Origin of the sequence: Halomonas sp. H33-56 (assembly GCF_040147035.1) — a bacterium.
GTDB classification, from domain to species: Bacteria; Pseudomonadota; Gammaproteobacteria; order Pseudomonadales; family Halomonadaceae; genus Halomonas; species Halomonas litopenaei.
Genome location: NZ_JAMSHP010000001.1, coordinates 2,744,717 through 2,860,059 on the forward strand (window position 1 = coordinate 2,744,717; position 115,343 = coordinate 2,860,059).

Sequence of the window (115,343 nt, forward strand, 5' to 3'; positions counted from 1 at the left end):
GGCCAGTACACCTGGAAGACCGGCTCGAGCCAGATGCTGTCGTCCAGGCGCATGCGCCTGGCCAGTCCGCTGTTCCACGTCGGCATCCTGGTGATCTTCTTCGGTCACCTGGTCGGCCTGCTGACACCGCATTGGGTCTACGCCCCCTTCATCAGCGCCGGCACCAAGCAGGTGTTCGCCATCCTGGTCGGAGGCCTTGCCGGTATCGCCTGTCTGATCGGTGGCGCCATGCTGCTGCATCGCCGCTTCACCGACCCACGGGTCAAGGCGTCCTCCAGCTTCATGGACAACCTGATCATCGTGCTGCTGGTGGTTCAGGTCACCCTGGGCCTGCTGACCATTCCCGCCGCCCTGCATCACCTGGACGGCGGCGTGATGATCAAGCTCGCCGAATGGGCCCAGGCCATCGTCTTCTTCCAGGGCGGCGCCGCCACCCACCTCGAAGGCATTGGCTTCATCTACCACCTGCACATTCTGGTCGGTCTGACCATCGTGCTGGTGTTCCCGTTCACTCGTCTGGTTCACGCCTGGAGCGCTCCCCTGGGTTACCTGGGCCGTCGCTACCAGATCGTCCGGCGCCGTGCCTGAGGAGGCATGTCATGCAAACCATCCCCGTGGAAACCCTGCCGCACACAACGGTTCCCAGCATTCGTATTGGTGACAGCGTGATCGGCGAGGAAGCCATCGCCGGGGAGATGCAGTTCCATCCGTCAACGGATCGCGAGGCCGCCGCCAAGGCGGCGGCCCGCGCCCTGGTCATCCAGGAACTCTTGCGCCAGCGCGCCGAGATCCTGGGCATCGAGACGGGCTCGTTGCACGAGCCCGACGAACGTGCGATCGCCGTGATGCTGGATCAGGAACTGCAAGTCCCCCCGCCCGATGAAGAGGCCTGCGTGCGCTTTCACGCGGCTCACCCCGAACGCTTCTGCGAGCCCACTCGTCTCAAGGTCCGGCATATCCTGCTGGCGGCGGCCCCCGACGACCTGGACGCCCGCGACGAGCAGTTCAAGAAGGCCGAAGGGCTGATCGACACCCTCAAGCAGCATCCCGAACGCTTCGACGAGATGGCTCAGCGGTTTTCGCAGTGCCCATCGAAGGACGAAGGCGGGAGCCTTGGCTGGGTCAGCCGCGGCCAGACCGTCAGCGAGCTCGACCGCGCGCTGGAACCCCTGCCCGAAGGCCTGCACGAGCGTCCGCTGCCGTCACGCTACGGTTGGCACGTGGTCGTCATCGACGCCCGTCTGGAGCGCCAGCCACTGCCCTACGCCGAGGTCAAGGACAGGGTCGCCCACGAGCTGACCGAACAGGCCACCCGCGTCGCCCTGCGCCACTACCTGCTGGCGCTGGAAAGCGAGATCGGCGTCGAGGGTTTCACCCTGGCCGACGATGACGTCGACGGTCCCCTGATGCGCTGACGAGGGCGCTGCAAGGTCGCCACCAAGGGCGTTGAAAGAGCACAGACAGAGCGCCGATCAGGCGCCACTAGGCGCTGTCCGAAAAGTCGACGAGCGAAGGTTAGACAAGGCAAAAATCGGTGAGAAAGCGCAGTTTACGGGGTGTAAATGAGCATTTTAATCCAATTTTTAACGCCGTATTACCGAGCGCAGGCACTTTTCAGACAAGCCCTAGCGAATGACGCGTGCGACTCCCCCTTCCCTCCCACCTGACACCCCCGCCAGACCTCAGGGTCCGGCGGGCTCCCTTCACATTCTCTCCACCGGAGTCCTTGCATGTCTCATACGTCCACGTGCGCCGTGTTCACCCCGCTGGATATCGCCATCCTCACCGTGTCCGATACCCGCGGCCTGGACGAGGACGGCAGCGGCAACCTGCTGGCGGACCGGTTAGCCGGCGCCGGACACCGCCTGACCGAGCGCGCCCTGGTCCCCGACGACATCTATCGCGTTCGCGCCCAGGTCAGCGCCTGGGTGATCCGTTCCGACATCCAGGTGGTGCTGGTCAACGGCGGCACCGGCTTCACCGCCCGGGACAACACACCAGAGGCACTGACGGTACTGTTCGACAAGGTCGTCGAAGGCTACGGCGAGCTGTTTCGTCTGCGTTCCTTCGAGGCCATCGGCACCTCCACCATCCAGTCCCGCGCCGTGGCCGGGGTGATCGATCGCACCCTGGTGTTCTCCATGCCCGGCTCGCCCAAGGCCTGCGCCATGGCCTGGGACGACATTCTTGCAGCCCAGCTCGACGCCCGCACCCGGCCCTGCAACTTCGTCGCCATGGTGGTGAAGGACAGCCAGCGCTGCACCAGCCGCAGCGCCGATCACCACGTCGCTTCAGTCAACGGGATGACGGCTCGACACGAAGCCCTGGAGGTCACCCCATGAGCGAGACCTGCGGCTGTGACACCCCGACCAGGGGCCGCACCCTGATCGATCCCTGGCAGGCCCGCGAGCAGGTCATCGCCTTGACCCGCCCGCTGGAGGACACCGAGACGCTGAGAACGACCCACGCCCGTGGCCGCATCCTGGCCGCGCCGCTCAAGGCGCTGCACGACGTCCCCGGCATCGACAACAGCGCCATGGACGGCTACGCCCTGCGTCTGGCCGACCTCAAGCACCGGCTTGCCCTGCCCGTGGTGGCCCGAGTGCCCGCCGGCGCCGCCCCGATCACCCTGCCCTTCGACGGCTGTGCGCGCATCTTCACCGGAGCACCGATTCCCCGCGGTGCCGACGTGGTGGTGCCCCAGGAACGGGTACGGATCGACGACGCCGGCCAGATCCACTTTCCCACTGACTTGCAGCTGGGAGACCATATCCGACGGCGTGGCGAAGAGCTCACCCAGGGAGCGGCACTGCTCGAGCCGGGTGAGCCCCTCGATGCCATCCGCCTGGCGCTGCTGGCGGCCCAGGGCATCACCGAGGTGCCCTGCCGGCGTCGGGTGCGCGTCGCCGTCATCAGTACCGGCTCGGAGCTGGTCACGCCCGGCAAGCCGCTGGCCCCGGGCCAGATCTACAACTCGAACGCCGGCATGCTGCACGCCCTGCTGCAGGATCACAACGCCGAGCTTGTCGACCTTGGCAACATCAGCGACAGCGCCACGGCGCTGGAAGAAGCGCTGACCTTCGCCGCCCGCCAGGCCGATCTGATCGTCTGTACCGGCGGCGTCTCGGTGGGTGAGGAAGACCACGTCAGGCCCTGTCTCGAGCGCCTTGGCGGCATCAGCCTCAGCGGCGTGGCGATGAAGCCCGGCAAGCCCTTCACCCTGGGCTACATCGGCCAGTCACCGTCCACCGGCACCCCGCTGCTGGGACTTCCCGGCAACCCCACCGCGGCCCTGGTCGCCTGGCATTTGCTGGGCCTGGCGGTACTGCATCGCCGGCAGGGACGAACCATCGCCCCGCTGGCGAGCTTTGCAGTGCATGCAGGCTTCACCTACCGCGCCAACCGCACCCGCACCCAGTGGCTACGTGTCCGCCTGGATCACAGCGACATTGCCCCGGTGGCCAGGATCGCCGGCGACCAGGGCTCCAATATGCTCAAGAGTGCAGCACAAGCCGACGGCTACCTCCAGGTCCCCCCCGGCCAGCAGGTGGTGCCCGGCCAGCGCTATCCCTACCTGCCGCTAAGCCAGTTCGCCCGCTAGCGCGACGACCTGAACACCGATAGCACACCTAAAAGATGTTCCGACAAGGAGAGCCCACCATGGCCACCCCCTCACCCCTTCCCCTGGTCTACGCCTGCTCTGGCTGCTCCGATGTGGCCCAGCTCGCCAACAGCGTCGCCGTGGCGCTCGACCATCGCGGCATCGCCGAGATGTCCTGCATCTCGGGCGTTGGTGGCGGCGTGCCCGGGCTGGTGCGCAAGGCACAATCCGGGCGACCGATCGTGGCGCTGGACGGCTGCCAGATGCACTGCACCGCGCATTGCCTGGACAAGGCCGGCGTCAGCGCGTCCCACCATATGCGACTGTACGACCAGGGCTTCAAGAAGCGACGCGGCCGCCACTACGATGACGATTGCGTAGAAGCCGTCATCACACAGCTCATTCCCGTGGTTGACGCACTCGCCTGCGGCGACGCGACCCTCGACCAGGGTGACTCCCCTGTCAGACTCGCCGCCCACCACTGAGCAAACGCGACGCGATAACGCCAGCCCCGTCGGGTGAAAGTGGCGTGGCGCGTGAGAGCAATACGCAAGAACGACAAGGCCCCGCCGGGCTGCAATCAAGGAGCTTTCCCGGCGGGGCCTTGTTATTGGCCATGTCATATTAGCGGTGCGTCATGACAGAGGCGTCGCTGCTCAGCTCATACCCGCTGTCTCGTCGAGCCCATACTCCCGCTCCACCAGTGCCACCCTGACGCGATAGCTTGCATACCAGCGCTCGCGGCCCCTGGCCTGGGCCTCGCGATGATCCAGGTTGGCCTTCCAGGCGCGGATCGATGCCAGGTCAGACCAGTAGGACACCGTGATGCCGGCGGCATATTCACCCGGCGAGCGCGCCGACTCCACCCCCAGAAACCCCGGCTGCTGTGCCGCCAGTTCGACCATGCGCTCGGCCATCTCGCCGTAGCCGTCATCCCCCGGCGTTCTCGTGGAGGTGAAGATCACCGCGTAGTACGGCGGTGTCGGTGTGGTGGCGAGAGGATTCATCGGGCGGGCCTTGTTAGCGATGGGAGAAGTCTCGATTTGTCGAGACGGAAAAGCCGCTGAAGCTTGTCAGACGCTGTCCCTCAAAGCCAGGCTCATGGCCACTGCGGTGGTCGAACCTCCAACGCCCGACATCCGACCACCTACGTCCATCTGCCACTCATGCGCTGACCAAGGCCATATCGCGACCGGTGCATCCAACCGAGATGGGCACCGGCTTGAACAGCCAGTGCCCACAAGGTGAGGAGACGCAGGCAGGATCGACGCCTCCTCGGCGGTCTTTGATGGCAGCCTACAAATGGGCACCCCAGGAAATGAAGACCGCGATCATCAGGAACACCCAACTTACCAGAAAGCACTTGATGATCAGAGGGAGGGCATAACGCACCCAGCGGTCATAGGGCACACCCGCCAAGGCCAGCATGGCGAGCGTTCCCCCCGAGGTGGGAGACACCATGTTGGTAAAGCCATCGCCAATCTGGAAGGCAAGTATCGATGTCTGACGGGTCATGCCGATGAGGTCGGACAAGGGAATCATGATGGGCATCGTCGCCACCGCCTGACCACTACCCGACGGAATGAAGACATTTATCAGCCCGTGGACCAGCGTCATGATGATGGTCGACAGCGCAACGGGAAGGTCGGACAGAGGAACCGCCAGATAATGAATGATGGTATCCGTGACCTGCCCCTGCTCCAGCAGAATCTGGATGGCCCGGGCCACCCCGATAATCAGAGCGCCAGAGGTCACCGAGGCAGCTCCCTTGAGCAGATGGCCGACGATGTCGCTGGCGCTCATGCGCGTCAAGACACCGCAGACGACGGCGATCGCCAGAAATACCCCGGAGATTTCGTTGATGTACCATCCAAGCGAAAAGACACCGTAAAGGATCGACGCCAATCCCGTCAGGAAGACCGCCACCACCACCAGATCCTGTCTGGCCATCCGGTACTCGCCAAGGGGCTTGTCCAGCGACATGCCTGCCGTGGAAATACCTTTGACCAGGCTCTTCTCCGGATTCCTCTGGATCTTCTTGAGATACCGTGACGTGTGGTGCGCCACCACACACAGAATCACTATCCCCATGGCGGACCTGAGGGCGATTCCCGAAAACAGCGGAAGTTCGGCAATCGCCTGTGACACCCCGACGGTATAGGGATTGACCGGTGACGTCGCAAAACCGAAACCAATGCCTCCTATCGCAATGCTGAGCCCCACGATCAGGTCTCCCTTCAAGGCGAGGCCAACGAAGACCGCCAGGGGAATCAACGCAATATTGCCTTCGTAGCCAACAGCCACTCCCAGCATGCCGAAGATAAATGTCATGGCCCAGACCGTCAGGGTCTGTCGCTCACTTCCGATCTTCGCCACCAGAAACCCCACGGCGTTATCCAGGGCTCCGGTCACCGAAAGCAGTCGGAAAAGCCCACCGGCGATAAAGACGATGAAGATAACACTGGCCGCGGACACCATGCCTTGAGGAATGGCAAAGAAGATGTCCATGGGCGACAAGGCAGGACTATTCACCAACTCGAAAGATCCCGGCACGACAGCTTCCCTGCCATTCACCTCAACTCTGTCGAATGTACCAGAGGGCACAAACCAGGTAATGGCATAGGAGACCAGCAATATAAAAAATATTAGCACCATCGGGTCCGGTATTTTTTCATACCACTTTTTATTTTCTATAACCGTGCTTGTATTGTTATTCATATAAAACCTCTCACGCCTTGTCATCAAGAGAATCGAGCGCAATCTTTACCATCAACTCAATCCCGAGCGGAATGATTTCGTCATTGAAGTCGTAGTAGGCACTATGCAGCGGAAAAGAGCCCTCGTCCTTGCCGGATCCGAGAAAGAAGTAAGCTCCTGGGCATCGATCAAGCATAAAGGAGAAGTCTTCGGCCCCCATGCTGGGCGCTACCTCTTCAGCCAGTCTGTCATGGCCCCACAGGGCCACCACCGAGGACGCGACCAGTTCGGCGGAATCCTTCGCATTGCGGGTCACCGGGAAGAGGCGTTCATAGTCCAGTGATACTTCACCACCGAACGTCTGACCAATCCCGCGACAGATACGCAGCATGGAGCTCTCTATGGAACTACGAACATGCTCTTCGAGACTTCTCACCGTGCCGCTGATCTTGACCTCATCGGGAATGATGGCAAACCCATCGAGGGACCCGCCCTCGATGCCACACAGACTGATGACACCGGATTCGAGAGGATCAACATCACGCGACACGACAGTGTGCAAGGCTTGCAACAGAGCGCCAGACATCAGGACGGGGTCGACGGCGCGGTGGGGATTGACGCCCCCATGGCCGCCTTTGCCACGTACCACTATTCTGATTTTATCCGTCGCCGCCATGATCGGTCCGGACCGGACTCCAACCATGCCGGAGGGCAAAGCGGGCCAGTTGTGCAAAGCGAAAATTTCGTCCACAGGAAAGCTGTCGAACAGCCCGTCATCGATCATGCCCGTAGCGCCGCCCAATCCCTCTTCCGCGGGCTGGAAGATGAGGTGAATGGTCCCGGAGAAATCCCGATTCTCCGAAAGCCAGGCGGCGACGCCGAGCAGGATGGTAGTATGACCGTCGTGGCCACAAGCGTGCATCTTTCCAGTATGGCGGGAAGCGTGGGGCACGCCCGACATTTCCTGCATGGGCAAGGCATCCATGTCGGCCCTGAGGCCTACGCGCCGTCCAGAGTCCCTGCGATTTCCCCTGATGGTCGCGACGATGCCGGTTTTTGCAATACCGGTCGTGTATTCGACTCCCAGGCGATCCAGTTCCTGGACAACCCGATGGGAAGTCTCATGCTCTTCAAACCCAAGTTCTGGGTACATATGAAGACAGCGACGAAATGCTTTAAAGTGATCGATATTTTTTGAAATAAAAGAAACAAATTTATTATTGGACATATCCAGCCTTGAAAAACTTGAACGTCGCCACCTTATAAGGAAAAAATGGCATCCTCGGAAAATATTGTTTTTGTATGGCTGCCATGCTACTTTTCGATACCGGTCGAACGTACCCAGGAAAGCCCATGGATTTCAAACGGATAACCTATTTTATTGAAGTGGCCGAGAGAAAATCCATTTCGGCTGCTGCGCGAGCGATACCGGTGGCTCAGCCAGCCCTGACGCGCCAACTCAAACTGCTGGAAGAGGAGGTAGGTGCCACACTATTACTTCGTTCAAATCGAGGTATCGCACTGACCTCCTCGGGCGAAGCCTTTTATGATGCCATGAAGCGCATGACGGCAGAGTATTCCGAGGCAAAAAAAATCGCACGCGATATCCAGCATGGTCACCGAGACAGTCTTAAACTTGGCCTCACCCCCCTGCACCCATGGATATCCAACATCACTCATCTATTGCTCGAGTTCAGGAACACCTTTCCAGGCACCGATGTATCGATCGAATCCATGCTGTCAGGCCATCAGGAACAAGCGCTGCTAGCGGCCGAACTGGATGCCGGCATCATGTTCTTTCATCCACCAAGTCAGCCGTTGCTGAGAAGTTTGTGCCTGTATAGGGATCATATGGTGCTGGCAGTCAGCAGGCACTCTCCATTGGCCTCCCACCCACCAACACGGCTTTCCGATATCAGTGACGAGGACTTTATCTGGTTCAAGCGGGGCTCGACGCCCAGTAGCTATGACCAGCTTCAGCGTGCCTTTGACGCCGCAGGCTTTCAGCCCAAGATTGTGCAGGAGTGCAGTGACAACACCACGATGCGATGTCTTGTGTCAGCCCAGATGGGGTGTACGCTACTCCCCTCCCTGGCCATGACTGATGCACCGGAAGATATCGTGAGCTTCAGGCTTGAGGACCTCACGACCGAGCTTTGCCTGATGCTGGTGTGGCATCCCGACCATCGTCTGCCCGCCGTCGAACGCTTGATCGGCCTTGCAGAGGAGCTCGACTGGGACGACAACAGGATCGACACCCGCGTCCCTCTTGCGTAGCGCCAACAGGCTTCAAAGGCCGTCATCTGTTCCCTTCAGCGCATCTACGTACGACCAACGAGCGATCAGGGGGAGCCGACGCCCGAGTCTACCCGCCCCTCGTTAATTGCATTGGTAAACGGATCATCAAACCCCGAGCCTACCGCGCCTTCATTGATACTCGGGGTAAAAGGATCGTCGCGTCCTGATCCGACTGCGCCTTCATTGATATCGTCGGTAAACGGATCATCGATGTCCGAGCCGATCACACCTTCATTCACGTCGTCAGTGAAGGGATCATCGAACCCGCTTGCTACCGCCGCTTCGTTGATATCTTCCGTAAAAGGATCGTCAAAGCCCGAACCCACCGCCCCTTCGTTGATCTCGCTGGTCCAGGGGTCATCAGTGGCCGCGGCGACCCCTGATGACAGGGCCAGCATCAGGAATAGACAACGGACGCCATACCTCATGACACACCCCATGACGGCAAAATGCCAGGATACAAGGCCCCATTTGCTGCCATGCTGACCCGCGTCCATAAAAAAAGGGCCGGAACCCTGCTCGGGTACCGGCCCCTCCTGCCATCTCTTTTCCTTCTACTTTCTTGCGTCTCTTGTGGGCTCGAGCCTAGCCGATGGGCTCTACCTCGACCAGCGGCTCCCGCGGCAGCAAGGGTCGCCAGTAAGCAAGCTCGGCGGCCACCGGCAACAGATTGACCGACACATCCTTGCGAGTCGGTTTGCACGGACGGCAGCGTCGCTCGATACCGGGCTGATTGAGCTGAATACAGGTGTACAGCTCCAGGCCACGGGCATCGATGGCGCTGACACACAGCTCGCACTTGAACGACTGGCCCATTTCGGTCGCGACCTTGAGGCGTCGTCCCTCCAGTCGATAGGGAATGATGCCTGCCGCGCTCTTCACCTTGCCATCGCCCTGTTCCAGGGTCTGCCCACACAGGCACCACTCGTAGTCCACCGGGAAGGCGGTGAGCCTGGGCCAGGCTTCAAATACACCGGACCATCGCACCGGGCTGGAACGACAACGAGAACAGTCCTTCGCAACGTAGTGCGTCACCTCTCCGCGCTCTGTCACGCTCCATCGTGCCGCAATATCCAGCGATGGCGTCGGGGTGTCGAAGGTGATCCAGTCCAGATGCAGTGCACCCTGCTGATCGATCTGGCGCCAGGCACGTAACTTGGCCAGGCGCCCTTCGGACGTGCGCATCCCGAAGACCACCTCATGGTGAGGCATGAACAGGAACCATCGTGGCCACGTGAGGGGTATCAGGCCCAGAGACATCTGGCTTGTTGCCAGCGGCAGGCGCGATATCTGCACCGGTGTCAGCCCGCCGAAGGAGGTCCCCGTGACCGTCAGCCCACTGCCACCGACGGCATTCAAGCCACTTGCGGGATTCCAGGCGAGATCGGTTCCGGGCAGCACCCCCGCACTGAGGGCGCCACTGTCCAGATCCACCGAGAACCCTTCGAGACCGACGTTTCCGCCCTGGTGTTTTACCGGCACCGAGACCGACCGCACGATGCTCGAGCGCAATTCCAGATCATCGAGGACGATACTGGACAGCGTCAGACCACCACCGATGGGCCCGAGCGGGATCGCCGGCAGGCCACCAATGGCCCCGCTGATGCCATCCGAAATCAGACCATCGGCGATGCCTTCTGCCACCGCCTCGACAATCGCCAGCACCACGGCGGCAATGATGACTCCGACGATACCGCCGAACAGACCTCCCAGACCGAGTGAGGCAAGCCACACCCACCAGGCCAGATCCACATCGGTATCCACCACCGGCGTGGTCGCAGTCACCGTGATGGCCCCTGCATCCAGACCGATATCGATGAAGAACGAGAAATTCGACTCCGCCGACCAGCCACTACCCGAGTCGGTGGCACGTCCCGTGACGGATATACGATTACCGACAACGCGAGCCTCGAGACTTCGAAGCGTCCCCTGGCCACCCGGTGCGGGGATACTGCGGTTTAGCCTCAAGGGGGTGTCGAAATCGGTGACAGGTCTGCCCATGGAGCTTGCGATACGTGGGCGCATTACCCTGGCCAGCAACCAGAAGTTGCTCATCGTCACCAGCGACTGGCTCCCGGCAGGGATCAAGCTGGAGGTGACGTTATTGATATTCCCCCCGCCGTCGCTGGACATTCGCACACCGAACGCAAGGCAATCACGATCCAGCGCCGTGGTATCGTTCACGGTGGTGACATCGATGTCGAAGACGGTTGTCGCATCCGTATCGTCGACGACCGGGATAGCTGGCGTCAGATCGATTCGACCGATGCTTGACTGAAGCTGGTCGAGTACGACTCCCGCCATCATGTTTTGCGCCTGCGTGAGGCTCAGCCCCGCAACATCCAGAAGCGGCTCAAGCAGTGACACCGACGCAGGATCGAAGGCCACATTGACCGTGGGCGCACCGGCATTGAAGTCCATGGTGGCGAATTGATTGCTGCCCTCGGTCACCATGGCGATACTGTCCACCACCGTGATGGCGCCACCGATCGGGGCGACCGTCAACGCCAGGGGCGCGGTGATCTGGAGCTGAGAATTGGAAAAGGGAACGGTCAGCCCCATTCTCGGCCGAGGGCGGTCCAGGTCGGCGACGGGGGTATCGAAATTCAGATCGGCGCTCCCGCTGACACCGCCTGCATTGACTGGCACGCTGATACTGGGTGGAAAGATCCCTCCGGCGAGGAAGGCCGTGGCAAGTTGATTGTTGAGTTCGTTCTCGGAAATCTGAACGAGCATGTCAAAACCGGCTGTTCGATCCAGTGCCATGACTAGCCCTCCTTGTGAACAGCAAAGCCATCATCATCCTGCGGCTTCGCACCCGGCTTGATCTCGCCGATACGACCACGCGGGAAGGCCGCAGCCTTGAAACCCGCCACCTTCACTCCGGGACCTACCACTGCTGTCTGTTCGACCTCCCCGTGGGCCCGCTCGACGGCCTTCAGCTCCTGCCTTGACAATTTGACACCGGCCTTGAGCAAGGCCTCGACAGGACGCGCCATGTATAGGCTCGCGTTCGCCTCGTCCTTGGCCAACCAATCCATCATCACCTTGTCGGCCTCCTGGAGTTTCTTCATCACCTCCTCTGGTAACGCCAGCGGCTTGGCATCCCGACGGGGCGCTCCCTTGCGAGGACGGCAGCGCAGAGGACGCTTGGGGAGCGCGAAGTCTCCTCCAGGCACGAGGCGCACATTGATGTTGGCCTCAAAGCCCTGGGGCACCCTGGCCACCACGAGCTCTTCCGCCCGATCCTTGCCCAGCCCCACCTGAGGGCGGCATGGGCAGGGATCGGGGTCTTTTGACGTGTTCATGTGTTGGCTCCTTGACGTTGAATGACGTTTGCAACTTCGCAGGGCAGCGCAGTACAGGTCGTCAACAAGAAGCTCGGCGAGAAATAACGCTACCCGGGTCATCGAAACGATGACCGCGCGGGGGTAGTCGACTTCCGGGACGTCAGCCCACCGAAACAGGAGGCAGGCGACCGGAATCTGGTGCTATGCGAGGAAGGAGGGAAACATGCTCGGACACCGGAGCTTTGGATAACGGGCAAGGCGCCCCGACAGCGTCCCCGCGCTGACCTCTTTCATCTGACACGGAAAGGAAAGCGCTTCTGGCGGCGCAGCCCTGAATAAAATGTGCTTAAAAAGGCACCGGAGCCACGACCGCAGGACACCAAACATCTCGGCTTATTTATCAAGTACTTACCAAGTATTCCTGATGGATTCAATCAGAATGACTACCCCCGTAGAACACTCTTCCTAAGTAAACTTGGCCTTTGAAGCATAGACCGTCTTCATCAATGTGACGATGTCCAATCAGCCACCAAGGCAACAAACGAAGGCACCCCGCCGAGAGGCTTTCTCGACGGGGTGCGTGAAGGGGGCGGCGTAACGGGTACCGGAACAACCGGTGGTCCCTAGCGAGTGATCTCGACACGAATGATGCGATTGGTGGCGCTCTGATGAATCAGCAGGTCGCCATTCCGGGTCGGTCGCATATGCCGCACGATACCGGCGTAAATACCGCCGGACGGGATCGCCCAGCTCTGGAAGGTCTCGGTGGCGGGATCAAAGCGCACCAGGGCATCGGGGCGCATCCCGGATTCGTTGTACCAGACCACGCCATCGAGTACCGCGATCGCGTAGGGATGAGACTTCTCGCCGCTTGGCGACGGCCACTCCTGCACCTCACCGCTGCGGGGGTCATAGCGCCCAAGCCGGCCCCTTCCCGAATTGACGTACCAGATCATGCCGTCATCGGCGATATCGAGCCGGCGCACAGTGGTTGCCTGGTGGGGAAGCTCGATTTCGGTAAGCGCCATGGTGTCGGGATCGACCCGTACCAGGCAGTTGTGGCCATTGCAGGCCACCCAGGGTGTGCCCTCTGCATCGATCTTGATGCCGTAGGGACGTGCCCCAGTGGTGGGCATGGCAACGAGTTCGACCTCACCGGTTTGCGGATCCAGGCGTCCGACGCGATTGGCGTGCTGCGCCGTAAACCAGAGAACACCGTCATCATCGAACACCGCCGTGTGGGGATCACGCACCGAGGGGTCCGGCATGTCGACCACCTCGATATCACCACTGGCCGGGTCGAGACGCCCCAGCGTCCCGTTCTTGTTGCCGGTAAACCACACACCACCGTCACGATCCAGCGTCACAGAGTGAGGCATGCTGCCGGGCGGCAGCGGGTATTCGCGCATCTCACCGGACATGGGATCAATGCGCCCCACCAGATTTCCCCATTGGCCCGCCCACCAGATCCCGCCGTCTGGCGCCTCGGCCGGATCCCTTGAGCGCTGCCCTAGCGTCGGCACCACCCATTCATGGAAGCTGATATCGGTATCTCCCTCAAGCAACGTCGGTGCCCGTCGCTCATTGGGAGGAAAGTGCTCCGCCAGATAGTCGGCGATAGCCCCGCGGCGGGCAGGATCACGCGAGAGATCCACCATGGTGCCCATCAACTCGAGCCAACCCTCTCGGCTGTAGCCAAGGCTCTGGCCGTGCGACTGACCGGATGGCACACCGAGCACTGCACTTCGACAGCCTCCCTGCCCTCCCCCGATGGCAGGCCCGCGCCCAGGGCCGCCGACGAACCAGCGAGCAGCCCCATCGAGAGACAAAGCCTCCGAAACCCAACGTGCCTGGTCATACGCCACCTCTCCGAGCCTGAGCCTGAATGCATAGAGTGCACAATCGGGTGTACCGCACTATTTGATCGCCGGCCTCGGTTGGCCTGATCCATACTCAGCCACCCACTCACCGATTCGATACCAGATACCACCGAGACGGCGCCGTCGCGCTAAGCACCATCCGTCCTGAGCCACAGGACGATCGCCCATGCCGATGCCGATGCCGATGCCGATGCCGATGCCGATGCCTATTCAGCGTAGGAAAAATGGCGCCAAGCTGCAGGCCAGCACCTGAAGAATACGCGGCGAAACAACTGGTGGAGTGTCGTGGGTGATGCCAGAGCGGGGTCCACCGAGGCCGAATCTGTCCAATGACAGGTTACGAGCCTACCGTGAGTTGACTGAGTGTCTTGCTGGACGATGATTTTTTCACTCCAAGCCCTAAAGCGCCTTTCTCGACGATTACCAGCTTCTTTCTAGTTCGTTTCTCGCCCCTTTCCAGGCCCTTGCTAGCCTCATCCATTATCCCCGGTACTGTCCTCACTTCCTGTCTCTTGCGTGGGTCTGCAGGCCTTGCTGGACCTTCGGTTGGACATCGCCAGGGCAATGGCTATCCCAAGGGCAATGCCGGGGCCAATCCCCAAGGACAGGTTGTCCAGTGCTATGCCAAATCCTGCGCCGAAGGCGATACCCAGCGCAATACCGATTGGCAAGTAATCAGACATATATTACCTTAAACATTAAAAACAACGCATAGTAGAAGTGACACGCGCTGCGAACCTAGCTTAATTAGTTTTTATATTAATTACCAATTCGGTCCTATTTATTATTCCCAAGTTTCTTACCAAAGGCAGGATTTAAATCATATGAAATTGCATCCTCAATGAGTTGGAGGATTTCAATTGGAACCTCATATTCAAGAATACGAACCTCATAATCACCATCGAACCACTGTGACATGTGTAAAGAGTATGTTTTGTCAGGACAATTAACCAGATGCTGCCTTAGCCTTTTTCGTAAGCCGGTAGTTGAGGAACCAACATATAAAACATCTGATGGACCGTTTACTCTACTACATGCTTTAAGCTTCTTTTTCTTAAATTCTACGAATGCTTGAAACGTTCTTTCTGCACACCCACCAACCTCTTTGATGATATAGACCCCTTTATCTATGTCTGGTATTTCATCAAAGCTAGCAACCTTAAATTCAGATTTAGGATCGGCTGCTTTAGCATTTTCGCAAAGCCTAATTAATCTATCCAAGTAGTCCATTAATAAAATTTTAATCCTGTTCAGTTAACGCCGCGCTAAGCCGGCCGAAACGAGAGTGTATCACTGCGCATACAATGGCGAATCCATGCGCGGAGTGGAACGTAGGTGAAGGTTAGGACTGAACGTCTTATCAGGGATTCTCCCCGCCCTTATAACTAAACAACTGTTCTTCGTATAGCGACTTAAACTCAACCATAAAGTTAACTCTACCATCAATAACATCCATAACTTCGGCGGGAGTACCTTGATCCGCGTAAGTCACACTTAATAGAATCTTTGACGTGTTAGGCGAATGGGTAGAACCAACTGAAGGTATATGAAATTCATAGTTCACCCCGGTCACGCCAATTTTTTTGAACAATTCCGGCCATGGGTCACTTTTTGGATTTATAATTTTCTCCTCATTAACAAGAATTGTGAAGTTCTCAATCACTCCTGGCCCAAGCCCTTGGCTCTCGAGTCGATAATGCAATCCTTCAACATAGCTCTTATCAATATAGAACCTTGGTTTTACAGAGAGAATATTGTGCTTCCTTGTTAAAAAACCCTGCCAGATCGCAACAGCAAATGCTGCTAACGCGACAATCACGGATCCAATCGCAATGTAATCTGAATTTCCCAAAACTTCCTCCTATTGCCTAAAGTTTGATCCAGACTCCAGTATGGACGTCTTCAATTCTTCCAAAGCATCGGCATCGGTCGCGAAAAACTCCTTCCAGACGATAGACGTTATTTCCATTGGCTACATCGAGAATCCCCCCCTTCTCCTCCCCGCGATAAATCTTAACATCCACTTTTTTCAAAAGCCGATTCGCCCCAGGCAAAGAGTACTCATCTCGGTTTTACATCGTCGTCCATCTATCGTCCTCCAGAGAATCCAGAAACATAACGCCCGCCAGCAGGCGTGCGGGTTTTTGCATCGCCTGCCTGGCCTTGTTAGGTGTGAGTGTTCTGCTTTTAACAGTTAATGGCAATGAACCGTTCCGACACTATTATCCATATGGCAACACTGCCCGGGTGGAGAACTTTTCCTGCACCCACCCCCGTGGGACAGAGCAGTGCCGCTAACCAAGGTAAGAACGATAGCAATAATAAGGACTTTCATATATCCCCCTGCTTCTGATTGGATTTATTCTCGGTACCTGAAACTACACACCTAACGCTGAGCTAAATTGCAGTTTTGGAGGAGCTCTTTTGTGGCAGTGTTTTTTACCACAAAAAGAAGCGACGGAAAAACTGTCAATTTGAGCGTTTTGTTAGCTGTACTACTCATTCGGCTTGATTCCTAGTTTCTTTGCCACTTCTGCAACTGCATCGTAGTACGATATTCTTTCGATATCGCTTGAAGAGTTCAAAAATATGACTTGGCCTAACCTGAAACTTCCGTCGTTAGGGAACTCATCGGTATTGGCATCTACGTTAACCGTACCCAAATATTTACCTAGTATTGACACGGATATTATAAGATTGGACTCGCAAAGCATGATTATTACAGCTGATGAGTTTCTAAGGCTAGATATCTCTTTAAACATCATAACGTCTCCAGCATCTTTTTGATGATAATGAAAACGATCTGTAAATCTGAGCTTACTGGGCGGTCTCAATGAGCAAGTGCAACACCTGATCGATCAGGTACGCTATCGCTATGACTCATTGCTACCACCACCTTACTGCTGAAGAACGTGCCACCATCATGCTGATGCGTGAAGGTCACTCGATACGCTCCATCGCCAAGTTCCTTGGGAGAGCTGCCAGCACGATTTCTCGAGAACTGGCTCGGCATGCGGTACCTTCTCATGCTGGCTATGACGCCAGTCTGTCGGGTTTCAGGGCCACGCTGACGCGACATCGAGCACGACGACAATCTAAGTTGCGCCTTGGTACGCCTCTCTTCGATCTGGTGACCTACCTGTTGCGCAAGTACTGGTCTCCTAGGCAGATAGCCATCACACTGAAGCGCATGTATCCAAATGACCCTACACGTCAGGTCTCCCACGAGGCCATCTACAACGCGCTCTATGTGATGCCCCGAGGCTCGCTGAAAAAAGAGCTCATTGCTTGCCTTCGGCAGGGGAAGGGAAAGCGGCGTCCACGCAGTCGTGGCAAGGATCGTCGCCGCCAAATTCCTGACTTGGTCAGTATTCATCTCCGGCCGCCTGAGATCGAAGATCGGTTGATGCCCGGGCATTGGGAAGGCGACCTCATCATGGGAGCCAGCAACCGTTCTGCCATAGGCACGTTGGTCGAGCGCACGACACGCTTCGTCATCCTGGTGAAAATGGACGGTACGACCGCGACGGATGCGATGGTCGGCTTTAGTGACAAATTGAACCGTGTTCCACGCTCACTACGGCTGTCGATGACCTACGACCAAGGGAGCGAGATGGTCAAGCATGCCGAAATAACCCAACGTACCGGGACAGCCATCTACTTCGCCGATCCACACAGCCCGTGGCAACGTGGGTCGAACGAGAATACCAATGGTCTGCTTCGACAGTATCTGCCCAAGGGAACGGACCTATCGACCTACACCCAGGAGGAGCTCGATGAGATCGCAGACTCACTCAATACCAGGCCTAGAGAGACGTTGAACGCCAAGACGCCTCTGGAGGTATACGCGGAGGTTCTCCAGAAGTCAGTGCCCGGATCTCCGGCACTCCAATAGTGTTGCGCTTGTAGGTTGAGACCGCCCTGTTTCCAAACTTGTTGTCTTTATTCAATGTTCTTGCTGTTGAGAATTTTCTCAAGGAGGTAGTATCTGCCTGATCTTTAAACATATCACCATATATGAAATATCCAGCTGCCAATGCAACCTTTGCGGTAAACTGAAAGCTTATAGTCGTATCAACACTTAATGATATAGATATTTCTTTCTTATTAAGGGAAGTTTTGTCAATTTCTTTTTTTGAGATAGCAGAAATCCATTTTGTATCTCCAGGCTTTTCAAACTTAATCTGTAACGGCTCACCCGTTTCTTTAACGCTTACCTTGTTCCATACGGGCTGTACAGGTTTGTTGCTATGACCTCTAGCGTCCGCATTTTTTCGATCAAGCTTTATAAGAAAATCATTTGCTAACTTCCCATCAACCTTTGATCCAAAAAACTTATTGATTTCTTTTTCAACTAGAATTTCAAATCCGTTAACCCCACCTAATGAGAGAGGAATAATATGCTCTCTCGTTAGTTCTTTATGTGGGTATTCTCTATCTGTGTAAATACAATAGGTACTCAAGGAGCCTCCCTATACAGCTAACGCCGCGCTCTGCGGCAAATTTTGAGCGCAGCGGAAAAATTGTCCGGCAGCAGCGCTTTGTTATGCATCACCGTGTTCCAACAGCTGAATTCCTTTTCTAGCTTCCCTGATAATCACGTCAATCTCACGAGTGCCACTATAGTCCGGATACCTGGCTAGATTCTTAGCATTGGTGATGTATAGCTCAGCGCCGACTGCGAATCTCAGAAATCTATCCTTTTCCTCTGCCGATTTTCCAGTCGGCTCAAACGCCAACCACATGGTTGGATTCTTAGTGTGAGTGATACCAATTCGAAGCCTCGCAGCATCGAAGTATGAGTAGATCTTTGTCTTATTGCTCTCACCGAGATCCGGCTCAGTAAAACCCACATCGAGTTCTTCCTCCAGCGCTCGCTTAATCTCCAATGCGAACGATACAGTGTCATTTTGTTCGCGAGCGCGAATCATGGCGCTAGAATATTCTCCCGATTGGCGGTAAGCCCGCCTCGGGATATCTATGCCTGGAATCTCGTCCATAGCTCCGTTCGGGCGAATCGTAGAGCCACCATGCCCTCCCTGAACATTCGTTAAACTGTAAAAGCCGTACACCCAATGTATAAGTGTGGCTTCGACAGCATACGCCTGTTCCTCGGTTTCATACCTACCGATGACTATTGCTAGCTCTTTCTCTCCGGCCGCCCGTATCTCACGGATTCTGGCTAGCTTTTCGTTGTGATCAGTTGATGTTCCAGCTTCAGCGCCGTGGGCCAAAGCCCGCTGCCCCTTCCCCTTGCCGACGTAAAAGGTAGTTCCGCAACGTGGATCGACGAGTTCGTAAACATAGTAGGGCTTTAGCAGCGGTTCACTCATTCTATGGTCACTATCAGTCAGCTATCGGGATGCATAACGCCCGCCAGCAGGCGTGCGGGGTTTTGCATCGCCTGCCTGGCATTGTTATGTGTATTTAGTATCCAATTTACTCGGACTTACCTATCAAGACATCGATACCCTCATCTCGTATCGTCGCCTTCAATTCTTCCAAAGCATCGGCATCGGTCGCGAAAAGCTCATTCCAGACAGTAGAAGTGCCTTCTTCATCCACTACCTCGAGAATCCACCCCTTCTTCTCTCCGCGATATATCTCGACCTGCACTGTCTTCCCGGAGTCGGTAAGCTCCTGGCACAGAGGACTCATCTCGATTTCTACGTCGTCGTCCATCTATCGTCCTTTAGAGAAGCTAGACACATAACATTTTTAATCGTATGCGTGCTTAAATTGACGCCGCGCGGATCTGCACAAGGTGCTTCACATCTTCTTGATACTACCAAGAAATTCATCCTATGCCTTCTTCGCCCTTAGTCGCCAACACGCGCATGCTCGAATTCCTGCGAAAGTGTGCGCGACATTCCACCGGACTCTGCTCACATCTCTCTGATGTTCTGCCTTTTTTCTAGAATTTGTGCGGAGAAAACATGCGTTCTTCTGTTGCTTTCCAGGCGCGTCAGCTGGACGCTTCTCGATATACTGTATGAATGTATAGTTACCGTATTTTGGAGGTTGCACATGAGCAAGAGCCCGTTCCTGGAGTCCATCCGCCGAGATCTACGCTTGCGTGGCTACAGTATTCGAACAGAAAAAACCTACCTGCACTGGATCAAGCGATTCATCTTGTTTCACCAACGCCGACATCCTGCTGAGATGGGTGCACCCGAGGTGCGCGTCTTCCTGACATCGCTCGCCAACGACAACGGTGTCTCGGTCAATACGCAAAAGATTGCGTTGAATGCTCTCGCCTTTCTGTACCACAAGTTTCTTGGCGTCGAGTTGGGACCGCTCGACTTCAAGCATGCTCGCCAACATCGTAGGCTTCCCACCGTACTGACCCGTGCCGAGGTCGCGGCAATCCTGTCGTGCATGTCGGGACGAAACTGGCTGATCTTCTCTTTACTTTATGGCAGTGGGCTACGTATCGCGGAATGTCTTCGGCTTCGTGTCAAAGACATCGATTTCGATACAAGGGCCTTGACCATCGTCAGCGGCAAGGGAGGCAAGGATCGCAAGACCTTGCTGAGTACAACCCTGATGTCTGAACTGACTCGGCAGATGGATACTGCCTTGTCCCTGCAACGCGAGGACGTCGCACGGGGGGTAGGCCCTTCGCTGCCCTTTGCGCTGGGTAAGAAATACCCAGGAGCCTACCGCCAACCGGCCTGGATGTTCGTGTTTCCTTCCACTGGCCTATGTGCCCATCCTGTTTCGGGAGTTCTGTGTCGGCATCACCTGCACGACTCAGTCCCTCGCAAGGCGCTGAAGGTGGCGGTGAAACAAGCAGGTATCGTGGATAAACGGGTCGGCTGTCATACCTTCCGCCATTCCTTTGCCACCCACCTGCTTGAGGCCGGTCAGGACATTCGCACGGTACAGGAGTTGCTGGGCCACACCGATGTTCGAACCACGCAGATCTATACCCACGTCATCGGCAAACGGTTTGCTGGCACATCCAGCCCATTGGATCTGCTATAGCAACGACACCGGCCCGGCGTGGATATTCCGGTTGCCGATTACCCTACAGGCAGGCTACCGCGGGAGAATGTCACATAGACACGCCCCTTCCATGGCGATTGCTGCCACTTCCTTCCCTGAAATCAGCACTACCCCACCAGGCTTGAATAAGGCGTCCAGGCTTCCACGCCCTGATGGATCTGGACTGTCTGTCATTGTGGCTAAATTTAGTTGTTGCCTTTCAGCATATACCGACATATCCGGGGATTCGAGCTTTGCCTCGACGTCGCTGAGTGCGCCCCACCCTTTTCCTGGTTTGGCCACGATTAGACGACGCGCCGTGGTCGAATACCACAAACGACGACACCCCGGCGGGCAAGGCCCGTCGGGGTGTCGTTTAGCGGCTGCGTGGGTGGCAGCACTACTGCACCACCCTGCTCTGGCTATCTATCGGTAGGCGCTGTGTCTTGGCGTTATGCCTTGTCGCTGTGCCCTTGACGTTATGCCTTGTCTTGCCTCTACTGCCTCAGGCTTCAGGCGGCGTAGCGGGACACGGCCAGACCATCGGGGTTGATGGCGGGCGTACGACCGTCGATCAGGTCGGACAACAGCTGAGCACTGCCACAGCTCATGGTCCAGCCCAGGGTGCCGTGGCCGGTGTTGAGCCACAGGTTGTCGTACTTGGTGGCGCCGATGATCGGTGTGGAGTCCGGGGTCATCGGGCGCAGGCCGGTCCAGAATTCGGCCTTGGCCAGATCGCCGCCTTCCGGGAATACATCGCGCACGACCATGGAAATGGTGGCACGACGCTTCTCGGCCAGGCTGAGGTCGTAGGATGCCAGCTCCGCGGTGCCGCCGACACGGATTCGGTCGTCGAAGCGCGAAATCGCCACCTTGAAGGTTTCGTCCATGACGGTGGACTGGGGCGCGCCGCCGTCGTCGACCACCGGCAGGGTCAGGCTGTAGCCCTTGACCGGGTAGATCGGCAGGCGGATGTCCAGGTCACGGGCGAGGAACGGCGAGTAGCTGCCCAGCGCCATCACGTAGGCGTCGGCCGTCATGGTGCCGGCGCTGGTGTGCACGGCCTCTACCTTGCCGGAGACCCGCGTCAGCCGCTCGATGGTGGTGTTGAACATGAACTCGACACCGAGCTTCTCGCGGCAGTAGTCGGCCAGGCGATTGGTGAACAGGTGGCAGTCACCGGTCTGGTCGTCGGGCAGATGCAGGCCACCGACAAACTTGCCAGGCACACGTGCAAGCGCCGGCTCCACCTGGGCGATGCGGCTGGCGTCCAGCAGTTCGTGGCGCACGCCGCACTGCTCGAGGACCTTCATGTCCTTGCCCACCGCTTCGACCTGCTTTTCCGTACGGAACAGCTGCAGCAGGCCACGCTGACGATCTTCGTAGCGCAGCCCGGTCTCCTCACGCAGCGCATTGATGCAGGCACGGCTGTGCTCGGCGACGCGGACCATGCGCTCCTTGTTGAGGGCGTAGCTGTCGGGATTGCAGTTGCTGAGCATCTGCATCATGAAGCGACCCATGTTCGAGTCCATCTTGGGCTGGATCTTGAGCGGCGCATGCTCCTGGAACATCCACTTGACCGCCTTCTGGGGGATGCCCGGGGCAGCCCAGGGGGAAGAGAAGCCGAAGGATACCTGGCCGGCGTTGCCGTAGCTGGTCTCCATCGCCACGGAGGGCTGACGATCGACCACCTTTACCTCGTGTCCCTGACGGGCCAGATAATAGGCGGTGGTAACCCCTACGACACCCGCTCCCAGTACCAGTACCTTCATGTCGCCACTCCTCTGTTCTCGTTGTCGATGGCCCGTCCCGATCCCGGGCGTTGAGCATGAGATAGGCCGTGGCCAATGGCCACGGCCTGCAATGAGAGGAGTATAGGGTCGAGTCCGAAGTGTTTTATTCTTTTTTAGCCACCTTACGCGAACGGTGATATCGAAGTTGACACCATCAGCAGGTTTTACATTCTTCCATCGACCTTAATATAGTTGATTCAACTACCCTGCATTTCACCCCTGCCGCTTCGCTTGGGGCGCGACAGGGTCCGCCGCAGCAACAGGTAGGCGCCAAGCCCCGCCAGCAGGTTGCCCACCCCCGCTCCAAGCCCAAGGCCGGTAACATCTCCCATCAGCGTTACACCGAGCCACAGGCACGGCAGGTAGAACACGAACAACCGCGCGGCAGACAGCAACATGGCGCGCATCGGCCAGCCGAGGGCATTGCCGGCCGACACCACCAGCATGCACACCCCGAGCGCGGCATAGCTCGGCAACATGAAGCGCATCAGCACCATCAGCGATTCGCTGACCTCCGGCGTGCCGGCCAGGGCACGGGCGACCCAGGGCGAAGCCAGCGCCAGCGACACACCCAGCATCAACTGCCACACCACCACCACCTTGAGGGCAAGGCGCATCAGGCGGTGCACCTGGGCCCAGTCGCCGGCGCCGTAGCAGCGGCCGAGCCAGGGTGGCAGCGACATGGTCAGCGCCAGCACCACCATCAGCGACACCGTCTCCAGACGGCTGGCAAGTCCCCAGGCCGCCACGGCGGATTCGCCCAGGCGTGACACCGTGGAAATCGCCAGCATCGCCGCCAGTGGCGGCATCAACTGGCTGACCATGGCGGGACAGGCGACCCCCGCAAAGGACCGCCCCGATAGCCGCCATTCCTCCCGGAGGCCTTCGAACGCGAGCCAGTGGCGCCCCTTCAACTGCCAGCCGAGCAAGGCAAGGCCGCTGCCAAAGGCAAGCACCGTGGCCCAGGCGGCCCCGGGCAGGCCCATCCCGTCCCAGTTGCCGATACCAAAGATCAGAATCGGATCGAGACACAGGTTTACCAGGCTGGTCAGCACCATCATGCTGCCGGGAAAGCTGGTGTTGCCGTGGGCACGAAACAGGCTGTAGCCGAAGTACACCACCGCCCCCAGCCAGGCGGCGACCAGCTGGGGTGCCCAGTAGGCGCGAATCAACTCCCGCGCGTGAGCGTCAGCCCCAAGGGCCCCGAAGATGGGGCTCTGCAGGGCCCATAACACCAGCGCCAGCAGGCCGATGGCGACTGTCCCCATCATCAGCGACAGACTGCCCAGACGTTGGGCGCGGTCGTCTTCGCCTCCGCCCAGCGCCCGGGAAATCAAGGCGGCAATGGCGATCCCCATGCCCACCTGTACGCCGATGATCAGAAACGACAGCGGAAAGGTGTAGGACTGGGCCGCCAGGGGAGCGGTGCCCAGGCGCGCGACGAAGGCAGAGTCGACCAGCTGAAAGCCGAGCAGCGACAGCACTCCGATCGCCATCGGCCAGGTCTTTTGCCACAGGGTGCGCCCCAGGGAGGTAGAGTCGGAACTTAGGTGCACGGTGTCTCCGGATGGTAGATAGGCCGCTTATGGTAAGCCATAACGAACCCTCGCTCAGCCTCCTTCAACGGCAAAAGCCCCGGGCACCTGTCCCGGGGCTTTCGTCATGTTGACCAGGGCGTGTTACTGACGAATGCCTTCGAAGGTCACGTAGAGCTCAAGGTTGTGCATCGGCTCGGGGAACTTGCTCATGTCGATGTCGTAGTCGGACAGCGCCAGCTCGGTGGAACCTTCGAAGCCTGCGCGATAGCCGCCCCAGGGGTCGTCACCCTCGCCCAGCAGGGTCACCGGCATCTCGATGCTGTTGGTGACACCATGCAGGGTCAGGTCACCGCTCAGAACACCTTCGCCATCGCCGGTAGATTCAAAGCCGGTGGAGGTAAAGGTGGCGGTCGGATACTCACCGGCGTCGAGGAAGTCACCGCTCAGGATGTGCTTGTCGCGCTCGGCGTGGTTGGTGTTCAGACTGGTGACATCGACCTCGACCTCGGCGGACGCCGCCTCGACGTTTTCCGGGTCGTAGCTGAAGGTACCGTCGAAGGACTCGAAGCTACCCAGAATATAGGAATAGCCGAGGTGGCTGATCTTGAACTGGATAAAGGCATGCTGGCCTTCAGAATCGATGGCGTAGTCGGCGGCCTGAGCCTGGGCCAGCGGCAGCAGCGAAGCGGCGGTCAGGGCGGCGATGGCGGTCTTCTTGAACATGTCACTCTCCTTGATGGTTACGCGGTGATTGCGTCAGCACTCTTTCTCTATACCGACCTTGGGTCATTCATCGGCCCCGGGCCGGTCGATTCTTGACGTCCGGACAACACTTGCCGGCGGTCGCAAGGTCACGTTGGCGTCTTCAGGCCTGCTCCCCGGTGGTCTTGTCAGGCTTGGCCCGACGCGCCAGGCGCGGGTCTACCATGCGAACCAGGGTGTCCTGACGGTCCAGGTAGTGATGCTTGAAGGCCGCCAGGGCGTGGCCCGCCGACAGGATGATCAGCGCCAGCGCACTGTACCAGTGCACCACGCCGGCGCGGGAGGCCTGCTCCGGCAGGTCACTGATCAGCGCGGGCACGGTAAACAGGTCGAGCACGGCGATGCCCTTGCCGTCGGCGGTGGAGATGAGATACCCGCTGATCAGCACCGTGGTCATCAGCAGATACAGCGCCAGATGGCCGAGCGCCGCTCCGCGACGCTCAAGCGCTGAACCGTGGGCCTCGGGGGATGGCTGCACCAGCCGCCAGAGAATGCGGCCAGCCACCACGAACAGCAGTAACATGCCGACGCCACGATGCCACCAGGGTGCCAGGTTGTACCAGTTGCTGTAGTAGTCGAGACCGGTCATCCACCAGCCCAGGGCGAACAGACCGAGAATCGCCAGCGCACTTGTCCAGTGCAGCAGGATGGCGAACAGGCCCCACCCCTGGCGTGAATTTCGCCACATGCCAACGTCCTTTGATTAATCGATGAAATCGAGCTTAACGCATCTTTAGACGGCAAACCGTGGAAAAATTTCGAACGATAGATACGATAAAACCGCGATATGGCGTGCCTGGCTGCTTCCCTTCCCCCGTAACGCAACGACCGCCGACGAGCGGACTCGTGCGGCGGTCGTGGTAAAGCAGCGCTTCAACACATCACTATGGGGAGGCTCCAGCATGGCAGCCTCGGGTGAAGCTCTAGACCAGGGCGTCGAGCCCCCTGGCCAGGTCAGCCTTGATATCGTCGAGATTCTCGAGCCCCACGGCGATGCGCAGCAGATTCTCGGAAATTCCGGCGGTCGCCTTCTGTTCGTCCGACAGGCGCCCGTGGGTGGTGGTCGCCGGGTGGGTAATGGTGGTCTTGGCATCCCCCAGGTTGCCGGTGATCGACAGCATGCGGGTGGCATCGACTACTGACCAGGCCTGCTCGCGCCCGCCCTTGACCTCGACCCCGACCACGGCGCCGAAGCCCTGCTGCTGGCGGCTCGCCACCTGGTGCTGGGGATGACTCTCGAGTCCGCTATAGTGAACCTTCTCTACCGCCGGGTGAGCGTCAAGCCAGCGCGCCAGTTCCAGCGCCGAGGCCGCGTGAGCCTTCATCCGCAGGTTCAGCGTCTCCAGTCCCTTGGTGAAGATCCAGGCATTGAAGGGACTGAGGCATGGGCCGCAGGTCCGCACCACCCCGAAGACTTCCTCGAGCTCCTTGTCACGCCCGACCACGGCGCCGCCGATGGCGCGCCCCTGGCCATCCAGGTACTTGGTGGCCGAATGGATCACCAGATCGGCGCCCAGTGACAGCGGCCGCTGCAGCGCCGGCGTCAAGAAGCAGTTGTCGATGGCGAGCAAGGCATCGTGGCGATGGGCCAGTTCGGCCAACGCTTCGATATCGACGACCTCGGACAGCGGGTTGGAAGGCGTCTCGGCGAACAGCAGCCGAGTCGCCGGGGTCATCGCCGCTTCCCAGGCGTCCAGATCGGAAAGCTCCACATAGCGTGTGGTGATACCGAACTTGCCGAGATACTTGTCGAACAGGCTGACGGTGGAGCCGAACAACGAGCGCGAGGCGACGATCTCGTCACCGGCCTGAAGCAGTGCCAGCGCGGTGGACAGGATGGCGGCCATGCCGGAACTGGTGGCTACACAGCGCTCGCCCCCTTCCATCGCCGCCAGGCGACGCTCGAAGGTGCGTACCGTGGGGTTGGTGAAGCGCGAGTAGACGTTGCCCGGCTCATCACCGGAAAACTTGCGCGCCGCTTCGGCTGCGCTGCCGTAGACAAAGCTCGAGGTCGGAAAGATCGGCTCGGAGTGTTCCTGCTCCTGGGTGCGATCGTGCCCCGCCCGGATGGCCAGGGTCTCGAGGTTCCATTCGTCCTGCGTCGGGTCCAGCATATCCGTCTCCATCACTCGCCAGGGTGCCGTCGACTCGGACGGGTAGAGAGAGAGCGCCTTCGGGCACTTCCCCTGCCGACCGACGACGCCCTGCGGTTAGCTGTTGGGTATCAGTCGATATCGTCCTGATTGTGCATGCCGACCAGGGCGTGATCGCCAGCGCTCTGATCCTGCTTGGCGCCATCGTTGCGCGAAGCCTCGAGATCTGACAGGTAGGCCTCGTCGATGTCGCCGGTGATGTACTTGCCATCAAACACCGAACAGTCGAACTCGGCCAGCGCCGGATTGACCTCACGACAGGCCGCCTTCAGGTCCTCAAGGTCCTGGTAGACGATCCGATCGGCGCCGATCAGCTCACCCACCTCGGCCTCGCTGCGGCCGTGGGCGATCAGCTCGCTGGCGGCGGGCATGTCGATGCCGTAGACGTTGGGATAACGCACGGGCGGCGCGGCAGAGGCAAAGTATACCTTGTTGGCGCCGGCGTCGCGGGCCATCTGGATGATCTGCTTGCAGGTGGTGCCGCGCACGATGGAGTCGTCCACCAGAAGCACGTTCTTGCCCTTGAACTCGATATCGATGGCGTTGAGCTTCTGGCGCACGGACTTCTTGCGCTGGGTCTGCCCGGGCATGATGAAGGTCCGCCCGATGTAGCGGTTCTTCATGAAGCCTTCGCGATAGGTGACCCCCAGGTGCTGGGCCATCTCGAGTGCCGAGGTGCGCGAGGTGTCGGGAATCGGGATGACCACATCGATATCGTGATCCGGCCATTCGCTCTTGATGCGATCGGCGAGCTTGCGGCCCATCTGCAGGCGGGTGCCGTAGACGTAGGCACCGTCCAGCAGCGAATCGGGGCGCGCCAGGTAGACGTGCTCGAAGATGCAGGGGGCAAGCAGCGGACGATCGGCACAGGACTGAGTGTGGTAGTTGCCTTCCATGTCGACGAAGATGGCCTCGCCCGGCGCCAGGTCGCGCACCAGCTCGAAACCACCGACGTCCAGCGCCACCGACTCGGAGGCGATCATCACTTCCTGGCCCTCGCCCTGATCGCGGGTGCCGAAGACCACCGGACGGATGCCCTGGGGATCACGGAAGGCGACCAGGCCTACACCGTTGATCACCGCCACCGCAGCGTAGCCGCCGCGGCAACGACGGTGCACCCGACGCACGGCGTCGAAGATGTCGCCCGGCAGCAGATGGGGCCCCTGCTTGCCCAGCTCATGGGCGAAGACGTTGAGCAGCACCTCGGAGTCCGAGCTTGTGTTGATGTGGCGGAGATCCGAGGAGAACAGTTCCTTCTTGAGCTGCTCGGAATTGGTCAGGTTGCCGTTGTGCGCCAGCGCCAGACCGTACGGGGAGTTCACGTAGAACGGCTGCGACTCGGCCTCGCTGGACGAGCCGGCGGTGGGATAGCGCACGTGGCCGATGCCCAGGTTGCCCTTCAGGCGCGCCATGTGGCGTGTGTGGAAGACGTCACGTACCAGACCGTTGCTCTTGCGCAGCAGGAAACGGCCCTCGTTCCAGGTCATCATGCCCGCCGCGTCCTGACCCCGGTGCTGTAGCACCGTCAGGGCGTCGTAGATTGCCTGGTTAACCGCCTGCTTGGCCATCAGGCCGACGATACCGCACATTCAACTTACCTCATTTACCGTGAAACGCCGCCCGGGGGCCAGCGCAAGAGTCGTCTGTCACTGGCGAAGTCAGAGCGTGCTTGTGGCACCTTGCTTCGCATCGTCGATGGCAGATCCCTCTGCCTCGCCACCGGTCGGCGGCGATGGTTCTGCCTGGGGCAGCTCGCGCAGGGACTCGGGAAAGTCCGGCAGGCTGCCCTCGAAATCACTCAGTTGGCCAAGGCCCCAGTCGCGCAATTGCTCGAAGTGTGGGCGCACGCTGGCATCCTGCCAGGCCGTCAATTGATCCAGCGGGGTAAAGCCGATCAGCAGCGTGACCAGGGTCAGCACCGCTGCCGCCTTCACCCCGCCGAACAAGGCGCCGGTCAGGCGGTTGAGAAAGCCTGCGCCGGCCCACTCCACCGCCGCCTGGATCATCCGTATCAGGATGCCGCCGAGCAGGATCGTGATCACGATGATCAGGATAAAGGCCACGATAAGCCGGCCATCCGGACTGTCGATCCAGTTGCCCAGCACCTCGGCCACCGGCTCGGCGAACATGCGTGCCGCCAAAAGCGCCACGATCCAGCTGGCCAGGCCCAGCGCCTCACGCACCAGGCCACGGACGAACCCCGCCGCCACGGCCAGCGCCAGCACGGCGACGAAGACCCAGTCCACCCATGTCACCAGCATCAGCTATCCACCTTGACCAGAAGCCCCTGCAGATTTTCCCGGGACTTGAGCTCGCTCATCACGCCCTCGGCGTCCTCGGACGCGCCGAAGGGACCCACGTAGACCGTGGTCAGCGAGTTGTTGCGCTCACGCGAGTAGGCGGGGTAACCCTGGTCACGCAGCTTCTGCATCAGGCGCTGGGCGTTGCCGGCCTCGCCGAAGCTGCCCACCTGCACCGCCCACTCACCGCCTTCCACCGCGGTGGGGCCGCTCGTCGCGCGCTGCTCGGCCTGGCGCGCCAGGGCGGCGATAGGATCTTCCCGGGGCTGGCTGGCCTCGGGTGCCGGTTCGGGCTCGGCCTGGCGCTCGGAGGACGCCTGTTCGGCCACCTGCTGCGCCGGTTCAGGATCCACCTGCTGTGGCTGGCTGGACTCGGAGGGTTCGCTCTGGCCCTGGTCGGCCTGCGAAGCATTGCCCTCGCCGGGGGCAACCGGTGCCTGAATCTGCCCAAGCCCTTCCGGCGGGGTGGGCTCTGGCACGTCGCGGCGCTCCACATCCACCGGCGGGTCGATGGTCAGCACCGGGTCCGGCCGCTGCTCGGGGGATTCGGGCTCATCAAACAACATCGGCACGAAGATGACGCCCAGCGCCACCACGATAATGATCCCGCTGATCCGCTCACGCATTCCGTATTTCATGTCGCTCCCTCGATGACGCCACCGCCACTGGACTGGCGGCTCCATCTCGCCAGTATGGCAGCCACGGTGAAGAAGGATCCCGTCACCAGTACACGATCTGCCGGCTCGACGCACGATTCGAGCCAGTCGGCGCCGTCATCGACGCTATCGGCGTGGTGAAGGATGGTGCCACCTTGATGTTCGATGCGTGCCGCCAGGTCGGCTGCGCTACGTCCGCGATCGCCCTCGAGCGTCACCGGCAGCCAGGCGTCCACCACCGGCGACAGCGCGGCGATGACCCCCTCGGCGTCCTTGTCCTCGAGCATGCCGATCAGACACAGGGTTCGCCCCTGGACGTCCCTTTGCACTTCACGCCGTTCGACCAGTTGCCCGGCCAGGTAGTTGGCGGCGTGAGGGTTGTGACCCACGTCAAGGCACCAGTTACCGCGCCACTGCATCCGCCCGGGAAGACGCACCTCGGCCAGTGCCTGGCGACAGGCGTCTGGATCGAGTTCACCAAGGGCCAGCCACAGTGCCTGCAGCGCAGAAGCGGCGTTATCCAGCGGCAGCCCGGGATCGCCTAGTCGTTCCAGGCCAACCGGCTGGCCTTGCGCGTCGCTGCCGCGCCACGACCAGCCGCCCTGTTCGCCATCAGGTCCTGCACAAGGTGCTGCTTGAGGGCCTGCATGGCGGCCCGAATGGGCGAAGGCCTCGCCGAGCGCAAAGATCGGCGCACCCAGCGAACGGGCATGGTCGGCAACGCTCGAGGGCAGGTCACGACTGCCCAGCACCGCCGGGCGCCCGGTACGCATGATCCCGGCCTTCTCGCGGCCGATGATGACAATATCGTTGCCCAGGAAGGCGGCGTGGTCCTGAGCCACGGTGGTCACCACGGCCACATCCGGATCCACCACATTGACCGCATCCAGGCGACCACCGAGGCCGACCTCCAGCACCGCCAGGTCGGGCTGGCGCCTGGCGATGGTCCACAGCGCGGCCAGGGTACCGACCTCGAAGTAGGTGAGGCTGACCGGGGATGGCGCGAGCCTGGCCTGCTCCACCGCGACGAAGCCTTCGATCAGCACCTCGTCGCTGGCCTCGCTGGCGTCCAGCCGAAGGCGCTCGTTGTAACGCACCAGATGGGGCGAGGTGTAGGCCGCCGTGGACAGCCCATGGGCCCGTCCCAGCGCCTCGAGCATGGCCACCGTGGACCCCTTGCCGTTGGTGCCGGCGACGGTGATCACCCGGCGTGCAATCGGCCGCTCGCTCAGACCGAGACGCTGTGCCACACAGGCGACCCGCTCGAGGCCCAGATCGATGCCGACGGGGTGGGCGGCCTCGAGTCGGGCGAGCCAGCTATCCAGTGTGGTGGGCAGACCGTCGTTGTCCATGGGCTAGCGCGGTGTGTCCTGGGTGCGTTCGCCGTCCTTCGGCTCCTCGCCTTGGGCAGCATCGGCTTCATCGCTTTGCGTCTGCTGCTCGGCCGTCTCCGGCGCGTGCTCGGCTTGGGCGCCTTCACTGTCTGCCATGGCCACCGCCAGGTCACGCTCGGCGGCTTCGGCGACGTCCACCAGGTCGGGCTCACTGTCGTCGGCGATACCTACCGCAGGTTGATGGGTCAGCTTGCGCAGCACTCCACCCAACCGCGAACGCATCTCGTGGCGATGCACGATCATGTCGACGGTGCCGTGTTCGAGCAGGAACTCGCTGCGCTGGAAGCCTTCAGGCAGCTTCTCGCGCACCGTCTGTTCGATGACCCGAGGACCGGCAAAGCCGATCAGGGCGTTGGGCTCGGCCACGTTGAGATCGCCGAGCATGGCCAGTGACGCCGACACGCCACCGAACACCGGATCGGTCAACACCGAGATATAGGGCACGCCGGCCTGCTTGAGGCGCTCAAGCGCGGCGGAGGTCTTGGCCATCTGCATCAGCGAGAACAGCGCTTCCTGCATGCGCGCACCGCCGGATGCCGAGAAGCACACCAGCGGCTGGCCCTCTTCGAGAGCGATAGTGGCGGCACGCACGAACTTCTCGCCGACCACGGCCCCCATGGAGCCACCCATGAAGGTGAAATCGAAGGCCACCGCGACCACCGGCAGGCCATCCAGCGAACCGCGCATGGCGATCAGGGCGTCGTTCTCGCCGGTGTCCTTCTGGGCCGCGGCCAGGCGGTCCTTGTACTTCTTGGAGTCACGAAACTTGAGACGATCCACTGGCTCGAGGTCGGCGGCGATCTCTTCGCGACCTTCCTTGTCGAGGAACCAGTCAAGGCGCTTGCGCGCGGTCAGGCGCAGATGGTGATCACACTTGGGACACACGTTGTGGTGCTTTTCGAGTTCGGGCAGGTAAAGCACCGACTCGCACTTGGGGCACTTACGCCAGAGACCGTCCGGAACGCTCGCCCGGCGGTCCTTGCGCTGAATGCGGCCCACCGAGGGCACAATCTTGTCTAGCCAGCTCATGTCAGAAGTCTTCCGTTGCTACGGTCGCCGGCGGTGGCCGACGACAGGGTCGAATCTCTTCCCCGATCGCCTCTCAGGCGTCCAGGGCCTGGCGTATCTCTGTCATCACCGCCTTCAATTCGGCGATGGCCTCGCGGGGGGCGTCACAGTGCTCGGCAATGCGTGAGACCAGGGCACTGCCGACGATGACGCCATCGGCAACCTTTGCCACTTCCGCGGCGGAGGCGCCGTCGCGGATACCGAAACCGACACACAGGGGCAGATCGGTCAGTTCGCGCAGCGGCGCCAGATGGGCCGCCACATCGTCGGCGTTGAGGCTCGCCGAGCCGGTCACTCCCTTGAGCGACACATAGTAGAGATAGCCATGCGCGTGGGCGCATATTGTAGCGGCACGCTCTGGGGAAGTGGTAGGGGCGACAAGAAAGATTGGCGCCAAATCCTCGGCTTCCAGCAAGGGCCCCAGCTCATCGGCCTCTTCCGGCGGCATGTCCACCACCAGCACGCCATCGACGCCGGCCGCCCTCGCCTCGCGGGCGAAGCGCTCGATACCTAGGCGCTCGATGGGATTGAGATAGCCCATCAGCACCACCGGGGTGTCGTCGTCCTGACGCCGAAATTCGGCCACCATGGCCAACAGGTCGGTCAGGCGGGTGCCGTGCTTCAAGGCACGCTCACAGGCCTTCTGGATGACCGGGCCATCGGCCATGGGGTCGCTGAAGGGGACCCCGAGTTCGATGATGTCGGCGCCGGACTCGACCAGCGCGTGCATGTAGTCGACGGTCACCTCCGGGGTGGGATCGCCCCCGGTGATGTAGGGAACCAGCGCCTTGCGACCCTGATCGGCGAGAGAACGAAAGCGTTTATCGATACGAGACATGAAATTCTCTAGCTCCTACAGGTCGATTCCGTCGATCTTGGCAACGGTGAGGATGTCCTTGTCGCCACGTCCGGACAAGTTGACCACGATGTTCTGGTCCGGGGACAGGGTCGGCGCCAGCACCTTGGCGTGGGCCAGGGCGTGGGCCGATTCCAGCGCAGGCATGATGCCCTCGACGTGGGTCAGCTCACGGAAGGCCTCGAGCACGGCGTCGTCGTTGGCGGCCACATAGTTGACCCGGCCGACGTCCTTCCACAGCGCGTGTTCGGGTCCGACACCGGGGTAGTCGAGACCCGCCGAGATCGAGTGGGTATCGCTGACCTGGCCGCCCTCGTCGGACATCAGGTAGGTGCGGTTGCCGTGAAGCACACCGCGAGGCGCGCCGGAGGCCAGGGGCGCAGCGTGACGGCCGGTCTCGACCCCGTCGCCACCGGCTTCGACGCCATACATCTCGACGCCGTCGTCTTCGACGAAGGGATAGAACAGCCCCATGGCGTTGGAGCCACCGCCGACGCAGGCGATCAGCGCGTCAGGCAGCTTGCCGAACTGCTCGAGCGACTGGCGCCGCGCTTCGCGGCCGACCACCGCGTTGAAGTCACGCACCAGTTGCGGGTAGGGATGCGGCCCCGCCACGGTGCCGATGATGTAGAAGGTGTCGTCGACGTTGGTGACCCAGTCGCGCAGCGCCTCGTTCATGGCATCCTTGAGCGTACGGGTGCCGGAAGTCACCGGAATGACGTTGGCCCCCAGCAGGCGCATGCGATAGACGTTGAGCTTCTGACGCTCGGTATCGGCCTCGCCCATATAGACGTCACAGCGCAGGCCCAGCCGCGCCGCCACGGTGGCGGTCGCCACGCCATGCTGGCCGGCGCCGGTTTCGGCGATCACCCGGGGCTTGCCACTCTTCTTGGCCAGCAGCGCCTGGCCGATGGTGTTGTTCACCTTGTGGGCGCCGGTGTGATTGAGATCTTCGCGCTTCAGCCAGATCTGGGCACCGCCAAGCTGCGCAGACCAGCGCCGGGCGTGATAGAGCGGCGACGGACGACCGACGTAGTGCGCCAGGTCGTGGTCAAACTCGGCCTGAAAGTCCGGATCGTCCTTGAGGCTTTCGTAGGTGCGGCTCAGATCGTCCAGCGCAAAACTCAAGGTTTCCGAGACAAAGCGACCTCCGTAGGCCCCATAGTGCCCCCGAGCGTCAGGCCATTGGGTCAGTTCACTGAACTTGCTCACGTCGGACTCCTTGCGGATAAACTGGCTGAATGAAAAGTCGGTGATGGTCGCTCGCCACCGGGCGTGGGGCCTGCTGCCGCTTCAGCGGCGGGCGTCGCCCTGCCCCACGGCGCGCATAAAGGCCTGCATGCGCTCTGGATCCTTGTCGCCCGGCGCGCTCTCGATGCCCCCGGAGACGTCGAGGGCGAAGGGCCTCACCCGGTCAATCGCCTCGGCGGCGTTGTCCGCCGACAGGCCACCGGCGAGGATAACAGGTTTTGCCAGCGACGACGGGATGCGCGACCAGTCGAAAGTGTCACCGGTGCCGCCGGGCACGCCTGGGCGATAGGCGTCCAGCAGCAGTGCCTGGGCGCCGGCGTAGGTGCGTTCGGCCTCGTGCAGATCGAGGCCGTCGCGCATTCTCAGCGCCTTTATATAAGGGCGCGCAAAGCGCTCGCAGGCCTCGGCGCTCTCGCTACCGTGAAACTGCAGCAGGTCGAGACACGGCAGTGCCCTTTCGATGGTCTCGTCGTCGGCATCGACGAACAGCCCCACCCGGGTGACGAAGGCCGGCACCCGCGCCGCGAGTTCGGCCAGCCGCCCCAGGCTGACCGCCCTCTTGCTGCCGGGCCACAGCACAAAGCCCAAGGCATCGGCGCCCAACGCCACGGCGGCGTCGATGTCCTCTTCGCGGGTAAAGCCGCAGAACTTGACGCGGGTACGGTGCGCGGAAGCGATCATCAGGACTCCTTGTCCGCGGCGTGCGCCGCCGAAGCGCCGGCAGGCCCTTCAGCGAAACCGTCGCCGAGCCCGTCGACAAGCCCGTCGGCGAGCTCTTCGGCACGCACCGCCCTGCGCGTCTCGGCGATCGGACGTCCGCGGCGAAACTCCACCATAGGGCAGTCCGGCAGCGGGCGCTCACCCGTCCACTCCCCCAGGAAGGCCAGCAGATTCGGCCCCAGTGGTTCGGCGGGCAGTTGCCACTCGGGGTCGTACAGGGTGTCGACGAAGTGCAACCCGCAGCCTGGCGCCGTCACATCGCTCTGCTTGCGATCCTTGAGCGCCATCAGCCGCGGGATGTAGTCGGTGCCCTGCTCGCCCCGCCCCACCGTCACCAGCGCGCCGACGATGTTGCGCACCATATGGTGCAGGAAGGCGTTGGCCTGAAGGTCCACCACCACCAGCGGGCCGTGGCGGTGTACCTCGATGAAGTGCAGGTGGCGCCAGGGCGTCTTCGACTGACAGCCGGCGGCACGAAAACTCGAGAAATCGTGCTCGCCGACCAGCGCCTGGGCGGCCTCGTGCATGGCGTCGGCATCCAGCGGGTCGCGGCACCAGGTGGCGTTGGCACGCTCCAGCACCGGGCGACTCGGCTGGTTGAGGATGACGTAGCGATAGCGCCGGCCCAACGCCTTGAAGCGGGCGTGGAATTCGTCGGGCACCTCGCGAATCCAGCGGATCGCCACATCCCGGGGGAGGTTGGCGTTGCCGCCGAACACCCAGGCCTTCTCTGAACGCTCCACCGGCGGGTCGAAGTGGGCGATCTGGCGGGTCGCGTGCACGCCTGAGTCGGTGCGTCCGCTGCAATGCAACGTGATCGGCACACCCGCCACCTTGGCCAGCGCCTTCTCCACCGCCCCCTGCACCGACGGGGCGTGCTTGAGCCGCTGCCAACCGCAATAGTGGGTACCGTCGTACTCGACGCTGAGCGCCAGACGACCCTTGAGGGGGGTACGTTCATCGAGATGGTGAAAGAAGGACATACGACCTGCTGAATACGAGATAAACAATAGAGGCAACCAGATCCGCGCTCCACAGCCGAATCTGCACTGCTGGCGCTAGTCGGCCATTATCGCCTATCCGCGTCGCGGCAGCCAGCCGTGCGCACAACTGGCGTTTTTCGCGTACAAACCAGGACCGGCTCATTACCATTTTTACTCCCCAGCCATGGCAGCGAACCCCGCATCTCGACATCGTCACAAATACCGTCCGACATCTAATGTAAGGAAAATCCCTTTTAGGCAAAAAAAAGACGAAAAGCTCTTTAAAAACCATCCCACATTTCCGGCATTCAACCCCCCTCTGCCACCCTCTATTCTGAATCCCTTGCACCCGCCCATGAGTACAATGTCGCGATCTTTTTTCCTTGCATACGTTTAACAAGCCCCGCCTTCCCTAACGGCATCCATGCAAGGAATTACCCAATGAACTTCAACACCGATTCATCATTGAATCAGTCCACTGCCGCCACACTGCTGGCGCAGGACAGCACCACCCAGGTCACCGCCCTGGCGCTGCTGGATGAAGATGGCTTGCCTAATGGTATTCCTGGCGGCCCACAGGATGCGGCTGGCCAGGACACCGTGGCAATCGGCACTCTTGGCTATAATTTCGGCGCCAACGGCCCAGCCGCGACCCATCCCTTTCGCTGGGAAACCACCGGCCTTCCTTCACTGACATCTGGCGGCGAGGCCCTTTCCTATCAGGTTTCCACAAGCGGCCGGACCTTGTCCGCCTCCACCAGCGATGGCACCACCCTACTTCAGGTCAGGCTGACCGATCTTGCCTCAGGCAGCTACAGCATCTCGCTGCTCGGCCCGATCGATCATCCCGACGCAACCATCGAGAACAACCTGATCTTTTCGGTCTACTACACCATCACCGATGGTGACGGTGATAGCGCCACTGCACGCCTGGGCGTGGATATCGACGATGACTCGCCGACCACCACCGTTATCGCACCCTCGAGCCTGGAAGCCGGCGATACCGTCACCGGTACCTGGTCACAGCAAGGCGGGGCCGACGGCGTCGCCGATACCGTCGTCAACCTCCAGGCCGACGACAACGAGTATCCGCTCGGCACCCCGATCGATACCGGCAAGGGCATCTTGACCGTCAACCCCAACGGCACCTGGAGTTTCAGCGCCGACAACGATGCCAGTGGCGCACTCGATTTCAACATCACCACCAAGGACGGCGATGGTGACAGCTTCAGCTCCAGTGCCCACATCGTCATCTCCGGCGGCAATGGGATAGGCCCCACCACCCCCGAGACGGATGGCAACTCTGCCACCGTGTCGCCCAAGGCAGTGGTCGATGAAGATGGCCTTCCCGGCGGCATCGCCGGTGGCATCAATGACTACCCGGGCGAACGCACCATCGCCACCGGCCGGCTGCGCTATAACTTCGGCGATGACGGCCCTGGCGGCTTCACCTGGAGCACCGCCGGCCTGCCGGTACTGACCTCCCAGGGAAGCCTGGTCAGCTGGGCACTCAGCGCAGACGGACGCTCTCTTCTTGGCACCAGCGCCAGCGGCCAGCAGGTCCTCTCGATTGAACTGAGCGATCTTGCCGCCGGCACCTACCGGGTCGACCTGTTCAAGCCGCTGGATCACCCCCGAGCCGATGTCGAGAGCGACATCAACTTCAGCGTCGGCTACACCATCACCGACGGCGACAGTGCGCAGGGCATCCTCCGCGTTACCGTGGATGACGACATGCCAGTGCCGGGCGACGATACCGCCGCAGGCGACAACAGCGGGCCCATCACGGTTGACGTACTGGACAACGACAACTTTGGCGCCGATGGCCCCGGCGAGCTCACCAGTGTCACCGTCCAGGGCGGCCCGGATGTTGGCACCGCCACCATCAACCCCGACGGCACCCTGACCTTTGTTCCCAACCCTGGCTTTACCGGAAACGCCACGATTGACTACACCGCTACCGATGGCGATGGCAGCACCGTTACCGGCAATCTCAGTGTCGGGGTCGCGGACGGCGGCGGCACAGGCACAGGCCCCACCACGCCGGAAACCGATGGCAATCCCGACACCACCCCGCCAAAAGCGGTTCTCGACGAGGACGGCCTGCCTGGCGGCATCGCCGGTGGCATCAATGACGTGGTTGGTGAACGGCTCGCGGCGATCGGCTCGCTGGGCTACGACTTTGGCAGCGACGGCCGCGGCAGCTTTACCTGGAATACCGCCGGCCTCCCCGTGCTGACCTCCGGCGGCAGCCCGGTCACCTGGTCGCTGAGCGGCAATGGTCGTTCGCTGGTCGGCTTCAACAACGCGGGTGAACGTGTCATTTCCGTCCAGCTCACCGACGTTGCCAACGGCATCTACAAGGTGGTGCTGGCCAAACCGCTGGATCATTCCAACCCCAGTGTCGAGAGCGACATCAACTTCAGCGTCGGCTACACCATCACCGACGGCGTCGGTGACAGCGCCTCGGGCACTATCGGCATTACCGTCGATGACGACACGCCAGTGACCAACGCCGACGTCGCCACCACCGACAACGACGGCTCCGTCACCGTCGATGTGCTCGGCAACGACCAGTTCGGCGCCGATGGCCCCGGCGGCATCACCAACGCCACCGTCCAGGGCGGCGCGGGTGTCGGTACCGTCACCGTCAACCCCGACGGCACCCTGACGTTCGTCCCCCACCCGAACTTCGTCGGCAATGCCAACATCAACTATACCGCCACCGACGGTGACGGCAGCGCTGTCAACGGCAGCCTCAGCGTCCAGGTGAATGATGGCGGCACTGGCCCCACCACGCCGGAGACCGATGGCAATCCCCACACCACGCCCCCCAAGGCGGTACTCGACGAAGACGGCCTGCCTGGCGGCATCGCCGGCGGCATCAATGACGTGGCCGGCGAACGGACTGCGGCGGTCGGCTCACTGGGCTACGACTTTGGCAGCGATGGCCCCGGCAGCTTTAGCTGGCACACCGCCGGCCTCCCCGTCCTGACCTCCGGCGGCAGCCCGGTCACCTGGTCGCTGAGCGGCAATGGTCGTTCGCTGGTCGGCTTTGACAACACAGGTAACCGTGTCATCTCCGTCCAGCTCACCGACGTTGCCAACGGCATCTACAAGGTGGTGCTGGCCAAGCCGCTGGATCATTCCAACCCCAGCGTCGAGAGCGACATCAACTTCAGCGTCGGCTACACCATCACCGACAGCGTCGGTGACAGCGCCTCGGGCACTATCGGCATTACCGTCGATGACGACACGCCGGTGGCCAACGCCGACATCGCCACTACCGACAACCACGGTTCCGTCACCGTCGATGTGCTTGGCAACGACCAGTTCGGCGCCGATGGCCCCGGCGGCATCACCAACGCCACCGTCCAGGGCGGCGCGGGCGTCGGTAGCGTCGCCGTCAACCCCGACGGCACCCTGACCTTCACCCCCAACCCCGGCTTCGTCGGCAACGCCACCATCGACTATACCGCCACCGACGGTGACGGCAGCGCGGTCGACGGCAGCCTCAATGTCGCAGTCGCCGACGGCGGCACCGGCCCCACCACGCCCGATAGCGATGGCGACCCCAGTACTTCCGCGCCCACGGCTGTCGTCGACGAAGATGGCCTGCCTGGCGGTATCGCCGGTGGCATCGGTGACGTCCCGGGGGAGCCTACCGTGGCGACTGGCTCACTGGGCTACAGCTTTGGCAGCGACGGCCCCGGCAGCTTTAGCTGGAGCACCGCCGGCCTCCCCGTGCTGACCTCCGGCGGCAGCCCAGTCAACTGGTCGCTAAGCGCCAACGGGCTTTCCCTGTTTGGCACGGACAGCAACGGCAATAGTGTCATTTCGGTGCAACTGACCAACATCGTCAGCGGCGCCTACAAGGTGATACTGGCCAAGCCGCTGGATCACTCCAACCCCAATATCGAGAGCGACATCGACTTCAGCGTCGGCTACACCATCACCGACAGTGCAGGTGACAGCGCCTCCGGCAGTATCGATATCACAGTCGATGACGACATGCCGGTGACCAACGCCGACGTCGCTACCACCGACAATGACGGTTCCGTCACCGTCGACGTGCTCGGCAATGACCAGTTCGGCGCCGATGGCTCCGACGGCATCACCAACGCCACGGTCCAGGGCGGCGCGGCTGTCGGCACCGTTGCGGTCAACCCCGACGGTACCCTGACCTTCACGCCCAACACCGACTTCGTCGGCAACGCCACCATCGACTATACCGCCACCGACGGTGACGGCAGCACGGTCGGCGGTAGCCTCAGTGTGGCGGTCGGCGACGGCGGCACTGGCCCCACCACGCCGGAAACCGATGGCAATCCCAACACCACGCCCCCCAAGGCGGTACTCGACGAAGACGGCCTGCCTGGCGGCATCGCCGGTGGCATCAATGACGTGGCCGGCGAACGGACTGCGGCCACCGGCTCACTGGGCTACGATTTTGGCAGCGACGGCCCTGGCAGCTTTAGCTGGAACACCGCCGGCCTCCCCGCCCTGACCTCCGGCGGCAGCCCGGTCACCTGGTCGCTGAGCGGCAATGGTCGTTCGCTGGTCGGCTTTGACAACACGGGTAGCCGTGTCATCTCCGTCCAGCTCACCGACGTTGCCAACGGCAACTACAAGGTGGTGCTGGCCAAGCCGCTGGATCATTCCAACCCCGGTGTCGAGAGCGACATCAACTTCAGCGTCGGCTACACCATCACCGACAGCGTCGGTGACAGCGCCTCGGGCAGTATCGGCATTACCGTCGATGACGACACACCGGTGGCCAACGCTGACAGCGCCACCACCGACAACGATGGCACCGTCACCGTCGATGTGCTCGGCAACGACCAGTTCGGCGCCGATGGTCAAGGCGCGCTAACCGGTGCCACCGTCCAGGGTGGCGCGACCGTCGGTACCGTCGCAGTCAACCCGGACGGCAGCCTGACCTTCACGCCCAACCCCGGCTTCGTCGGCAACGCCACCATCGACTATATCGCCACCGACGGCGACGGCAGCACGGTCGGCGGTAGCCTCAATGTGGCGGTCGCCGATGGCGGCACTGACCCCACCACACCCGATAGCGATGGCGACCCCAATACCAACGCCCCTAATGCTGTCGTCGACGAAGATGGTCTGCCTGGAGGCATTGCCGGTGGCATCGGTGATGTCCCGGGGGAGCGTACCGTGGCGACTGGCTCACTGGGCTATAGCTTTGGCAGCGACGGCCCCGGCAGCTTTGCCTGGAGCGCCGCCGGACTGCCTGCCCTGACATCCGGCGGAAGCCCGGTCACCTGGTCGATAAGCGCCAACGGGCTTTCCCTGTTTGGCACGGACAGCAACGGCAATAGTGTCATTTCGGTGCAAGTGACCAACGTCGCCAACGGTAGCTACCGGGTAGTACTGAGCCGACCGCTGGATCACTCCAGTCCCAACGTCGAGAGCGATATCGACTTCAGTGTTGGCTACACCATCACCGACAGCGTTGGCAACAGCGCCTCGGGCAGCATCGACGTCACGATCGATGACGACATGCCGGTGGCCAACGCTGACAGCGCCACCACCGACAACGACGGCTCCGTCACCGTCGATGTGCTCGGCAATGACCAGTTCGGCGCCGATGGCCTCGGCGACATTACCAACGCCACCGTCCAGGGCGGCGCGGCAGTCGGCACCGTTGCAGTGAACCCGGACGGCACCCTGACCTTTACGCCTAACGCCGGTTTCACCGGCAACGCCACCATCGACTATACCGCCACTGACGGTGACGGCAGCGCTATCAGCGGTAACCTCAATGTCGCAGTTGCCGATGGCGGCACTGATCCCACCACACCGGATAGCGATGGCGACCCCAATACCAACGCCCCTAATGCTGTCGTCGACGAAGATGGTCTGCCGGGAGGCATTGCCGGTGGCGTCGGTGATGTCCCAGGGGAGCGTACAGTGGCGACTGGCTCACTGGGCTATAGCTTTGGCAGCGACGGCCCCGGCAGCTTTGCCTGGAGCACCGCCGGACTGCCTGCCCTGACATCCGGCGGAAGCCCGGTCACTTGGTCGATAAGCGCCAACGGGCTTTCCCTGTTTGGTACGGACAGCAACGGCAATAGTGTCATTTCGGTGCAAGTGACCAACGTCGCCAACGGTAGCTACCGGGTAGTACTGAGCCGACCGCTGGATCACTCCAGTCCCAACGTCGAGACCGATATCGATTTCAGCCTCGGCTACACCATCACCGACAGCGTTGGCAACAGCGCCTCGGGGAGCATCGACGTCACGGTCGATGACGACATGCCGGTGGCCAACGCTGACAGCGCCACCACCGACAACGATGGCACCGTCACCGTCGATGTGCTCGGCAACGACCAGTTCGGCGCCGACGGCTCCGGCGACATTACCAACGCCACCGTCCAGGGCGGCGCGGCAGTCGGTACCGTCGCGGTGAACCCGGACGGCACCCTGACCTTCACGCCCAATCCCGGCTTCGTCGGCAACGCCACCATTAACTATACCGCCACCGATGGCGACGGCAGCGCTGTCAGCGGTAACCTTAGCGTCGCGGTCGCCGACGGTGGCACTGAGCCCACCACGCCAGAAACCGAAGGCTCGGCTCCAGTGGTCGCCGTGGTCGATGAGGATGGTCTGCCAGGCGGCAATGCGGGTGGCAATGGTGATGTCGCAGGCACGGCGGTAGTGGTGACGGGGCTGCTGGGTTACAGCTTTGGCGACGACGGACCAGCAGCCGGCGGTGGCTTCGCCTGGGGCTCAGACACTTCGGGTCTGCCTGCACAGACATCCGACGGTCAGGATATTCGCTACTTCCTGAGCAGCAATGCCCTGTCCCTGGTGGGTCTTGATCAAGCCGGCAACCGTGTCATCGCCATCGACATCCTCAATACCGCTACGGGTCAGTACCGAGTCGTGCTTTCTCAGCCGCTCGACCACCCGATCGCGGGTACCGAGGATGATCTGCGCTTCAACGTCAGTTACACCATCACGGACAGCGACGGTGACACGGCACAAGGCAACCTGGTCGTCGTGGTCGATGACGACTCACCCAGGACTTCAGCGGTCCAGGTCGGTCAGTTGACCGATGGGGCCACCGCCGACATCAGCTTCTTCGGAGCCGACGGTGCCGGTTCGCTGACCTTCGGTTCAGCACTGGCGGGTACCCAGGTGACCAGTCCGAGTGGCTTGCCGGTCAGAACCTCGAACGGCGACACCCTCACTTATCAGCTGAGTGGTAATGGGCTGACACTCAAGGCGACCACCGCTGGTGGTTTCGTGGCGTTCGAAGTCACGCTGGCGTCGGATGGTTCCAGCTACTCAGTCAACGTCTTCGATGACGGCATCGGCCCCATCGGGCAGTCAAGTCTCAACCTTAGCGACGCTACCAAAGAGGTCCTTATCCCGTACCAGTTCCAGGGTGGATCCGGGTTCGGGTCTCGCTACCTCGCCTACGAAAATGGCGACGTTGCCCCAGATGTGGTGGTATCCGCCTGGTCGGTAGACGATGGTGGGAGCAGGGCTTCTTACCTGAGGTCCGAGGCGAACGGCGTCGTGGCGGTGGGTAGCGACAACCTGACCGGCGAGAACGAAATCATTCGTATCGATTTTGTCGACGATCTAGCCTTCTCGAGCAATCGTCCCAACTGGGAAGATCATCGTGGGGTGACCTTCTTCAGCGACGTCATGATGCGCGCCGAGAGGATGGAATTCCCCATGCTCGCGATCAAGGCCTTTGGCCTGGCGCCGGATGGCAACGCCACCAGTGGGCATCCCTACGAAGCTGGCCAGGAAAACGTGCTGTCCCTGAGCAGAGGTGATATTCGCTTCTTCGACACGGCAGGCCGCGATATCACCTCGCGCCTGGATATTACCGAGCTGGACGACGGCTCGCTGCGCATCAAGAACATCCCGAGTACTGCTCGCTTCGAGATAACCACCGACCAACCGTTCGAAGCCCTGGAGTTCAAGGGACTACATGACTGGTATGCATTCTCGCTGAGCGGTGACTTTGAATATTCCTGGCTTGAGAAGGGAGACTTGGGAGGAGGCAATGGCGGAGCCCTGACACTGCCGGTTCAAGGAGCCGATGGGGATGGAGACAGGGTCAACGGAAACCTCGAGTTGGCGTTGCCGTCTTCCGGATCGAACACAAGAATAGCGTCGGCTCGCAGTCTTGATACCGGCAACTCCGATGATGGTGACGGCGAAATCTGGGCGGGAGTCGGTGCAGACACCATCGTGTTCCTCTCGGGAGATGAGGGAACGTCCACCAATCCCTCCATGGATGTGGTGAACAACTTCACCCTGGGAGATACCGCGACAAACGCCGATGCGGATACATTGGATCTGTCCGATCTTCTCCACGACGCCAGCGAGGAGGACGTGTCCGAGTACCTTCATGCAAGTCAAGACGGAGACAACACCGTGCTGTCGGTAAAATCGGACGGTGGTATCGGCGCCTCCGGTGCAGGTGCCGACCAGGTTATCACCCTGACCAACGTCCACATGGCGGGAGCCTCCAGCGATAGCTTCCTTAACCAGCTAGTTCAGGATGGACAGCTCGATGTGGAATAATATCGACAGTTAGATGATAATGACGTAAGAGAAACGACGCGCCACTCGATCCATCATCGGGTGGCGCGTTTTCATTCTTCAACCACCATCTTCTAGGCGCTGTCCGAAAAGTCAACGAGCGAAGGTTAGACAAGGAAAAAATCGGTGATAAAGCGCAGTTTACGGGATGTAAATGAGCATTTTGACCGGGCTGGCGCACCAGCCGATTTTTAACGCCGTATTACCGAGCGCAGGCACTTTTCAGACAAGCCCTAATGATCGGCCTCGCCAGCTAGACACAATACTATAGCCGCCCCGTCTGTCATGGCTCCATGCCATGTAAATTTCTCTTCGCATGCCTTCTTCCCACCACTATTGCAAGGAAACAGGCATCGCCGATCGCCATATCCAGTCGAGAGTTTGCACTGCGTATTGTTTGAATAGAAATGGGCTCCTTGCTATTGAAAAAAGTGGAAAATATCAGGGAGAAAAGTCGTATCGAAGAATGATATCCCAGAATGAGCTTCTGTGCCGATCAGGCTCCAATGATGACGCTTTTCAGGCAGCACTACCCCATAAATGAAAGCACCGGAAAAAACCAGCCATCCGCTAGTCGGATCCAGTTACCCCCCCAACATACATAACGACAGCCTACGTCTACTGGCAACTGGCAACTGGCAACCCACAAGAGCTGCTCGCCGAATCCTGACATCGGTCATCCGGTGTACCAACAGGATTATCCGCCAGAAGCGTCATGATCCGGCTTCCGACACGCCCCTCGGGAAGCAATTGAAGGTGATCAACAGATGCAACCCGACCGGCACACTACCATCGATGCCGTACAACTCGCTCCCGCACTGCCTTGGGGGAATACCTCCGCCCAGGAAACCGCATCGACAGCGTTAAACGGCTATTAGCCCCGACCTGGTCGCCTCTATCTTCGTTACAACGACCTGCGTAACAACGACCGGCATCACAATGAACAGTGGTGCATATGACAGCTTCCTCGTGACCGATTAACACCCATGTAAGGAAAAAAACTTTTTGGCAAAAAAGGTCAAAAACTCTTGTAGCAGTCAGTTAAAATTGCTGATGTGTGCTCCCCTGACTCGCTCTACTCTGATTCCCACACACTCGTCCATGAGGACAATGTCGCCATCTTTTTTCCTTGCATACGTTTAACAAGCCCCGCCTTCCCTAATGGCATCCATGCAAGGAATTACCCAATGAACTTCAACACCGATTCGTCATTGAATCAGTCCACTGTCGCCACACTGCTGGCGCAGGACAGCACCACCCAGGTCACCGCCCTGGCGCTGCTGGATGAAGATGGCTTGCCCAATGGCATTCCTGGCGGCCCACAGGATGCGGCTGGCCAGGACACCGTGGCCACCGGCACCCTGGGCTATAATTTCGGCGCCAACGGCCCAGCCGCGACCCATCCCTTTCGCTGGGAAACCACCGGCCTTCCTTCACTGACATCTGGCGGCGAGTCCCTTTCCTATCAGGTTTCCACAAGCGGCCGGACCTTGTCCGCCTCTACCAGCGATGGCACCACCCTACTTCAGGTCAGGCTGACCGATCTTGCCTCAGGCAGCTACAGCGTCTCGCTGCTCGGCCCGATCGATCATCCCGACGCAACCATCGAGAACAACCTGATCTTTTCGGTCTACTACACCATCACCGATGGTGACGGTGATAGCGCCACTGCACGCCTGGGCGTGGATATCGACGATGACTCGCCGACCACCACCGTTATCGCACCCTCGAGCCTGGAAGCCGGCGATACCGTCACCGGTACCTGGTCACAGCAAGGTGGGGCCGACGGCGTCGCCGATACCGTCGTCAACCTCCAGGCCGACGACAACGAGTATCCGCTCGGCACCCCGATCGATACCGGCAAGGGCATCTTGACCGTCAACCCCAACGGCACCTGGAGTTTCAGCGCCGACAACGATGCCAGTGGCGCACTCGATTTTAACATCACCACCAAGGACGGCGACGGTGACAGCTTCAGCTCCAGTGCCCACATCGTCATCTCCGGCGGCAATGGGATAGGCCCCACCACCCCCGAGACGGATGGCAATTCTGCCACCGTATCGCCCAAGGCGGTGGTCGATGAAGATGGCCTTCCCGGCGGCATCGCCGGTGGCATCAATGACTACCCGGGCGAACGCACCATCGCCACCGGCCGGCTGCGCTATAACTTCGGCGATGACGGCCCTGGCGGCTTCACCTGGAGCACCGCCGGCCTGCCGGTACTGACCTCCCAGGGAAGCCTGGTCAGCTGGGCACTCAGCGCAGACGGACGCTCTCTTCTTGGCACCAGCGCCAGCGGCCAGCAGGTCCTCTCGATTGAACTGAGCGATCTTGCCGCCGGCACCTACCGGGTCGACCTGTTCAAGCCGCTGGATCACCCCCGAGCCGATGTCGAGAGCGACATCAACTTCAGCGTCGGCTACACCATCACCGACGGCGACAGTGCGCAGGGCATCCTCCGCGTTACCGTGGATGACGACATGCCAGTGCCGGGCGACGATACCGCCGCAGGCGACAACAGCGGGCCCATCACGGTTGACGTACTGGACAACGACAACTTTGGCGCCGATGGCCCCGGCGAGCTCACCAGTGTCACCGTCCAGGGCGGCCCGGATGTTGGCACCGCCACCATCAACCCCGACGGCACCCTGACCTTTGTTCCCAACCCTGGCTTTACCGGAAACGCCACGATTGACTACACCGCTACCGATGGCGATGGCAGCACCGTTACCGGCAATCTCAGTGTCGGGGTCGCGGACGGCGGCGGCACAGGCACAGGCCCCACCACGCCGGAAACCGATGGCAATCCCGACACCACCCCGCCAAAAGCGGTTCTCGACGAGGACGGCCTGCCTGGCGGCATCGCCGGTGGCATCAATGACGTGGTTGGTGAACGGCTCGCGGCGATCGGCTCGCTGGGCTACGACTTTGGCAGCGACGGCCGCGGCAGCTTTACCTGGAATACCGCCGGCCTCCCCGTGCTGACCTCCGGCGGCAGCCCGGTCACCTGGTCGCTGAGCGGCAATGGTCGTTCGCTGGTCGGCTTCAACAACGCGGGTGAACGTGTCATTTCCGTCCAGCTCACCGACGTTGCCAACGGCATCTACAAGGTGGTGCTGGCCAAACCGCTGGATCATTCCAACCCCAGTGTCGAGAGCGACATCAACTTCAGCGTCGGCTACACCATCACCGACGGCGTCGGTGACAGCGCCTCGGGCACTATCGGCATTACCGTCGATGACGACACGCCAGTGACCAACGCCGACGTCGCCACCACCGACAACGACGGCTCCGTCACCGTCGATGTGCTCGGCAACGACCAGTTCGGCGCCGATGGCCCCGGCGGCATCACCAACGCCACCGTCCAGGGCGGCGCGGGTGTCGGTACCGTCACCGTCAACCCCGACGGCACCCTGACGTTCGTCCCCCACCCGAACTTCGTCGGCAATGCCAACATCAACTATACCGCCACCGACGGTGACGGCAGCGCTGTCAACGGCAGCCTCAGCGTCCAGGTGAATGATGGCGGCACTGGCCCCACCACGCCGGAGACCGATGGCAATCCCCACACCACGCCCCCCAAGGCGGTACTCGACGAAGACGGCCTGCCTGGCGGCATCGCCGGCGGCATCAATGACGTGGCCGGCGAACGGACTGCGGCGGTCGGCTCACTGGGCTACGACTTTGGCAGCGATGGCCCCGGCAGCTTTAGCTGGCACACCGCCGGCCTCCCCGTCCTGACCTCCGGCGGCAGCCCGGTCACCTGGTCGCTGAGCGGCAATGGTCGTTCGCTGGTCGGCTTTGACAACACAGGTAACCGTGTCATCTCCGTCCAGCTCACCGACGTTGCCAACGGCATCTACAAGGTGGTGCTGGCCAAGCCGCTGGATCATTCCAACCCCAGCGTCGAGAGCGACATCAACTTCAGCGTCGGCTACACCATCACCGACAGCGTCGGTGACAGCGCCTCGGGCACTATCGGCATTACCGTCGATGACGACACGCCGGTGGCCAACGCCGACATCGCCACTACCGACAACCACGGTTCCGTCACCGTCGATGTGCTTGGCAACGACCAGTTCGGCGCCGATGGCCCCGGCGGCATCACCAACGCCACCGTCCAGGGCGGCGCGGGCGTCGGTAGCGTCGCCGTCAACCCCGACGGCACCCTGACCTTCACCCCCAACCCCGGCTTCGTCGGCAACGCCACCATCGACTATACCGCCACCGACGGTGACGGCAGCGCGGTCGACGGCAGCCTCAATGTCGCAGTCGCCGACGGCGGCACCGGCCCCACCACGCCCGATAGCGATGGCGACCCCAGTACTTCCGCGCCCACGGCTGTCGTCGACGAAGATGGCCTGCCTGGCGGTATCGCCGGTGGCATCGGTGACGTCCCGGGGGAGCCTACCGTGGCGACTGGCTCACTGGGCTACAGCTTTGGCAGCGACGGCCCCGGCAGCTTTAGCTGGAGCACCGCCGGCCTCCCCGTGCTGACCTCCGGCGGCAGCCCAGTCAACTGGTCGCTAAGCGCCAACGGGCTTTCCCTGTTTGGCACGGACAGCAACGGCAATAGTGTCATTTCGGTGCAACTGACCAACATCGTCAGCGGCGCCTACAAGGTGGTGCTGGCCAAACCGCTGGATCATTCCAACCCCAGTGTCGAGAGCGACATCAACTTCAGTGTCGGCTACACCATCACCGACGGCGTCGGTGACAGCGCCTCGGGCAGTATCGATATCACGGTCGATGACGACACGCCGGTGGCCAACGCCGACATCGCTACCACCGACAACGACGGTTCCGTCACCGTCGACGTGCTCGGCAACGACCAGTTCGGCGCCGATCGCCCCGGCGGCATCACCAACGCCACCGTCCAGGGCGGCGCGGGCGTCGGTAGCGTCGCCGTCAACCCCGACGGCACCCTGACCTTCACGCCCAACCCCGGCTTCGTCGGCAACGCCACCATCGACTATACCGCCACCGACGGTGACGGCAGCGCGGTCGGCGGTAGCCTCAATGTCGCAGTCGCCGATGGCGGCACCGGCCCCTCCACGCCGGAGACCGACGGAGATCCGAATACGGCGCCTCCCAAGGCGGTACTCGACGAAGACGGCCTGCCTGGCGGCATCGCCGGTGGCATCAATGACGTGGCCGGCGAACGGACTGCGGCCACCGGCTCACTGGGCTACGATTTTGGCAGCGACGGCCCTGGCAGCTTTAGCTGGAACACCACTGGCCTCCCCGCCCTGACCTCCGGCGGCAGCCCGGTCACCTGGTCGCTGAGCGGCAATGGTCGTTCGCTGGTCGGCTTTGACAACACGGGTAACCGTGTCATCTCCGTCCAGCTCACCGACGTTGCCAACGGCAACTACAAGGTGGTGCTGGCCAAGCCACTGGATCATTCCCACCCCGGTGTCGAGAGCGACATCAACTTCAGCGTCGGCTACACCATCACCGACAGCGTCGGTGACAGCGCCTCCGGCAGTATCGATATCACGGTCGATGACGACACGCCGGTGGCCAACGCTGACAGCGCCACCACCGACAACGATGGCACCGTCACCGTCGATGTGCTCGGTAACGACCAGTTCGGCGCCGATGGTCAAGGCGCGCTAACCGGTGCCACCGTTCAGGGTGGCGCGACCGTCGGTACCGTCGCAGTCAACCCGGACGGAAGCCTGACCTTCACGCCCAATCCCGGCTTCGTCGGCAACGCCACTATCGACTATACCGCCACCGACGGCGACGGCAGCACGGTCGGCGGTAGCCTCAATGTCGCAGTCGCCGATGGCGGCACTGGTCCCACCACCCCCGATAGCGATGGTGACCCAACCACCACCAACCCCACTGCTGTCGTTGACGAAGATGGCCTGCCTGGCGGCATCGCCGGTGGCGTCGGTGACGTGGCAGGCGAGAACACCGTCGCCAGTGGCACCTTAGGATACAGCTTTGGCACCGATGGTCCTGCAGCCAACGGTGCCTTCACCTGGCGTCTTGCCGGCCTGCCATCCGATCTCGAGACCGCGGATGGTCGTGCGATAACGTTCACGCTTGGCAACGCTGGCAGCACCATTGTCGGTTTTGCCAGCGATGGTAGTGGCGGCACCGAGCAGGTAATCACCATCACCCTGACCGACCAGGCCTCGGGCACCTATCAGGTGACGCTGCACCAGCCGCTCGAGCACTCCCCGGGCAATGGCGAGAACGATCTCGGTTTCTTCGCTGGTTACACCATTACCGATGCCGATGGCAGCCAGGCAAATGGCTTCCTTTCGGTGGTGGTCGATGATGATACACCTGCATCCTGGGAGGCGGAGCAAGCGCTATTGCAGTCTGGCCAGACTGGCGAGGTTCGCTTTAGTGAGGGAGCTGGTGCCGATGGCGCTGGGCAGGTAGAGTTTGCCGCCCCCGGCGCATCAGCAGCGGTGATCGATTCCAATGGCAACCCACTGTATCTCAACGGGGAGGCACTCTATTGGGAGAGGTCGGTGGATGGCAAGACGCTAAATGCGGTGACACGACCGGATGATGGTAGCGATGGCGACACGACCATCACCCTGACCCTGTCAGATGATGGCAGCAGCTACAGCGTGGATCTGTTCAACAAGGATATTGACCTTGGTAGCCGCCATAGCATCGCCAATGGAGAGCCCGTAGGTAGTCTCATCATCTATAACGGCCAAGACTGGGGCACACCGTACTACCAGTTTGATAGGCCTGATGGCAATGCCTACAGCGACGTACTGGTGTCTGGCAGGAGAAATGGTGATAGCGATGCTGGTACACCTTTCGATGGTGTCAATGACAACGACGGTAATTCTCTGTCATTTCGCAGCAGCGTTGTGGATGAAGGCGAAACGGTGCGTTATGACTTTGTTAGTCAGCTCTCATTTAATAGCAACGATCAACCAAGCTGGCAAAAACATGAAGGTATAACCAGGTTCGAACAAGAAATTCATGTTCGTGACGGCAATCCTTCAAAGTTCATGATTTCAATATTCGACTACGATGATGCGTCGCAGACCAGTGGCAAGCCTTCAAACGAAAGGGGGGAGCACAATACCGTCATTGACCTGGACGCTTCGGCTATTACTGTCTACAACGCCAGTGGTGTCGATGTTACCGATCAAGTCATCCTGACGGCGAATACCAATGGTAGCGTGACGGTTGATGGGATGCTGGACGGATATCGCTTTATCGTGGAAAGTGAGGTCCCGTTCGAAGAGCTGGAAATCGATGGTACAACGCCTCCGCCCGCCTATATCGGAGGTTTTTCCCTTGGCGACTTTAGCTATGAGCCGATTGACCAGGTCACGCCGGGGAATCTTCAAGTGGGTCTGACGGGCACAGATGCTGACGGCGACGGCGGTACAACCGACGGCACTCTGACGCTGGCTTTTCCGGATGGCGACCAATTGCTCGTGGGAAGTAGCGGCGATGACAGCACCACCGGTGCCAATGGTGACGACGTAATTCTCGGCGATGCCGGTGGTACCCATACCGTGCTCGAACCTGCGCAGAACTACAATGTGTCCTTTATTCTCGACGTTTCACCAAGCATGGGAGAAATGTTGGAAAACGGGCAATCACGCTTCAAGGTAGCCATCGAAGCGCTACGAGCCCAGCTTACCGAACTGGCTACTTTCGAAGGAACGATCAATGCCCAGATCGTGACGTTTGGTGGAAAGTTTTCTCCTTCGATAGATTTTAATGATCTATCAGTAGCGGACTTGGATGGCGTCAATGAATTTCTCGATAGTCGAGTGGTTATTAGTTCAACCAATTATGAGCAAGCGTTTAATGTCGCTAACGACTGGATGACGACTGTTAGTCAAGAAGGTTTCAACAACGTTGCCTACTTCATGACAGATGGAGACCCTGTATCTCATAATGATAATGGTAATATTGGTGTATCTGATGCAGGGAATATCACCACTCTGAAAGATATTGTCAATTCAATCGAAGGATACCAGCCGTTAGCAGCCATCAGTCGGGTGGAGGCGATCGGGGTTGGCGACGACGCCAATCTTGAGGTTCTGAAGATTTTCGACAACACCTCGAATGATGAGTTGAAAATGGTGCCCATTCCCCTGGATGCCGGCACATCGGTAGGCGATGCGGAATTTCTTGCATCCTTCGATACAGGAGATACAGGAAGGCTCGCATCCATCGATAATTGGGCGCTGCAGACTGCCGATGGTGGAGTAACCATCGAAAGCACCTCGATCGGCACCTATCTACGCGTTAGAGACAACGGTACGGGTAATGGCAGTACTATCGCCACCAGTGACGCTTTCGTCGTAAATGAACCTGCCGGTGCCAACCAGTTCTACACCTTGTCATTTGACTACGTGACTGACACCCCTAATGACCTGGAACAGGAAGGAAATGTAAACGACAAGTTCTACTGGGCTCTAGAGATGATGAATGACGAAGGAGGCTGGGATGCTATCTCCACCTCGCCGGCATTATCCCGCTTGCTGGACATCAATAAAAGCGGAAGCCAGATTGTTGCCAATGGGCTAAAAGGAGGGACCTATAGGCTGCAGTTCGAGGTGGAGAACGCTGCAGGTGAGTTCTTCACGCTGTACGTTCAGGATATCTCACTCGATCTTCAAAGCTACACAGACGACCAGCTTGTGCCGGCCGGTGAGGTATCCATAATCAACACCGCCGAGGAGTTTGCAACGGCGCTGGACGGTGGCTCATCCTTCGATCAGCCGGCGGATCTCGGCGATGACGTTCTGGCCGGCGGTGCCGGCGACGACGTAATTTTTGGCGACGAGATCAACCCGGCGGGTGTCGGAGGAGAGAGCGGAAGTGGCTTTGCCGGACTGGTCGACTACCTGACCACGCAGAATGGCGCCGAGCCCACCAGGGATGAGACGGCCGCCTTTATCCGGGACAATGTCGATGCCTTGGCCAGCGGATCGCGCAGCGATGGTGGTGACGATCAGCTATCCGGTGGGGCGGGCGACGACATTCTGATCGGCGGCGGCGGAAACGATCTACTACTCGGTGGTAGTGATAGCGATCTGCTGATCGGTGGTGGCGATAACGATCAGTTGACCGGTGGTGCCGGAGCCGATGTCTTTGCCTGGGGGTTGGATGATGCCGGTAGCTCGGCCACGCCGGCACGGGATACCGTGACCGACTTCACCGTCGGCGAGTTTGGCGTCGATGCCGATGCCGATCGGCTCGATCTTGCCGACCTTCTTCAGGGTGCCGACGAGAACAACCTCGCAGACTACCTGCAGGCCAACCAGGACGGAGACGACACCGTGCTGTCCATCAGCAGCGAGGGTAACCTCGCCGCCGGAGGCGGCAACGCTGACCAGGTGGTCGTTCTGATCGGCGTTCAGATGGGAGCAGATGGGGACACCTTCCTGCAGAACCTGCTCGACGATGGCCAGTTGAAGGTCGACTAGGGCAACGGAGGGAAAACGGGGTGGGCGGCCCGCCGCCCACCCACTGACAACAACCCGATGGCAAGCATTGGAAAGAACTGAAAATAGCGTCGACAAGTATGACCAGACCCACAATGGCTGGCCATCTCATTCAGCCGGCGCTCAAAGCCTGAGTCCTGTTGTGTACAGGGTTCAGGCTTTTCGTTTCCGCCTGAGGCGTTCGTGGTTGTCACCATGGGTGCACTGGAGGCAAGCCCGCTGCGACGGTTCCATCGTGGCGAACGGATTGACGTGAATAACCTCGGTCTTCAGGATTCAGACGTAGCTCTCCAATTCGCACCCCCAGAGCAGAAGCAACCTCCGCTTCTTCGACACGGCCGCAATCGATTTCTCCTCGGGTCTGGGCATGACCGCGTTGAATGTAGCCAGCAGCCTCCGGCTTTCGATCTTCAAGACAAGGAGCGATGTACGAGATCGATGCTTTTTCCTCTAGTACATTGTCACACCCGTCGCTATCGATCCCTCTTACGACAATGACATAAAAACCTCTCATTCTTGACATTTTTGCTTCTGACGTCTGCCTATACCACTGATTGTATTACTACCAAAGCATTCCTCCCCGAACCAATAGCCACCCCTGCCCATGAGGATAGAAGCAGGCGACTGGGTGCGGGGATTCTTCCTTCAGCATACTCTTCATATTCGCCAGAGCGTCGGATTCCCTGCAAACACCCTTCATCACTTACCGGCAAGGATTTTTACCATGAAATCTGGCTTGGATAGTTTCGTTGCCGTGCCCATCCTGTCGCCCCCGTTCGAGGAAGAAGACGATATCAGTACGGTCGCCAGCGTGGATGAGGATGGACTTCCCGGCGGTAATCTCGAAGGCCCGAGCGACCTTGGCGGCTCTGCGACGGTGGTCACCGGCACCATCCCCTACAGCTTTGGCAGCCTGGGAGCGGCAGATTTCGCGCCCTTCTCGTGGTCATCCAGTGGCCTGCCGAGCCTGTCGTCCCAGGGCGAAGCGCTACACTATGTCGTTTCGCCCAGCGGCAAGACCCTGGCAGCCAGGACCCTGGACGGCCAGACCGTCTTGCACCTGACCGTTACCGACATCGATACCGGGGCCTATCGCCTTGCCCTGCGCGCGCCACTGGATCATCCCATCACAGGTAACGAGGATGATCTGGCCTTTTCGGTCAAGTACACCATTCGCGACAGCCAGAACAATCAGGCATCTGCCAGGGTAGGCATCGTGATTGACGATGACTCCCCGACAAATACCATCGATTCACCCGTCGCCGTGGACGCTGGCGACAACGTGACCGGCTTCTGGCGCCAGCGCGGTGGCGCCGATGGCGTCGATACCACCAAGGTGACCCTGGCCGGCAGCACCACCGAATTCGACCTGGATCAACGCATCTTTACTCCACAGGGGAGCCTGACGGTCAACTCGGACGGCAGTTTCACCCTGGACGCGAGCCCCAACATCACCTCGGACACAGAGCTGGTCTTTCAGATTGTCACCACCGATGGTGATGGCGATAGCGTGGCAAGCGAGGGTCGCATCAGCGTCAATGCAGCACTACTGTCTGACGATCGCCCAACGACGCCCTTGAGTGATGGTGACATTTCGACCTCATCGCCACTTGCCTTGCTCGATGAGGATGGCCTGCCGGGGGGCGAGCCCGGTGGAATCGGTGACATACCCGGCGAGGCAACCGTCGCCATGGGCAACCTCGGCTACGACTTTGGAGACGACGGCGCCGGAGACGTTGTCTGGGAAACCCACAACCTTCCTGATATCCGTTCCGGTGGCACAAGGATCGACTGGCTGCCAAGCGCTGAGGGCAAGCAGCTGTCCGGTCTCGACGCCGATGGCAGGACAGCACTTCACGTGGAGCTGCTGGATGTGGAGGATGGCACCTACCGCGTCACCCTGGCTCGCCCGCTGGACCATGGTGGCGTCAATATCGAGGACAATCTGGATCTGAGCTTTGGCTACCGGATCACCGACAGCGACGGCGACAGCGCCCTGGGTGAGCTGCTCGTGCGCATCAACGACGACTCGCCGGTGAAGGGACGATCAAACCAGGACACTCCCGCAGCCGAGCCACTCGATATCGCCGAGCTACTCGATGACAGCGAGAGCGCTGGCAAACTCACTGACCCCGCCATCACTCCCATCTTGGCCGATGATCCGAGTCCCTCGCCGACAGCGGCGCAGGCCTCTCTCGATAGCGAGATGGCTCCAGCGATCAACGACGATCTGCGCACTCTGCTGGAGGATACGACGATCCCTGCCGATATCTAAGGCGTGCACCAGAAGTGCCTTGGCTCATCGGCTTTTCGAATTTTGACTGACACACAGTCAGACCGCGCCCTGCAAGCAGGTCAATCGAGCGGTCCGCTTCGGGAGCGCTTTCTAGCGAGCAGGGTCGGCAGTATCCAGCCGACTCATCAGCAGCCTGAGGCCGCGCTCGAATTCGGCCTTGCCGCCGTAGGAAGGGTGACGCAGGGCGACGACCTCGCGCTCGGGAAAGGCAACCTGGGCGGCCAGGGTGCCCTTTCGCCCCACCCCGGCCACCATCGTCGGCGTCGAGTGGGTAGTGACCAGCTGGTCCAGCCGCCTGAGCCAGTCGATGCCTTCGCGCAGCTCTGCTGCGCGTGGCGCGCGGTTGCTGTGCGTCCGCGCTATTTGATGGGGGTGAAAGGGAAAGGCGTTCCACACCAGCGGCGTCAGCCCAAGACGGGCGAAGCACTCCCAGGCGATGGTGGCGGTGGCTTCGCTGCCGCCCTCCGGCACCAGGGCGAGGTTCGGCCTCAGCGTCTCGATAAAGGGATGCTTACAAGAGCGAAGTAGTGCTGGACTCGACAACGGGATACCCGTCTCGCCACCGCCCTTGAAGCCCAGTGCTTCGGCCACCAGCAGCAGTCTGGGCCGGCCAGCGGCGGTCGTTTCCCGGGTGTGTTCCTGGATCAGCTCGAGATAGGCCGTCAGGTTGTCGGCCAATGGTTTCTTGCGCCAGGGATTGGCAACGTCTGGCCCATCCGGCCGCCTGCGCAATCGCCTGACGAATGAACGAACGGTGGTCTTGCCCAAGCGCCCTGCTCCGCTGCTGATCGATCATGTAAATAACGCGATGGGCCCGCACATCAGAGGCCCTGAACGACGTCGGGGCGCCCAAAAGGCGCCCCGACGAACCGATAGTGCTTTGCCTTAGCGCTCGCGCAGTACCTTGAGCATGCGCTTGAGCGGCTCGGCGGCGCCCCACAAAAGCTGGTCACCGACGCTGAAGGCGCTGAGGTACTCACCGCCCATGTTCAGCTTGCGCAGACGACCCACCGGGATGCTCAGGGTGCCGGTGGCGGCGGTCGGCGTCAGCCCATCGATGGTGGCGTCCTTGTCATTGGGGATGACCTTGACCCACTCGTTGTGGCTGGCGATACGCTCCTCGATCTCGTCGAGCGGCACATCCTGCTTGAGCTTGATGGTGAACGCCTGACTGTGAGAGCGCATGGCGCCGATACGTACGCACAGGCCGTCGATGGGGACCGGGCTGTCCTGGCGACCGAGAATCTTGTTGGTCTCGACGTAGCCCTTCCATTCCTCGCGACTCTGACCGTTATCCAGCTTGGAATCGATCCACGGCAGCAGGCTGCCGGCGAGCGGCGCACCGAAGTTGTCGGTGGGGATGGCGCCAGTACGCATCGCCTCGGTGACCTTGCGGTCGATGTCGAGGATGGCGCTGGCCGGATCCTTGAGCTCGCTTGCCACGCTGTCACGCAGGCCGCCCATCTGGTTGAGCAGCTCGCGCATGTGCTTGGCGCCGGAGCCGGATGCGGCCTGGTACGTCATGGAGGTCATCCACTCGATCATGTCCGCCTCGAACAACCCGCCGAGGCCCATCAGCATCAGGCTGACGGTGCAGTTGCCGCCGACGAAGGTGCGCGCACCGGCGTCGAGCTGAGCGTCGATCACCTTGCGGTTGACCGGGTCGAGCACGATGGTGGCGTCATCGCTCATGCGCAGGGTGCTGGCAGCGTCGATCCAGTAGCCCTTCCAGCCAGCACCGCGCAGGTCTTCATAGACCTTCTTGGTGTAGTCGCCGCCCTGGCAGGTGATGATCACGTCCAGCGCCTTGAGCGCCTCGATGTCGAAGGCGTCCTTCAGCGGAGGCACGTCCACACCCACGTCGGGGCCGGCCTGACCGACCTGGGAGGTGGTGAAGAAGACCGGCTCGATGCCGTTGAAATCTCCATCTTCCACCATCCGCTGCATGAGCACGGAACCCACCATGCCACGCCAACCGACGAAACCGACTTTCAACATGTGAAGTCCTCCAGAAATCGAGTGAGGCAATCATTATACAGAAACCGGCAGCACCTTTCAGATGCCACCTGCACAGTCAGGATGGGCGACGCCCGATTGCCGGGCGCCAGCACCACTAACAAAGGCGTTAAAGCGCCGCCAGCACCGCATCCCCCATCTCACTGGTGGACACCTGGCGGGTGCCCGGATAGGCGATGTCGGCGGTGCGCAGGCCCTGATCCAGCACCTTGCCCACCGCAGCCTCGATGCGCTCGGCCATGGCCGGCTCGCTGAGCGAATAGCGCAGCATCATCGCCACCGAGAGGATGGTGGCCAGCGGATTGGCGACACCCTGGCCAGCGATATCCGGGGCGCTGCCGTGGCAAGGCTCGTACATGCCCTGGCCGCTTTCGTTGAGCGAGGCCGACGGCAGCATACCGATGGAGCCGGTCAGCATGGCGGCGGCGTCGGACAGGATGTCGCCGAACATGTTGCCGGTCACCACCACGTCGAACTGCTTGGGCGCGCGCACCAGCTGCATGGCGGCGTTGTCCACGTACATGTGCGACAGTTCCACGTCCGGGTACTCGGCGGACAGCCGCTCCATCACCTCGCGCCACAGGATGGTGACCTCCAGCACGTTGGCCTTGTCGACGCTGCAAAGCTTCTTGTCACGCTTGCGCGCCATCTCGAAGGCCACCCGGCCGATACGCTCGATCTCGCTCTCGCTGTAGACGTAGGTGTTGAAGCCGACGCGCTCACCGTCACGCTCCTCGACGCCGCGGGGCTGGCCGAAGTAGATACCGCCGGTCAGCTCGCGCACGATCATGATATCGAGCCCGGACACCACCTCGGGCTTGAGGGTCGAGGCCTCGGCCAGCTGCGGATACAGGATCGCCGGGCGCAGGTTGCCGAACAGCCCCAGCTCCTTGCGCAGCCCCAGAAGCCCCTTCTCGGGTCGCTTGGAAAGGTCCTCGATGGTGTCCCACTGGGGGCCGCCTACGGCCCCCAGCAGGATGGCGTCCGCCGCACGCGCCTTGGCCAGGGTCTCCTCGGGCAAGGGCACGCCGTGGACGTCATAGGCGCCGCCGCCTACCAGCGCTTCCTCCACGTCCACGTCGAGCCCCTTGGCCTTGAGCGCCTCGAGCACGCGGCTGGCCTGGGCGGTGATCTCGGGGCCGATGCCGTCACCGGGAAGGACAAGAATCTTGCGGGTCATGAGATGGGGTTCCTGAAAGCTGGCAGAAAGATGAAGATCGAGAGAATCGTAAGCCCCGCCATCGGGCGGGGCCAGCTGTCGATGAGAGACAGGTCTACGCCTTGGCCGGCTCGCGGAACAGCCAAGGGCGAGCGGTGCGATGACGCGCCTCGAAATCGGCGATGGCGGCCTCGTCCTTGAGGGTGATGCCGATATCGTCGAGGCCTTCAAGCAGGCAGTGCTTGCGGAAGGCGTCCACCTCGAACTCGAGGATCTCGCCGCCAGGGGTCACCACACGCTGGTGCTCGAGATCGATATCGAGACGGTAGCCCTCGTTGGCCTCGACCTCGGCGAACAGCCGGTCGACCTGCTCTTCAGGCAGGGTAATCAGCAGGATGCCGTTCTTGAAGGCATTGTTGTAGAAGATATCGGCGAAACTCGGCGCGATGACCGCGCGAAAGCCGAAGTCCTCCAGCGCCCAGGGCGCGTGCTCACGGGAACTGCCGCAGCCGAAGTTGCGCCGTGCCAGCAGCACCTGGGCACCCTGATAACGCGGCTGATTGAGTACAAAATCCGGGTTCAGCGGGCGCTGGCTGACGTCCTGACCGGGCTGGCCCTCGTCGAGGTAGCGCAGTTCATCGAACAGGTTGACGCCGAAGCCGGTACGCTTGATCGACTTCAGAAACTGCTTGGGGATGATCAGGTCGGTGTCGACGTTGGCCCGATCCATCGGCGCGACCAGACCCTCGAGGCGTTCGAACTTTTGCATGGCTCAGGCCTCCTGGCGAGCGGTGGTGGAATCAAACTGGCGCACATCGACGAAGTGGCCGGCGATGGCGGCAGCGGCGGCCATGGCAGGGCTGACCAGGTGGGTGCGACCACCGTAACCCTGACGCCCCTCGAAGTTGCGGTTGGAGGTGGAGGCGCAGTGCTCGCCGGCACCGAGCTTGTCGGCGTTCATCGCCAGACACATGGAGCAGCCGGGCTCACGCCACTCGAAGCCGGCCTCGATGAACACCTTGTGGAGCCCTTCCTCCTCGGCCTGACGCTTCACCAGACCGGAGCCCGGGACGACCATCGCCAGCTGGATGCTGTCGGCGACCTTGCGACCACGGGCCACCTTTGCCGCCTCACGCAGATCTTCGATGCGTGAGTTGGTGCAGGACCCGATGAAGACCTTGTCGAGGCGGATATCGGTGATCTTCTGGCGCGGTGACAGCCCCATGTACTCAAGCGCCCGGGTGATGCCGGTGCGCGCGGTGTCGTCATCGGCCTCGGCGGGATCCGGGACCTCACCGCTGACACCGGTGACCATCTCGGGGCTGGTGCCCCAGCTGACCTGAGGCTCGATGGACGCAGCGTCCAGCGTCACCACCTTGTCGAACACGGCGTCGGCATCGGAGACCAGCTCGCGCCAGTCGGCCACGGCGGCGTCCCACTGCTCGCCGCTGGGGGCAAAGGGGCGCTCGGCCAGATACTCGATGGTGGTGTCGTCCACCGCGATCAGGCCGACCCGGGCTCCGGCCTCGATGGCCATGTTGCACACCGTCATGCGACCTTCCATCGACAGGCTCTCGATGGCGCTGCCGGCAAACTCGATGGCGTAGCCGGTGCCACCGGCGGTACCGATCTCGCCGATGATCGCCAGCACCACGTCCTTGGCGGTGACGCCCTCGCCCAGCTCGCCTTCGACGCGCACCTGCATGTTCTTCATCTTCTGCGCCAGCAGACACTGGGTGGCCAGCACGTGCTCGACCTCGGAGGTACCGATGCCATGGGCCAAGGCGGCAAAGGCGCCGTGGGTGGCGGTATGGGAGTCGCCACACACCACGGTCATGCCCGGCAGCGTCGCGCCCTGCTCGGGACCGACCACGTGGACGATGCCCTGGCGCGGGTCATTGATGCGAAACTCCTCGATACCGAAGGCCTCGCAGTTATCGTCAAGCGTCTGCACCTGGATCAGTGATACCGGATCCTTGATCCCGCTGTTGCCCTCGGAACGCTCCTTCACGGTGGTCGGCACGTTGTGGTCCGGGGTCGCCAGGTTGGCGTCCAGCCGCCACGGCTTGCGCCCGGCCAGACGCAGACCTTCAAAGGCCTGGGGCGAGGTCACCTCGTGCAGCAGTTGACGATCGATATAGATCAGCGCGGTGCCATCATCGCGCTCCTTGACCAGGTGCTGCCGCCACAACTTGTCGTAGAGTGTCTGGCCTGCCATGCGGTGTCTCCTCCGGGGGCTTGGCTCCAGGCGCCACGCTGGCGGTGGGCCTGTCGGTCGTTCTGAAGCCGCCCCTCTCGATTGATCGAAAACGGTCGTTTGCCGGTCCCGCGGGCCTTGCCCGGGGATGGGATAGATCGAGTGTCGCGCCACTCGCCAATAAAATCAATTCATGTTATTTATTCAAACGATTCCCAAGTGGAATACATCATTACCCGGCAAACCGTCGCCACTTTTCCTCGTCATCCGCCCCGGGAGCACTGCCATGGATACCCAGAGCCTGCAGGCCTTTCTCGCCGTGGCCGACAGCGGCAGCTTCTCCCGCGCGGCGGAGCAGCTTCACCTCACCCAGCCGGCCGTCAGCAAGCGTATCGCCAGCCTGGAGGCACTGACGCGCGCCCGACTGTTCGACCGTATCGGCCGCCGCGTCAGTCTGACCGAAGCCGGGCGGCTGCTGCTGCCGCGGGCACGCCAGATCCTGGTCATGGTCGACGACAGCCGCCGGGCCCTGAGCAACCTGAGCGACGAGGTCAGCGGCGAATTGACCCTGGCCACCAGCCATCATATCGGCCTGCACCGGCTGCCGCCGGTGCTGGGCAGCTACGTCAAGCGCTACCCGGAGGTGCGCCTCGACCTGCGCTTTCTCGACTCCGAGCAGGCCTACCAGGGCGTGCTGGACGGCGATATCGAGGTGGCCCTGGTGACCCTGTCGGCCCACCCCGACCCTCAGCTTCGCGCCACCAGAGTGTGGGTCGACGACATGACCTTCGTTGCCGCCCCGGAGCATCCGCTCGCCCGGGAGAGCCGCGTAACCCTGGCGACCCTGTGCGAGCATGACGCCCTGTTGCCGGGGCCACTGACCTTCACCCGCCAGCTGATCCTCGAGCGGCTGGCCAGGCACGGTCTGGCGCCGCGGGTGGGACAGTCGACCAACTATCTGGAAACCCTCAAGATGATGGCCTCGGCCGGGCTTGGCTGGAGTCTGTTGCCCGACCCCATGGTCGAGCGGGACATCGCCAGCGAAAGACTGGTCCGGCTGGCCCTCGAGGAGCCTGCGATACAGCGCCCGCTCGGCTACCTGGTGCACCGCGACCGCACGCTGTCCAACGCCGCCCGCTCGCTGCTCGAATGCCTCGACCAGGAAGCCGTGGCAAACCCCGCCTCGCCTTGAGCGCACCACCACAGGGACGTCTGTATGACTCGCATGCCTCTCCCTCCACCGCGACACCGTCTGGCCGGCGCACTGACGTTGGCGGGCCTGCTGACGCAGATCGCGGGCCTGGGCCTCGACGGGCTGCCGAGCTGGAGCGTCAGCCTGCCCTTGTGGGCCGCCAGCCTGCTGATGTGGCCGGACATTCCCCGGCGCAATCAGTGGCAGGCCGGCGTGCTGGCGGTGCTGGGGCTTGCCTTTCTGGTGTTGGCGGTGGTGGGCTTCGACGCCACCCCCGACATCACCACCTTGCTCGATGGAAACGCCTTCGTGGTGGCCATGCTGGTAGGGGTGAGCTTTATCGCCTTGATCGGGCGCCCCTCGGAGGGGCCACCGAACAGCGAACCGGTGACCGGGCGCCGAGGTCTGGCCGGGACCTGGCTGGGGGTGCAGCTGCTCGGGGCCATCCTCAACCTGTCCGCGGTCTTCATGGTCGGCGATCGCCTGGAGCGCCGCGGTCGTCTGCTCGAGGTTCAACTACTGGGGCTCAACCGAGGGCTTTCCAGCGCCGCCATGTGGTCGCCGTTCTTCGCCGCCATGGGCGTGGCGGTCTCCCTGGCTCCATCGCTTGAATACACCACGGTGCTGGCCGCCGGACTGCCGCTGGCCTTTGCCGGCGGACTCTACAGCGTGTTCGAACTGTCACGCCGCTTCGACGTCAGCGAGGTCCCCGGCTTTTCACTGTCCCCCCGCAGTCTGCTGATGCCGGCCAGCGTGGCCGGACTGGTGATGGTGTTTCACTACGTCATCACACCGTCTCTGACCATCGTCAGCATCATCACCTTCCTGATGCCGACACTGGCGCTGGCCGCCAACCTGGCCAGGGGCGCTGCAGCGACCCGAGAACGCCTTGTTCGCCACCTCCACTATCGACTGCCGGGCATGCGCGGCGAAATCACCCTGTTTCTGTGTGCGGGACTTCTGACCAAGGGACTCTCGATCCTAGTCGCCGCCGCCACCAACGGTGACTGGACGCTGTTTGCCGACTTTGGCGTGGGGCCTGCCATGCTGAGTTATGTGGCCATCGTTGCCAGCGCCATTGCCGGCTTGCACCCGATCATCGGCATCTCGGTGCTGGCCTCGATGCTGGATCTGGATGGCCCCCACCAGACCCTGTTCGGTTTCGTCGCCCTGGCATCCTGGGGCGTGGGCACCGCCGTCGGCCCGCTGTCGGGCATCAACCTGTCACTGCAGGGGCGCTACGGGATCAGTGGCTATCGCATGATGAAGCACAATCTACACTACGCTCTGGTCATGTCGGCGCTGGTGCTGGTGGCGATCGCCTGCCTGGCCCAGGCCGTCTCGGCCTGAGCCGTACGCCAGACGATAGCCACCTGATATTGCGCGGACGGCGCGTTTGGCGGACGTCAGCCGACGCGCCCAAAGTAGCGATGGCCGCACTGATGGCAGGGCTCGATGCGCTTGACCCCGTGCAGTTCGACCACGGCGTCGCAGTGCACGCAGGACATGCGTCCCGGCGCCGCCAGTTCGCCGGCGGTGTAGTCGGCACGGGAGGCCTCAAGGTCGTCCTCGAGCTGCTCGCGCTCGATCACGCTGCGATCGGCGATCGACAAAAGCGAGTCGACCACCTTGCGCGACAGGATGGTCAGGTCGATGCCGAGCCAGCTGGCCACGCCCTCGCCGCCGGCAGCCAGGTAGCGGCGCATGTCCTTGAGATCACGTTCGACCCAGGCCCTGAGCAGCGCCAGTTCGTCCTTGGTGTACTCCTCGAGCTCCGCCTCGAACTCCACGGCGTCATCGAGATCCTTCTGCAGGTTGTCCCAGGTGAGGTCCTCGGCCCCTTCCTTGAGCCGGGCCAGTACCCGCTCATAGCCGTCGCGCAGACGATGTTCGCCGGACGAAGAATGTTGATCACTCATGACGGTGTCCTCCTTGATGCAGACAAGGACCGCTCGGGGTAACCCGAACGGAACACTGGCGGCCCACCATAGCCGGACCCCGGGCTGCTGGGGTATCCTTGCGGGCATCATTGCCGCGCCGGTGACAGGGCCGCATCAACCTTGATTCTGCACAACCCTGCCGCCGGACGATACCCATACCCTGCGCGCCGCCTTGGGCGCGCCTTGATTGCAAGGTACTCGAAGACCGCGATGGACGCCCAGTACAAGCCCCACGAAATCGAACACGACGCCCAGCAGTTCTGGAATGAAAACCAGTGTTTCAAGGCGATCGAGGATCAGGATCGCGAGAAATTCTACTGCCTGTCGATGTTCCCCTACCCCAGCGGCAAGCTGCACATGGGGCATGTACGCAACTACACCATCGGCGACGTGGTCAGCCGCTTCCAGCGCATGCAGGGCAAGAACGTGATGCAGCCGATGGGCTGGGACGCTTTCGGCATGCCGGCGGAAAACGCCGCGATCAAGAACCAGGTACCGCCGGCCAAGTGGACCTACGAGAACATCGACTACATGCGTGCCCAGCTCAAGGCGCTGGGCTTTGCCTATGACTGGGATCGTGAGTTCGCCACCTGCGACAGCGACTATTACCGCTGGGAGCAGTGGTTCTTCACCAAGCTGGTGGAAAAAGGCCTGGTCTACAAGAAGATGTCCACCGTCAACTGGGACCCGGTGGATCAGACCGTACTGGCCAACGAGCAGGTCATCGACGGCTGTGGCTGGCGCTCCGGTGCGCCGGTGGAGCGCAAGGAAATCCCGCTGTGGTTCTTGAAGATCACCGACTACGCCGATGAGCTGCTGGCGGATCTGGACAAGGTCGAGTGGCCCGAGCAGGTCAAGACCATGCAGCGCAACTGGATCGGCAAGTCCAAGGGGGTCGAGCTGGCCTTCGACGTCGATGGCGACGAGCCGCTCAGAGTCTACACCACCCGCCCCGACACCCTGATGGGGGTGACCTACGTGGCGGTGGCCGCCGGCCACCCGCTGGCGATCAAGGCCGCCGAGGGCAAGCCCGAACTCGCCGCCTTCCTCGAGGAGTGCTCCCACGGCGGCACCTCGGAAGCCGAGCTTGCGACCATGGAAAAACGCGGCATGGCCACCGGCTTCGAGGCCATCCACCCGCTGACCGGCGACCGTGTGCCGGTGTATGTCGCCAACTTCGTGTTGATGGAATACGGCACCGGTGCGGTGATGGCGGTGCCCGGCCACGACCAGCGTGACTGGGAGTTCGCCACCAAGTATGAACTCCCGATCCGCGCGGTGATCGCCGACGCCGATGGCCAGGCCCCGGACCTGTCCCAGGGCGCCTGGGTCGAGCACGGCAGCCTGATCAACTCCGGCGAGTTTGACGGCCTCGACTTCCAGGCGGCCTTCGACGCCATCGCCAGCCGCCTCGAGCGCGACGGCCACGGCGAGGTCAAGACCAACTACCGCCTGCGCGACTGGGGCGTGGCCCGCCAGCGCTACTGGGGCGCGCCGATTCCGGTCAAGTACGGCCCCGAGGGCCAGACCGTGCCGCTCACCGACGACGAGCTGCCGGTGGCGCTGCCGCTGGAGGTCACCGTGGACGCTTCCGGCTCGCCGCTCAAGAAGATGCCGGCGTTCAGCGATCTGGGCGATGGCTGGACCCGCGAGACCGACACCTTCGATACCTTCATGGAGTCCTCCTGGTACTACGCGCGCTTCTGCTGCGCCGACAACCCGGAGGCCATGCTGGATGAGCGTGCCAACTACTGGCTGCCGGTGGATCTGTACATCGGTGGCATCGAGCACGCCATCCTCCACCTGCTCTACGCCCGCTTCTTCCACAAGCTGATGCGCGACTTCGGCCTGGTCGACTCCGACGAGCCGTTCCAGCGCCTGCTGACCCAGGGCATGGTGATCGCCGAGACCTTCTACCGCCCCGAGGCCAACGGCGGCAAGGAGTGGTTCAACCCCGCCGACGTCGAGGTCAAGCGTGACGACAAGGGACGCCCGCTCAGCGCCACCCTGATCAGCGATGGCCAGCCGGTGGAGATGGGCGGCATCGAGAAGATGTCGAAGTCCAAGAACAACGGCGTCGACCCCCAGGCCATGATCGATCGCTTCGGTGCCGACACCGTGCGCCTGTTCATGATGTTCGCCGCGCCCCCGGAGCAGTCACTGGAGTGGTCCGACTCCGGCGTCGAGGGCGCCCACCGCTTCCTCAAGCGGCTGTGGCGTCTGGTCGCCGAGCATCTGGAGGCCGGTACGCCGGCAGCGCTGGATGCCGCCGCCATCGCCTCGCTCGACGACGCCCAGCGCGAACTGCGCCGCAAGACCCACGAGACGATCAAGAAGGCCGGCGACGACATCGGCCGCCGCACCACCTTCAATACCGCCATCGCCGCGGTGATGGAGCTGACCAACGCCATCGCCAAGTTCGGCGATACCAGCCCTCAGGGCCTGGCGGTCAGCCGCGAGGCGATCGAGGCCTGCGTGCTGCTGCTGGCACCGATCACGCCTCACGCCTGCCACGCACTGTGGCGCTCACTGGGCCATGACGGCGCGGTCATCGATGCCACCTGGCCGGCGTTCGACGAAAGCGCCCTGGCGCGCGACAGCATCGAGCTGGTGGTGCAGGTCAACGGCAAGCTGCGCGCGCGCCTCGAGGTGCCCGCCGACGCCGACAAGGCCGCCGTCGAAGCGCTGGCACTGGCCAACGACAACGTCCAGCGCCATACCGACGGCAAGACCCTGCGCAAGGTGATCGTGGTGCCGGGCAAGCTGGTCAACATCGTAGCCAACTGACAGCTCGCGGCGGGCGTCTCACGCCCGCCGCTTCAGTCTGTCGGTAATACCAGGACATGATGCCGAGGGCTGTGCCTTCGGTTTTTCCCTCACGCTGGACAAGGAGTTCCCATGCAGCGTCGTCACTTCCTTGGTCTGACCCTGGCCTCCGGCGCCGCCCTGCTGCTCGCGGGCTGCGGCTTCCACCTGCGCGGCGTCGGCGGCGAGGTGCTGTCCCTGGACAGCCTGGCGCTCGACGGTGCCGACACCCCCTTCGCCGAGCAGTTGACCAAGCGTCTGGAAAGCCTTGGCACCCGCGTCGACGAGACCGCGTCGCTGCGTCTCAACCTGGGTGGCGAAGACGTCAGCATCCGTCAGGTCGGCGTGCTCGATACCGGCTCTCAGGACCAGCAACTGGTGCTGCGGATTCCCTACTCGATCCAGCGTGCAAGCGATGGCGCCTACCTGGCCGATCGCCAGGCGGTGGAGGTGCTCGAGGAGTTCTCGATCACCGACGACAACCTGCTGTCCCAGGATGAGCTGCGCACGGATGCCCTGGAAAATGCCCGCCGCGAGGCCGTACGCCAGATGATCGACCGACTGCGCGCCATCGAGGAAGCCTGATTCACCCATGAAGGTCTTTGCCGACAAGCTGCCGGACGCTCTTTCCAAGTCCGTACCCCCTGTCATCATCGTCGCCGGTGATGAGCCTCTGCAGCACATGGAGGCCTGCGATCAGGTCCGGGCACGTGCGCGCGAGTCGGGCGTCGAGGAACGTGAGGTGCTCCACGTCGAGGCCAACTTCGCCTGGGGCCGCCTCACCGAGTCGGCGGCGAGCCTGTCGCTGTTCGCCTCGCGCAAGTTGATCGAGCTGCGTCTGGGCAGCGCCAAGCCGGGCCAGGAAGGCGGCAAGGCGCTCAAGGAATACGCCGAACAGGCACAGGGCAGCGACAACATCCTGCTGGTCAGCTGCGCCAAGCTCGACGCCCGCGAGCAGAAGAGCGCCTGGTTCAAGGCGCTCGACAAGCTGGGGCTGTTCGTTCCGGTGTGGCCGGTCGACCCTTCCCGCCTGGGTTTCTGGCTGAGGGACCGCGCCCAGCGCCACGGTCTGTCGATGTCGCTGGACGCCGCCCGGCTGCTGGGTGAGCGCACCGAGGGCAACCTTCTGGCCGCCGACCAGGAACTGCAGAAGCTGGCCTTGATGCTCCCTCCCGGCGCCCAGGTATCCCCCCGTGACGTCTCCGGCGGGGTCGAGAACAGCGCCCGCTACGACGTCTTCACTCTGGTCGATGCCTGCCTGAAAGCCGAGCGCGAGCGCGTCCTGCGTATCCTCGCGGGACTGGCCGCCGAGGGTACCGAGCCACCGATCATCCTGTGGGCCCTGACCCGCGAGATTCGCACCCTGCTGTCGCTGCATCAGCACCTGGACCAGGGCCAGAGCTTCGAGCACGCCTGCAAGGCCCAGAAGCCTCCGATCTTCGACCGTCGGCGCCCCGCCTACCAGGAAGCCATCCGTCGCCTGCCACTCAAGCGTCTGCACAAGCTTCTGATGTTCGCCCAACGCCTGGACCTGTCGATCAAGGGCGCAGCGGACCTGCCGCTGGAACAAGGCATTCAGGACCTGGCGCTGACCCTCGCTGGCGGTCGTGGACTGCTGGCAGAAATGGCCTGGTCCTATCGCGTGGCGCCGTAGCCGACGATTCGTCTTCCTTGCTCTCGCATGATGTGGCCTGGCGTCCCCCCTGTGACGCCAGGATGGGATAGGTCAGCCCGGCCAATGGGGGTATGACCCCGCACTGCGGGTACTCTGCGCATAGAATAGGGCAAGCACCTGCATCATTACCCCTCGGGCGCCCAGCGCGTCTGGTCGCCAGCGACCGCGAGTGCCCCCATCATGACCCGTGTCTTCCCGCTGGTTCTGGCCGCCGGCGTCACCTTGCTTTCGACCGCCAGCGCCCTGCTGTTGCTCGGCTACCTGAGCCAGGTGCGCCAGCCCATGGGCGTTATCCGCGATGCCCTCATCATCGAAACGGCACGGTCTCAGGAAAATGTGGCGAGCATCGCTTCACTCAAGCAGTTTGCCGGCATCGACAACTCGCCCCGGGCTCACGAGCTCACGCAAGTGGCCGATACCCTCCAACACCGTCTACGGACGCTGGCGGGCACCGCCACGCGACTGCCCACCTCCCAGCGGGACAGCGTGGTCGGCTACCTGCAACGTGCCGAGCACTCGATCAACCTGATCGCTCCTTCGCCTCTCTCTGACACCACCGCAGACATCACCGACACCTTGCCGGGGCTCGCTTCGACCATCGATGAGCTGGCCATCTATCTGATGGAGACCGAGTCGCACCAGCGCAAGCTCGATCGACGCCTGGCATTGGTGGCCACCATCCTGACGGCACTGGTACTGATGGTCGGCACGGTGCTGTTTGTCGCCCTGCTGCGCCTGGAACGCCACAGCAACGCCCTACACTATCTGGCGATGACCGACGACCTCACCCAGCTCTACAATCGTCGCCAGTGGCTCGACCAGGCCCCCCACCTGCTGGCCCTTCGGCGCCCAGCGGATAGCCCAGTGGCGCTGATGCTGCTGGATCTGGACAACTTCAAACGCATCAATGATGGCTACGGCCACCCCACCGGTGACAAGGTATTGAAGTCCTTCGGCGAGATGCTCAAGCGCGTGGCCAGGCGCAGCGATCTGGCGGCGCGTCTGGGGGGCGACGAGTTCGCCCTGCTGATGCCCCAGGCGGACGCCCGCAACGCCGAAACCGTCGGCGAACGAATTCGCCACGAAACCGAGCACTTCGACCTGACCCAGCCGGCGGCCGGCGCCAACCTTACGGTCAGTATCGGCATCGCCGTCTCAAGCCATGCCGATGACGACTTCTCCACCCTGTACCGGCGGGCCGACCAGGCGCTCTACCAGGCCAAGCATCAAGGACGCAATTGCATCCGCCTGGGCTAGAGAAACCAACAACCTGCATGAAATTCCTGTACCACCTTCGTTATACTCCTGTTGTCGCCAACGCATCCGGCCGGCAGGATGCCACTGGATGCATGTCGCCATCACCAAGGATCGAACAATTCCCGACACCATCAACAAGGAAGCCCCCATGACTTCACGACTGCGCCGCTTGCTGTGTACCGTTCTGATGCTGTGCCTGACCCTGGGCGCCGCCAGCGCCGGGGCCGCCACCTCGGTCCCGCTGGCCTCGACCAACGACGTGCTGGCCTCCCAGCAGAGCCAGGACGCCCGAGAACGCATCCATCAGGTACTGGCCCGCGATGACGTACGCCAGCAACTCGAACTCCAGGGCGTCGATCCCGGTGAGGTCGAGGACCGCGTAGCCGCCCTGTCCGACGCCGAAGCTCAGCAGATGGCCGACCAGCTCGACCAGATGCCCGCCGGCGCCAGCGTCATTGGCGTGCTGTTCGCGGTCTTCGTCATCCTGCTGGTCACCGACATCCTGGGTCTGACCGACGTCTACCCGTTCACCCGCTAAGGACATGCGCGTGATGCGCTCATTCGTCTCGAGCGCCCGCCTGGCGGGCGCTCTTTCGTTGGTGATGTGGCTCACGGCCTGTGCCAGCGCCCCCGAACTGGACCACAGCGTCACCGCTACGCTGCCCCAACGCCAGCTCCTCGAAGACGTCCCCTTTCACCCCCAGCGTGACTACCAGTGCGGCCCGGCCACACTGGCCATGGTGCTCAACCATGCAGGGGTCGACGTCGGCGTCGATCAACTGATCCCCGAAATCTACGTGCCCAGTCGCAAGGGCAGCTTCCAGCCCGAGATGCTGGCCGCCAGTCGCCGGCACGGGCGAATCCCGTTCACTCTGGCGCCACGCTTCGCCTCGCTGCTCGAAGAGGTCGATGCCGGCCGCGCGGTGGTGGTACTGCAGAACCTGTCGCTGCCGGCCTTCCCGCTGTGGCACTTCGCGGTGGTCAACGGCTACGATCTCGAGAGCGAAGAGGTATTGCTACGCACCGGCGTCACCCGTCAGGATGCCACCGATTTCGGGCGTTTCGACGCCACCTGGCAACGTTCCGAGCGCTGGGCCTTCGTGGCACTGACGCCAGGAGAGCTGCCGGTGACGATTGCACCGGAGGCGGCCATCCAGGCCACCTCGGACTTCGAACGGGTCCAGGGGCCAGAGCAAAGCCTGCCGGCCTGGCAAGCCCTGGTCGATCGCTTTCCCGAGGAGGCCATGGGGCACTTCGCGCTGGCCAACGCCTACCATGCGGCGGGCCAGCCTGACGCGGCCATCGACGCCTGGCGCAGCGCTGTCGCCAAGGATCCGTCGCTGGCGCCGGCCTGGTTGAACCTGGGTCTCACCCTGGCGTCCCAAGGAGATGACGAAGGGGCTCGAGAAGCGCTCAGGCGTGCGGCTTCGCTTGACGGGCCCTGGCAGCAAAGTGCCAGGGAGGCGCTGAACGAACAGCAAGGAGGAGCTCGATGAGCTACGACATCGTGTTCAAGGGCGTCTACCAGGCGCCCGAGCCCGACGACGGCGCCCGAGTACTGGTCGACCGCCTGTGGCCCAGAGGACGCAGCCGCGAGTCCCTGGCGCTTACCGAGTGGTACCGGGAGGCCTCACCCAGCAATGCCCTGCGACGCCAGTATCAGCTCGAGGAGATCAGTTCCAGGGTCTTCGAGATTCGCTATCGCGGCGAGCTACGCGACCACCCCGACCGGCTGTATCCGCTGATGCGCCTGGCCCGGCGTGGCCGCTTGACGCTGGTGACCGCGGCACGCGATGTCGACAGCACCCATCTGCCCGAGCTGCGCCAGCGCCTGCTCGAGGCACTGCACCAGGAAGATCAGGAAGACGCCCTGCCCTCCTCGCCGCCTTGCTTTGCCCACGAGAGCGGCCAGCACTAGGGCTTGTCTAAAAGTGCCTGCGCTCGGTAATACGGCGTTAAAAATCGGATCAAAATGCTCATTTACACCCCGTAAACTGCGCTTTCTCACCGATTTTTGCCTTGTCTAACCTTCGCTCGTCGACTTTTCGGACAGCGCCTAAGCTTGTCTAAAAGTGCCTGCGCTCGTCGACTTTTCGGATATAGCCTAGCGCTCAGGTACCGGATCCAGCCGGAGCCATCCGACCCCAGACAAGAAAGGTGCCCAAGGGCACCTTTCTTGTCGGTCGTGCTGGCCGGCTCAGAACACCCGGTTGAGGCCATTCTGGGCGGCCACCCGGTAGGCCTCGGCCATGGTCGGATAGTTGAAGGTGGTGTTGACGAAGTACTTCAGCGTATTCGCCTCCCCTTCCTGCTGCATGATCGCCTGGCCGATATGGACGATCTCCGAGGCCTGGTCGCCGAAGCAGTGGATGCCGTAGATCTCCAGGGTATCCTGATCGAACAGGATCTTGAGCATGCCGACGGTATCGCCGGTGATCTGGGCGCGGGCGGTGTCCTTGAAGAAGGCATGGCCGACCTCGTAGGGCACCTTGGCCTCGGTCAACTCGCGCTCGGTGCGACCAAAGGAGCTGATCTCGGGGATGGTGTAGATCCCGGTGGGCACCTCGGTGACGTAGCGGAATTCCCGGTCCAGCAGCTCGTCGCAGGCGTTCAGTCCCTGATCGTAGGCAGCGCTGGCGAGACTCGGCCAGCCGACCACGTCTCCGGCTGCGTAAATGTGGGGCAGCGCCGTACGATAGTGCTCGTCGACCTGCAGCTGACCGCGGCCGTTGGCGGTGAGACCGATGTTCTCGAGGCCCAGCTGGTCGGTATTGCCGGTGCGGCCGTTGGCCCACAGGAAGGCGTCGGCGCGCAGCCGCTTGCCCGACTTCAGATGCACCGTGACGCCGTGTTCGTCACCCTCGACGCGCTCGTACTCCTCGTTGTGGCGGATCAACACACCATGCTTGCGCAGATGATAGGACAGCGCATCGCTGATCTCGTCATCGAGGAAGGACAAGAGGCTGCCGCGGTTGTTGATCAGATCCACCTTGAGTCCGAGCCCGGAGAAGATCGAGGCGTACTCACAGCCGATGACGCCGGCGCCGAAGATGATCAGGGTACGCGGGGTGTGCTGCAGACCAAGAATGGTATCGGAGCAGTAGATACGAGGGTGGCGAAAATCGATGTCCGCAGGACGGTAGGGCCGTGACCCGGTGGCGATGATCACCTTGTCCGCTACCAGCTCTTCCTGGTTTTCACCACTGCCCCTTACCATCAGGGTGTGTTCGTCCTTGAAGCGCGCGATCCCGTGATACAGGTCGATGCGATTGCGCGCGTAGAAGTTGGTGCGCATGGACACCTGCTGATCGATGGTCACCCGGGAGCGTTCACGCACCTTGGGGAACGAGAACCAGCGCGGCTCGCCGATATCCCGGAACATGCTGTTGGTGTTGAACGACATGATCTGGCGGACCTGATGACGCAGCGCCTTGGAAGGGATGGTGCCCCAGTGGGTGCAATTGCCGCCGACCCGCGCCTGCTTTTCGACCACCGCGACCCGCTTGCCATGCTTGGCCGCATTGATCGCTGCGCTCTCGCCGGCGGGCCCGGTGCCGATCACCACCACGTCATAGTTGTGGACTGCCATCGTGTCTTCCTTCTCCTGGAAACCGACCCGGATGTGAGATGCCGGGCACTGCTTATCATGAGGACGGCGCCTCGAGAGGCGCCGTCATGGTCAGGGGGCGTCGATGCTGCCGCTCAGCGACGAGTCGCGTCGTAGCCCAGGTCCAGTCCGCGATTCTCGTCGGATTGGCGGCGCTGACTGGTGGCGCGCTTCTTTGATTCTTCCTCGCACACTTCATCCTTGCCGCCGCAGATCTCGCAGCCGTCCTTCAGGCCAAGCTGGTTGAGCCCGCCGCAGGAGCCGGCGATGGGCTTGCGGCCAAGAATGACACCGATCGCCATGGCGCCGATGATCAGCAGCATGGCACCGAAAACGATAAGGTAGATGGTCATGATGGACTCCTCGCTGGATGGGGCAGGATGGCTCTGGTCACTTTCTCGCGAACACTTTGTCGCCAACACCATCGCCTGCCTTTCTCCCATTGGACAGCGGTTGGACAAGAGATATCCCTGGGCGGAACAACGAATGGCCGTCGCCATACGCCCGAGGCGTTGAAGGTACCGACTCGACAAGGTCCCGTGTCCTCGCAGGACAGTCAGCGGGGCATTCTCGAGTCGGCGCGACAATTATGCCAGAACTCCTCTCGCGGCAAAATCACAAGGCGCACAAACCAACGAGCCCCGCACGGGGCGGGGCTCGCAAGGTGCCCTTGGGCACACGGACAGGCGCGTGATCAGCCGCCGAAGTCATCCAGCATGATGTTCTCGGGCTCGACGCCGAGATCCAGCAGCATCTTGATGACGGAGGCGTTCATCATGGGCGGCCCGCACATGTAGTACTCGCAGTCCTCGGGAGCCGGATGGTCCTTGAGGTACATGTCGTAGAGCACGTTGTGGATGAACCCGGTCGGCCCTTCCCAGTTGTCTTCCGGCTGGGGGTCGGACAGCGCCAGGTGCCAGTCGAAGTTCTCATGCTCCTCGGCCAGCTTGTCGTACTCTTCGTTGTAGAAGGTCTCGCGCCAGGAGCGTGCGCCGTACCAGAAGGTCATCTTGCGCTCGCTGTTCAGACGCTTCAGCTGGTCGAAGATGTGGCTGCGCATCGGCGCCATGCCGGCACCACCGCCGATGAAGACCATCTCGGCGTCGGTATCCTTGGCGAAGAACTCGCCAAACGGCCCCATCACCGTGACCTTGTCACCCGGCTTCAGGCTGAAGACGTAGGTGGACATCAGGCCAGGCGGGTGGCTGGAGTTGGGCGGAGGTGTCGCGATCCGGATGTTGAACTTGAGAATACCCTTCTCTTCCGGATAGTTGGCCATGGAGTAGGCACGAATGACCTCTTCGGTGTTCTTGTGCGAGACGTCGAACAGACCGAATTTTTCCCAGTCGCCGCGGTACTCTTCCTCGATATCGAAGTCGGAGAACTTGATGTCGTAGGCAGGTGCCACCAGCTGCACGTAGCCGCCGGCACGGAAGGCCACTTCCTCGCCTTCCGGCAGCTTCAGGTTCAGCTCCTTGATGAAGGTGGCGACGTTGGGGTTCTCGATGACCTCGCATTCCCACTTCTTGACGCCGAACACTTCCTCGGGGACCTGGATCTTCATGTCCTGCTTGACCGGTACCTGACAGGACAGACGCCAACCGACCTTCTTCTCGCGCAGGGTAAAGTGGCTTTCCTCGGTGGGCAGGATCGAGCCGCCGCCCTCCTCGACCCGGCATTTGCACTGGGCGCAGGAGCCGCCGCCGCCACAGGCGGAGGACAGGAAGATGCCGTTGGCCGCCAGGGTGTTGAGCAGCTTGCCGCCGGCCTGGGTGGTCAGGGTGTTCTCGGGATCGTCATTGATCTCGATGGTCACATCGCCCGAGCTCACGAGCTTGGAGCGGGCCGCCAGGATCACCGCCGTCAGACTGATGACGATGATGGTGAACATGACGACGCCGAGCACGATGACTGTTGTATCAACCATGTCGGTTTCCTATTGCTAGGGTTAGGGCCTGCACCGAGGGCTAGAGCCCCCGGTGCAGGGCACTCAGAGCTGGATGCCGGAGAAGGACATGAAGCCCAGGGACATCAGACCCACGGTGATGAAGGTGATGCCCAGTCCCTGCAGGGAAGCGGGCACATCGCTGTACTTCAGTTTTTCGCGGATACCGGCCAGGGCGGTGATCGCCAGCGCCCAGCCGACACCGGCGCCCAGGCCATAGACCACGGACTCACCGAAGTTGTAGCTGCGCTCGACCATGAACAGGGTGCCACCGAGGATGGCGCAGTTCACGGTGATCAGCGGCAGGAACACGCCGAGGGCGTTGTAGAGCGCCGGCACGAACTTGTCGAGGAACATCTCGAGGATCTGCACCAGTGCGGCGATGACGCCGATGTAGGACAGCAGACCCAGGAACGACAGGTCGATGTTCTCGGCGCCGGCGATGCCGGTCCAGGACAGCGCGCCTTCCGCCAGCAGATACTCGAGGATCAGGTTGTTCACCGGCACGGTGATGGTCAGTACCGCTACCACCGCGATGCCCAGACCGATGGCCGAGGATACCTTCTTGGACACGGCCATGAAGGTACACATGCCCAGGAAGAACGCCAGTGCCATGTTCTCCACGAACACCGAGGCAACGAAAAGGCTCAGATAGTGTTCCATGTTACACGGCCTCCTTCGGCTGGGTGTTTTCCTTCATCACGAACTCGTTGTCCTCGACCTGCTCCGGGTTGAGGCTGCGCAGCACCCAGATGATCAGACCGATGATGAAGAAGGCGGACGGCGGCAGCAGCAGCAGGCCGTTGGGCACGTACCAGCCACCGTTCTGCACGGTTTCCAGGATGGTCACGCCGAACAGGCTGCCGGAGCCGAACAGCTCGCGGAAGAAGCCGACGGTCATCAGGATGAAGCCGTAGCCCAGACCGTTGCCGACACCGTCGAGGAACGACAGCGTCGGGGTGTTGGTCATGGCAAAGCCTTCGGCGCGGCCCATCACGATGCAGTTGGTGATGATCAGACCGACGAATACCGACAGCTGCTTGGACATCTCATAGGCAAAGGCCTTGAGGATCTGGTCCACCACGATCACCAACGAGGCGATGATGGTCATCTGCACGATGATACGGATGGAGGACGGAATGTGATTGCGGATCAGCGAGACGAACATGCTCGAGAACGCCGTCACGAAGATCACGGCCAGACTCATGACCAGCGAGACGCTGAGGCTCGAGGTCACCGCCAGCGCCGAACAGATACCGAGGATCTGCAGGGCGATGGGGTTGTTCTTGAAGATCGGCGTCAGGATGACGCCCTTGGGAGTCGGTGCAGACATCGTCAGGCTCCTTCGCTGTCGTCAGAGGGGCTGGCGTCGGCGCTGGCCTGGCTGTCCACGCCATCGCGGAAGCGCGCCAGGTAGTGACCGAAGCCTTCCTCGCTCAGCCAGAATTGCACCAGCTTGGTCACGCCGCGGCTGGTCAGAGACGCGCCGGACAGGGCGTCGACCTCGGTGGACTCGCTGGCACCACCCTTCACCAGCTGGATGGCCGGCTCCATGGTGTCGCTCGAGGCGTAGATTTCCTTGCCTTCCCACTGCGCCTTCCAGCGCGGGTTGTCGACCTCGCCACCCAGGCCAGGTGTCTCGGCGTGGGAATAGAAGGTGATCCCGCCGATGGTGTTGCCGTCACCCTGCACAGACAGGTAGCCGCGCATCAGGCCCCACAGGCCCTGGCCACGAATCGGCAGCACGATCTGCTCGGGGTTGTTCTCGTCACCGACCAGATAGATGGTGGAGAACTGCTCCTGACGGCCGAGACCGGCGATATCCTTCTCCCCGGACAGGGTGCGCGACTGGGCCGGATCCTTGGCGGCCTGGAAGCCGTCATAGGTCTCGGGATCGACCTCATCTGTGTACTCCCCGGTGTCGAGATCGACGACCTTGGCGGTCACCGCCTGGGAGAACTCCTTGCCGACGTCCATGCCCGGCTCGTACAGGTCGGCCACGGCCAGGATGTTGGACTTGCGGTCCAGCTCCTGGTTGCGCTCCTGGCGCGCCTTGAGTCCCACCGCCGCCGTCGACACGATGATCGAGCAGACGATACACAGGGAGAAGGCGACCGTCAGGATCTTCTTGATGGAGTTGTTACCTTGTGCCATCAGGCGGTCTCCTCGGCCACGACAGCGGTGCGCTTGGCGCGACGCTTGATGTTGGCCTGAACAAAGAAGTGATCGATGAGCGGCGCGAACAGGTTGGCGAACAGGATCGCCAGCATGATGCCCTCGGGGAAGGCCGGGTTGACCACACGGATCAGAACCGTCATCACACCGATCAGGGCGCCGAAGATGAAGCGACCCGGGTTGGTCATGGACGCCGATACGGGATCGGTGGCCATGAACACCATGCCGAAGGCGAAGCCACCCACCACCAGGTGCCAGTACCAGGGCATGGCGAACATGGCGTTGGTGTCGGAGCCGATCAGGTTGAGAATGGAGCTCATCGCTACCATGCCGAGGAACACGCCGGCAACGATCCGCCACGAGGCGATCTTCATGCCGATCAGCACCACCGCCCCGATCAGGATGGCAAGCGTCGAGGTCTCACCCACGGAGCCGGGAATGAAGCCAAGGAAGGCGTCCCACCAGCTGTACTGGTCCTGCAGTGCGGCCATGCCGCTCTGGTAGGCGGTAGACAGCGGCGTCGCGCCGGTGAAGCCGTCGGCGGCGACCCATACGGCATCACCGGAGATCTGCGCCGGATAGGCGAAGTACAGGAAGGCACGACCGGTCAGCGCCGGGTTGAGGAAGTTCTTGCCGGTACCACCGAAGATTTCCTTGCCGATCACCACACCGAAGGTGATGCCGAGCGCCACCTGCCACAGCGGGATGGTAGCCGGCAGGATCAGGGCGTAGAGCACGGAGGTGACGAAGAAGCCTTCGTTGACCTCGTGGCCGCGCTTGATCGCGAACAGCACTTCCCAGAAGCCACCAATGACGAAGGTCACCAGGTAGATCGGGAGGAAGTAGGTAGCGCCCAGCACGAAGTTGGACCACAGGCTGCCGGCATCGTGGCCACCGGCGAAGGTCAGCAGGATCATCTCGCGCCAGCCGCCCATGGAGTCGTAACCCGCGGCGATGGCCTCGTTGGCCTGCCAGCCAGCGTTCCACATGCCGAAGAACATGGCCGGGAAGGTGCAGAACCACACCGTGATCATCATGCGCTTGAGGTCGATGCCGTCACGCACGTGAGCCGTGGTCTTGGTCACGCTGGGAGGCGCATAGAAGATAGTGTCCACCGCCTCGTACAGCGGATAGAACTTCTCGTACTTGCCACCCTTGTGAAAGTGCGGCTCGAGATTGTCGAGTGTCTGTCGAATACCCATCATCAGGCCTCTTTCTCGATCATGGTGAGGTTGTCACGCAGGATGGGACCGTACTCATACTTGCCCGGGCACACATAGGTGCACAGCGCCAGGTCTTCTTCATCCAGCTCGAGGCAGCCGAGCTCCATCGCCGACTCGATGTCGCCGACGATCAGCGAACGCAAGAGCTGCGTGGGCATGATGTCCAGCGGCATCACCTTTTCATACGCACCCACCGGCACCATGGCGCGCTCGGAGCCATTGGTCGAGGTGGTCGGCGCATAGTTGCGCAGGCCCTTCAGGCTCGACAGGTAGATACCCAGTACCGAGTGACGATTGGCACCCGGCGACAACCAGCCCATGAAGGCACGCTTGTTGCCCTCTTCCAGCAGGGTGATCTGGTTGTGGAAGCGGCCCAGGTAGCGCAGGCTGCCTTCGGCGGTGAAGCCGGAGAACACGCCTCCGCTGATGACGCGGGTGTCATCGGCAGACTTGATCTCGTGATCCAGCAGCTCGTCAGTGCTGGCACCCACACGGGTACGCACCAGACGCGGACGCTCGGCACGCGGGCCGCCAACGGCGACCACCCGGCTCAGGTCCAGCTTGCCTTCACTGAACAGCTTGCCGAAGGCGATCACGTCCTGATAGCCGATGTGCCAGACGCGACGCTGCAGCGACACCGGGGACAGGAAGTGAATGTGGGTACCGACCAGGCCCGCAGGATGGGGACCGGCGAAGCTCTCGTGGTGGACGCCCTTGACCTTGGTGCCCGGAATCTGGGCATCGGTGGCGGTGCACAGGAACACCTTGCCCTCGGTCAGTCGACCCAGCACCTTGAGGCCGTCCTCGAACGCCTCGGCCTGCTCGTTGATGACCAGCGACGGATCGGCGGCCAGCGGCTGGGTGTCGATGGCGGTGACGAAGATGTCGGTGGGTACGGCGTCGGGCGCCGGGGTACGCGAGAACGGGCGAGTGCGCAGCGCGGTCCACAGACCGGACTCCACCAGTTGGTCGACCACGGTCTGACGTTCGAGGGACTCGAGCGCATCGCGGCCATGAGCCGTGAAGGACTCGGCCTCGGCGCTGTCGTCGACCTCGATCACCACCGACAGGAGCCTGCGCTTTTCCCCGCGATTGATCGCCACTACTTCACCCGAGGCCGGCGAGGTAAAGCGCACGCCCTCGATCTTCTTGTCGGTGAACAGTAATTGGCCCAGCTTGACCTTGTCCCCCTCCTTGACCTCCATGGTCGGCTTCATGCCGATATAGTCGGTCCCCAGGAGCGCCACGTGGCGCACCGGTCGCGCATCCTCGATACGCTGCTCCGGCGCTCCCGTGATGGGGAGATCCAGGCCTTTCTTGACTTCGATCATAGACTCGCCCAGTTGATGGATCGTAGATAATGGACGGAGGTTCGGTGGAAATGAGAGGAATTCTTGTTATAAGCCACGCATCACCAGTCACGCCGAGGCGACATCGAACCACCCCGAAAAATCCCCAGCATTATAAAGACAAGCCAGTGGATTGACCACATGATCGAACGTCGCAGAACTGCGTGATTCTGCAAAACCGCTTCCATCCCAAACAGAAAAACCCCTTGCCAAACAAGGTTGGCAAGGGGTATTCGAGCTACCTCAACGCGAGACTCTCGCCCCGCTCGGCACGGACTAGGCGTGACGCGGCAGCTTACAGAAGGCCACGTTGGAGATCTGCTGCAGGATACGAATCACCTGGCAGCTGTAGCCGAACTCGTTGTCGTACCACACATAGACCACCGCGTGGCGGCCCTGGGCGATGGTCGCCTTGGCGTCGACGATGCCGGCGTGACGGTTGCCGACGAAGTCGGTGGAGACCACCTCCGGCGAGTCGACGAAGTCGATCTGCTTCTGGAAGGCCGAGTCGATGGACATGCGGCGCAGGTAGTCGTTGAGCGACTCGGCGTCGGTCTCGCGCTCGAGCGACAGGTTGAGGATCGCCATCGACACATTGGGCGTGGGCACGCGGATGGCGTTGCCGGTCAGCTTGCCACCCAGCTCCGGCAGTGCCTTGGAAACCGCCTTGGCAGCACCGGTCTCGGTCAGCACCATGTTCAGCGGTGCGCTGCGTCCGCGACGGTCACCCTTGTGGTAGTTGTCGATCAGGTTCTGATCGTTGGTGTAGGAGTGAACGGTCTCGACGTGGCCATGCTCGATGCCGTATTCGTCGTTCATCACCTTCAATACCGGCACGATGGCGTTGGTGGTGCAGGACGCCGCAGAGATGATGCGATCATCCTGGGTGATGTCGCCATGATTGATGCCATAGACGATGTTTTTCAGGTCGCCCTTACCCGGAGCGGTCAGCAGCGCCTTGGACACGCCCTTGCACTCCAGGTGCTGACCGAGGCCAGCCTCGTCGCGCCAGATACCGGTGTTGTCGACCACCACGGCGTTGTTGATGCCGTAGGCGGTGTAGTCCACATCGCTCGGCGAATCGGCGTAGATCACCTGGATCACGTTGCCGTTGGCGGTCAGGGTGCGGGTCTCCGGGCACACGCTGATGGTGCCGTCGAAGGGACCGTGAACGCTGTCACGACGCAGCAGGCTGGCGCGCTTTTCCAGATCCTTGGCGATATCGCCACGACCGCGCACCACGATGGCCTTGAGGCGCAGCAGGTTGCCGCCACCGGCCTTCTCGATCAGCACGCGGGCCAGGATCCGGCCGATCCGGCCGAAGCCGTAGAGCACCACGTCCTTGGGCTCGCCATTGCCGGCGTCAGGATCGTGACAGTCGACGATCTCGGCCAGCTGCTCGCGCATGAACGCCAGCGCATCGCCACCGCCCTGCTTCTTGAATGCCACACCCAGCTTGCCCACATCGACGTGAGCCGGCCCCAGATTCAGCTGGGTCATCGCCTGTACCAGCGGGAAGGTATCCTGCACCGACAACTCGGTACCTTCGATCTTCCTGACGAAACGATGGTCCTTGAGGATGCGGATGACGCTGCGGTTGAACAGCGAACGTCCGAACATGGTGGTGACCACGTTATTGCGACGATACAGGCTGCCGATCAGCGGGATCATCTGCTCGGCCACGGCCTGGTTGTCGTGCCATTGCTGGAAGACGATATCGGGTTGCTGGCTCACGAGAGACCTCTAAGTCTGATGGGGAAACGAGCGTATTATCAGCTCCCCCCTTGAAAGGGGCAATGACTGTATGGTCGCACCTCCTGTAGGCCCGTTACACAAATCGCGGTTTGACTACATGAGCGAGATCGGGCTGGTATGATGCCTGCTCGACCTCTGAACGCCAGCGAAACGACATCCTCTATGCCTACCTTTTCGCCGCTCGATCCGCCGCATCCCCAGGGCGCCCGTGACACCCTGTACCTCACCACGCCCGCCGGCAGCGCCAGCGCCCTGGCGCTTTCGCGCCTGGCTGCCGACGCGCCACTGCTGGTGATTACCCAGGATACCGCCGAGGCACTGAGGCTCGAGAACGAACTGGCCTTCTATGCCGACGTGCCGGTACTGCCCTTCCCCGACTGGGAGACGCTGCCCTACGACAGCTTTTCGCCCCATCAGGACATCGTCTCGTCGCGGCTGCGCACCCTCCGGCATCTGCAGGATGGTGTGCACGGCATCGTGCTGGTACCAATCAATACCCTGATGCAGCGTCTGCCGCCCGTGGACTATATCGCCGGACGGGTGCTGACCCTGGAGGTCGGCGCCACCCTGCAACGGGAGACCTTCCGCGAACAGCTGTCACGGGCGGGCTACCGGGCGGTGGAGACCGTCTTCGAGCCGGGTGAATACGCCCTGCGTGGCGCCCTGATCGATCTCTTTCCCATGGGCAGCGACCATCCGCTTCGCATCGACCTGTTCGACGACGAGATCGACACCCTCAGGAGCTTCGACCCCGACACCCAGCGCAGCCTCGACAAGGTCGAGCGGATCGACCTGCTGCCGGCGCACGAGTATTCGCTGTCACGCTCGGCCATCGCCTGCTTTCGTGAAGGCTTCGAGACCCTGTTCGACGTCGACCCACGCCAGTGCCCGCTTTATGTCGATGCGCTGAAGGGCATCCCCTCACCCGGACTCGAGCAGTATCTGCCGTTGTTCTTCGAGGCCACCGCTTCACTGTTCGACCATCTTCCCGCGGATACCCGCGTCGCCCTGATGTCCGGCTGCCGCGAAGCCGCCGAGCACCACTGGCAGGCGATCACCAGCCGCTACGAAAATCTCGGCGTCGATCCGACCCGCCCCCTGCTGCCGCCCCACCGTGCCTTCATCCCGGAAGCGGAACTGTTCGGGCTGATCAAGACCCACCCCAGGGTCGAGCTGACAGCAGACAGCGAGCATCCTCACGCCCATCCCTCGGATGCCAGCGACGCCCCCCAGGTGGCGATCAATGCCAGGGCAAAGGATCCGCTGGCGGCGCTCAGAGGCTTTCTGAACGAGCACGCAGAGCGCCGGGTGCTGTTCGTGGCCGAGTCCCGGGGGCGTCGGGAAGCGCTGGAGGAGACCCTGGCCCCCGCTACCGGTGCACTGGACGCCGCGGACGGATTTTCCGACTTCCTCGCCGGCAGCTCTCGCCTGGCCATCGCCGAGGGGCAGCTCTCCAGCGGCCTGTCGCTCGGCTCCCCCGCGGTCAGTGTGATCACCGAGACGGAACTGTTCGGCGAGATCGTGCGCCAGACCCGCCGCCAGGCCAAGGCCACCGACGACAACGAACTCGCCGTACGCCATCTTTCCGAACTCAAGGTCGGCGCCCCGGTGGTCCACCAGTCCCATGGCGTCGGCCGCTACCGCGGGCTGGAAACGCTGGAAGCCGGCGGCCAGGCGGCCGAATTCGTCAGCCTCGAGTACGCCGACGGCGCCAAGCTCTACGTGCCGGTGGACAGCCTGCACCTTATTTCCCGCTACGCCGGTGCCGACGATGAACTGGCACCGCTGCATCGACTGGGCTCGGAACAGTGGGAAAAGGCCAAGCGCAAGGCCGCCGAGAAGATCCGCGATACCGCCGCCGAGCTGCTCGACATCTATGCCCGCCGCGAGGCCCGTGAAGGCTTCGCCTGTGCCGCCCCGGATGAGGAGTACGCTCGCTTCGTCGCCAACTTCCCGTTCGAGGAGACGCCGGACCAGCGCGTCACCATCCAGGCGGTGATCCAGGACATGACCGCACCGCGCCCGATGGACCGTGTCGTCTGCGGCGACGTCGGCTTCGGCAAGACCGAGGTCGCCATGCGTGCCGCCTTTCTTGCGGTACAGTCCGGGCGCCAGGTGGTGGTGCTGGTGCCGACCACCCTGCTCGCCCGCCAGCATTTCGAGAACTTCCGTGACCGCTTCGCCGATACCGCGGTGGATATCGAGCTGCTGTCCCGCTTCACCAGCAGCGGCAGTCAGACGGACACCCTCAAGCGCGTTCGCGAAGGCAAGGTCGATATCGTCATCGGCACCCACAAGCTGTTGTCTCGGAAGCTCGACTTCCCGGAGCTGGGGCTGGTCATCATCGATGAAGAACATCGCTTCGGCGTGTCCCAGAAGGAAAGGCTCAAGACCCTGCGTGCCGAGGTCGACGTACTGACCATGACCGCAACGCCGATCCCGCGAACCCTCAACATGGCCATGAGCGGCATCCGCGACCTGTCGATCATCGCCACCCCACCGGCCAGACGCCTGTCGGTGAAGACCTTCGTCCAGCAGCGGGAAGAAGCCGTGATCAAGGAGGCGATCCTGCGCGAGATACTGCGCGGTGGCCAGGTCTATTACCTGCACAACGAGGTCAAGACCATCGAGACAGCCGCCGAGAAGGTCCGCGAACTGGTGCCCGACGCCCGCGTCGCGGTGGCCCATGGGCAGCTGCCCGAGCGCTCGCTGGAACGGGTGATGTCCGACTTCTATCACAAGCGCTTCAACGTGCTGGTGTGCTCGACCATCATCGAGACCGGTATCGACGTGCCCAGCGCCAACACCATCATCATCGAGCGTGCCGACAAGTTCGGACTGGCCCAGCTCCACCAGCTGCGCGGCCGGGTAGGCCGCAGCCACCACCAGGCCTACGCCTACCTGCTGGCGCCGCCGCCTCGCTCGATCACCCGAGATGCGGTCAAGCGCCTCGAGGCGATCGGCCAGGCCGAGGACCTGGGCGCTGGCTTCACCCTGGCCAGCCACGACATGGAAATCCGCGGCGCCGGCGAACTGCTGGGCGACGAACAGAGCGGCCAGATGGAAGCGGTGGGCTACAGCCTCTATATGGAGATGCTCGACCGGGCGGTGAAGGCCATCCGTGAAGGCCGCACCCCGAATATCGAGGCACCGCTGCAGGAAGGCGTCGAGATCAGCCTAAATCTGCCGGCGCTGATTCCCGACGACTATCTCCCTGATGTCCAGCAGCGTCTGGTGATGTACAAGCGCATCGCCAACGCCGATAACGAGGCCGAGCTCAAGGAACTGCGCGTGGAGATGATCGATCGCTTCGGGCTGCTGCCCGCCCCGGTCAAGACGCTGCTGCGCCAGACCCGCCTCAGGCAGCGTGCCGAAAGGCTCGGTATCGTGCGCCTGGACGCGGGCGCCGAGCGCGGACGCGTGCTGTTCGGCGGCCAGACCGCGGTGGATCCGCTGACGCTGGTGGGGCTGATCCAGGGGGCGCCGGAACGCTATCGACTGGAGGGCGCCGACACCCTGCGCTTCCAGGCCGACATGGCCGTCGAGGAGACCCGCTTCGAGGCCGTCGAGGCGCTGCTGGACCAACTCAATCGAAAGACTCAGGCGGCCTGAGCCATCCCTTGCAAGGGACTGGCGCAACGCCGCATTAGCGGGCAATCTATGTACATAGGACACCGCAAATTCCGGCCGGGTGATCCCCGGCTTTCACCCATTATCGAGACTGCTGCAATGACTTCGACTTCACTTCGCCGGCCACTCGTCCGCCTCGCCACCCTGTGTGGCGTTGTGGGCGCGCTGGCGGCACCTCTGGCGGCGGCCGACGACCTGCCCCGGGGCCACTACCTGCTGCCCGAAGAAGGCGACCTGATCGGTGAGGTCTACACCGTCGAAGCCGACGAGGAAGACACCCTCATCGATATCGGACACGAGCACGGCATCGGCTTCAACGCCATCACCCGCGCCAACCCCGACATCAGCATCTGGTATCCCGGCGAGGGTACCGAAGTGACCATCCCGGCCCAGTTCATCCTGCCCGATGCACCGCGCAACGGCATCGTGGTCAACGTGGCCGAGATGCGCCTCTACTACTACCCCCCGGCCAAGGAAGGCGAGCCGCGTACGGTGCAGACCTACCCGATCGCCGTGGGCCGCATGGACTGGAAGACGCCGCTGGGCTCCACCACCATCACCCAGATGGTCAAGAATCCGTCCTGGTATCCTCCTGCCTCCATTCGCCGCGAACACGCCGAGGCCGGCGACCCCTTGCCCGGCGTGGTGCCGCCCGGACCCGACAACCCCATGGGCACGCGCAAGATGCGCCTGGGCATCCCCGGCTACCTGATCCACGGCACCAACAAGCCCGAGGGCGTCGGCATGCGCGTCACCCACGGCTGCATCCGCATGCTGCCCGACGATGTCGAGAATCTGTTCGATCAAGTCGCGGTGGGCACCCGTGTCCGACTGGTCAACGAACCGCTGAAGCTCGGCTGGTCCGACGAGCACCTCTATGTCCAGGCCTACCCCTACCTCGACGAAGAAGAAGGCGCGCCGATCGAGGACATGACCGCCGCTATCGAGGAGGTCGAGGCCGCCGTCAAGGACAAGGACTACGATGTCGACTTTGCGCGCCTGCGTAGCGCCATGGAGACGCCCAGCGGCCTTCCGGTCGCCATGCAGACCACCACCCCGGCAGAACCCAAGCCGCTGCCTGGCAGCCTCTATGACCATATCGAGTTGATCGCCGACGAGCCTGCCCTGCTGGGACAGGTCAGCCACGAAGGCTGAACCGGCGACCACAGGCACCACATCAAGCACGTGACGTGCACGGCGCCCCGACAGGGGCGCCTTTTTTTGGCGCCAACATTTCCAGCGGGGGCCTCGCCGGCATGGTGGCGACACCATGATCCAGCTCAAGCGATGCATCCGCAGCAGTCAGTGGTCAGGCAAAGGAGAGGCAGCCGTCAGGCGACAAGCGACAGGACAGGCAGCCGTCAGGCAGAGGAGAGGCAGCCGTCAGGAGACAAGCGACAGGACAGGCAGCCAGACAGGCAGCCGTCAGATGAAGGAACAGGCAGCGGTCAGACGATTGACTGGCAGCTCCCGCCCACCATCAATCGTCATGCAATGATCACACGCCACAAACGACTGAGGCCCCACCTTTCGGTGGGGCCTCAGCCTATCGTTTCATGACCTGGACGACCTGATTTCGATGAAACCCTGACGTCCTGTCGGTCAATCCCGCGAACGGGATGCGAAACGATTACTTGCGCATGGAGCGCTCGAACATGCGGTTCATCTCTTCGCGGTTCTGCTGAGACAGCTGCAGGGCCGCTTGAGCGTCACGCTGTGCCTGGTTGGCAGTGTTCTGAGCCTGAGTGGCGATGCTGCGAGCTTCTGCAGCGTCGGCCTGAGCGGACTCAGCGGTCATGCGGACTTCTTCCAGAGCGCTGGAAGAAGCACAGCCAGCCAGAACGGCCAGAGAAGCGGCGGCGGCGGTCAGCTTCAGGGTAGTCTTCAGAGTCATGGTGTTCTCCTTGAGTCTTCCTTGGTACTGCGTTGGTGACAGTAACATACCCGATCAGGGTATGTATCCATCAGGCTTCCTGCAAAGGCAGGCCTTTCTTGCAGCGACTTGTGCTGCTAAGCACAGGAGTCAAACGCTGTTTTATAATACACAACGGCGCTTGTCCATAGTCTTGAACGTCCCTTGCGCCCCTAAAGACTAGCGGATGACGACGCGAGTGCCAACATCAATCAAGCCGGAAAGTTCCCGAATTTCATGATTGGTCACGGCGACACATCCGTTGGTCCAGTCAAAGTTGCGATGGATGTCCATGTCTCCATCGCCGACTCCGTGTATGCCGATATAACCGCCCAGGATCGTCTGCTGGGGCGGGCTACGATGCCGGCGATAGTAGTCGAAATAGTCGTCGTAATCCTGCTGACTGTACAGCCCCGTCTCCAGCGCCATCCTGGCGTGGGTGGGCGTCGGATAGTCCAGGCCGATGAAGATGTCGAACTTGCTGTCGAAGTTGAAGCGATTGACGTGGAACTCGCCTCTTGGCGTGGTCTTGTCGCCCATGACCCGCTGGGACTTGGCGCCCCCTCTACCGACCGAAATCGGTGAGTATCGAGCCAGCTCCACCCCCCCGCGATACACCGTCAGGCGAGACTCCTGGTTATCGATCAGGACCCAGATCTCGCTGGAGGAGTCCGGGACAATGGCACGGCGAAGCTGGTCCTCCACCATGTCCATGCTGGCACTGACACCCAGAGGGAGTAGCAGCATGGCACCAAGTATCATTTGGATGAAACGGCGACGTTGACTCTGGGCGAACATGGATAAACTCACTGTGAATAAACGAAAACATCTGTGACGCAGTGTAATCCCGATTCTGCGGAACTTCACGCGGAACCTGGCCGATTTCACGGCAGTCAAACGAGCTCTGTCGCAGCTATCAAACGACGGCGCACAGAAGCGTCGCCGGCCGACGACACTCTGCCTTTACCATTCCTCACTGGTCTGGCGTAAGGCGGCGATCTCGACCTTGGCCGCCTCGAGGCAATGCTGCAATTCCTGCCCCAGATCCGCCTGCCGGTCCACGGCAATTACCCCGGACAATGCCGGCGAGCGAGGTCGACTCGCACCTTCATCGCCATGCAGCGCCTCGAGATGACCGATGACACGGTATAGCCAACTGCTGCCGTCGCGGGCCAGCTCACGTAGCCGATGAACCTCGGCCACGGCGGGTGGGTCATCACCCAGCAACAGGCTTCGCCAGTCATGTTCCGCCAGATGAGCGTGCTCGCAGACGTCGCGCAGCAGGGCGTCGATCGCCAGCTCGAACAACGCCAGGGCGCCCTCCTCGCTGGCCCTCTTTCTGGCGCCCTGGTGCTCGTCATCACCCGGCGCCACGTCCAGCAGCAACTGCGCCTGATACAACAACTGATTGGTGCGGGCCCGCGGTGTCACTTGCGCTTGTCCTCCACCACCCACTTGTTACCGTCCCAGCTCGCCTTCCAGCCACTGGCCTTGCCATTGTCGCCGTCGGTCATCACGAACTGCTCCTTGAGCTTGCGCGAGAAACGAATCTGAGCCGGGCGCCCATCCGGGTCCTGGTCCGGCGCATCGAGCAGGTAGTGGTACTTCTCCGGCAGCTCGGCGGCGTGAGGCTTCAGTTCCTTGACCAGAGGCGGACGGGTCTCCCGGTTCTTCGGGAACTTGCTGGCGGCCAGGAACAGCCCGCTGGCGCCATCGCGCAGCACGTAGTGGTCTTCCACCTTCTGGCAGGCCAGTTCCGGCATGGGAATCGGATCCATCTTGGGCGGAGCTACTTCACCGTTGCGCAACAGCTTGCGGGTATTCTTGCAGCTGTCACTGGTGCAGCCGAAGTACTTGCCGAAGCGCCCGGACTTGAGCTGCATCTCGGAGCCGCACTTGTCACACTCGATGACCGGGCCGTCGTAGCCCTTGATGCGGAACTTGCCCTGTTCGATCTTGTAGCCGTCACAGTCGGGGCTGTTACCGCAGATATGCAGCTTGCGCCCTTCATCGATCAGGTAGCTGTCCATGGCGGTGGAACACACCGGACAGCGTTCCTTGGCGCGCAGGGCATCGGTCTCGGCTTCTTCGCCGGCATCGGCGGCGACAGCTTCTTCACCCGGCAGCAGGTCGATGGTGGTCTTGCAGCGCTCCTTGGGCGGCAGGTTGTAGCCGCTGCAGCCGAGGAAGACACCGGTCGAGGCGGTACGAATCTGCATCTTGCGCCCGCAGGTGGGGCAGTCGATATCGGTGGGTACCGGCTGATTGGGCCGCATCCCCTCGTCGCTCTCGGCCTTGGCCAGCTCCCCGCGAAACTCCTGATAGAAGGCGTCGAGCAGCTCACGCCAGCTACGCTCGCCCTCGGCGATCTCGTCGAGGCTATCCTCCATGCGCGCAGTGAAGGAGTAGTCCATCAGGTCGGGGAACGACTCCTTGAGTCGCTCGGTGACGATGTCGCCCAGCTTCTCGGCGTAGAACCGTCGGTTCTCGAGCTTGACGTAGCCACGATCCTGGATGGTGGAGATGATGGCGGCGTAGGTCGAGGGGCGACCGATGCCGCGCTTCTCCAGCTCCTTGACCAGGCTGGCTTCGGTGTAACGGGCCGGCGGCTTGGTGAAGTGCTGCCTGGGGTCCAGCGCGTCGAGGTGCATCGGGGTGCCCTCGCCCAGATCCGGCAGCGCCTGATCCTCTTCCTTGCGCCCCATGGGGGTCATCACCCGGGTGTAGCCATCGAACTTGAGCACCCGGCCCTTGGCCTTGAGCTCGTAGCCGTCCACCACCACGCTCAGGGTCGACGACAGGTATTCCGCCGGGGTCATCTGACAGGCGACAAACTGCCGCCAGATCAGTTCGTACAAGCGCTCGGCATCCCGCTCCATGCCCGCCAGGTCGGTCGAGCGACGGGACACCTCGGACGGCCGGATGGCTTCGTGAGCCTCCTGGGCGCCTTCCTTGCTGGAATAGCGGTTAGGGGCTTCGGGCAGGTAGCGATCGCCGAACTCCTCACCGATATAGTCACGCACGCTCTCCACCGCCTCGCGGGACAGGTTGGTCGAGTCGGTACGCATATAGGTGATGTAGCCCGCCTCGTAGAGCCGCTGGGCCAGGGTCATGGTCTTCTTCACCGAGAACCCCAGCCGGCCACTGGCGGCCTGCTGCAGCGTCGAGGTGATGAAGGGGGCGTTGGGCTTGGACCGGGTCGGCTTGTCTTCCCGCGAGGTGATCGCAAGACTGGCCTTGCGCAGCGCAGCGATGCGCTCGAGGGTCTCGCTCTCGCTGGTGGGCCTGAACGTCTTGCCATCCTGACGTACCAGCTCGAAGCGGATGGCCTCGCCGTCCGGCGTCACCAGATCGGCATGAACGTCCCAGAATTCCTCGGGCACGAAGGCGCGAATCTCGCTTTCGCGCTCGCTGATCAGGCGCATGGCCACCGACTGGACACGACCGGCCGAGAGCCCGCGGGCTACCTTGGCCCACAGCAGCGGCGACAGCATGAAGCCCACTACACGATCGAGGAAGCGGCGAGCCTGCTGGGCCTCGACCCTGGGCATGTTCAGCTGACCGGGGTCGGTGAAGGCTTCCTGGATGGCGTTCTTGGTGATCTCGTTGAACACCACCCGGCGATAGCGTTGCTCGTCCCCACCGATGGTCTCGCGAAGGTGCCAGGCGATGGCTTCCCCTTCGCGGTCCAGATCGGTCGCGAGATAGACGGTGTCGGCTTTCTCCGCCAGCTTCTTGAGCTCGGCCACGACCTTTTCCTTGCCCGGCAGGATCTCGTAGTTGGCCTGCCAGCCATGGTCGGGGTCGATACCCATGCGTCGTATCAGCTGGCTATGCGCCTTCTGCTGCTTGTAGACCGCCTTTTCCTCAGCCGACATCTTGCGCGTCGCGGCCGCCTGGCGAGCCCGCTCCTTGGGATCGGAAGCCGCCTTGCCAGAGCCGCTGGTCGGAAGATCACGGATGTGACCCACGCTCGACTTCACGATGAACTCGTTGCCGAGGTACTTGTTGATCGTCTTCGCCTTGGCGGGCGACTCGACGATGACCAGAGACTTGCCCATAGTACTCCACAGTAGTCAGGGCGCCGCGCTCCTTGGCGAACGCCAGTATGTGCCACTCCCGCCGATGGTGGACGGGAAAAATGCGCTTACCCTAACCCAGCGCCGAACGTCGCGCCAGTCACATCGGTTCGAGCCCCAGGCAGGCTAGACGCATGCCCAGCCGTTTCCCCACGACTGACGCCCTGGCGTCCACCTGACATCGCCAAGAGACTAGCCCTTACCTCGACGGCCGACAAGCCGCCCCTCAGAACCGACTTGCCCCTGCACGAAGCAGGGGCAAGCGGAATGGTCGATGTCTCACACTCGATCATCGAAGGCGGTCAGGCGCTTGACTAGCGCTTGCGCCGCTGCCCTCGGGGCGATCCAGTGCTGCGCCGACGGGTCGCTGCAGGCGCCTTCTCGGCGTCATTGCCTCCCTCGCGAGAGGCTGGCGTGGCGGCCTGGGCAGTCTTGGGCTCGGCCTCAGCCACAGGCTTGGTCTCGACCTCAGGTCTGGCCTCAGTTTTAGCGTTAGCCGCCGGTTTGGCCTCGGACTTGGTCTCGGACTTGGCCTCAGGTTTAGTTTCAGCCGCCGGCTTGGACTCGGGCTTGGTCTCGGGCTCGGCCTCGGTTTTAGCGTCAACCGCCGGCTTGGGCTCGGGCTTCGCCTCAGGTTTAGTTTCAGGCTTCGCCTCGGTCCTGGCCTGGGCCTTTGCCGCAGGCGCATCAGCAGGCTCGGCGTCAGCCTTGGGCGCGGCCTGGGCCTGCCCTTCGACGCGGGAAGCTTCGCTTGCAGATTGACGAGTGCCGCGCTTGGCTGACGTGCCGCGTGCGGACGCCGTCTTGGTGCTGCTGTTACCACTGGTCCCACTACTGCGGCGCGCCGTACGACGCGTTGCCGGACGGGCCTTGCCAAACAGCGCCTTGATACGCTCGAAACGAGCGGCGGCGTGCTCGCTGAGCTCACCGCTGGCCGCCAGCACATGCTCGATATGCTCGATATGGCCGTCGATCGTCTTGGCATCGAGCCCCTTGAGCAGCTCGGGAATGGCCTCCAGCGCAGCCTCACGATCCTGCTTCAGGATAAAGAACTGATCGCGCATCAGATGCTTGAAGTCTTCCAGCCGCAGCTCCGGCTCAAGCTCGCTGCGTGACGCCTGCAGGCGGCGGAAATTGCGGCCATCGGTAGCAGGAGCACCACCCAGCACGAAGATCACCGAGCGCATCACGGCCTCGTGGGCGCCGCCTTGCGCCACCTGCTCGCGCACCTCCTGCTGGCGACGCTGGATAAAGCGACGACGCTCCGGCTCGGAGCCAGGCACCTGACGCTCACCCTCCACGGCGCCTTTCAGCCCCACCAGCGACTGCAACAGCGGCTGACCGTAGAGGTCAAGGAAGGCCTTCTCGAGGGCGCGATCGCGCAGTACCCGCCAGGCATCCAGACTCCGCGAGATCAGGCTCGACCCGATGTCCTCATACACTCGGAAGATGTTGTCATCACCGAGTTCATGACGATGCTTGCGCACCGACTCCGCCATCACCGGCAACGACGACATCATCGGATTACGATCGGACAGCAGGCGATAGCCCATGCGATTGGGGTGCATCTTGCGCATCCAGCGAGCCGACTCGGGTGTCGACACGGCACGAATCCAGGGTTGCAGGAACTGACGATAGAGCCCCAGATTGATCTCCGAGACCCTGGCCACCGTGGCGAAACGCAGCTCGTCCTCGGGGCTATGCTTGACCACCTGATTCAGGTCGTCGAGGTCCCGGGTAGAGAACTCCAGCAGGTAGTCCCGCTCGATCAATTCGGCGTCGGGCCGCTCGCTGGCCTTGGACACGGTGGTCTCGTAGAGCCCCGGCGGCAGCACGTCGATGTAGTCCATGTTGGCGGTGAACTCGGCGTGTTCCTTGCGCGAGACGCTGCCGGAAACGAAGATGCCGAGGTGGCCGGTCTTGTCATGGACGCAGTAGACGATGGTCTGCTCGTTGGCGATGATGTCGTCGACGCCGTCGTAGAGATCACGCACCCAGCCAAGCGCCTGAGGCGGCGGCGTGATGTCATCACCTTGTGAGCAGAACACCACCACCGGGGAGCGCACGTTGCGAAGATCGATACGGCGCCCGTCGGACGTCACAAGCTGGGCCGTGGACAGGCGATTGCCGACAAACAGGTTGTCGACGATGTACTGGATCTCTTCTCCACCCAGCACCACATGGCCGCCCCACCAGCGCTCGAACTGAAGATAGCGATCGGCTTCGGTATCGACATGGGCGTACAGGTTGTACTGCTTGTCCCACCAGGTGTTGGCCGGATTGAGGCGTTCGAAGTTCTGCACCAGCCAGGCCCCGTCGAACAGGCCATCGCCCATGTCCGAGAGCATATGGGTGGCCCAGCTGCCGCCGGTCATGCCGCCGGTATAGCGCATCGGCGCCTTGCCGCGCTCCCCGGCCCAGTAGGACAGCGGTGCACCGGCGATCAGGATCGGTCCGAACAGCTCGGGCTCGAGCGCTGCCGCCATCATGATCTGCCAGCCCGCCTGACAGTTGCCCACGACCATCGGTTTTTCGCTATCGGGATGCAGCTCCGCGACGTGGCGCAGGAAGGTGACCTCGGCTTCAACCACGTCCTCGACCCGCTGCCCCGGGACGGGATAGGGCATGAAGGCGATGAAGTAGCAGGGATGGCCGGCGCGCAGTGCGATACCGATCTCGCTGTCGGGCTTGAAGCCACCGATACCCGGGCCATGCCCGGCGCGCGGGTCGACCACCACGAAGGGGCGTGCCAGTTCATCGGTCTCTACACCCTCGGGCGGGTGCACGCGCAAAAGCTCATAGTTGACGGGGCGAGGCAAGGTCTCGCCTTCCATCACGATGTCGGTATCGAAGCCAAGTACGGTGGGGCGGGTCTTCTCGATATGTTCGAGGTATTCGTTGCCGCGCTGGCGCATGACATCCCAGTAGAGGATGCTGCGCTCGACGCTGTCACGCCAGTAGTCGGCCGCGGCACGGCCGAAGCCGAAGGGGTCGAACAGTGGAGCAAAGGGTTCCGCCAGCGCGAACAGGGGCGCGGTGGCGCTTGGCATCAACGCATTCATATAGGCTCCCAGGGTTGCGTGATGCGCAGCAGGCGATCCTTGCGTCTGCGCACTTGTTGCAGTGCAATATAGCGCAATAATGCAGGTACTGCGAAGCCCCCTCCTTTCGGAGCTGCACATCGTGTAGGAGATTCACTGTAGAGCGGGTACGCTCAAAAACACAACGCCCGGCAATGCCGGGCGTTGTGGGTAGCTGAAATACCGCTTTCGCTCTACTTCACTTCGATACCGTGTGCCTGCTGATCGGCATGGTAGGACGAGCGCACCAACGGGCCGGAAGCCACGTGGGTGAAGCCCATGGCGCGCCCCTGCTCGGCGAACCAGTCGAACGTGGACGGCGGCACCCAGCGATCCACCGGCAGGTGATTGCGAGACGGCTGCATGTACTGCCCCAGGGTCAGCATGTCCACGTCGTGGGCACGCAGGTCGCGCATCACCTCGATGACCTGCTCGTCGGTCTCGCCGACACCCAGCATCAAGCCAGACTTGGTCATCACTTCGGGACGGCGGGCCTTGTAGCCCTTGAGCAGGTCCAGCGACCACTGATAGTCGGCCCCCGGCCGCACCTTGCGATACAGACTCGGCACCGTCTCCAGGTTGTGGTTGAAGACGTCGGGCGGCGTGGTCTCGAGGATGTCCAGCGCCACCTCCATGCGACCACGAAAGTCCGGCACCAGTACCTCGATCTCGATGCTCGGGCTATCACGACGAATCTCGCGGATGCAGTCGACGAAGTGCTGGGCACCGCCGTCACGCAGATCGTCACGGTCGACGGAGGTCACCACCACATAGTTCAGGCGCATCTCGGCGATGGCCTCGGCCAGTTCGCGCGGCTCGCGCTCGTTCAGGGCGTTGGGACGCCCGTGAGCCACATCACAGAACGGGCAGCGGCGGGTACAGATATCGCCCATGATCATGAAGGTGGCGGTACCGCCGTTGAAGCACTCGCCCAGGTTGGGGCATGAGGCTTCCTCGCAGACGGTGTGCAGGCCATGACGTCGCAGGGTCTCCTTGATACGGGTGACTTCCTTGGACACCGGCATGCGTACCCTGAGCCAGTCCGGCTTGCGCGGAATCTCCTCCGTGGGGATCACCTTGACCGGGATCCGCGCCACCTTGTCGGCGCCGCGAAGCTTCACTCCCCTTTCGCTGCGGGCGTTCTTCTTGGCCTTGGCGGCGGCGGCCGCCGCCTGGATGGCGGAACTGTCTGTCATTTCACTGTCCTGTGAGGATCGCTCGGGAGACACGTTGCTGTGACGGCCTTCGGCGTGCCCTGTGCGATCAGTCAAAATTGTGGGCGTCGAGCACTCCCGGCAAGCCGGGGCGCTGGATCAGTTCGCGTTGTCCCAGTCGCGTCGCCAGCGTGCGCAATAGCCGACGCGCTTCGGCTTCCATGTCCAGCCTCGAAGAGACCAGATCGGCCAGCCGGGTCATCTCGAGTCCAGCGTAGCCACATGGGTTGATAAACGAAAATGGCGTGAGATCGACCTCGAGATTGACCGCGATGCCATGAAAACTGGCACCCCGTCGAATCCTCAACCCCAACGAGGCAATCTTGCGTTCACCGACGTACACGCCAGGCGCGTCAGGCCGGGCGCTTGCCTCGATGCCATGCTCGCCCAGGGCATCGACCACGCTGTCTTCCAGCGCACTGACGAGGTCTCGGACCCCCAGTCTGGCACGCTTGACATCGATCAGCGGGTACAGCACAAGCTGACCCGGGCCGTGGTAGGTCACCTGCCCGCCGCGATCGGTCTCCACCACCGGAATCTCGCCCGGCATCAACAGGTGCTCGGGCTTGCCTGCCTGGCCCTGGGTGAACACCGGCGGGTGCTGGACCACCCAGATCTGGTCAGGCGTATCGCCATCTCGGGTGTCGGTCAGTTCGCGCATCGCCTGCCACACTGGCCGATAGGGCTTGAGCCCCAGATGATAGACGTCGATCGCCTCCATCACACCACCATGTGCACGCGGCCTGTGGCCTTGAGTTCGTCGAACAACGCCTTGAGCTGGGCTTCACCGGTGGCGCGCATCGTCAACCGCACCGACTGGAAACGCCCATTGCGACTGTCGACCACCTCGAGACTGCTGCCCTCGAAGGTCGGATCATGGCGATGCACGATCTGGCTGACGGTGGCGGCGAAGTCCTCGGCAGCATCTCCGACCACCTTGATCGGATAGTCGCAGGGAAAGGTGATGGTGACATCCGCCGGATCCGGCCCTGCCTGGGTGCGCAGATCGCGAAAGGTCCTGTCGTTCATCCGATGCCCCTTACAATGGATACCCGAGTATTCTACTCAACCTTGGCATCACGACCAAGGACGCCGGCCGAGGCGGCTCACCACGGCCGGCGTCAGGCGACCACAGGGCGCGCATTGACGCCAGGGCCGCACCACAGGGACGATCAGTCGAACCAGCCGCCGACCAGGTCGCTGAAGAAGCGCTGGACCTTGTCGATCATGCGCTTGAACAGCCCACCCTGCTCTACCGCTTCCAGCGCCACCAGGTCACGCTCGCCGACCACCTCGTCCCCGAGGCGCACCTCCATGGTGCCGACCCGCTGGCCGGCGGCGATGGGCGCGGTCAAGCCACTGTCGATGTCCAGGCGCGCGGTGAGCTCGTCATTTCGGTTGCGCGGCACGGTCATGTAGACGCCATTGTCGACGCCCACCTTGAGCTCGTTGGTGCTGCCTTCCCACACCCGCGGCGTATTGAGTACGGCGCCACGGTCATAAAGCTTCAGTGTCTCGTAGTAGCGGAAGCCATAGCTCAGAAGCTTCTGGGTTTCCTGGGCGCGGGCTTCTTCGGAGCTGGTCCCCATCACCACCGAGATCAAGCGCATGTCATCACGCTGGCCCGAGGACACCAGGCAGTAGCCGGCCTCTTCGGTCCAGCCGGTCTTGAGGCCGTCGACGCTGGGGTCGCGCCACAACAGACGGTTGCGGTTGGCCTGTTCGATGCCGTTGTAGGTGAAGTGCTTCTGGCTGTAGATGGCGTAGTGTTCCGGGTAGTCCAGAATGATGTGCCTGGCCAGACGCATCAGATCCCGAGCCGAGGAGTAGTGATTCTCCGACGGCAGCCCGGTGGCGTTCTCGTAGTGGGTGTTCTCCATGCCCAGCTGGGTGGCGTGCTGGTTCATCAGGTCGGCAAAGGGGGCCTCGCCGCCGGCCAGATACTCAGACATGGCGACGCTGGCGTCATTGCCGGAGACGATGACGATACCGTGGAGCAGTTCCTCGACGGAGACACGAGTACCGACCTCGACAAACATCTTCGAGCCGCCGGTACGCCAGGCCTTCTCGCTGATCGGCACCATGTCGTCGGGCTGGATGTTGCCCCGATCAAGTTCACGTTCGACCAGGTACGCCGTCATCAGCTTGGTCAGGCTGGCCGGCGGCAGGCGCTGGTCAGAATTGTGCTCGGCCAGGACTCGTCCGCTGTTGGCGTCGATCAGGATCCACGACTTGGCCGCCAGCTGAGGCGGTGCCGGGATCATGACCTGGGGCTCTGGCACGTCCGGTGTCGGCGAGTCGGGCTGCTGAGCACTCGTCAGGGGCGCCACCAGGGCCGCACATACAAAGGCCACGGGCAACCAGCGGCGAGTAAAGGATGACTTAGCGATCATGGTGAAATGTCTCGTTACAACAATCAGGGAAAGCGGTGATCAGGGCCACCGCACAATGCTTCCAACAGCCGGCCTCACTGGAACCGCCGGCATCGACCGGCCGGGACGATCAGCGAGGCGTCGGCTGCACTTCGTCGACACCTAGCGAGCATCGACGACAAAGGTCTGCGCGAATCCCGCCTGGCGCAAGCGTTCGCGGACCGGCTCCGCCTGCCCGCGGCTCGCCAGCGGCCCGACCTGCACCTTGTGCAGACCGGCGGCGCTGGCCACACGCACCTGCTGATTCAACCGCGTCTCCAGATCCGCCTTGAGGTCTCGGGCGCTGTCCGCCGACCCCAGGGCTGCCACTTGAATATAGATGCCGGGAGTCCCGGCCGCGGGCGCCTGCGGGGCGCTCTGGCCTGCTGCCGGCGACGCGGCGGACGGCGCGCTGGGCGCCGCATTGGCTGCAGTACGGGCTGTAGTACTGGCTGTGGTACTGGCCGTAGTTCTGGTCCCAGTACTGGCCGCAGCGCTGACTGGCGCGGCGCGCACACCCCCGCTGACCGAGTCGCTCGACGCACCCGCGCCGCGACTGGCCTGCCACTGATCGGGATCGATCACGCTGACCCGCACCCGGCCCGTGCCATGGTCGAGAATATCGAGCCGCGCGGCCGCTGCGTAGGACAGATCGATCTCGCGGTCGTCGTGGAAGGGGCCGCGATCGTTGACTCGCACGATCACCGACCGCCCGTTGTCCAGGTTGGTCACCCGGGCGAAGGTCGGCAACGGCAGCGACTTGTGCGCCGCCGTCATCTTGTACATGTCATAGATCTCGCCGTTGGAGGTCGCGTAGCCGTGGAACTTCTGACCGTACCAGGAAGCGGTACCCTCGCGCTGATAACCGCTCGGGTCATCCAGCACATGGTAGGTCTTGCCCCACACCTCATAGGTCGAGCGGTTGCCGGCGCGTGAGCGTGGCTCGTCGCGCGGCACCGCGTCCGGCACCTGACTGACGTCCGGCGGCGTCTCGGGATAGGCGTCGCCGCTCATGGCATAGCGCCCACCCGCCGTCGCCCGCGAATCCTGAGGCGTCGCGGCCGCCTGCTGAGTGGTCTCCGGGGCGGTCCCGCCACCGCCGGCACAACCGGTCAGGGCCACCAGCAGCGACAGGGTCGGCAACAAGGGCGCTCGCAGGGTCATGAACTCACCTCCGTGTCCAGGGCATGCCACCACTGGGGCTTTCCCAGCGAGCGCACCTCGGCGATGGCCTCCGACAGTTCCGTGACCGCCATGGCGTAGAGGTGGCTATGGTTATAGCGGGTGATCACGTAGAAGTTGCCCCCACCCAGGCGGTAGTGGGTGCTGCCGTCTTCCATGTCCAAAGCCAGCGGCACCACCTTGGCATCCCCCGGCAGCGGCTCCACCGGCTGGATGCCCTGGGCTTCCAGTTCGGCAACGCGGGCATAGGGCGGATCGGTGCGGTTGAAGCGAATCGAGGACGGCACCGAGCTGGGGCCTTCGGCCTCCCAGTACAGGGTGCCACCCGCCTGCCAGCGGTGCTCGGCGAAATAGTTGGCGACGCTGCCGATGGCATCCACCGGATCGGTCCACAGGTTGCGCTGGCCGTCGTCGTTGAAGTCGACCGCGTAGGCCTGATAGCTGGTGGGAATGAACTGGGGATAGCCCATGGCACCGGCGTAGGAGCCCTTCAAGGCTCCGGGATCGACGTTCTGCTGGTAGGCAATGTCGAGAAAGGCCTCGAGCTCCCCCTCGAAGAACTCACCGCGCCGGGGATGATGAAAGGCCAGCGTGGACAGCGAATCGAGCACCCGATGATCACCGGTGATACGCCCGTAGCGGGTCTCGACGCCGATAATCGCGGCGATCACCTCCGGCGGCACACCATAACGCGCTTCAGCGCGATCGAAGGCGTCACGATGGGCCTCGATAAAGGCCGCGCCCTCGTTGATGCGCTCTTCACCGAGGAAGATGCCACGATAGCGCTCCCAGGTCAGGTGATGCTCGGCGGCACCGCTCATGGCCTCGAGCACCGACGGCTGGAACTCTGCCCTGGCCATGGCGCGCTCCAGCCACTGGCGCGAGACGCCCTGGCGCTCGAGCCGATCCATCATCGCGTCGACCTCCGGCGAGGCGAAATCCTGCGCCTGGGCCGCCAGCGACAGCGAGGCCAGAAGCCCACACAACGCCGCGCCGAGGCCTTTCCTTCCCTGGACCAGGGGTACTGTCATCGATCTTCTCCCTTGGGGAACCCGCAGGCGCCGCCGCCCCTGCAAAGCCGGCAAGCGCTTCGCTCGCCGGCCCCACCGTGGCCACTGTCGCCGCCTCTCTCTGGGCTCCCGTTAGCCTGGTCGCCAGCCCCTAGGGCTTGTCTGAAAAGTGCCTGCGCTCGGTAATACGGCGTTAAAAATCGGATCAAAATGCTCATTTACACCCCGTAAACTGCGCTTTCTCACCGATTTTTGCCTTGTCTAACCTTCGCTCGTCGACTTTTCGGACAGCGCCTAGCGTGGCAGCAACCGGCGATGTGCATTGACCGCCATGAGAATACCGAAACCGGCCATCAAGGTCACGCTGGACGTCCCCCCGTAGCTCACCAGAGGCAGCGGTACGCCGACCACCGGCAGAATGCCGCTGACCATGCCGATATTGACGAAGACGTAGATAAAGAAGGTCAGCATGATGCCGCCTCCCAGCAATCTGCCGAAGGTATCCTGGGCGGCACCCGCCAGCCACAGTCCACGCGCGACGATCAGCAGGTACAGCAGCAGGAAGGCCAGCATGCCGACCAGCCCGAATTCCTCGCCCAGCACGGCCACGATAAAGTCGGTGTGCCGCTCCGGCAGGAACTCGAGCTGCGACTGGGTGCCCTCGAGCCAGCCCTTGCCCCAGACGCCCCCGCTGCCGATGGCGGTGGTCGACTGAATAATGTTCCAGCCGGCGCCCAGCGGGTCGCTTTCGGGATCGAGAAAGGTCAGCACGCGCTGGCGCTGATAGTTGTGCATGTTCATCCACAACAGCGGCAGCGCTGCCCCCGCCAGCGCCACCATGACACCGATAAAGCGCCAGGACAGCCCCGCCAGCAGGATCACGAAGACCGCCGCTGCCGCCACCAGCAGCGAGGTGCCAAGGTCCGGCTGGCGCGCGATCAGGCCCACCGGCAGAGCGATCAGCAGCGCGCAACCGGCCAGCGCGCGCCAATTGGGTGGCAGCTCGTGGCGACTGAGCCAGGCCGCCACCATCATCGGCATGGCGATCTTCATCATCTCGGAGGGCTGAAAGCGCACCACGCCGGGAATCACCAGCCAGCGCTGAGCGCCCATGCCGACGTCGCCGAGGATCTCCACCGCCACCAGCATCACCAGGCCGGCCAGGTAGGCCGGCAACGCCCAGCGCATCAGCGTCGCCGGCGAAAACTGCGCCAGCACCAGCATGACCGCCCAGGCCACGCCGAAGCGAATCGCCTGGGCGGTGACCACGTGAACGTTCTCGCCACTGGCGCTGTAGAGCACCGCCAGGCCACTGCACATCAGCACCAGCAGCATGCCGAGCAACCAGGGATCGACGTGCATCCGCTGCCAGAACGAGGTGCGTCGAGCGATACCGCTGGCCGGGGGACGCACCGGGTGGCCGCGCAACGAGCGCACAAAATCGATGGCCATCAGTCTTCCTCCTCGGCGGCGGTCTCGTCGGTGCGCGGACGACCGGCGTTGTGGTCGAGAATCCAGGCATCGGCCATGGCCCGAGCCAGCCCCGCGGCGTGGGTCGACCCGCCACCGGCGTTCTCGACGATGACCGAAATGGCGATTTGAGGGTCCTCCACCGGCGCAAAGGCCATGAACAGCGCATGGTCGCGCAGACGCTCCCGCAGTTCGGCGGCGTTGTACTTCTGGTTCTGCCCCAGCGAGAACACCTGGGCGGTACCCGACTTGCCGGCCATGCGATACTGAAGGCCTGCCCCGGTGCGCCGTGCCGTGCCCTCGCGCCCGGACAGCACCTTTTCCATGCCGTTGAAGACCCGGGTCCAGTAGTTCTCGGGGGCCTCGATATCTGGCGGCGTGTCGGGCAGATCCACCGGCACCGGCTGGTCGCCGATGCGCTTGGCCAGCCGCGGGCGCACCCAGTGGCCGCGATTGGCGAGCACGGCGGTCGCGGCCGCCAACTGCAGCGGCGTGATCTGCAGATACCCCTGGCCGATACCCACCGACAGCGTCTCGCCGGGATACCAGGGCTGATTGAAGCGTGCCTTCTTCCAGTCTCTGGATGGCAGCAGACCATCCCCCTGCCCAGCCACGTCGGCAGCGACCCGGGTGCCGAAGCCAAAGGCCCCCAGGTTCTCGTCGATACGATCGATGCCGAGCTCGTGGGCCAATGAATAGAAATAGGTGTTGTTGGACACCGCCAGGGCGCGCTCGAGATTCACCCGCCCATGCCCCCAGCGCAGCCAGTTGCGGTAGCGCCGGTCGTCATTGGGCAGCTGATAGTAGCCCGGGTCGTAGATGACCTCGTCCGGGGTAACGGCCCCTTCGATCAACCCGGCCATAGCCATGAACGGCTTGATCGTAGACCCCGCCGGATAGCTGCCCCGGGTCGCCCGGTCGAACAGCGGCAGATCGATATCGCTCTGCAGCCCGCGGTAGGACTTGACGTCGATGCCGGTGACAAACTGGTTGGTGTCGAACCCAGGCACCGAGGCCATCGCCAGAATTTCGCCGGTCTGGGGCGCGATGGCGACGATGGCGCCACGCCTGCCATCGAGCAGATCCACAGCGAGCTGCTGCATGTCCATGTCCAGGGTCAGGGTCAGGTCCTGACCCGGCTCGGGGTCGGTGTGCCCCAGCTCACGCAGCACCCGCCCCCGGGCGTTGGTCTCGACCTTTCTCAGCCCCGCACGACCGTGCAACTGATCCTCGTAGAAGCGTTCCACCCCGGTCTTGCCGATAAAGTGGGTACCGGCGTAGTTGCCCGGATCCAGGCTCTCGAGCTCTTCGGCGTTGATCCTGCCCACGTAGCCAAGCGCATGGGACATGATCTCGGCGTCGGGATAGAAGCGCAGCAGCTGGGCCTGCACCTCCACTCCCGGCAAGCGGTGGCGATTGACCGCAAGCCTGGCGATCTGCGACTCGGTCAGATCACTCATCAACAGCGCCGGCTGGTAGGGACGCTGACGCTGGCGTGAACGCACCTTGAAGGCGTCCACCTCTTCGTCCGGCAGATCCAGCAGCTCGACCAGCAGCTCCAGGGTGGCATCGAGATCATCGACCCGCTCACGCACCAGGGTCAGGTTGTAGGTGGGACGATTTTCGGCCAGCAATTGGCCGTTGCGGTCGTAGATCAGCCCGCGGGTCGGGGGCAGCGGCTCCACCCTCACCCGGTTCTTCTCGGATCGGGTGCTGTAGACCTCGTGCTGGACGATCTGCAGATAGCACAACCGCCCCACCAGCAGGCCGGACAGCAGTACCACGACCACCCCGGCAAGCGTCGCACGCACACGAAAGATGCGCAGCGCGTTCTCGGGGTTCTTGAGGGTTTCGCGACGCTTACGCATGCGAGAGGCAATCCTTGTCTGACGCAGGAGCCATCATCGGTGGTAGGGGTGTCCCACCATCAGGGTCCAGGCACGGTAGAGCTGCTCGGCCAGCACCAGCCGCACCAGTGGATGGGGAAGGGTCAAGGGTGACAGCGACCAGCGCTGGTGGGCGCGGGCCGACAGCGTCGCGGCCAGGCCATCCGGGCCGCCCACCAGCAGCACCACATCACGCCCGGCATGACGCCACTGATCGGCCTCATCGGCCAGCCGCTCGGTGGTCCAGGGCTTGCCGAGCACCTCCAGCGCCACCAGATGCTCATCACCCTTGAGGCGTGCCTCGATGCGCTCGGCTTCCTGGGCCACGGCACGCGCGGTATCCGCGTTCTTGCCGCGATGGCCCGGGGCGATCTCTTCGACCTCCAGGCGAAAATCCCGCGGCAGACGCTTGCGGTACTCTTCGACACCGTCGGTCACCCAGCCTGGCATGCGTGTTCCCACCGCCAACAGGCGGACCTTCATGCCTTGGCCTCTTCCTCTGGTGCAGGTGCATCGCTGGGAAGGTCCGACCACAGTCGCTCCAGGTCGTACAGCGCACGGGTGTCCGGCATCATCACGTGGACCACCACGCCGCCGAGATCGACCAGCACCCAGTCCGACCCGTTTTCACCCTCGACGCCCAACGGCTGAACGCCATTGTCCTTGGCGTTGGTAATGACGCTGTTGGCCAGCGCCGACACATGTCGTGTCGAGGTCCCGCTCGCCACCACCATCCAATCGGTCACGCTGGTCAGCCGAGACACGTCGAGCACCTCGACGTCCTTGGCCTTGATATCGTCAAGCGACTCGATCACGAGCGCCTTCAATGCTTCAATCTGCATAGCCCCTCATCACTGGGTAGTCATCGACCTCCCATTGTACCTGTTGGGAAGCCGAGTGGCAGCGCCAATCCAGCGCCTGATCGAATTTCTCGGACCGCCTTGCCCTGGCTGCCGCGCTCAGACCGCGCGGTACAGGCGTTGCGCCTGGATGCGCTCTTCCACCGCCGGCGGCAGCAGGTAGCGCACGCTCTTTCCCTGCATCAGGCTATGCCTGACGAAGGTGGCCGAGATCGCCATCCGCGACGGCAGTGACAGGCGCAGCAGTCGGCCCTGGGGCTTGGCCATCAGGGCATCGCCATGCTCGACCTCGCGCCCCTCGATCAGCGCCTGAAGCGCTTCGGGCAAGGGCGCTTCGTGATCGGGGCGTTCGACCACCACCAGATGGGCAAGCGCGAAGATCCTTTCCGGGTTGTGCCAGTTCGCCAGCTTGAGAAAGGCGTCGTGACCAAGGGCCATGACGATGCGCGCCTCGTGGCCGTAGCGCTCACGCAGGGACTCGAGCGTCTGCACGCTGAACGACGGGCCCTCCCGTTCCAGCTCGCAGGGGTCCGCCGCCAGCCCCGGGGTATTGCCGATCCCCAGGCGCAACAGCTCGAGCCGTTTTTCGGCGGTGACCTGGGGCCGATCGCGCAACGGAGGCTGAGCCGCAGGGATCATGTGCACGCCATCGAGCGACAGCGCAGCGCGAAGCTCAAGCGCGGTGCGCAGGTGGCCTAGATGGACAGGATCGAAGGTGCCGCCAAGCATGCCGATGTGCGCAGGACGGCCCTCGACGTCAAAGCGAACGGCGCCACTCACTGTCGAATCTGGCCATCGCCGAAGACCACATACTTGCGCGTGGTCAGCCCTTCGAGCCCCACCGGCCCCCGGGCATGCAGTCGGTCGGTGGAGATGCCGATCTCCGCACCGAGCCCGTATTCGAAGCCATCGGCAAACCGGGTCGAGGCGTTGACCATGACCGAACTCGAGTCGACCTCTGCCAGAAAGCGGCGTGCCAGGCTGTAGTTCTCGGTGACGATGGACTCGGTGTGACGCGAGCTGTAGCGCTCGATATGCGCCATGGCCTCGTCGATGTCATCGACTACCCTGACCGACAGCACCGGCGCAAGGTACTCGGTGGCCCAGTCCTCGTCACTCGCCGTGAGCCAGTGATCGACGATCGCCCGGGCGCGGGCACACCCCCTCACCTCGACGCCCTTTTCTGCGTAGTCAGCGGCCAGGGTCGGCAGCAGGGCCTGCGCCACCTGTGCATTCACCAACAGCGTTTCCATGGCGTTGCACACGCCGTAGCGATGGGTCTTGGCGTTGACCGCGATGGCACGGGCCTTTTCCAGGTCGGCGGCGGCGTCCACGTAGACGTGACAGATGCCGTCCAGATGCTTGATCACTGGCACCCTGGCCTCACGCGAAATACGCTCGATCAACGATTTGCCACCACGGGGAATGATCACATCGACAAATTCGTCCATGCTGATCAAGCGACCCACGGCGGCACGGTCGGTGGTCGCCACCAGTTGCACGGCGCCCTGGGGCAGTCCGGCTTCGGCCAGCCCAGAGGCAATGCAGCGGGCCAGCGCCTGGTTGGACGCGCTGGCCTCGGAGCCCCCGCGCAGAATGCAGGCATTGCCCGATTTCAGGCACAGGCTGGCGGCTTCCATGGTGACGTTGGGGCGAGATTCGTAGATGATACCGATGACACCCAGGGGCACGCGCATCATGCCGACCTGGATACCGCTGGGCCGAGTGCTCAGGCCATCGATCTCACCGACAGGGTCGGGCAAGGCAGCGACCTGGGTCAGACCCTCGATCATGGCGTCGATGCGGCCGTCATCCAGGGCAAGGCGATCGAGCAGAGCCTCGTCGAGCCCCTTGTCGCGACCGCGCGCCAGATCCTGCCGATTGGCCGACAGGATCTCTTGGCGAGACGCATCCAGCGCCTGAGCCATCGCCTTGAGCGCCTGGTTCTTGCGCGCGGGTGGCAGGCGACGCATATCGGTGGCAGCAACACGGGCCGCCTGGCCCATGGCGGTCATGTAGGCGTCGATATCGGCGACGCACTCGGCGGTGGCATTGGCGGATGAGTCGGACACGGTGAAACGAGTCTCCTGGTAGAACGAGGTCCCCGGTCAAAGAAAGAAGCTTGCACCGGGATGACAACGCGGACGTGATGCGGATCGTGAACCACAGAAAGGATCATATTAAGACAGCATGCGGAACAAGTACAAAGTCGGCCTGTTCAAGCTGAACCTGTTCGCCGCGGCCGCACTGCTGGCCCTTTGCGCGGCGACCTCGGCGCGGGCGCTGGACACCACGCTGCTTGGTCTGGCCGCGCTATGGCTCGGGATCACCGGCATCGTCATCGAGTTCAGCCACCGCCGCCATGCCTACCGCGCCTGGCTGGTGGTGGCCAGCGTGCTGCTTGCCGCCCTGGTGATACTCTCGCCCGACGCCAACGGTGCCTGGCTGTGGGCCTGGCCTTTCCTGTTGATCCTGCCCCAACCCCAGTGGATGCTGATACTCAACGCCAGCCTTGCCGGGATAAGCTGGTGGAGCCTGATCACCCAGATGAGCCTTCACCATTGGGGCCTGGCTGGCGCGCTCTTGCTGTGCCTGTGCTTTCTTGCGATCGGACGTGCGCTGCCGGGCGGACATTCGCAACGCCTGATGCGCAGGAGAGCCCGTCTGGCGCCCGGACTGCCGCTGTGGTCGGCCAGCCAGCTGGAACGCGACCTGGCTCGGGAAAACAGCCGCGCCACCCGTGACGGCGTCCACGCCGAACTGGTGGTGATCCAGATCCATGGACGTTCTCTGTGGCGGGTCGCCCAGGACATCTGCACACGCATCAAGCGGTTCGAGAACGCCTATCGGCTAAACGGACGTACCGTCGCCGTCATGCTGACCAGTCGAGACGCCGTGCAGGCCAGGCAACGACGCCAGGAACTGCTGGAAGACATCGCCGTGCCGATCACGGTACGCACCGTATCGATTGCCAATCTGGACAACCTGCCCATGGTGCTGGCGGCCCTGGACAAGCAGTGCCCTGTCACCCAGGTGGTGGAGGACGACGCATGATCGAGCCACCCCAGTGGGTCCGTTCCTGGCGTGTCTGTGCCGATGTCATGGGGACCTTGCTGTTGGCGTCACTGGCCCTGTGGCACTATCTGCTGGGGCAATACGAGAGCATCCTGCTGCCGGCGTCCCTGAGTTGCCTGATGGCCGTGATCACGGTCTTCGATACCAGAAGAGCCTCGCGCGTCTCGAACTATCTGCTGCTGCTGTGCGGCTGCCTCGCCCTTTATGACCAGACGGTGCTGCAGGCATCGTTCGACGCCTTCTGGATCAGCGTACCGATCACCCTGATCCTGCTGGTACTGCCCTTCGGCCCTGCTCTGGTGCTGGCGCTGGCCGTCATGCCAATCTGGCTCATGGTGGTCGGCCAGTCTTCGCCAAGCCTCGATCAAATCAAGTTTCTGCTGACCTTCCTTGCGGTGACCTCCCTGGCCGGCTGGGAATATCTGCGCCAGCGCGACCTGAACCGGGCCACCGACCCCAGCGACGTCGACTGCGATGCGATCAATCGCGCCACCCTGCACGAGCGCCTGAACGGGGAGTTCGAGCGCGCCCAGCACCTGGACCAGCGGCTGGCGGTGGTGATCCTGCACCTGCCACAACTGGAAATCGCCAGTGAGCAGTACGGCTCTCGCACTCAGCTAACGCAACTCGACCAACTGTGCCAGGCGGTACGCCTTCACTGCCGTGACCACGATATTCTGGGCCGGGAATCCCATGACACCTTCTGGCTGGTACTGCCCAACACCACCGAAAGTGGTGCAATGCTGGTGATCAAGCGACTGGAACAGGCGCTGTCCGAGGTTCGCCTGTCGGACATCGGCCCCTTGACCCTACGCTCACGGCTCTGCGCCCTGAACGCCAAGGAACCCTGGCAGCATTTCGAGCAGCGACTGGCTCGCCGCAGCGAGGCACTGGCCGTCACTCCCCTCCCTCCCGGTCGCTCCTGACCACCCTGACTGTGGCAGAATGCCGAAACATCACGACGGCCCAACGCAAAGGAGAGCAGGGTGGGAAATGCCGGGGACTGGTTGATTCAGTGGGCGCCTTCGCCCGGACTGTTGCTGCTGCTGATCTTTACCATCGCGCTGGTGGAGTCGCTTGCCCTGATCGGCGTGGTGGTGCCTGGCGTCGTTCTGATCACCGCCGCCGCCTCCCTGGCCGGCCACTACGACATCGCGGTTGGCTGGGTCATCGCCTGTGCCTTTGCCGGTGCCGTGGTGGGAGACGGCGCCAGCTACGCCATCGGCTATCGCTACCGTGAACAGGTCACCGCCATGTGGCCGCTGTCACACCACCCGGAGTGGCTGGCCCGGGGTGCACGATTCTTCCAGCGTCATGGTCCTCTTTCGGTGCTGCTGGGGCGATTCGTCGGACCGGTCCGCCCCATCGTGCCGCTGGTGGCGGGCATTCTGCGCATGCCGCCGACGACCTTCACCTGGGCCAATCTTGGCTCCGCCCTGCTGTGGGCACCGGCCTACATCCTGCCCGGTTATCTGCTGGGTCGAACCTGGCAACAGTGGCTGGCATTGCCGGACGACCTGCACCCCTGGCTGACAGCGCTCGGCGTCACCGTGGCGGTGCTGGCGCTGCTGTTCTCGCTGGTCCGCCACCACGCCTCGCCTCAGGGCCTGCTGTACCGTAGCTTCGCCTGGGTCAGCCATCACCTGCCCGGCGGGAGGCGCCTGTGGCAGGCCCTGGCCCCCCACCACGAGGAAGAGCCTCCCCTGGCCAGTTGGCTGTTGCTCCTGGGTGCACTGACCGCGCTGAGCGCCTGGACGCTGGTCGTGCTCCAGGCAGACGGACCGCTGATGATGGATACGCGGCTTCACGCCTTGATCGGCGGGCTCGAGCTACCCGGACTTCTGGCGCTGTCCGAGACACTGGCCGAGGCGGGAGATACCCTCGGCGTGGCGGCATTGGCACTGCCCTGGCTGGTGTGGCTGGCCAGCCGCCGTCACTGGGCGGCACTGGGCCACGTGAGCGCTGGACTGATGGCCATCGCCACGCTCAACACCCTGGGCAAGGAGGTGATCGGCCGCCTTCGTCCGGATGCCCCTGACTATCTCGCCCACTCTCTGTCCTATCCCAGCGCCCACACCTCGACGGCGGTGGTCCTGTACGGCATGGCGGCCGCCTTTATCGCCCAGACGCTGCCACGCCGCCAACGCTTCTGGCCCTACTGGGTGGCGATCGCCATCGTCGTGCCCATGGCATTGTCACGCATCGTGCTGGGCGTGCACTGGCTGAGCGATCTCGTCGGGGGAGCCCTGCTTGGCCTGGTGGTCTGCGCCATGGTTCAACTGGCCTGGCTCAGGCGGGACCGGACGGCCCTGACGCCGTGTCCATTACCGGCGCTGCTGCTTGCCTCGCTGGCCCTGGTCAGCGCACGCATCCTGTGGCTGCCGCCGGTATAGGACAGTGACACGCCCCCGAACCGACACCTCTCGCAAGGCGGGCCCGGGGCCTTGTCCAGACATCGATGAGTGCCGGCACTTTTCAGCCAGGCCCTAGCCCAGCGCCAGCCACAGGCCCACACCAATCATCAAGGTCCCGGCGATGCGGTTGAGCAACCGTACACTGCCCCCACGTGCGAGCAGGTGACGCAGGCTCTTGCCACCACTGGCGTACAGCAGAAGGCAGGTGAACTCGAGACTCAGGATCACCAGGATCAACCCCGCCAACTGGGTCAGCACCGGCCGCGCCGGATCGATAAAGGGCGGCAGCAATGCCACGAAAAAGGCCCAGCCCTTGGGGTTGGCGACCGCAGTGACAAAGCCCTGCATGGCCAGCTCCCGTCGCTTCGGCGGCGCGGTATCCTCAAGATTGTCAGGGATCGCCATGCGCCCCCGTGAGCGCCACATCAGCCACCCCAGATAGACCAGGTAGGCCCCGCCCAGCCACTTGAACAAGGCAAACAGCGCCGGCAGCTTGAGCATCAGTGCCGCCACCCCCGCACCGGCGGAGAAGGCCACCAGCCCCACGCCAACCAGCTCCCCCAGCATCATCCACAGCGCCCGCTTCACCCCCTGGGTCATGCCCAGCACCATGGCCAGGGTCATGCACATGCCTGGCGTCAGCGAGACCAGAAAGAAGGTCGGAACGAACACAGAGAGAACGGACAGACTGGGCATGGATTTCCTTATCCCGAGCAGCGCTGGAGAGGTGTCTGACGGCGCGAGGTGATGATGGTGCCAGGTGATGGCGGTGTCTCGTGATGACGGTGACGCACTCAGTCGCCGACGGTGGACCCGGAGGACCCCTCGCCCCACCTTGGCATAAGCTGATGATCGATACCCAGCTGATTGAGGATGCGCGCCACGATGAAGTCGATCAGATCATCGATGCTCTGCGGCTGGTGGTAGAAGCCGGGTGCTGCGGGCAACACCACCGCCCCCATACGGGTCAGACTGAGCATGTGCTCCAGGTGAATCGCCGAGAATGGCGTCTCCCGGGGCACCAGCACCAGGCGGCGGCGTTCCTTTAGCGCCACATCGGCGGCGCGCTCGATCAGATTGTTGCTGGCGCCACAGGCCACCGCCGACAGCGTTCCCGTCGAGCACGGGCAGATCACCATGGCACTGCTGGCGCCGGAGCCCGACGCCACCGGGGCCATCCAGTCCTCACGGCCAAAGCAACGGATCTGGCCCTCGGCCGCCGAGAACCGCTCGCTGAGCGCCTCGGCCAGCAGCGCCGGACGTGGCGGCAACGACACCTCGGTCTCGGTAGCGATGACCAGATGCGCGGCCTTGGAGATCATCACCCACACCTCGTGCCCCGCCGACACCAGCGCCTCGATCAGCCTGAGTCCGTACTGGGCACCGGAGGCGCCGGTCAGGGCCACGGTCACAGGGGGCTTGAAGCCTTCAGCCATGAGCGGCCTCCAGCGCCTCGAGCAGGCGCTCGTGGATGCCGCCGAAGCCGCCGTTGGACATCACCACGATACGATCATAGGGACGCGCCTGTGCCACCAGATCGTCGACCAGCCCCTCGATGTCGCCACGACGGTGCGCCGGTATCGGCGAGGCCTCGACCAGTGCCTCCACCGACCAGTCCAGCCCCTCGGGCTGGTACCACCAGACCTGATCGGCCTGGGCCACGCTGTCCGCCAGGCGATCGCGCAGGGTGCCCAGACGCATGGTGTTGGAACGCGGCTCGATCACCGCCAGCAGGCGACCGCGCTGGGTCGAAGCGCGCAGCCCGGACAGCGTCGCCGCGATGGCGGTGGGATGATGGGCAAAGTCGTCGATCACCTGGACGCCGCCGACCTCGCCGCGCACCTCCTGGCGACGCTTGGGCGTCTCGAAGCGCGACAGCGCAGCGGCGCCGCGCGCCAGATCCACGCCGAATACGCTGGCGGCGGCCAGGGAGGCCAGGGCATTGCGGGCGTTGTAGTCTCCGGTCAACCCCCAGTCGACCACTGCGTCCTCGTCGACCCCGTCCGGCCGCTGCTGGATCACCCTGAAACGACTGGCATCGTCACGCTCTAGCTCGATGCGCCAGGCCGAGTCCTGCTGCTGCCCCATGCGCGACACCGGTGTCCATGCGCCCTGGGCCAGCACCCGGTCCAGCGCCGGCGCGTCGTCCGCCACCAGCAACTGGCCACGCCCGGGCACCGTACGTACCAGGTGATGAAACTGGCGTTCGATGGCAGCCAGGTCGGGAAAGATGTCCGCGTGGTCATACTCGAGGTTGTTGAGGATGGCGACCAGCGGGCGGTAGTGCACGAACTTGGAGCGCTTGTCGAAGAAGGCGGTGTCGTACTCGTCGGCCTCCACCACAAAGGGCGCCTGCTCGCCGCCCAGTCGCGCCGATACGCCAAAGTTCCTCGGCACCCCGCCGATCAGAAAGCCAGGGGCCAGCCCAGCGCTTTCGAGCAGCCAGGCGGTCAGGCTGGCCGTGGTGGTCTTGCCGTGGGTGCCCGCCACCGCGATCACCGGGCGCCCCGGCAGCACGTGCTCGGCCAGCCACTGGGCACCGGACACGTAGGGCAGGCCACGATCGAGCACCGCCTCGACTTCAGGGTTGCCCCGCGACAGGGCGTTGCCGATCACCACCAGGTCCGGTGTCGTCGTCAGATTGTCGGCGGCGTAACCGCGCATCAGGGCGATGCCGGCCGTTTCCAGCTGGGTGCTCATGGGGGGATAGACGCTGGCATCCGAGCCGCTGACCTGGTGGCCAAGCTCCCGCGCCAACAGCGCCAGGCTGCCCATGAAGGTGCCGCAGATACCGACGATATGAAGATGCATGGCGCCTCCGGTGCGCTGCTGCTGCCCCGTCCCCGAGTCGACGCGCACGGCGCCCCCGGCAGACAACGGCACTCAAGGTTGGCGGCAGCCTAGCATGCCCCGACAAAGGCCTCCAGAGGCGGCGTCACGCCCTCGTCGCTGTTGCCGATCGCCCACTGTTTTACTTCGACGTCGGCGCTCGGCTGCGCCGGGGCATGCCGGTCGGATGCAGGCACCAGGCCGATGGGCTAGAATCGCCGACCATGTTCCGGCGCTGTCCCGGCGATGGTTGCCACGCGATGGCTTGCCACACGATGGCTTTAGTCCGCGAAGGCTTTAGTCCGCGAAGCCCTTCCCGACGAAGGCCTGGCCGACCGCGACGCGCCCACCGATCCTTTCCCTTCGCCACGCCGCGTGGGGACGTTGTTCGTTTCACCGTATTCACGATCCAGAACCAGGAGCCCCACGCCCCATGGCCCAGCACAACGCCTTCTACGCCCAGTCCGGCGGCGTCACCGCCGTGATCAACGCCAGCGCCTGCGGCGTCATCGAGACCTGCCGCCAGAACAGTGATCGCATCGGCAAGGTCTACGCCGGCCACAACGGTATCATCGGCGCCCTGACCGAGGACCTGATCGACGTAAGCCAGGAGTCCGATGACACCATCGCCGCCCTGCGCCACACGCCCGGCGGTGCCTTCGGTTCCTGTCGCTACAAGCTCAAGGACATCGAGAGCCATCGCACCCAGTACGAGCGCCTGATCGAGGTGTTCAAGGCTCACGATATCCGCTACTTCTTCTACAACGGCGGCGGCGACAGCGCCGACACCTGCCTAAAGGTCTCGCAGCTGTCCGAGAAGATGGGCTACCCGCTGACCGCCATCCACGTGCCCAAGACCGTGGACAACGACCTGCCGATCACCGACAACAGCCCCGGTTTCGGCAGCGTGGCCAAGTACATCGCCACCTCGACCCTCGAGGCCTCCATGGACATCGCCTCCATGTGCGCCACCTCCACCAAGGTGTTCGTGCTCGAGGTCATGGGTCGCCACGCCGGCTGGATCGCCGGTGCCGGTGGCCTGGCCGGCCAGGGCGAGGGTGAGCCACCCCACCTGGTGATCTTCCCCGAGATTCCCTTCGACCGTCGCCAGGTGATGGAGCGTGTGGAATACGCGGTCAAGAACTACGGCTACTGCGTGATCGTGGTTTCCGAGGGCGCACGCTACGAGGACGGCACCTTCCTCGCCGACTCGGGTAACACCGACGCCTTCGGACACCGCCAGCTCGGCGGCGTGGCCCCGACCCTGGCCGGCATGGTCAAGCAGGACCTGGGCTACAAGTACCACTGGGCGGTTGCCGACTACCTGCAGCGCGCCGCGCGCCACCTTGGCGCCAAGACCGACGTCGAGCAGGCCTACGCGGTGGGCGTCAAGGCGGTGGAACTGGCGCTCGAGGGGCACAACGCCCAGATGCCG

General features: G+C 62.7%; 88 protein-coding genes (2 of these 88 running past the window's edge). 26 read left to right on the forward strand and 62 right to left on the reverse strand.

Annotated elements, in window-relative coordinates:
* The 5 genes from narI to NFH98_RS11790 form a co-directional block, all read left to right on the forward strand.
* Positions 1-588 carry the 3' portion of a respiratory nitrate reductase subunit gamma gene (gene narI, locus NFH98_RS11770; protein WP_108133049.1) on the forward strand. It extends 90 nt beyond the left edge of the window, so the window shows 588 of its 678 coding nt (coding positions 91-678); its start codon lies beyond the left edge, outside the window; the stop codon is at positions 586-588.
* Positions 589-599: 11 nt separating this feature from the next.
* Positions 600-1,415, forward strand: coding sequence for a peptidylprolyl isomerase (locus tag NFH98_RS11775; RefSeq protein WP_349622742.1), 816 nt, complete (start codon positions 600-602; stop codon positions 1,413-1,415).
* Between the two features lie 315 nt (positions 1,416-1,730).
* Positions 1,731-2,342, forward strand: coding sequence for a molybdenum cofactor biosynthesis protein B (gene moaB, locus NFH98_RS11780; protein WP_222516547.1), 612 nt, complete (start codon positions 1,731-1,733; stop codon positions 2,340-2,342).
* The gene (locus tag NFH98_RS11785; protein WP_222516548.1) at positions 2,339-3,601 is read left to right on the forward strand and encodes a molybdopterin molybdotransferase MoeA; all 1,263 of its coding nucleotides are present in this window, start codon (positions 2,339-2,341) and stop codon (positions 3,599-3,601) included. The genes moaB and NFH98_RS11785 overlap by 4 nt, the downstream gene beginning before the upstream one ends.
* Positions 3,602-3,660: 59 nt before the next feature.
* Positions 3,661-4,086: a putative zinc-binding protein gene (locus NFH98_RS11790; RefSeq protein ID WP_349622743.1), complete on the forward strand. Its 426-nt coding sequence runs from the start codon at positions 3,661-3,663 to the stop codon at positions 4,084-4,086.
* 171 nt (positions 4,087-4,257) lie between these two features.
* On the opposite strand, the gene NFH98_RS11795 is transcribed toward NFH98_RS11790, so the two are convergent.
* From NFH98_RS11795 to NFH98_RS11805, 3 genes are all read right to left on the reverse strand, one after another.
* Entirely contained in the window at positions 4,258-4,608 is a 351-nt protein-coding gene (locus tag NFH98_RS11795; protein ID WP_124804880.1) for an antibiotic biosynthesis monooxygenase family protein, read from the reverse strand.
* A 289-nt stretch (positions 4,609-4,897) separates the two neighbouring features.
* On the reverse strand, positions 4,898-6,319 hold the full coding sequence (locus tag NFH98_RS11800; RefSeq protein ID WP_349622744.1) for a YfcC family protein: 1,422 nt from the start codon (positions 6,317-6,319) through the stop codon (positions 4,898-4,900).
* A gap of 10 nt (positions 6,320-6,329) precedes the next feature.
* On the reverse strand, positions 6,330-7,526 hold the full coding sequence (locus NFH98_RS11805) for a M20 aminoacylase family protein (RefSeq protein WP_222516551.1): 1,197 nt from the start codon (positions 7,524-7,526) through the stop codon (positions 6,330-6,332).
* Between the two features lie 125 nt (positions 7,527-7,651).
* Here NFH98_RS11805 and NFH98_RS11810 point away from each other — a divergent pair, with 125 nt between their 5' ends.
* A complete protein-coding gene (locus tag NFH98_RS11810; RefSeq protein ID WP_213227135.1) occupies positions 7,652-8,575 on the forward strand; it encodes a LysR family transcriptional regulator in 924 nt (307 codons plus the stop codon).
* A gap of 65 nt (positions 8,576-8,640) precedes the next feature.
* Here the strand turns inward: NFH98_RS11810 and NFH98_RS11815 are convergent, their stop codons facing one another.
* The 7 genes from NFH98_RS11815 to NFH98_RS11840 form a co-directional block, all read right to left on the reverse strand.
* A complete protein-coding gene (locus NFH98_RS11815; protein ID WP_124804884.1) occupies positions 8,641-9,024 on the reverse strand; it encodes a hypothetical protein in 384 nt (127 codons plus the stop codon).
* 157 nt (positions 9,025-9,181) lie between these two features.
* The gene (locus NFH98_RS11820; RefSeq protein WP_349622745.1) at positions 9,182-11,362 is read right to left on the reverse strand and encodes a hypothetical protein; all 2,181 of its coding nucleotides are present in this window, start codon (positions 11,360-11,362) and stop codon (positions 9,182-9,184) included.
* A 2-nt stretch (positions 11,363-11,364) separates the two neighbouring features.
* A complete protein-coding gene (locus NFH98_RS11825) occupies positions 11,365-11,904 on the reverse strand; it encodes a macro domain-containing protein (RefSeq protein WP_349622746.1) in 540 nt (179 codons plus the stop codon).
* 605 nt (positions 11,905-12,509) lie between these two features.
* A complete protein-coding gene (locus NFH98_RS11830) occupies positions 12,510-13,616 on the reverse strand; it encodes a Vgb family protein (protein ID WP_349622747.1) in 1,107 nt (368 codons plus the stop codon).
* 623 nt (positions 13,617-14,239) lie between these two features.
* On the reverse strand, positions 14,240-14,449 hold the full coding sequence (locus NFH98_RS21010) for a glycine zipper domain-containing protein (RefSeq protein ID WP_502878742.1): 210 nt from the start codon (positions 14,447-14,449) through the stop codon (positions 14,240-14,242).
* A 94-nt stretch (positions 14,450-14,543) separates the two neighbouring features.
* Positions 14,544-14,996: a GIY-YIG nuclease family protein gene (locus NFH98_RS11835; RefSeq protein ID WP_349622748.1), complete on the reverse strand. Its 453-nt coding sequence runs from the start codon at positions 14,994-14,996 to the stop codon at positions 14,544-14,546.
* 130 nt (positions 14,997-15,126) lie between these two features.
* Positions 15,127-15,618 (reverse strand): hypothetical protein, encoded by a 492-nt coding sequence (locus NFH98_RS11840; RefSeq protein WP_349622749.1) that lies wholly within the window; start codon positions 15,616-15,618, stop codon positions 15,127-15,129.
* Between the two features lie 1,023 nt (positions 15,619-16,641).
* Here NFH98_RS11840 and NFH98_RS11845 point away from each other — a divergent pair.
* Positions 16,642-17,661, forward strand: a complete 1,020-nt coding sequence (locus NFH98_RS11845; protein WP_349622750.1) for an IS30 family transposase — start codon at positions 16,642-16,644, stop codon at positions 17,659-17,661.
* Here the strand turns inward: NFH98_RS11845 and NFH98_RS11850 are convergent.
* The 3 genes from NFH98_RS11850 to NFH98_RS11860 all read right to left on the reverse strand — a co-directional run bounded on the left by NFH98_RS11850 (position 17,573) and on the right by NFH98_RS11860 (position 19,448).
* Positions 17,573-18,229, reverse strand: coding sequence for an HNH endonuclease (locus tag NFH98_RS11850; RefSeq protein ID WP_349622751.1), 657 nt, complete (start codon positions 18,227-18,229; stop codon positions 17,573-17,575). The two genes, NFH98_RS11845 and NFH98_RS11850, sit on opposite strands and share 89 nt — an antisense overlap.
* 81 nt (positions 18,230-18,310) lie before the next feature.
* A complete protein-coding gene (locus tag NFH98_RS11855) occupies positions 18,311-19,099 on the reverse strand; it encodes an LEM-3-like GIY-YIG domain-containing protein (protein WP_052704539.1) in 789 nt (262 codons plus the stop codon).
* Between the two features lie 106 nt (positions 19,100-19,205).
* Positions 19,206-19,448 carry a hypothetical protein gene (locus tag NFH98_RS11860; protein ID WP_348814498.1) on the reverse strand — a complete coding sequence of 81 codons (243 nt, stop codon included), beginning with the start codon at positions 19,446-19,448 and terminating at the stop codon, positions 19,206-19,208.
* 345 nt (positions 19,449-19,793) lie between these two features.
* Between NFH98_RS11860 and NFH98_RS11865 the strand changes: the two genes are divergently transcribed.
* Positions 19,794-20,753, forward strand: coding sequence for an integron integrase (locus tag NFH98_RS11865; protein ID WP_124805288.1), 960 nt, complete (start codon positions 19,794-19,796; stop codon positions 20,751-20,753).
* Positions 20,754-21,265: 512 nt separating this feature from the next.
* Here the strand turns inward: NFH98_RS11865 and NFH98_RS11870 are convergent.
* The 14 genes from NFH98_RS11870 to truA form a co-directional block, all read right to left on the reverse strand.
* Positions 21,266-22,525, reverse strand: coding sequence for a D-amino acid dehydrogenase (locus NFH98_RS11870; protein ID WP_349622752.1), 1,260 nt, complete (start codon positions 22,523-22,525; stop codon positions 21,266-21,268).
* Positions 22,526-22,743: 218 nt separating this feature from the next.
* Positions 22,744-24,042 (reverse strand): MATE family efflux transporter, encoded by a 1,299-nt coding sequence (locus NFH98_RS11875; protein WP_349623113.1) that lies wholly within the window; start codon positions 24,040-24,042, stop codon positions 22,744-22,746.
* Between the two features lie 183 nt (positions 24,043-24,225).
* A complete protein-coding gene (locus tag NFH98_RS11880) occupies positions 24,226-24,807 on the reverse strand; it encodes a YceI family protein (RefSeq protein ID WP_108448841.1) in 582 nt (193 codons plus the stop codon).
* 142 nt (positions 24,808-24,949) lie between these two features.
* On the reverse strand, positions 24,950-25,534 hold the full coding sequence (locus tag NFH98_RS11885; RefSeq protein WP_045992461.1) for a cytochrome b: 585 nt from the start codon (positions 25,532-25,534) through the stop codon (positions 24,950-24,952).
* A 235-nt stretch (positions 25,535-25,769) separates the two neighbouring features.
* Positions 25,770-26,960 (reverse strand): O-succinylhomoserine sulfhydrylase, encoded by a 1,191-nt coding sequence (locus tag NFH98_RS11890; RefSeq protein WP_239452535.1) that lies wholly within the window; start codon positions 26,958-26,960, stop codon positions 25,770-25,772.
* Positions 26,961-27,070: 110 nt separating this feature from the next.
* On the reverse strand, positions 27,071-28,588 hold the full coding sequence (gene purF / locus NFH98_RS11895) for an amidophosphoribosyltransferase (RefSeq protein ID WP_349622753.1): 1,518 nt from the start codon (positions 28,586-28,588) through the stop codon (positions 27,071-27,073).
* Positions 28,589-28,657: 69 nt separating this feature from the next.
* Complete coding sequence (locus NFH98_RS11900) at positions 28,658-29,260, reverse strand: CvpA family protein (protein ID WP_071211105.1); 603 nt, start codon at positions 29,258-29,260, stop codon at positions 28,658-28,660.
* Positions 29,260-29,937 (reverse strand): SPOR domain-containing protein, encoded by a 678-nt coding sequence (locus NFH98_RS11905; RefSeq protein ID WP_349622754.1) that lies wholly within the window; start codon positions 29,935-29,937, stop codon positions 29,260-29,262. Before NFH98_RS11905 ends, NFH98_RS11900 begins: the two co-directional genes overlap by 1 nt.
* Positions 29,934-31,307, reverse strand: a complete 1,374-nt coding sequence (locus tag NFH98_RS11910) for a bifunctional folylpolyglutamate synthase/dihydrofolate synthase (protein WP_349622755.1) — start codon at positions 31,305-31,307, stop codon at positions 29,934-29,936. The genes NFH98_RS11905 and NFH98_RS11910 overlap by 4 nt, the downstream gene beginning before the upstream one ends.
* Positions 31,308-31,310: 3 nt before the next feature.
* A complete protein-coding gene (gene accD, locus NFH98_RS11915; protein ID WP_349622756.1) occupies positions 31,311-32,378 on the reverse strand; it encodes an acetyl-CoA carboxylase, carboxyltransferase subunit beta in 1,068 nt (355 codons plus the stop codon).
* Between the two features lie 73 nt (positions 32,379-32,451).
* Complete coding sequence (gene trpA, locus NFH98_RS11920; protein ID WP_108133029.1) at positions 32,452-33,255, reverse strand: tryptophan synthase subunit alpha; 804 nt, start codon at positions 33,253-33,255, stop codon at positions 32,452-32,454.
* A gap of 15 nt (positions 33,256-33,270) precedes the next feature.
* On the reverse strand, positions 33,271-34,485 hold the full coding sequence (trpB, locus tag NFH98_RS11925) for a tryptophan synthase subunit beta (protein WP_181248630.1): 1,215 nt from the start codon (positions 34,483-34,485) through the stop codon (positions 33,271-33,273).
* An 81-nt stretch (positions 34,486-34,566) separates the two neighbouring features.
* On the reverse strand, positions 34,567-35,205 hold the full coding sequence (locus tag NFH98_RS11930; protein WP_349622757.1) for a phosphoribosylanthranilate isomerase: 639 nt from the start codon (positions 35,203-35,205) through the stop codon (positions 34,567-34,569).
* Complete coding sequence (gene truA / locus NFH98_RS11935) at positions 35,205-36,227, reverse strand: tRNA pseudouridine(38-40) synthase TruA (protein ID WP_349622758.1); 1,023 nt, start codon at positions 36,225-36,227, stop codon at positions 35,205-35,207. The genes NFH98_RS11930 and truA overlap by 1 nt, the downstream gene beginning before the upstream one ends.
* Positions 36,228-36,668: 441 nt before the next feature.
* Here truA and NFH98_RS11940 point away from each other — a divergent pair, with 441 nt between their 5' ends.
* The 3 genes from NFH98_RS11940 to NFH98_RS11950 all read left to right on the forward strand — a co-directional run bounded on the left by NFH98_RS11940 (position 36,669) and on the right by NFH98_RS11950 (position 56,540).
* Positions 36,669-44,798, forward strand: coding sequence for an Ig-like domain-containing protein (locus NFH98_RS11940; RefSeq protein ID WP_349622759.1), 8,130 nt, complete (start codon positions 36,669-36,671; stop codon positions 44,796-44,798).
* 1,205 nt (positions 44,799-46,003) lie between these two features.
* Positions 46,004-54,247, forward strand: a complete 8,244-nt coding sequence (locus NFH98_RS11945; RefSeq protein ID WP_349622760.1) for an Ig-like domain-containing protein — start codon at positions 46,004-46,006, stop codon at positions 54,245-54,247.
* A gap of 742 nt (positions 54,248-54,989) precedes the next feature.
* Entirely contained in the window at positions 54,990-56,540 is a 1,551-nt protein-coding gene (locus NFH98_RS11950) for a hypothetical protein (RefSeq protein ID WP_349622761.1), read from the forward strand.
* A gap of 111 nt (positions 56,541-56,651) precedes the next feature.
* On the opposite strand, the gene NFH98_RS11955 is transcribed toward NFH98_RS11950, so the two are convergent.
* From NFH98_RS11955 to leuC, 5 genes are all read right to left on the reverse strand, one after another.
* Positions 56,652-57,329 carry a uracil-DNA glycosylase gene (locus NFH98_RS11955; protein WP_349622762.1) on the reverse strand — a complete coding sequence of 226 codons (678 nt, stop codon included), beginning with the start codon at positions 57,327-57,329 and terminating at the stop codon, positions 56,652-56,654.
* 117 nt (positions 57,330-57,446) lie between these two features.
* A complete protein-coding gene (gene asd / locus NFH98_RS11960) occupies positions 57,447-58,559 on the reverse strand; it encodes an aspartate-semialdehyde dehydrogenase (protein WP_045992648.1) in 1,113 nt (370 codons plus the stop codon).
* Between the two features lie 127 nt (positions 58,560-58,686).
* Positions 58,687-59,757: a 3-isopropylmalate dehydrogenase gene (leuB, locus tag NFH98_RS11965; RefSeq protein ID WP_287165560.1), complete on the reverse strand. Its 1,071-nt coding sequence runs from the start codon at positions 59,755-59,757 to the stop codon at positions 58,687-58,689.
* 94 nt (positions 59,758-59,851) lie between these two features.
* The gene (gene leuD / locus NFH98_RS11970; protein ID WP_045992650.1) at positions 59,852-60,505 is read right to left on the reverse strand and encodes a 3-isopropylmalate dehydratase small subunit; all 654 of its coding nucleotides are present in this window, start codon (positions 60,503-60,505) and stop codon (positions 59,852-59,854) included.
* Positions 60,506-60,508: 3 nt separating this feature from the next.
* The gene (leuC, locus tag NFH98_RS11975; protein WP_045992651.1) at positions 60,509-61,954 is read right to left on the reverse strand and encodes a 3-isopropylmalate dehydratase large subunit; all 1,446 of its coding nucleotides are present in this window, start codon (positions 61,952-61,954) and stop codon (positions 60,509-60,511) included.
* 265 nt (positions 61,955-62,219) lie between these two features.
* Here leuC and NFH98_RS11980 point away from each other — a divergent pair, with 265 nt between their 5' ends.
* Both NFH98_RS11980 and NFH98_RS11985 read left to right on the forward strand, forming a co-directional pair.
* The gene (locus tag NFH98_RS11980; RefSeq protein WP_124803678.1) at positions 62,220-63,125 is read left to right on the forward strand and encodes a LysR family transcriptional regulator; all 906 of its coding nucleotides are present in this window, start codon (positions 62,220-62,222) and stop codon (positions 63,123-63,125) included.
* 24 nt (positions 63,126-63,149) lie between these two features.
* Positions 63,150-64,475, forward strand: coding sequence for a hypothetical protein (locus NFH98_RS11985; protein WP_409996304.1), 1,326 nt, complete (start codon positions 63,150-63,152; stop codon positions 64,473-64,475).
* 56 nt (positions 64,476-64,531) lie between these two features.
* Here the strand turns inward: NFH98_RS11985 and NFH98_RS11990 are convergent, their stop codons facing one another.
* Entirely contained in the window at positions 64,532-65,044 is a 513-nt protein-coding gene (locus tag NFH98_RS11990) for a zinc ribbon-containing protein (protein ID WP_045992653.1), read from the reverse strand.
* 231 nt (positions 65,045-65,275) lie between these two features.
* On the opposite strand from NFH98_RS11990, the gene leuS reads away from it, so the two are divergent.
* The 7 genes from leuS to NFH98_RS12025 all read left to right on the forward strand — a co-directional run bounded on the left by leuS (position 65,276) and on the right by NFH98_RS12025 (position 72,720).
* The gene (gene leuS / locus NFH98_RS11995; protein ID WP_124803680.1) at positions 65,276-67,852 is read left to right on the forward strand and encodes a leucine--tRNA ligase; all 2,577 of its coding nucleotides are present in this window, start codon (positions 65,276-65,278) and stop codon (positions 67,850-67,852) included.
* A 111-nt stretch (positions 67,853-67,963) separates the two neighbouring features.
* Entirely contained in the window at positions 67,964-68,455 is a 492-nt protein-coding gene (locus tag NFH98_RS12000; RefSeq protein WP_253551926.1) for an LPS-assembly lipoprotein LptE, read from the forward strand.
* A 7-nt stretch (positions 68,456-68,462) separates the two neighbouring features.
* The gene (gene holA, locus NFH98_RS12005) at positions 68,463-69,524 is read left to right on the forward strand and encodes a DNA polymerase III subunit delta (RefSeq protein ID WP_349622763.1); all 1,062 of its coding nucleotides are present in this window, start codon (positions 68,463-68,465) and stop codon (positions 69,522-69,524) included.
* A gap of 201 nt (positions 69,525-69,725) precedes the next feature.
* Positions 69,726-70,802, forward strand: a complete 1,077-nt coding sequence (locus tag NFH98_RS12010) for a GGDEF domain-containing protein (protein WP_349622764.1) — start codon at positions 69,726-69,728, stop codon at positions 70,800-70,802.
* A 148-nt stretch (positions 70,803-70,950) separates the two neighbouring features.
* Positions 70,951-71,340: a PA2779 family protein gene (locus tag NFH98_RS12015; RefSeq protein WP_045992681.1), complete on the forward strand. Its 390-nt coding sequence runs from the start codon at positions 70,951-70,953 to the stop codon at positions 71,338-71,340.
* Positions 71,341-71,353: 13 nt separating this feature from the next.
* Positions 71,354-72,298 carry a PA2778 family cysteine peptidase gene (locus NFH98_RS12020; RefSeq protein ID WP_240184229.1) on the forward strand — a complete coding sequence of 315 codons (945 nt, stop codon included), beginning with the start codon at positions 71,354-71,356 and terminating at the stop codon, positions 72,296-72,298.
* The gene (locus NFH98_RS12025) at positions 72,295-72,720 is read left to right on the forward strand and encodes a DUF488 domain-containing protein (protein ID WP_124803686.1); all 426 of its coding nucleotides are present in this window, start codon (positions 72,295-72,297) and stop codon (positions 72,718-72,720) included. The genes NFH98_RS12020 and NFH98_RS12025 overlap by 4 nt, the downstream gene beginning before the upstream one ends.
* Before the next feature lie 279 nt (positions 72,721-72,999).
* Here the strand turns inward: NFH98_RS12025 and sthA are convergent, their stop codons facing one another.
* The 9 genes from sthA to NFH98_RS12070 form a co-directional block, all read right to left on the reverse strand.
* Positions 73,000-74,391, reverse strand: a complete 1,392-nt coding sequence (sthA, locus tag NFH98_RS12030; protein ID WP_045992659.1) for a Si-specific NAD(P)(+) transhydrogenase — start codon at positions 74,389-74,391, stop codon at positions 73,000-73,002.
* Between the two features lie 113 nt (positions 74,392-74,504).
* Positions 74,505-74,762, reverse strand: a complete 258-nt coding sequence (gene nqrM / locus NFH98_RS12035) for a (Na+)-NQR maturation NqrM (RefSeq protein WP_045992660.1) — start codon at positions 74,760-74,762, stop codon at positions 74,505-74,507.
* 341 nt (positions 74,763-75,103) lie between these two features.
* The gene (gene nqrF, locus NFH98_RS12040) at positions 75,104-76,336 is read right to left on the reverse strand and encodes an NADH:ubiquinone reductase (Na(+)-transporting) subunit F (RefSeq protein ID WP_045992661.1); all 1,233 of its coding nucleotides are present in this window, start codon (positions 76,334-76,336) and stop codon (positions 75,104-75,106) included.
* Between the two features lie 63 nt (positions 76,337-76,399).
* Entirely contained in the window at positions 76,400-77,017 is a 618-nt protein-coding gene (nqrE, locus tag NFH98_RS12045) for an NADH:ubiquinone reductase (Na(+)-transporting) subunit E (RefSeq protein WP_045992662.1), read from the reverse strand.
* Position 77,018: 1 nt separating this feature from the next.
* Entirely contained in the window at positions 77,019-77,687 is a 669-nt protein-coding gene (locus NFH98_RS12050) for an NADH:ubiquinone reductase (Na(+)-transporting) subunit D (RefSeq protein WP_045992663.1), read from the reverse strand.
* 2 nt (positions 77,688-77,689) lie between these two features.
* Positions 77,690-78,508 carry a Na(+)-translocating NADH-quinone reductase subunit C gene (locus NFH98_RS12055; protein WP_108132830.1) on the reverse strand — a complete coding sequence of 273 codons (819 nt, stop codon included), beginning with the start codon at positions 78,506-78,508 and terminating at the stop codon, positions 77,690-77,692.
* A complete protein-coding gene (locus tag NFH98_RS12060) occupies positions 78,508-79,734 on the reverse strand; it encodes an NADH:ubiquinone reductase (Na(+)-transporting) subunit B (RefSeq protein WP_045992665.1) in 1,227 nt (408 codons plus the stop codon). Before NFH98_RS12060 ends, NFH98_RS12055 begins: the two co-directional genes overlap by 1 nt.
* The gene (locus NFH98_RS12065) at positions 79,734-81,083 is read right to left on the reverse strand and encodes a Na(+)-translocating NADH-quinone reductase subunit A (RefSeq protein WP_108132831.1); all 1,350 of its coding nucleotides are present in this window, start codon (positions 81,081-81,083) and stop codon (positions 79,734-79,736) included. Before NFH98_RS12065 ends, NFH98_RS12060 begins: the two co-directional genes overlap by 1 nt.
* Before the next feature lie 294 nt (positions 81,084-81,377).
* Positions 81,378-82,835 carry a glyceraldehyde-3-phosphate dehydrogenase gene (locus NFH98_RS12070; protein WP_045992667.1) on the reverse strand — a complete coding sequence of 486 codons (1,458 nt, stop codon included), beginning with the start codon at positions 82,833-82,835 and terminating at the stop codon, positions 81,378-81,380.
* A gap of 183 nt (positions 82,836-83,018) precedes the next feature.
* Here NFH98_RS12070 and mfd point away from each other — a divergent pair, with 183 nt between their 5' ends.
* Together mfd and NFH98_RS12080 are read left to right on the forward strand one after the other, a co-directional pair.
* Positions 83,019-86,468 (forward strand): transcription-repair coupling factor, encoded by a 3,450-nt coding sequence (gene mfd, locus NFH98_RS12075; protein ID WP_348826586.1) that lies wholly within the window; start codon positions 83,019-83,021, stop codon positions 86,466-86,468.
* 117 nt (positions 86,469-86,585) lie between these two features.
* The gene (locus NFH98_RS12080) at positions 86,586-87,641 is read left to right on the forward strand and encodes a L,D-transpeptidase family protein (RefSeq protein WP_108132833.1); all 1,056 of its coding nucleotides are present in this window, start codon (positions 86,586-86,588) and stop codon (positions 87,639-87,641) included.
* 475 nt (positions 87,642-88,116) lie between these two features.
* On the opposite strand, the gene NFH98_RS12085 is transcribed toward NFH98_RS12080, so the two are convergent.
* The 17 genes from NFH98_RS12085 to NFH98_RS12165 form a co-directional block, all read right to left on the reverse strand.
* Positions 88,117-88,380, reverse strand: coding sequence for an Lpp/OprI family alanine-zipper lipoprotein (locus tag NFH98_RS12085; RefSeq protein ID WP_045992670.1), 264 nt, complete (start codon positions 88,378-88,380; stop codon positions 88,117-88,119).
* A 198-nt stretch (positions 88,381-88,578) separates the two neighbouring features.
* Complete coding sequence (locus NFH98_RS12090; RefSeq protein WP_231498647.1) at positions 88,579-89,145, reverse strand: L,D-transpeptidase family protein; 567 nt, start codon at positions 89,143-89,145, stop codon at positions 88,579-88,581.
* Positions 89,146-89,361: 216 nt separating this feature from the next.
* On the reverse strand, positions 89,362-89,829 hold the full coding sequence (locus tag NFH98_RS12095; RefSeq protein ID WP_045992672.1) for a DUF6586 family protein: 468 nt from the start codon (positions 89,827-89,829) through the stop codon (positions 89,362-89,364).
* Positions 89,826-92,459: a type I DNA topoisomerase gene (gene topA, locus NFH98_RS12100; RefSeq protein WP_045992673.1), complete on the reverse strand. Its 2,634-nt coding sequence runs from the start codon at positions 92,457-92,459 to the stop codon at positions 89,826-89,828. Before topA ends, NFH98_RS12095 begins: the two co-directional genes overlap by 4 nt.
* A 332-nt stretch (positions 92,460-92,791) precedes the next feature.
* On the reverse strand, positions 92,792-95,539 hold the full coding sequence (locus NFH98_RS12105; RefSeq protein ID WP_502878743.1) for a DUF3141 domain-containing protein: 2,748 nt from the start codon (positions 95,537-95,539) through the stop codon (positions 92,792-92,794).
* Between the two features lie 212 nt (positions 95,540-95,751).
* Positions 95,752-96,753 (reverse strand): lipoyl synthase, encoded by a 1,002-nt coding sequence (gene lipA, locus NFH98_RS12110; protein ID WP_045992674.1) that lies wholly within the window; start codon positions 96,751-96,753, stop codon positions 95,752-95,754.
* 67 nt (positions 96,754-96,820) lie between these two features.
* Entirely contained in the window at positions 96,821-97,492 is a 672-nt protein-coding gene (gene lipB / locus NFH98_RS12115; RefSeq protein WP_348826587.1) for a lipoyl(octanoyl) transferase LipB, read from the reverse strand.
* Positions 97,492-97,800 (reverse strand): HP0495 family protein, encoded by a 309-nt coding sequence (locus NFH98_RS12120; RefSeq protein ID WP_045992676.1) that lies wholly within the window; start codon positions 97,798-97,800, stop codon positions 97,492-97,494. Before NFH98_RS12120 ends, lipB begins: the two co-directional genes overlap by 1 nt.
* 143 nt (positions 97,801-97,943) lie before the next feature.
* Positions 97,944-99,164, reverse strand: a complete 1,221-nt coding sequence (locus NFH98_RS12125) for a D-alanyl-D-alanine carboxypeptidase family protein (RefSeq protein ID WP_253551978.1) — start codon at positions 99,162-99,164, stop codon at positions 97,944-97,946.
* A gap of 141 nt (positions 99,165-99,305) precedes the next feature.
* Positions 99,306-100,346: a septal ring lytic transglycosylase RlpA family protein gene (locus tag NFH98_RS12130; protein ID WP_502878761.1), complete on the reverse strand. Its 1,041-nt coding sequence runs from the start codon at positions 100,344-100,346 to the stop codon at positions 99,306-99,308.
* On the reverse strand, positions 100,343-101,395 hold the full coding sequence (mltB, locus tag NFH98_RS12135; RefSeq protein ID WP_222569835.1) for a lytic murein transglycosylase B: 1,053 nt from the start codon (positions 101,393-101,395) through the stop codon (positions 100,343-100,345). Before mltB ends, NFH98_RS12130 begins: the two co-directional genes overlap by 4 nt.
* 273 nt (positions 101,396-101,668) lie before the next feature.
* Positions 101,669-102,826, reverse strand: a complete 1,158-nt coding sequence (rodA, locus tag NFH98_RS12140) for a rod shape-determining protein RodA (RefSeq protein WP_108132837.1) — start codon at positions 102,824-102,826, stop codon at positions 101,669-101,671.
* A complete protein-coding gene (gene mrdA, locus NFH98_RS12145) occupies positions 102,826-104,712 on the reverse strand; it encodes a penicillin-binding protein 2 (protein WP_108448861.1) in 1,887 nt (628 codons plus the stop codon). The genes rodA and mrdA overlap by 1 nt, the downstream gene beginning before the upstream one ends.
* A gap of 33 nt (positions 104,713-104,745) precedes the next feature.
* Positions 104,746-105,213, reverse strand: coding sequence for a 23S rRNA (pseudouridine(1915)-N(3))-methyltransferase RlmH (gene rlmH, locus NFH98_RS12150; RefSeq protein ID WP_349590404.1), 468 nt, complete (start codon positions 105,211-105,213; stop codon positions 104,746-104,748).
* On the reverse strand, positions 105,210-105,572 hold the full coding sequence (gene rsfS / locus NFH98_RS12155) for a ribosome silencing factor (RefSeq protein WP_253551987.1): 363 nt from the start codon (positions 105,570-105,572) through the stop codon (positions 105,210-105,212). Before rsfS ends, rlmH begins: the two co-directional genes overlap by 4 nt.
* Before the next feature lie 117 nt (positions 105,573-105,689).
* Positions 105,690-106,319, reverse strand: a complete 630-nt coding sequence (gene nadD / locus NFH98_RS12160; RefSeq protein ID WP_349623115.1) for a nicotinate-nucleotide adenylyltransferase — start codon at positions 106,317-106,319, stop codon at positions 105,690-105,692.
* Positions 106,320-106,366: 47 nt separating this feature from the next.
* Positions 106,367-107,605 (reverse strand): glutamate-5-semialdehyde dehydrogenase, encoded by a 1,239-nt coding sequence (locus NFH98_RS12165; protein ID WP_349623116.1) that lies wholly within the window; start codon positions 107,603-107,605, stop codon positions 106,367-106,369.
* Positions 107,606-107,780: 175 nt separating this feature from the next.
* On the opposite strand from NFH98_RS12165, the gene NFH98_RS12170 reads away from it, so the two are divergent.
* From NFH98_RS12170 to NFH98_RS12180, 3 genes are read left to right on the forward strand one after another with little or no spacing between them, the layout of a single operon-like run.
* Positions 107,781-108,644 carry a hypothetical protein gene (locus tag NFH98_RS12170; protein WP_045994178.1) on the forward strand — a complete coding sequence of 288 codons (864 nt, stop codon included), beginning with the start codon at positions 107,781-107,783 and terminating at the stop codon, positions 108,642-108,644.
* On the forward strand, positions 108,641-109,591 hold the full coding sequence (locus NFH98_RS12175) for a diguanylate cyclase domain-containing protein (protein WP_045994177.1): 951 nt from the start codon (positions 108,641-108,643) through the stop codon (positions 109,589-109,591). The genes NFH98_RS12170 and NFH98_RS12175 overlap by 4 nt, the downstream gene beginning before the upstream one ends.
* A gap of 60 nt (positions 109,592-109,651) precedes the next feature.
* Positions 109,652-111,058, forward strand: a complete 1,407-nt coding sequence (locus NFH98_RS12180; protein ID WP_108132842.1) for a bifunctional DedA family/phosphatase PAP2 family protein — start codon at positions 109,652-109,654, stop codon at positions 111,056-111,058.
* A 93-nt stretch (positions 111,059-111,151) separates the two neighbouring features.
* Here the strand turns inward: NFH98_RS12180 and NFH98_RS12185 are convergent, their stop codons facing one another.
* From NFH98_RS12185 to mpl, 3 genes are all read right to left on the reverse strand, one after another.
* Positions 111,152-111,775 (reverse strand): LysE family translocator, encoded by a 624-nt coding sequence (locus NFH98_RS12185; protein ID WP_045994175.1) that lies wholly within the window; start codon positions 111,773-111,775, stop codon positions 111,152-111,154.
* Between the two features lie 98 nt (positions 111,776-111,873).
* Positions 111,874-112,515: a flavin prenyltransferase UbiX gene (locus tag NFH98_RS12190; protein ID WP_222516574.1), complete on the reverse strand. Its 642-nt coding sequence runs from the start codon at positions 112,513-112,515 to the stop codon at positions 111,874-111,876.
* On the reverse strand, positions 112,508-113,890 hold the full coding sequence (gene mpl, locus NFH98_RS12195; protein WP_349622766.1) for a UDP-N-acetylmuramate:L-alanyl-gamma-D-glutamyl-meso-diaminopimelate ligase: 1,383 nt from the start codon (positions 113,888-113,890) through the stop codon (positions 112,508-112,510). The genes NFH98_RS12190 and mpl overlap by 8 nt, the downstream gene beginning before the upstream one ends.
* A 451-nt stretch (positions 113,891-114,341) precedes the next feature.
* On the opposite strand from mpl, the gene NFH98_RS12200 reads away from it, so the two are divergent.
* Positions 114,342-115,343: the 5' portion of a 6-phosphofructokinase gene (locus NFH98_RS12200; protein ID WP_124803704.1), read on the forward strand. The gene runs 258 nt beyond the window's last position; only the first 1,002 of its 1,260 coding nucleotides appear in the window; its start codon is at positions 114,342-114,344; the stop codon falls past the right edge of the window.

What these genes read in the sequence shown, in the direction of transcription:
- holA (WP_349622763.1), top strand. Translation starts at nt 68,463, where the DNA reads ATGAAGGTCTTTGCCGACAAGCTGCCGGACGCTCTTTCCAAGTCCGTA.
- NFH98_RS11785 (WP_222516548.1), top strand. Translation starts at nt 2,339, where the DNA reads ATGAGCGAGACCTGCGGCTGTGACACCCCGACCAGGGGCCGCACCCTG.
- asd (WP_045992648.1), bottom strand. Translation starts at nt 58,559, where the DNA reads ATGTTGAAAGTCGGTTTCGTCGGTTGGCGTGGCATGGTGGGTTCCGTG.
- NFH98_RS12130 (WP_502878761.1), bottom strand. Translation starts at nt 100,346, where the DNA reads ATGACCCTGCGAGCGCCCTTGTTGCCGACCCTGTCGCTGCTGGTGGCC.
- NFH98_RS11910 (WP_349622755.1), bottom strand. Translation starts at nt 31,307, where the DNA reads ATGGACAACGACGGTCTGCCCACCACACTGGATAGCTGGCTCGCCCGA.
- accD (WP_349622756.1), bottom strand. Translation starts at nt 32,378, where the DNA reads ATGAGCTGGCTAGACAAGATTGTGCCCTCGGTGGGCCGCATTCAGCGC.
- leuD (WP_045992650.1), bottom strand. Translation starts at nt 60,505, where the DNA reads ATGCAAAAGTTCGAACGCCTCGAGGGTCTGGTCGCGCCGATGGATCGG.
- nqrM (WP_045992660.1), bottom strand. Translation starts at nt 74,762, where the DNA reads ATGACCATCTACCTTATCGTTTTCGGTGCCATGCTGCTGATCATCGGC.
- nqrF (WP_045992661.1), bottom strand. Translation starts at nt 76,336, where the DNA reads ATGGTTGATACAACAGTCATCGTGCTCGGCGTCGTCATGTTCACCATC.
- nadD (WP_349623115.1), bottom strand. Translation starts at nt 106,319, where the DNA reads ATGCTTGGCGGCACCTTCGATCCTGTCCATCTAGGCCACCTGCGCACC.
- NFH98_RS11945 (WP_349622760.1), top strand. Translation starts at nt 46,004, where the DNA reads ATGAACTTCAACACCGATTCGTCATTGAATCAGTCCACTGTCGCCACA.
- NFH98_RS12025 (WP_124803686.1), top strand. Translation starts at nt 72,295, where the DNA reads ATGAGCTACGACATCGTGTTCAAGGGCGTCTACCAGGCGCCCGAGCCC.
- NFH98_RS11795 (WP_124804880.1), bottom strand. Translation starts at nt 4,608, where the DNA reads ATGAATCCTCTCGCCACCACACCGACACCGCCGTACTACGCGGTGATC.
- NFH98_RS11815 (WP_124804884.1), bottom strand. Translation starts at nt 9,024, where the DNA reads ATGAGGTATGGCGTCCGTTGTCTATTCCTGATGCTGGCCCTGTCATCA.
- NFH98_RS11930 (WP_349622757.1), bottom strand. Translation starts at nt 35,205, where the DNA reads ATGATCGCTTCCGCGCACCGTACCCGCGTCAAGTTCTGCGGCTTTACC.
- leuS (WP_124803680.1), top strand. Translation starts at nt 65,276, where the DNA reads ATGGACGCCCAGTACAAGCCCCACGAAATCGAACACGACGCCCAGCAG.
- leuB (WP_287165560.1), bottom strand. Translation starts at nt 59,757, where the DNA reads ATGACCCGCAAGATTCTTGTCCTTCCCGGTGACGGCATCGGCCCCGAG.
- topA (WP_045992673.1), bottom strand. Translation starts at nt 92,459, where the DNA reads ATGGGCAAGTCTCTGGTCATCGTCGAGTCGCCCGCCAAGGCGAAGACG.
- NFH98_RS11905 (WP_349622754.1), bottom strand. Translation starts at nt 29,937, where the DNA reads ATGAAATACGGAATGCGTGAGCGGATCAGCGGGATCATTATCGTGGTG.
- lipA (WP_045992674.1), bottom strand. Translation starts at nt 96,753, where the DNA reads ATGACAGACAGTTCCGCCATCCAGGCGGCGGCCGCCGCCGCCAAGGCC.
- NFH98_RS11900 (WP_071211105.1), bottom strand. Translation starts at nt 29,260, where the DNA reads ATGCTGGTGACATGGGTGGACTGGGTCTTCGTCGCCGTGCTGGCGCTG.
- moaB (WP_222516547.1), top strand. Translation starts at nt 1,731, where the DNA reads ATGTCTCATACGTCCACGTGCGCCGTGTTCACCCCGCTGGATATCGCC.
- NFH98_RS11980 (WP_124803678.1), top strand. Translation starts at nt 62,220, where the DNA reads ATGGATACCCAGAGCCTGCAGGCCTTTCTCGCCGTGGCCGACAGCGGC.
- trpA (WP_108133029.1), bottom strand. Translation starts at nt 33,255, where the DNA reads ATGTCTCGTATCGATAAACGCTTTCGTTCTCTCGCCGATCAGGGTCGC.
- NFH98_RS12105 (WP_502878743.1), bottom strand. Translation starts at nt 95,539, where the DNA reads ATGAATGCGTTGATGCCAAGCGCCACCGCGCCCCTGTTCGCGCTGGCG.
- NFH98_RS12090 (WP_231498647.1), bottom strand. Translation starts at nt 89,145, where the DNA reads ATGCTGCTACTCCCTCTGGGTGTCAGTGCCAGCATGGACATGGTGGAG.
- NFH98_RS11805 (WP_222516551.1), bottom strand. Translation starts at nt 7,526, where the DNA reads ATGTCCAATAATAAATTTGTTTCTTTTATTTCAAAAAATATCGATCAC.
- nqrE (WP_045992662.1), bottom strand. Translation starts at nt 77,017, where the DNA reads ATGGAACACTATCTGAGCCTTTTCGTTGCCTCGGTGTTCGTGGAGAAC.
- NFH98_RS11800 (WP_349622744.1), bottom strand. Translation starts at nt 6,319, where the DNA reads ATGAATAACAATACAAGCACGGTTATAGAAAATAAAAAGTGGTATGAA.
- lipB (WP_348826587.1), bottom strand. Translation starts at nt 97,492, where the DNA reads ATGGAGGCGATCGACGTCTATCATCTGGGGCTCAAGCCCTATCGGCCA.
- NFH98_RS11825 (WP_349622746.1), bottom strand. Translation starts at nt 11,904, where the DNA reads ATGAACACGTCAAAAGACCCCGATCCCTGCCCATGCCGCCCTCAGGTG.
- NFH98_RS11790 (WP_349622743.1), top strand. Translation starts at nt 3,661, where the DNA reads ATGGCCACCCCCTCACCCCTTCCCCTGGTCTACGCCTGCTCTGGCTGC.
- rsfS (WP_253551987.1), bottom strand. Translation starts at nt 105,572, where the DNA reads ATGCAGATTGAAGCATTGAAGGCGCTCGTGATCGAGTCGCTTGACGAT.
- purF (WP_349622753.1), bottom strand. Translation starts at nt 28,588, where the DNA reads ATGTGCGGTATCGTCGGCCTGATGGCCAAGCAGGCGGTTAACCAGGCA.
- mpl (WP_349622766.1), bottom strand. Translation starts at nt 113,890, where the DNA reads ATGCATCTTCATATCGTCGGTATCTGCGGCACCTTCATGGGCAGCCTG.
- NFH98_RS21010 (WP_502878742.1), bottom strand. Translation starts at nt 14,449, where the DNA reads ATGTCTGATTACTTGCCAATCGGTATTGCGCTGGGTATCGCCTTCGGC.
- NFH98_RS12165 (WP_349623116.1), bottom strand. Translation starts at nt 107,605, where the DNA reads ATGACCGCCATGGGCCAGGCGGCCCGTGTTGCTGCCACCGATATGCGT.
- NFH98_RS12085 (WP_045992670.1), bottom strand. Translation starts at nt 88,380, where the DNA reads ATGACTCTGAAGACTACCCTGAAGCTGACCGCCGCCGCCGCTTCTCTG.
- NFH98_RS12060 (WP_045992665.1), bottom strand. Translation starts at nt 79,734, where the DNA reads ATGATGGGTATTCGACAGACACTCGACAATCTCGAGCCGCACTTTCAC.
- NFH98_RS11865 (WP_124805288.1), top strand. Translation starts at nt 19,794, where the DNA reads ATGAGCAAGAGCCCGTTCCTGGAGTCCATCCGCCGAGATCTACGCTTG.
- NFH98_RS11940 (WP_349622759.1), top strand. Translation starts at nt 36,669, where the DNA reads ATGAACTTCAACACCGATTCATCATTGAATCAGTCCACTGCCGCCACA.
- NFH98_RS12080 (WP_108132833.1), top strand. Translation starts at nt 86,586, where the DNA reads ATGACTTCGACTTCACTTCGCCGGCCACTCGTCCGCCTCGCCACCCTG.
- NFH98_RS11810 (WP_213227135.1), top strand. Translation starts at nt 7,652, where the DNA reads ATGGATTTCAAACGGATAACCTATTTTATTGAAGTGGCCGAGAGAAAA.
- NFH98_RS11990 (WP_045992653.1), bottom strand. Translation starts at nt 65,044, where the DNA reads ATGAGTGATCAACATTCTTCGTCCGGCGAACATCGTCTGCGCGACGGC.
- sthA (WP_045992659.1), bottom strand. Translation starts at nt 74,391, where the DNA reads ATGGCAGTCCACAACTATGACGTGGTGGTGATCGGCACCGGGCCCGCC.
- NFH98_RS11950 (WP_349622761.1), top strand. Translation starts at nt 54,990, where the DNA reads ATGAAATCTGGCTTGGATAGTTTCGTTGCCGTGCCCATCCTGTCGCCC.
- NFH98_RS11870 (WP_349622752.1), bottom strand. Translation starts at nt 22,525, where the DNA reads ATGAAGGTACTGGTACTGGGAGCGGGTGTCGTAGGGGTTACCACCGCC.
- NFH98_RS11775 (WP_349622742.1), top strand. Translation starts at nt 600, where the DNA reads ATGCAAACCATCCCCGTGGAAACCCTGCCGCACACAACGGTTCCCAGC.
- mltB (WP_222569835.1), bottom strand. Translation starts at nt 101,395, where the DNA reads ATGACAGTACCCCTGGTCCAGGGAAGGAAAGGCCTCGGCGCGGCGTTG.
- NFH98_RS12125 (WP_253551978.1), bottom strand. Translation starts at nt 99,164, where the DNA reads ATGATCGCTAAGTCATCCTTTACTCGCCGCTGGTTGCCCGTGGCCTTT.
- NFH98_RS12065 (WP_108132831.1), bottom strand. Translation starts at nt 81,083, where the DNA reads ATGATCGAAGTCAAGAAAGGCCTGGATCTCCCCATCACGGGAGCGCCG.
- NFH98_RS12050 (WP_045992663.1), bottom strand. Translation starts at nt 77,687, where the DNA reads ATGTCTGCACCGACTCCCAAGGGCGTCATCCTGACGCCGATCTTCAAG.
- NFH98_RS12055 (WP_108132830.1), bottom strand. Translation starts at nt 78,508, where the DNA reads ATGGCACAAGGTAACAACTCCATCAAGAAGATCCTGACGGTCGCCTTC.
- NFH98_RS11985 (WP_409996304.1), top strand. Translation starts at nt 63,150, where the DNA reads ATGACTCGCATGCCTCTCCCTCCACCGCGACACCGTCTGGCCGGCGCA.
- NFH98_RS12190 (WP_222516574.1), bottom strand. Translation starts at nt 112,515, where the DNA reads ATGGCTGAAGGCTTCAAGCCCCCTGTGACCGTGGCCCTGACCGGCGCC.
- leuC (WP_045992651.1), bottom strand. Translation starts at nt 61,954, where the DNA reads ATGGCAGGCCAGACACTCTACGACAAGTTGTGGCGGCAGCACCTGGTC.
- NFH98_RS12175 (WP_045994177.1), top strand. Translation starts at nt 108,641, where the DNA reads ATGATCGAGCCACCCCAGTGGGTCCGTTCCTGGCGTGTCTGTGCCGAT.
- NFH98_RS12185 (WP_045994175.1), bottom strand. Translation starts at nt 111,775, where the DNA reads ATGCCCAGTCTGTCCGTTCTCTCTGTGTTCGTTCCGACCTTCTTTCTG.
- NFH98_RS11820 (WP_349622745.1), bottom strand. Translation starts at nt 11,362, where the DNA reads ATGGCACTGGATCGAACAGCCGGTTTTGACATGCTCGTTCAGATTTCC.
- NFH98_RS11880 (WP_108448841.1), bottom strand. Translation starts at nt 24,807, where the DNA reads ATGTTCAAGAAGACCGCCATCGCCGCCCTGACCGCCGCTTCGCTGCTG.
- NFH98_RS12015 (WP_045992681.1), top strand. Translation starts at nt 70,951, where the DNA reads ATGACTTCACGACTGCGCCGCTTGCTGTGTACCGTTCTGATGCTGTGC.
- NFH98_RS11890 (WP_239452535.1), bottom strand. Translation starts at nt 26,960, where the DNA reads ATGCTGGACCCGACGCAGGACGAATGGAACCTCGAGACCCTGGCCATC.
- NFH98_RS11875 (WP_349623113.1), bottom strand. Translation starts at nt 24,042, where the DNA reads ATGGCGATCGGAGTGCTGTCGCTGCTCGGCTTTCAGCTGGTCGACTCT.
- NFH98_RS11835 (WP_349622748.1), bottom strand. Translation starts at nt 14,996, where the DNA reads ATGGACTACTTGGATAGATTAATTAGGCTTTGCGAAAATGCTAAAGCA.
- NFH98_RS12170 (WP_045994178.1), top strand. Translation starts at nt 107,781, where the DNA reads ATGCGGAACAAGTACAAAGTCGGCCTGTTCAAGCTGAACCTGTTCGCC.
- NFH98_RS12010 (WP_349622764.1), top strand. Translation starts at nt 69,726, where the DNA reads ATGACCCGTGTCTTCCCGCTGGTTCTGGCCGCCGGCGTCACCTTGCTT.
- NFH98_RS12020 (WP_240184229.1), top strand. Translation starts at nt 71,354, where the DNA reads ATGCGCTCATTCGTCTCGAGCGCCCGCCTGGCGGGCGCTCTTTCGTTG.
- rlmH (WP_349590404.1), bottom strand. Translation starts at nt 105,213, where the DNA reads ATGAAGGTCCGCCTGTTGGCGGTGGGAACACGCATGCCAGGCTGGGTG.
- NFH98_RS12000 (WP_253551926.1), top strand. Translation starts at nt 67,964, where the DNA reads ATGCAGCGTCGTCACTTCCTTGGTCTGACCCTGGCCTCCGGCGCCGCC.
- NFH98_RS11845 (WP_349622750.1), top strand. Translation starts at nt 16,642, where the DNA reads ATGACTCATTGCTACCACCACCTTACTGCTGAAGAACGTGCCACCATC.
- NFH98_RS11885 (WP_045992461.1), bottom strand. Translation starts at nt 25,534, where the DNA reads ATGTGGCGAAATTCACGCCAGGGGTGGGGCCTGTTCGCCATCCTGCTG.
- truA (WP_349622758.1), bottom strand. Translation starts at nt 36,227, where the DNA reads ATGTCCTTCTTTCACCATCTCGATGAACGTACCCCCCTCAAGGGTCGT.
- NFH98_RS11855 (WP_052704539.1), bottom strand. Translation starts at nt 19,099, where the DNA reads ATGAGTGAACCGCTGCTAAAGCCCTACTATGTTTACGAACTCGTCGAT.
- NFH98_RS12120 (WP_045992676.1), bottom strand. Translation starts at nt 97,800, where the DNA reads ATGAACGACAGGACCTTTCGCGATCTGCGCACCCAGGCAGGGCCGGAT.
- mrdA (WP_108448861.1), bottom strand. Translation starts at nt 104,712, where the DNA reads ATGCGTAAGCGTCGCGAAACCCTCAAGAACCCCGAGAACGCGCTGCGC.
- mfd (WP_348826586.1), top strand. Translation starts at nt 83,019, where the DNA reads ATGCCTACCTTTTCGCCGCTCGATCCGCCGCATCCCCAGGGCGCCCGT.
- NFH98_RS11860 (WP_348814498.1), bottom strand. Translation starts at nt 19,448, where the DNA reads ATGGACGACGACGTAGAAATCGAGATGAGTCCTCTGTGCCAGGAGCTT.
- rodA (WP_108132837.1), bottom strand. Translation starts at nt 102,826, where the DNA reads ATGGCCATCGATTTTGTGCGCTCGTTGCGCGGCCACCCGGTGCGTCCC.